This is a genomic window from Paenibacillus sp. SJS-P3 (genome assembly GCF_056711585.1).
Map to the genome: position 1 here is coordinate 2,582,564 of NZ_CM160043.1, position 113,615 is coordinate 2,696,178.

Sequence of the window (113,615 nt, forward strand, 5' to 3'; positions counted from 1 at the left end):
ACAGATAGACGCCGCAGCCCGTCAGAGCCAAAAACAAGATGAGATTGATCAGCTGTCCTGCCATTGCGACTCACCCTTTCTGCAAATTCCTTTCGCCGGCCGATCGCCAGGCATCTTAGATGAAGCGCTTACAAGGTCGGTTCAAAAAAATCTTAGTGGTATCCCGCCTGATCATGCTGTCCCGGCGCGGCTGCATACGTCTCCAAATCCTCCGCTCCAGTACTAGGAATAAGAAGGAACATATCCTGCCTCTTCTTCTCTTATCCTAAGCATTGTCCGCCTTCTGAAAGGCGGCGTGGCCGATGCGGCCCAAGCGTCTAAATTCCGGATAAATCGTTGACAATCCGTGTGATATCCCCTAAGATGAAGAAAATGAATGAGCATTCATTCACCATACGTAAATACTACCACCGAGGTGCCATCATGACAAGTAGGAAGCCGGAAAAATATTATCAGATCCTGGAAGCCGCCCAAAAAGTCATTGCCGAAAACGGGTTCCACGGCTCGCAGGTGTCGAAAATCGCCAAGGAGGCTGGAGTCGCCGACGGCACGATCTATTTATATTTCAAGAAGAAGGAAGATATCCTGATCTCCTTGTTCGAGGAAAGGCTCGGGGATCTGGTCGGACGGTTCGAAGCCCGGCTGGAGGATACGGCGACTGCCGACGAAGCTCTGCGCGCCATATGCGAGATCCACTACTCCGTCCTGGAGCAGAACATCAATCTCGCGTACGTGACCCAGATCGAGCTGAGGCAGAGCTCGCTGGAGCTGCGCAAGGCGATCGGCCTGACCGTACGGCCTTACATCCAGCTCATTGAACAGATTCTGGAAAAAGGGGTGAGAGAAGGAGCGTTCCGGGACAATCTCGACATCAAGCTGACCCGGCATCTTATATTCGGAGCGATGGATGAGGCGGTATCTTCTTGGCTCATATCCGGGCAGAAGTTCTCCCTGACCGCCCAAGTCGACAAAACCGTCGAATTTTTCCTGCATGGCCTCAAAAAATAAAACCTATTCAACCATTCGAGGAGGAGAATCGAGATGAACATTTTCTGCCTGCTGAAGCAAACCTTTGATACGGAAGAACGGATCGTGATCCAGGACGGCCAGGTTTCGGACGACGGCGTCAAATATGTCATCAACCCTTACGATGAATATGCGGTCGAGGAAGCGCTTCAGCTCCGGGAAAAGCACGGCGGATCGGTAACCGTCGTCTCCGTCGGGCCGGCCCGCGCAGCCGAAGCGCTCCGCTCGGCGCTGGCGATGGGAGCCGACGAAGCGGTGCTCATCTCCGACGAACGCATCGAATCCGACGAAGCCGGCATTTCCTTCCTGCTCCAGGCCTATCTGTCGAAGCAAGCCTACGACGTCATCCTCGGAGGCAACTTCTCCGTCGATACCGGCGGCGGTCAAGTCGCGGTCCGGCTTGCCGCGGGTCTCGGCATTCCCCACGCCGCTTCCATCACGAGCCTTGACATCGACGGTACGGCCGCCAGCGTCAAGCGGGATGCCGAAGGCGACACGGAATCCCTCGAGCTGTCGCTTCCGGCGCTGTTCACTGCCCAGCAAGGCTTGAACGAGCCGCGCTACCCGTCGTTGCCGAATATCATGAAGGCGAAGAAAAAGCCGTTCCAGACGCTGACTTTGGACGATCTCGGCGTCGACGCCGCCGCCATCGCTCCGCTGACCAAACGGCTGAGTCTCTCCCTGCCGCCTGAGCGCGGAGCCGGCCAGCTGATCAAGGGAACGCCGGCCGAGCAGGCCGCGCGCCTCGTGGAGCTGCTGCGCACGGAAGCCAAAGCGATCTGATCCCATCCTTTTTTTCCTATCCAAGGAGGTTAAACCATGAGCCAATCCGTTCTTGTCATCGCCGAAATCCGCGCAGGAAAATTGCGCCAGGTATCGCTTGAAGCCGTCCATGCCGCCAACCAGTCCGCTGGCGGCGCTCCTGTCGACGCCGTCATCATCGGCAGCGGCATCATTCCGGTCGCCTCCGAGCTGGCCGCTTACGTGTCGGGCAAAGTCTACGCCGTCGATCATCCGGATCTCGCCTCTTACAACGCTCCGGCTTATCTGGCAGCCGTCCAAGGCCTTCTCGACGAGCTGAAGCCCGGCCGCGTCTTCCTCGGCCATACCGCGGAAGGCAAGGATTTGGCGCCGCTTGTAGCCGCCCATCTCGGAGCCGGCCAAATTTCCGACGTCATTGCTGTAAGCGGTTCCGCGGACGGATCTCTCTATACCCGTCCGCTCTACGCGGGCAAAGCCTTCGAGGAAAAAGCCTTCATCGGCGCCGCCGGCGTCGTCACCGTCCGGCCGAACAACCTTCCGCCTGCCGATCAGGCCGCAACGCCGGCCGAAGTGGTCGACCGCGACTACGCTCCAGCCACCGATCTTCGCTCGATCGTCAAGGACGTCGTGCGCAAAGCCGGCGGCAAGGTTGATCTGTCCGAGGCGAAGATCGTCATCTCGGGCGGACGCGGCGTGAAGAGCTCCGACGGCTTCAAGCCTCTCGAAGAGCTGGCCGATGTGCTCGGAGCCGCCGTCGGCGCTTCCCGCGGAGCCTGCGACGCCGGCTACTGCGACTATGCGCTGCAGATCGGCCAGACCGGCAAGGTCGTCACGCCGGAGGTGTACATCGCCTGCGGCATCAGCGGAGCCATCCAGCATCTGGCCGGCATGAGCCAGTCGCGCGTCATCATCGCGATCAACAAGGATCCGGAAGCCCCGATCTTCAAAGTCGCCGACTACGGCATCGTCGGCGACCTGTTCGAGGTCGTGCCGCTGCTGACGGAAGAGTTCCGCAAAGTGCTCGCGTAAACGCAAGTGAACCCGCCCGGATGATGACAGTACGGGCGGGTTTTTCGATGGATACGGATCATTCCTAAGGAGGAGCTTGTTATGGGACCTTTTCGACCCGATCTGCTCAAAGGCAAAACCGTGCTCGTGACGGGCGGCGCGACCGGACTTGGACGCGCGATGGCGGAAGGCTTCGCGATGCATGGAGCTTCCATCGCGCTCGCGGGACGGCGCGAGGAGAAGCTGCAGGAAGCGGCCGAGGCGTTCCGCGAGGCCGGCCATGACGTATTCGTCCAAAGCTGCGACGTCCGGGACCCCGCTTCCATATCCACATTGGCGGATGCCTTGGACGAGCGCTTCGGAGGCGTCGATGTGCTCGTCAACAATGCCGCCGGCAACTTCATCAGTCCGACCGAGCGGCTCTCGCCCCGCGCCGTCGACGCCGTGCTGAACATCGTGCTGCACGGAACCTTCTATGCGACGCTTGAGTTCGGCAAGCGCTGGATCGCAGCCGGAAGGGGCGGAACGATGCTGAACATCGTCACGACCTATGCCGAGACCGGCTCCGGGTTCGTGGCGCCGTCGGCTGCCGCCAAAGCCGGGGTGCTTGCGCTCACCCGCTCGCTGGCGGTGGAATGGGCGCGCTACGGCATCCGCCAGGTCGCCATCGCGCCAGGTCCGTTTCCGACGGAGGGCGCATGGGCTAGGCTAGCTCCGACGCCGGAGCTGGCCGAGCGCATGGCGGACCGCATTCCGCTCAAGCGTGTGGGCGACAAGCAAGAGCTTGCCGATCTGGCAGCATTTCTCGTCTCCGACTACGCCTCTTATCTCAACGGCGAGGTCGTCACGATCGACGGCGGCGAATGGCTCCAGGGAGCCGGACAGTTCAACAGCCTGCTTGAGGTGACGGCGGACCAGTGGGACCGGCTTGCCGAGCTTACCCGCAAAGGCGGCAAAGATCATTAAATGCCATTCCCGCCTACAGCTCGGAGCTTACGGCCATTGCGGGAACAGCTGCATGCGCAAAAAAGCCCTCGCCGTGATCCAGCTTTTGCCCGGCGAGGGCTTTTTCCTGCGCAACTAGACCGGAACTTCGCTTCCCGGGAGCGCCGCGATGATCGACTCCAGGGCGGCGGCAGCCGAATCGGCCTGCACGAACCGTTCATTTTCGCTGTCATACCGGTCGGAGCCGTGCTCGTAGCGCGGATCGTAATAGGCGCGCAGCAGCAGCTCCGCGGCGCGGCCGAAGTCATCGTTCAGGATGCTCTGCTCGATTTCCGCCGCGATAGGGGTATGAATTCTTGACTTGATGACGCGGAAGGCGGCCATGCATTGCTGCTTGTGCTCCTCCGGACGGTAATCCTCCAGAATATGCCGGATCCGCTCCTCGATCGGCAGCTCGACCCGGATCGGAATTCCCGCTTCCTTGGCTTCCATGAGGAATTCGGGAAGCACGCATTTACCGATACGGCGGCTTTCCGCCTCCATAATGACGTAGGGCGAATGCTGCAGGGCGATCAGCCGCTCAAGCAGCAGCGACTCGAACGTCTTCTGGTTGTGGGCGCGCATCCCGATCTGGCCGAAGATGGAGCCGCGATGCCCCGCCATCCCTTCCAGATCCAGCACCGGAAATCCGCGGCGTTCAAGCTCGGACAGAATCGCTGTCTTGCCCGTCCCCGTATTGCCGTGAATGACATAGGCGCGCTGATCGAAGGAGAATTCCGCCAGCGTCTCGACGACCCAGCGCCGGTATTCGCGGAATCCGCCCGACAGCCGGTAAGCGTGGATGTCCATCAAGGAAAGCAAGGTCGCCGTCGTCCGGCTCCGCATGCCCCCTCTCCAGCAGAACAAGGCTTTCTTCTGGGGAATGGCCGCGAACTGCGCAATGAATGCCGGCAGCTTGGCCGAAATGATCTCCAGCCCCCGCTTCTTCGCTTCCTGGACGCTCGCCTGCTTGTACAGCGTGCCGATCTCCGCCCGTTCGCGGTCGTCGAAGAAGGGAATGTTGATGCTTCCGGGAATCGTGGACTCCTCGTATTCGGACGGGGAGCGGACGTCGATGATGACGAGCTCTCCCGAGTCCCTCTTCGCTCTCAGCTCTTGCACGGTCAAATCCTGAAACATGGAATCTCTCCTTACGATACTTCGATGATGCCGTGATGGTCGTCGACCGCTTCTCCGATGACAGCCGCCTCAAGGCCTGCGGCAAGCAGCTCGCCGAGCAGAGAATCCGCTTTTTCCCCGGCAACGGAAATGAGGAGTCCTCCCGAAGTCACCGCGTCGCACAGGATGAGGCGGTCGAGCTCGTCGAGCTCCGGGCCGAACGTTACAACCGGCTGGACATGCGCATAGTTGTTCCTCGTTCCGCCCGGCACGAAGCCTTCTTCGGCGAGCTCGCGGGTGCGCGGCAGAACCGGAACGTCGCTGCGTCGGATGTTCAGGCCGACCCCGCTCCCTTTGGCCATCTCCGAAGCATGGCCGAGCAGGCCGAAGCCGGTCACATCGGTGCAGGCATGGACGTCGTAGCCGTCCATGATCTCAGCCGCCTTGCGGTTGAGCGCCGCCATGACGGAAGTCACCTTGGCGACATCTTTTTCCGTCAACCGGTCTTTCTTGATCGAAGTCGTATAGATGCCTACCCCGATCGGCTTCGTCAGGATGAGCTTGTCGCCCGGACGGGAGCCGGCATTCGTGCGGATGCGGCCAGGATGGACGAGACCGGTGACGGCCATGCCGAACTTGGGCTCCTTGTCGTCGATGGAATGGCCCCCGACGAGCGTCGCGCCTGCTTCCGCAAGCTTGTCGGCAGCTCCGCGGAGAATATCGGCGAGGATGCTTTTGTCGAGCGTCGCGATCGGAAATGCGACGATATTGAGTGCCGTCAACGGCTTCCCGCCCATCGCGTAGATGTCGCTGATGGCGTTGGCAGCCGCGATCTGGCCGAAGGAATACGGATCGTCGACGATCGGAGTAAAGAAATCGACCGTCTGCACGAGCGCAAGCTCGTCGCTCAGCCGGTAGACCCCCGCGTCGTCGCTCGTATCCAGGCCGACGAGAAGATCGGCGTTGGGCAGCGCCGGAGGCAGCTGCCTCAGCACTTCCGACAAGTCGGACGGTCCGATTTTGCAGCCGCAGCCGCCTTTGGTGGAGAGCGAGGTCAATTTGATCATATTGGATTCCGGCATGGTTCATCCTCCCAGATGGCTAGTACTTTACTCCCTTAAGTATACGCCAAGGCCGCGCAAAAACCAAAATGGCGCGCCTCGCTCCGCTTCCCTGGCCATACCGCCTCAAAAAAAAGGAGGAACGGATAGCGGGATATGCTATAATAATCAAGTTTTCTATTTCATCATAGGAGGTTGTATCCATGAGTCCTTCCCAAGGAACTCTTCCGCGTCCGGCGATGAACGGCAAAAAAGCCGTCTGGCTTGCTGTCGTATTCATCCTGATAGCCGTCGCCGGTCTGACATATGTAAAATGGTGGCCTTATTACGGAAAAGCGTTGAAAGCCATCACGGAGCATACGATCGGCAGCTCGATCCTGACCGGCGGCTCGGAAAGCATTCCGTCTCCGTCCTGGCAGTCCGCATGGGACTATGCCCAAGCTTATTATAAAGCCGTCTGGAAAGCAGCCGTGCTCGGCATTCTGCTCGGTTCCCTCGTCCAGGTGCTGATTCCGTCAGGCTGGCTGCTCCGCGTTCTCGGCGGGCGCAGCTTCAAGAGCACCGCCATCGGCGGCCTGGCCTCGCTGCCCGGCATGATGTGCTCCTGCTGCGCCGCTCCGATCGCTGTCGGCCTGCGCAAGAAAAACGTCTCCGCCGGCGCCGCCCTCGCCTTCTGGCTCGGCAATCCGCTGCTGAATCCGGCGACGCTCATCTTCATGACGTTCGTGCTCACATGGAAGTTCACGCTGCTGCGCCTGTTGTTCGGCATCGCCATCACCTTCGGCGTGAGCTACTTCGCGAACCGCTTCGTCAAGGACGCCGCCATCCCGGAGGATCAGGTCCTCTCCGCCGTGCCGGCTGACGACGACCGTCCGTTCTGGCTGCGCTGGCTGCGAAGCCTCGGCCAAATGCTGCTGAACGTCGTTCCGGCATACATCATCGCCGTTCTGCTGCTCGGCGCCGCCCGCGCCTGGCTGTTCCCGAGCCTCGGCGAAGGGACAGGCATGACGATCCTGACGCTGCTTCTGTTCGCTGTCGCAGGCACGCTGTTCGTCATTCCGACTGCAGCCGAGATTCCGATCGTGCAGGCTTTCACCTCGCTCGGCTTCGGCGCCAGCGCAGCCGGCGCACTGCTCATCACGCTGCCTGCCGTCAGCCTGCCGTCGCTCCTGATGATCCGCCGTGCATTCCCGGCCAAAGTATTATGGCTTGTCTTCGGGTCGGTCGTCGCCGCCGGCGTGCTGAGCGGCATCATCGGCTCCTTCTTCCTATAACTGAATCATGCCAAAAAGGCCGTCTCCCGGAGACGGCCTTTTTCGGTTTATTTCCTCGGATGAGCTTTGAGCCAAGACAGCATGTCGTCGAGAGTGCGGACGGGAACGATCTCCAGCGTTGCGCTGCCTTTGCGGGCATCCTGCTCCTGGCCTTGCGGTACGAAGAACACATCCGCGCCTGCTCGGGCAACCGTATATGCCTTCTGCTCGATGCCGCCGATTTCCCCTACGTTCCCTTCCCCGTCCAGCGTGCCGGTGCCGGCCACCCGGTTGCCGTACGTAATGCCTCCCGGAGTCAGCTGATCGATGACCGTCAAAGCCAGCATGGCCCCATGCGACGGACCCCCCTGGTACACGAGATAGGAGCGGTAGTCGGCCGCTCTCGTCAAATCCGCCCGCGTCCGGTCCTGCACCTGGATGCCGAATGCCGCGCGTCCCGGCTGCTCGGGATTCGCCTTCGTCTCGATATCCACCCACACCTCCTCATTGCCCCGTTTCAGCCCCACCCGGACCGTATCGCCCGGCTTCACGGAGCCCATGACCATCGCCAGCATGGCCGTCGTGCCGACCTCCTTGCCGTTCAGGCTGGTCAGCACATCGCCGGGCTCAAGCCGCCCTTGCGCCGGACTTTCCTTGAGCAAGGCGAGCACCTGGACCCCGGTCGGAACCACTCCTTGGCCGAGTCCAAGCTTCTTGAGCGCGACAGCGGTTCCAACGTCGTTGGCGCCTGCCCGCTGGATGAACACCTGCCTTTGGATCTCTCCCAGCGAAATGCTCGTATCCCTCTTTTCAATATGCAGATGGGGGAAGATCCTGGCGTAGATCCAGTCCACCGGAAAAGCCGGACGCTCGATGACGAGTACCCCTTCCAGGCTCCCTTTGTCCGTTCCGCCTTGGATATGGGCATACCGGTTCATGTTCATCGTGAATCCCGGAGTGGTGACGCCATATGAGGTCGGGTAAAAAAGAAACGCTCCGATCGCCGCAGCTGCCAAAGCGGTCGTCAACGATCTCCATGGGAAGCCTCCCCGTCTTGCGCGCTCGCTCACAACAGCGTCGATGAGGATGAGAGCGCCGGTAGCCGCCGCAGCGGCAGCGGCAGCCGCGAAGCGATCCGGCCGCGTAAGAATAAGCAGCCCTGTCAGGATGCCTCCAGCAACGGCGAGGAGATTAATGACGCCAAGCCAGCTCCTTCCCCTCTGAAGCCAAGAGGAATAAGCGCCGGCTGCCCACATCAGAGGGATGACCGCAGCGATGCGGGACAGGATCTGGATCAGATCCATCCAATAATAGCTGCCCAGCCGCAATGGATCCCCGATCCAGATCAGTTCTCCAGAAACTGAAACAACCGCGGCGGCGATCAGGGATGCCACATACCAGCGGGAGCTTTTCCCCATTTCCTCGTCCTCCCCAAATGACTGCGTGTGACTTTCCATTGTCTTCCTTCTCTATTAGGATACACAAGAGGCAGCCATACATTCAATGCGGGCATCCGATCCGTCGTTTTACAGACCCGGCGAATGCCGATACAATGAAGGAGTTCGCTACCATACATGCCGACCCGACCGGTGCCGGCTCACCAAGGAGATCGATTCAGCCTATGGACATCCCGACCTGGAACGCACTGCAAGCCGGCCTGCCGCAATGGCTGGAAAACAGCCGCACCCGCACGGCAGACGGCAAGACCGCTTCCTATATTCCCGAGCTCAGCAAGGCGGATCCGGACACTCTCGGCATCTATATCGCCGACATGAACGGCAGATCCGTCTCGGCAGGCGATTGCGGGACCAGATTCACCATGCAAAGCATATCCAAGGTATTCACGCTTATACTCGCTCTCATGGACAACGGCGAGGAAGCTGTATTCAGCAAAGTCGGCATGGAGCCGACCGGCGACAATTTCAATTCAATGCTCAAGCTGGAGCTCGTGCAGCCTGGAATTCCCTTCAATCCGCTTATCAACGCCGGGGCCATCGTCATCTCTTCCTTGATCAACGGAAACAGCCCCGCCGAGAAGGCGGGGCGCATCCTGGATTTCATCTCCGGACTTGCAGGCAATACGGATCTGTCGGTAGACGATGCCACCTATTATTCCGAATCCGCAACCGGCAACTTGAACCGGTCCATGGCGTATTTCCTGACCGACAACGGTGTCCTCCGAGGCGGAGTCGAGGAAGTTCTGGAAGTCTATTTCCGGCATTGCTCCATCTCGGTGACATGCAGCGATCTCGCGAGGATGGCCGTCATTCTGGCGAACGACGGCATCGATCCCGTTACGGGACAAGCCTTGATTCCAAGACGCTACGTGCAGATCGCCAAAACGTTCATGGTCACCTGCGGCATGTACAACGGCTCCGGACAATTCGCCATCGATGTCGGCTTGCCCGCCAAGTCCGGCGTATCGGGCGGCATTCTGGCGCTCGTGCCGGGCGTGGCCGGAATCGGAGTCATCGGTCCCGCGCTCAACCCGCATGGCAACAGTCTGGCCGGGGTTCATCTGCTTCGTTCCCTGTCCAGGGAATTCGACTGGAGCATGTTCTAGACGATTTCCTCGCCTTCCGCCGAGCCTTCCCTTACCTGGATGGTGAAGCGGATGCGGCAGCCTCCGCCGTCATGCTCGAACCACAGCTCGCCGCCCATCGCCTCGATCCGGTCCCTGACGCCGGATATAGGCTGAATGCGGCTCTCGATTTCATGGGGATGCCAGATCGTGAAGAGCAGATCAAGCATATCGTTGCCGATGCTTCGGGAATTCACATGAACACGGGCGCCGACCGTCCCCGGCTCTGCGTTGAAGGCGGCTGCCGAGAGAAGGATGATCAGCGTCTCGCGAAGCAGCTCCTCGTCCCCGACCACCCGGACCGGAAGCTCGGGATCCAGCCAGCAGCTCAGCTGCAGCTGCTGGCTGAGCCCGTCATGAAGTCCATCGGCAAGCTCTGCCAGCAGAACATGAAGCGAGAACGGCGTTATCCGGCGATCGACGGAACCGGCGGCCATGCGCGAGTTGGCCATCATATGCTGGATCAGCTGAATGAGATAGCCGCTGCTTCCAATAATCGTATCGACGTAGCTTCTCTGCTCGTCGGTCAATTCCGTTTCCGCCAGAAGCTCCGCCATGCCGGAAATGCCGGTCATAGGAGTGATCATCTCAAGTCCAAGTTCGTAGAGCTGATCCTTATCCTTTTCCAGCCCGGCGTTGGCGGAACTCATCGCTTCAAGGCGGCGCTTGTCTTCCTGGCTCTCCTCCGCGAGTCCGGATTCCTTGTGAAGGATCCATCTGGCCGCCGCCATCTGCAGGACGGCCTTCTCCATCTCGGTGAACGCCGCTTCTCTCCGCAGCAGTCCCAGCGTCCCCGTCGATGCCTTGCCGCCGGGGCTCACCTGCAGCCCGCAGTAATGAAACCCGAGCCAGGTATCCCCTTCGGCTCCCGCTTCCGGTTCATCGACCTTCAGACCGCAGTGCAGGATCGGCTCCCCCTTATGATGCAAGTGCGCGACATGCTCCTCGTTCCCTTGACGTTCGGAAACGAAGTAGGCGTCGGCATCGATCAGCTTCGAGATTCCCGTCAACAGCGCGTCCATCGGCAAGCGGACATTTTCTTCTTCCGCCGAATGATCATGTGTTAATTCCTTCATCGCATCAACGCCCACCCCGAAAAAAAATAAAAGCCAAGAATAGGCGCCTTCCTGGCGCCGGTTCTTGGCTCATGAACAGCGTATCGTAATATCTGGTCATAAAGTCCGTTATTCGTTTGGAAACGTATAGACGATAATGCTTTGATCCTTGTCGAACTTCCAGTCGAGGTACAGACCGTCGGGGGTGCGGCCCACCGCGCGGTTCAAGTCGACTTCCGTGAGCAGCATGGATTTTTCCAGCGAGCGCTTCGCTACACGAAGCGCCGGCTCGTAGCCGGCCCGGAGCAATTCCTTCTCCAGCTTGATCAGAATGCCGGACCGGAACACGATCAACGTCCGGGGATTCGTCCAGAACGAGTAAAGCTTGTCAGGAAGCTTCTCTGCTTCTTCCGATATCCTTCTCACCGATTCGTGTATGTACGGCTTGCCTCTGTACTTCTCCTGATGCGCTTCGAATTTGGAGCTGTCGACCAAACCGACCATGATTCCGGAGTGGTTGTCCAGGTTCCAGTCGTAATACACATCCGTAATCTCCAGTTCCAGCGACTCCTGAACGAGAGCCTTGAAATCCGGCAGGAGGAGATCCATTACGAGCTGGCGCATTTCCCTGACAGCCTCGTCCTTGTTCTGCTGCAGCATGATCTTCTCGACCACGCTGACGAACTGGCGGAAATGCATGGTCACGCAAACTTCATTGCTTGAAACGAAAATCGATTCCGGACCTTTGCCGAAGCGGTCTCGGAGCAATTTGCCCATTTGGCTGGTCAATTGGGACAGAGCGGCACGGTTCTCCAACCTATAGTCATCCTTTTAGCTAGTATCAGAAACGATTTGAACTTGGACGTCGCCATTATAGCATATAATGCCATCGATTGATAGAGATGCTTATCGACAGAATGACCGCTCGGTTCCTGTCCTTGCTTATTTTGCAATAGGCGTGAATACCCCTCGTCGTTTCAAGAATGTTCGTGTTTTGATCATATAATTTCACAAAATACACTTATGTAGGTGAACTTTATGACTATTCACGAATAATTTTATACGACAACGTTGACACATACGTTCTTCTCGGTTACCATTTCATTTGTCGCCTTACCCGGCGCGTTCGTATATCCCCGATAATAAGGTTCGGGGGTCTCTACAAGGAACCTCAAATTCCTGGCTACGAACGGGATGCTTTCGCATACCCGTTTGCAGCCGGGATTTTTTGATGAAGCCGGGAGGATGATTAGGATGGGAAAATATGACGTGATTGTCGTTGGCGCCGGACCCGCCGGCATTTTTGCCAGCTATGAGCTGACGCTGCAGCATCCGGGACTGAAAGTTCTGCTTGTGGACAAAGGCCATGATATTTATCGCCGCAGCTGTCCCATACTGGAAGAAAAGATCCAGCTTTGCCCGCCAGCGGCAGGCAAAAAAGACTTCGCCGGTTGTCTGCCGGCTTGCTCCATAACCGCCGGCTTCGGCGGCGCAGGCGCTTACAGCGACGGCAAATTCAACATTACGACCGAATTCGGAGGCTGGCTGACGGATTACCTCGCCCCCTCCAAAGTTCTGGAGCTGATCCGCTATGTGGACCGCATCAACCTGCAGCACGGAGCGACAACCGCCATCACCGATCCTACGACGGATACGATCCGAAGCATCGAGCAGCGCGGCTATGCCGCCGGACTCAAGCTGCTGCGTGCGGAAGTCCGGCATCTGGGCACCGAGCAGAACTTGGACATCCTCAAGTCCATTTATGAATATTTGAAAACGCGCATCGAGATGTCATTCAAAACCGAAGTCGAGGACATCGTAACCGAGAAGCAGGATGGAGAACATCGCATCACGGGAATCTCGCTCAAAAACGGGGACACGCATGAAGCGGAGCTTGTCATGATCGCTCCCGGCCGCGACGGGTCCGCCTGGCTGACGTCGGTGCTCAAGCGCCGCAAGCTCAAAATGTACAACAACCAGGTCGATGTCGGGGTCAGGGTCGAAACCTCCGACGTCGTCATGCGGGAAATCAACGAGCATCTGTACGAAGGCAAATTCGTCTTCAACACATCGGTCGGCACCCGGGTGCGCACGTTCTGCAGCAACCCTTCCGGACATGTCGTCGTCGAGAACCACAGCGGCGTCATGGCCGCCAACGGCCATTCCTACAAGGACCCGAGCCTCGGATCCCCGAATACCAACTTCGCGCTGCTCGTCTCCCATACGTTCACGGAGCCGTTCGACAAGCCGAACGAATATGCGCGGGAAATATGCAAGCGTGCGAACGATCTCTCAAGCGGCGGCGTCATCGTCCAGAAATACGGAGATATCATCCGCGGCCGCCGCTCGACGCCAAGCCGCATCGCCGAAGGGTTTCTGGAGCCGACCTTGAAGGAAGCCGTTCCCGGCGATCTCGGACTCGTGCTGCCTTACAACACGATGCGCAGCCTGATCGAGATGGTCGAAGCGCTCGAGAAAGTAACACCCGGCATTGCTTCGGAGCACACGCTGTTCTACGGTGTCGAAGCCAAGTTCTACTCCGCCCGGCCGAAGCTCGATACGAGGCTTGAGACGGAAATCCGCGGCTTGTACTGCGGCGGCGACGGAGCCGGCATTACGCGCGGACTGGCTCAGGCTGGCGCCGCAGGCGTCTGGATCGCCCGCTCCATGCTGGAGCGGATCGGTACGGCCTCCGCTCCGGCAGCTGCGCTGTCCTGAGAACCAGATCAAAAAAGGCAGACCGGAAATCCGGTCTGCCTTCCTTTTTGCCTATCCATATTGCTGTCGTCTTTAACCGTCCGTCCCGACTCCATCCGCGGCGGATTGTTCCACCTGGCTTTTCAATTGCTCCAGCTCCACCGACACTTTCTCGATGATCCGGATGAACAGAGCGAGCTCCTCCGAGCTTGCGGCTTGTTCTCCGGCTGCTTGAGCCGTGTCCCTCGACATCGCCTGCACTTTGTGAAGCACCTCGCCGATCGATTCAACCTTCTCCTGAATCAGCTCAAGCGATTCCTTGGAATGTCGGGCAAGCTTGCGCACTTCCCCCGCGACGACCTCGAATCCTCTTCCCTGCTCGCCGGCCCGCGCCGCCTCGATAGCGGCGTTGAGGCCGAGGAGATGCGTCCGGTCGGAAATGTCGCCCATGAGCGCGCCCATGGATTCGATGGAGCCGATCTGCTCGCCGAGCAAGCCGAGCTCGGCGTCGGTCTGCTCCTGCGACAGCACCGTCGCGCGGGCCAGCCTGTTGACGGCCGCCGTGCTGCGGCTTACCTGCTCCATTCCCGCTGCCAGCTGGCGGATCGCTTCGCTGACGCCCGTCAGAATATGGGACTGGCTGTCCAGCACTCTCTCCAGCTTGGCCTTCTCGTCCTTCTCATAGGCTTCGAGCACGAGCTGCGAATCGAGGTTGAACATCTTCGTCAAGGAATGCAGCACCGGCGTCCACTGTCCCGGAAGCTCGGCTGCCAGATGGGCAGCGGCGAGATCCAGATAAATCATGTAAGCGCCCAGATACCACTGGGTCGTCAGCCCGATTCTGGAGTGGATCTTGCCTACCAGGAGGCGGTTGTTGAAATAGGCTTCGTCGATCGTTCCATCCGTCATCGAAAGGAAGTATGTCTTCTGCGTCGCCTTCAGCCTCTCAAGCGTACTGTGGGCTTCAATGATCGTCTTCAGCTCGGGCTTCGCCGCGATCTGCCCGTACAGCGAGTCCACGAGCCTGTCCACGATTTTCTCGAATACGGCCCTGCTGCCCTGAAGCAGGTTCAGGTCCTCTTGCTTCAACCCGATGAATTGTAGCTGGGCTTCTCTTTCTGCCGTAACGGCAATCATGTCCCCATCTCCTTGCCATTGTTAACCTAATCTTGTCTTTATCGGAAGATGCGTTGAAATAGTTTAGTGCCGGAGCAAATTGAAACCGCTGCCTCCGTTCTTGAGGCCCGCTTTCCGTCATGGTACGATATAGAAATCGACTGCAAGCAACGGGAAGGAAGAAAACAAGTGAAGAGCAATCCGGTGGAATGGATCTTTTTCGACGTCGGCGAGACACTCGTGGATGAATCCGCGCCGATCGCCGACATTATCTCGCAGCTCATCCGCGCTGCCGGGCGCCGGTGCATCGCGGTATGCGAGCGGGACATCCGGGAAGCCTGGGTCCAAGCCCATGAACGGTTCTCTCCGTTTCCGATGGCCGACATCCTGCTGCTGCTGTTCCCCGATGACGCGCTTCGCCAAGCGATCTGGAAGGAAATGAAATACCGCAAGGAGCTGGACAAGCCGTTCCCGGATGCCAAGAACCTCCTGCAGACGCTAAGCGCCAGCTACCGGATCGGAGTCATCGCGAATCAGAGCGCCGGAACCGTCCATCGGCTGGAGTCTTACGGGCTCATGGAGCATATTGAAGCCGTATTCTCCTCCGCGGAGACCGGCCTGGTGAAGCCGGATCTACGCCTGTATGAGCATGCTCTCGAAACGACGGGCTGTTCTCCCTGCAAAGCTTTAATGGTAGGAGACCGCATCGACAACGACATCATTCCCGCGCGCCAGGTCGGCATGCATGCCCTATGGGTCCGCCAAGGCTTGGCTCTGCGCCAATCCTCCCCTTCTCCATCTCTCCAGCCAAGCGGTACGATACAGTCCATCGGCGAAATGGCAGGCTGGCTCGAGCTATGGCAGCCTTGTGATCCGAGCCGCGCCTCCTGAAGCGGCATGGAGCGCATAAAAAAAACCGCCTCCCGGCGGTTTTTTCGGCATTTCATTATGGTCTATGGATGTTGCGGATGCCAGCCTAATCCTGGGTCTGGCTGTCCTGGGGACGCTGAGGCGGCGCAGAGACAGGCGTTGCCTCTTCCTCGTCATCGCCGGAATCGTCCATCTTTTTGAACCCGTACACGAACAAAATAATCGTCCCGATCATGAGAAGTCCAAAGAAGATCAAGTAAAGCGAGTCCGTCAAGGATGTATCCTCGCCGACATGCATGGGCAGCAGCTCCTTCCACCTTTAGCTTAGCTTGGAGCCGGAGCATGCGTATGACTCTTTCGGGCTATAAATGTGACAATCAGCGGGCAATAGGGCCCTTCACCGCCGCAACCTCATATCGGGAAACTTCCGTTTCCAGCACATAATCCGGAGGCGTCTTGCCGCGGCTCTCGCGGTGGCCTTGGATATGGACATCGCTTTTCTCCCAGCCCTTCCAGGCCTCTTCAGACTCCCAGCGGATCTGGACGATGACCTCCTCCTCGCCCCGGAGCACAGCCTTCACAAGGACGCTCATATCGACGAATCCGTCCATTTCCTGTACCGGTCCCGGCTTGCTGAACCGCTCCACGACTTGTCCGGAGAAACCTTCCTTGACTTTGATTCGGCGTTGAATGACGAGCATGCGGCTTGTCTCCTTTCAATCGTACAGTTCCTGTAATCCATCATAATTGATAATAATTCTCATTGTCAATAAAAAAGGAATTGCAGCAAAGCCTCGGAACGATTAAAATATTCGGATGAATACTTTGCAGCGGAAATCAACTTTGTCGATCCTATTGCCTCTTGCCGTCGGTATGGCCGCCATTTCCTGCGCCCCCATACTTGTCCGTTATTCCGGTGCGCCCGTATCCGTCCAAGGGTTTTATCGGATGCTCTTCACGTTTCTGATGATGCTTCCCTTCGGCTGGAAATACCTCCATGCCTTCCGCACGATCAGCATGCGGGACTGGGTCAAGCTGACCGTCGCCGGCTTTTTCCTGGCGCTGCACTTCCTGCTCTGGATGGCTTCCTTATCCTATACGTCGATCGCCAGCTCCACGATTCTGCTCACCCTGGAGCCGGTCTTTGTAGCGATAGGCGCTTACCTCGTCTTCAAGGAAAGGCTGCGCCGCTCCGCCGTCATCGGCATGTCGGTCTCGATTGCCGGAGCCATTCTCGTCAGCTCGGGCGACTTCGGCTTGTCGCGAAGCGCTTTTTACGGAGATACGCTGTCCCTTCTCGGTACGGTTGCCGTTGCCGTGAACATGATTCTGGCCAAACAGCTCATGGAGCGGATTCCGTCCTATGTCTACAGCTTGATCGTATTCGGCATCACCGCGCTCTGCTTCGCCGTCTACAACGTCGCGGGCGGCATACCGATGAGCGGTTACGAGCCGAAGGAATGGGGCCTGTTCCTGCTGCTCGCCATCATCCCGACCGTCTTCGGCCATATGATCTTCAACTGGCTGCTGCAATCGGTCAAGGCGACGACGATCTCCATGGCCGTGCTGGCGGAGCCGATCGGCGCGAGCCTGCTCGGTCTCCTGCTGTTCGGCGAGCTGATCACAGGCTTCCAGCTGATCGGCGGCGTCTTCATGATCGCCGGCTTCATCCTTTACCTCAAGTCGGAGGAACGCCCTTCGGCCGCCAAGCAAGGAGATCCTGCTCTCGACGCGCCGAGCGGCGCCGTTTCCTGAGGTTGATTTCCTTCCATGCCGAACAGCCCGATCTCGGGCGAGGCCACTGAAATGGTGTCGCTGCAGACGGAAATCATTCTTCCGATCGCTGTTGTCCCCAGATTTCTCTGATTTCGGCCGCTTTTAGCGGTTGAAATCCGGGGACAAAGGCGACCACATCCGTTTCTCTAGAACGATTTCGCGCCTTACGCTACTTTTTCAGTGGCCCGGTCTCGGGCTGGCCTGTCTTTTATCCGACTGCGCTTCCGCCCGTCCTCATGCTCATTCCTTCTCCAGCAGCTCCAGCATATGGAGGAAAGCCTCCTCCTCATCCTTTCCTTTGACGCGCAGCAAGACGCGCGTGCCGGAACGGATCGGCAGCAGAAGCATGCCGAGCAGGCTTTTAACGTCCACGATATTGATGCCGTCTCCGTGAGCGAACTCAAGCTTGATGTCCGAGCGGAAGCGGGCGGATTCCGAGGATAGCCGGGCAAGATCCTCGCGGGTAAAATCGGCAGCAATCACAAATTCATGAACTCGCATCCATTGACCTTCTTTTCCTCGGGATAAGATCGAATCACCGCATGTGTACGTTATATTCGAAATTTTCAGCCGGGTTCCTGCTTGAAGCGCATTCATCAAAAAATGAAATGCCTTCCGAGTCAAAGGCTGCATTCGTCCCTAATTGCTTCGGCATGTCTTAAATCCCCCGCGGATGGGTAAAGAATAACAACATACGGGAGGCGATTGTGATGATGATGTCCCCATTCGAGGACAGGATGTATGCCGTGTTGTTCTACATCCTCGCCGCTGCCGTCGTAATCGGCGTCGGCGGGTGGATATACTGGCTGAGCAGAAAAGCGAAAAGGAAAAGCCGCTGACAAGACAAGCGGCAGCTCAAACGCGGATCCGAAACGAAAGCCGGCCTCTTCAACGCCTGGAAATGGCGTTGAAGAGGCCGGCTTCACTCATTTATCGGGTTGTATTTCCAACTTTGCCGAGAAAGCCGCGTTGTAACATTTGCGGCAGACGGGCTTGTAGTCGTCGTTGCCTCCGATTTGAATCTGATTCCCTTCATTCACGGGAACTCCGTCCATGAAGCGGATCACCATCGTCGCCTTGCGGTCGCAATACCAGCAGATCGTCTTGATCTCCTCGATCTTGTCCGCCTGCGCAAGGAGATAGTAGCTGCCCTCGAACAGCTGGTTGCGAAAATCGTTTTTGAGCCCGAACGCCATCACCGGCACGTTCAGCTCGTCCACGACCCGGGTCAGCTGCAGGATATGCTCCTTCTTCAGGAACTGCGCCTCGTCGATGAGCACGCAGTAGATCGCCTTCGGCGCGCCCGCGGGCTGATGCCGCAGCACCTCCTCGTAGAGATCGGTTTCTTCGTGGACCGGGAGCGCCTTGCGCGTGAAGCCGACGCGGGATCCGACCTGCTCTTCTCCGCTGCGCGTATCCATGGCCGGAGAGAAGATCAGGACGGCTTTTCCCTGCTCCTCGTAATTATGGGCAACCTTGATGATCTCGAAGGACTTGCCGCTGTTCATCGTCCCGTATTTGTAGTACAGCTGGGCCAAAACGGCTTCCCCCTCTTCAATCGATCCTTCCGCGCTGCCGGGCGGCAGCTTTCTATTCCATCATATAAGCGAGCAGCAGCGCGCCTGTATGGAGTATCGCATCCGCATGCGTGCGCTCCATCCCGTGGGAGGCATGGACGCCGGGACCGATCAGCGCCGCCCTGATGTTCGCTCCGCCGCGCAGAGCGGCCGAGGCATCGGAGCCGTAAAACGGATAAATGTCCACCGCATGCGGAAGCTCCTCGCGCTGGGCGAGCTCGATCAGCTTGGAAGTCATGCCGTAATCGTAAGGTCCGGAGGAATCCTTGGCGCAAATGGATACATCGAGCTCCGTTGCGGACAGATCGTCGCCGAGCGCGCCCATGTCGACCGCAATCATCTCGACGATGTCGGCCGGGATATGGGCGCTTCCGTGACCGACCTCCTCGTAGGTCGAGATGAGGAAGGTAACGCTGCCTGACGGCTGGAGCCCTTCCCGCTTCAACGCTTCGAGAATGCCGAACAGCGCTGCGACGCTGGCCTTGTCGTCCAGATGGCGGGACTTGACCCAGCCGTTGTCGAAGATGCGCACTCGAGGGTCCCACGATATGAAGTCGCCTGGCGCGATTCCGAGCGCAAGCGTGTCCTCCTTGCTGAACACCGACTCGTCGAGCCTGACTTCCATCGTCGCCTCTTCGCGTTTTTGGCTGCGGGCATCCGGATACACATGCACGGACGTCGCCGTCGACAGCACGGTGCCTTCGTAAACCCGGCCGTTGCGGGTATGCACCTGGCAATACTCCCCTTCGACCGTATGCATATCATAACCGCCGATCGGCGTCATGCGGAGCATGCCGTTGCCCTTGACGGAGCGGACCATCGCGCCAAGCGTATCGACATGCGCGGACAGCAGCAGCGGGGCCTTGCTGCCCGTCCCCTGAACGGTCAAGATGCCGTTCCCTTTAGGCGTCAATTCCATCTTGTAGCCGAGACGCTCCGCCTCCCGCTGGACCAGCGACATAATATTCATGCAGAAGCCGCTCGGGCTGGGCGTCTCCAGAAGCTTCTGCAAAAAATCAAGAATGTACGCTCGATCAAGCTTCTCCTTCAGAACAGCCATTCCGACATTCCCCTCTCCAAATAAGCTTCGTCATCCTGATTTCCTTCGACATTGTACCATATTTTGCTCGGCCGGACCGCCGTCCGAGGCGGCTGCGGGCGAGCACGGAAAAAGCCCCTTCCGGCCAGCCGTCCAAGCAGGCTGACAGAAAGGGACATGACGGCCTCGGCTTGTCGGCGCAGCCTGCGTCTTGACTCCGGTATCGCTTATTCGGTTACAATTCCCCTGACCAGCACAGGCGCCTCGGCGCTGCCCGCAACGCGGATCGCTTTGTACAGCCGCTCCTTGACCTCTGCCACGTCCTCGCTGGAAGCATGGATCGTGACGAGGGAGTCTCCCGCTTTGACGGCGTCGCCGACTTTTTTGTTCAGGACGAGGCCTACCGACAGATCGATCTGTGATTCCTTCGTCGCGCGGCCGGCTCCAAGAATCATCGCGGCCGTGCCGACGGCGTCAGCCGTAATCTCGGCGACGAATCCATCTTCCTTGGACGGCAGCTCGATGCGGTACGGCGCCTGCGGCAGAAGCTCCGGATTGTCGGCGACGGCAGGATTTCCGCCTTGGTTGGCGATGAACTCCTTGAACTTGTCCAGCGCCGCGCCGCTCGCGATAAGGCCGCGCAACTTGTCCTCCGCTTCCTGCAGCGATGCCGCCTTGCCGCCGAGATAGACCATCTGGCGGCCGAGCGCGAGGCACAGGTCGAGCAGATCGGCCGGCCCTTCCCCGCGCAGCGTATCGATCGCTTCCTTCACTTCAAGCGCGTTGCCGATCGCAAAGCCGAGCGGCTGGCTCATGTCGGAGATGACAGCCATCGTCTTGCGGCCGACTTCGTTGCCGATGGCGACCATCGCTTCCGCCAGCTCCCTGGCATCCTTCTCATCCTTCATGAACGCGCCCGCGCCGGTCTTCACGTCGAGCACGATCGCATCGGCTCCGGCCGCGATCTTCTTGCTCATGATGGAGCTCGCGATCAGCGGAATGGAATCGACCGTAGCCGTGACGTCCCTGAGAGCGTACAGCTTCTTGTCGGCCGGCGTCAGATTGCCGCTCTGGCCGATGATGGCGATGCCATGCTCGTTGACGAGACGGGTGAAGTCTTCCTTGGTCAGCTCCACATGGAAGCCTTCCACCGCCTCCAGCTTGTCGATCGTGCCGCCCGTATGGCCGAGACCGCGCCCCGACATCTTGGCCACCGGGACTCCTGCCGCGGCGACCAGCGGAGCGAGCACCAAAGTCGTCGTATCGCCGACTCCGCCGGTCGAATGCTTGTCCACCTTGATGCCCTCGATGTCGGACAGGTCGATGGAATCTCCGGAACGGACCATCGCCATCGTCAGATCCGCCCTCTCGCGTCTGGACATGTCGCGGAAGAAGATCGCCATCGCCCAGGCGCTGATCTGATAATCGGGAATATCTCCGTTCGTATAGCCTTGGATGATGAAGGCGATTTCCTCTTCGCTCAATTCATGCCCGTCGCGCTTTTTCTCGATCAAGTCCACCATTCTCATGAACGAAGACCATCCCCTCATTAATTAATGTCATAAATAATAAACCGAATTAACCCTAATCCCATGTCCGTGCAGAGGCTTCTCGCCCGCTATTTATGACGTTAATTGATTCCTTCGCAAACCGGAGAATCCTGTCGAAAATTAACGGCATCAATCATGCGGCCGACAGCTACTTCGGATCGATCGACACGGCGGTATCGAGAGCGGCCGCCATCATGTCGTTGAAAGTCGATTGGCGCTCTTCTGCCGTCGTTTCCTCTCCGGTAAGCAGATGGTCGCTGACTGTAAGCACGGTAAGCGCCTTGACTCCATGGCGGGCTGCGATCGTGTACAGCGCCGTCGTCTCCATCTCCACTCCGAGCACGCCATGATCCATCAGGCGCTGAACTGCGGAGGTGTCTTCCTTGTAGAAGACATCGGTGCTGAAAATGTTGCCGACATGGACATTCATGCCGGCTGCCGATGCCAGCTCGTACGCTTTTCTGAGCAGTTGGAAGTCCGCGATCGGGGCATAGTCGTAGCCGAGGAACTGATTGCGGTTCATGCTGGAGTCGGTGCATGAAGCTTGAGCGAGAATGACGTCCCTCACCCGGACATGCTGCTGCATCGCTCCGCAGGTGCCGACGCGGATCAGGTTTTTGACGCCGTAGCTGCGGATCAGCTCCTGGGCGTAGATGCTTATGGACGGCAGCCCCATGCCCGAACCCTGCACGGAGACGCGCTGTCCTTTGTACATGCCCGTATAGCCCAGCATCCCGCGAACTTCATTGTACAGCTCCACTTCGGACAAGTATGTTTCAGCGATGTATTTGGCTCTCAGCGGGTCTCCGGGCAGAAGCACCGTCTCCGCGATCTGGCCTTCCTTGGCTCCGATATGTACGCTCATGCTCATTTCTCCTTTGCAATGTCGGTCTTAGGAACGGAAGCGGGAGAGCTACTGCAGCTCCCCCAGAAAGCTTCGGCCGTGCTCGGGAGCTTTCACCTTGAAGTTGTCGGCGATCGTAGCCCCTACGTCCGCAAATGTCGTCCTGAGCGGCAGAGCGCCGGCGCGCCCTTGGAAGCGCGGAGAATAGACAAGCAGCGGCACGTATTCGCGGGTATGGTCGGTGCCGGCATACGTCGGATCATTCCCGTGATCCGCCGTAATGACGAGCAGATCGTCCTCGCCGAGCTTCCCGATCACTTCAGGCAGGCGCGCATCGTACTCCTGCAGCGCCTCTCCATACCCCTGCGGGTCGCGCCTGTGCCCGTACAGGGCATCGAAATCGACGAGGTTGAGGAAGCTCATGCCGGTGAAATCCTCGCCGCATACTTCGGCCAGCCTGTCCATGCCTTCCATATTGCTCGCCGTGCGGATAGAGCGGGTTACGCCTTCGCCGTCGAAAATATCGGAGATCTTGCCGATTGCGACGACTTCAAGCTCCGCCTCCTTGAGCGAGTTCATCACTGTCGGCTGGAAAGGCTTAAGCGCATAGTCATGCCGTCCGGCCGTTCTCTTGAACGTCCCCGGCTGGCCGATGAACGGGCGGGCGATGATCCGTCCGAGCATATAAGGATCCTCGAGCGTGATTTCACGGGCAGAATTCGCAGATGTCGTACAGCTCCTTCAGCGGCACAATCTCCTCGTGCGCCGCGATCTGCAGCACCGAGTCCGCCGATGTATATACGATCAACGCTCCGGTGCGCATATGCTCCTCGCCCAGCTCGTCGATGATTTCCGTTCCGCTGGCCGGCTTGTTGCCGATGACCTTGCGGCCGGTATGCTCCTCGATCCGCTGGATCAGCTCCTGCGGGAATCCATGCTCGAATACGCGGAAAGGCGTATCGATGCGCAGCCCCATCATCTCCCAGTGGCCCGTCATCGTATCCTTGCCGCTGGAGGCTTCCTGCATGAGGCCGTAATACGCCTGCGGCGCCGGCGACGGCTCGATTCCGAGAATCGGAGCGATGTTGGACAACCCCAGCTTCTCCATGTTGGGCATCGAAAGCCCGCCCATATGATTCGCTATATGTCCCAAAGTGTTGACGCCATGATCTCCGAAATCGGCTGAATCCGGAGCTTCTCCGATGCCGACGGAGTCCATGACGACGACATGTATGCGTTTGAATGGCTGCATCTTGGCCCTTCCTTTCTAAGTTCCATAAGTAAGCGGACGATCGAACCGGATCCTGCAGGAGCGGCCGGCAGGAATGGCCGGCAGGCGCCGCGTCCCGGCGGCCGCTTCTTCCATCATAGCCCGAGGCAGGCTTCGCGGCAAATGCCGCCGCGAAGCCGCTCCGCGCGCAAAATCAAAAGCCGGAAAAACCTTCCGGTTCTTCCGGCTTCATGGAAGCCTTGCGTCAAATCAAGCTCCTCAGTAAGCAGCGGTGGATTGGCCGCCCTGCATGATCTTGACGCCGGAGCTTGCTCCGATGCGGGTCGCGCCTGCGGATACCATCCGCTGCATATCCTCGAGGCTGCGGACGCCGCCCGATGCCTTGACGCCCAGGTCCGGCCCGACCGTGCGGCGCATCAACGCCACGTCCTCCGGAGTGGCGCCGCCCGTGGAGAAGCCCGTTGACGTCTTCACGAAGCCGGCTCCGGCGCGCACGGCAGCCTCGCAGGCGCGGACCTTCTCCTCGTCCGTCAGCAGGCAAGTCTCGATGATGACCTTGACGACAGCTTTGCCTGAAGCCGCCTCGACGACAGCGCGGATATCGGCCTCTACAAGCGCGTCCTCTCCGCCTTTGAGAGCGCCGATATTGATGACCATGTCGATTTCGCCGGCGCCTTTGGCGATCGCGTCCGACGTTTCAAAAGCCTTCGTCTCCTTCGTCGACGCCCCGAGCGGGAAGCCGATCACCGTGCATACCTTCACGTCCGTTCCGCCAAGCTGCGCTGCCGCAAGCTCTACCCATGCCGGGTTCACGCAGACCGAAGCGAAGCCGTATTGCTTCGCCTCCTCCGTCAGCTTGACGATCTCTTCCTTGACCGCGTCCGCGCGAAGCAGCGTGTGGTCGATCATGCCTGCCAATTGCTTATGCTCCATGTGCTCATCATCCCCTAATTATGCATGCTCCCTTCATCATATCACCGCTTTGAACAATTGTAAAACGATAGATAAGCATTTGTTCAACCGGTTTCCTATTCCTAGAATGCCATAAAAAGCCTGCCGATTATTCGGCAGGCTTCTCCACTGCTTCCAGCTTCTCTCCATGCGGATTCCGATTGCCCGGTAGGCCGCCGCATCTTGCAAGCCGACGCGGCCGCCCCATTTCCCTAATCGACTGCCCCTAGCCGCTTGATGCCTCGGCATCATGAATCTGGAGGATGACCAGATTGGCGACGTATTTGCGGGCATCGGCCGACTCTAGCCGGATGAGGCAATGGACTGGAGCGTGCCTGCCGGATCGGACGCCGGGAGCGGAGAAGCGGACGAGAGTCCCGTCCAGATCCTCGCGGACGTCCAGAATGCTCCGGCCTTCCTCCAGCAGCCGGTCCAGCAGCGACTTCTCTTCCCATGCGGATTCGCAGGCGGTCATCCACCCCTCCCCCCCGCAGAAGCTTGCGGAACGGATACTGGCGTCCTTGCGCCGAATCTGGCTCTCGGCACGTACCGTCCGCAGCCGGCTTGACCGACAAACTCGCCGTCGCGGACGACGAACTGTCCGCGCAGAAGTACCGACACCGGCTCGCCAGTCGCCTCCATCCCTTCAAAAGCGCTGTAATCGACTTTAAGATGATGGGAATCCGCCGATAGAATCCGCTTGGCCGACGGGTCGAACAGGACGAGATCGGCATCGCTCCCTACTGCTATCGTGCCTTTGCGCGGAAACAGTCCGAACAGCTTGGCGCTTGCCGTCGATACCAGGTCGACGAACTGATGGATCGTAATTCTCCCCTTCGCCACGCCTTCGGAATAGAGAAGAGTGAACCGGTCCTCGATCGTAGGGCCGCCGTTCGGTATTTTGGAGAAATCGCCGCGTCCCAGCTCCTTCTGCCCCTTGAAATGAAAGGAGCATTGATCCGACCCGATCGTCTGCAGCGTCCCGCTGGACAAGGCGTCCCACAAAACCTGCTGATGCTCCCGTTCCCGCAGCGGCGGAGACCAGACGTATTTGGCCCCTTCGAAATCCGGCTTTTCCAAGCTGGTGATGTCCAGAGTCAAATACTGGGGACAGGTCTCCCCATATACCATCAGCCCTCTCGCCCTGGCCTCCCTGATGCGCTCGACCGCCTGCGCGCAGGTGACATGGACGACATAGAGGGGAGCTCCCGCCAGTCCGGCCAGCTCCGCGGCCCGCCCGGTCGCCTCTCCTTCCAGCTCGGGAGGACGGGTAAGGGCATGATGGATCGGATCCGTGTCGCCCCGTGCCAGCGCCTCTTCGACGAGAAAGTCGATGACGTCTCCGTTCTCGGCATGGACCATGACGAGCGCCCCTTCCTCCCTGGCAAGCTGCAAAGTTCGGAACATCGTTCCGTCATCCACCTGAAAGACGTCCTTGTAGGCCATGAACACCTTGAGAGAGGTAATGCCTTCCCTCTCTATAATCTCGGGCAGTTCCCTGAGCGTTTGCTCCCCGGCATCCGCCACCATGAGATGGAAGCCGTAATCGACGGCCGCTTTGCCGGCTGCTTTGGCATGCCAGGTCCGCACCGCATCGGACAGCGGCTCGCCCCGTCTGGTCAGGCAAAAATCGAGCACCGTCGTCGTGCCTCCGAATGCGGCCGCAACCGTGCCGCTCTCGAAGTCGTCCGCGGTCACGGTGCCGCCGAACGGCATGTCCAGATGGGTGTGAGGATCTATGCCTCCCGGAAATACATACAAGCCTGCCGCATCGATGATTTCGGCTCCGGTAGCATCGAGGCGGCTGCCGATGGCGGCCACAATTCCATCTTCAATCCGAATATCGGCCTGATACATATCGCTTGCGGTCACAATCGTCCCGCCGACAATCACTTTCGATGAGCTCATCCTCATACCGCCTCCATCTCGGCCGAATCCGCATTCAGCTTCTCAAGCGCCCGCTGGCGCTCATTCCAGGTAAGGGGCGCGGCTCCCGGCAGCTCGACCATGTCGATCGCGCCGTCGACGGGGCAGACGATCGAGCAGAGGTTGCAGCCGACGCAATCCTCCTCCCTCACCTGCAGGATCGGCTTGCCGCCGCTTCCTGTCAGCATGTCGATGCATTGATGCGAAGTGTCCTCGCAGGCGATATGGCATTTGTTGCAGTTGATGCAGGTCGCCGTATTGATCCGCGCGACGACTCTGTAGTTGAGATCCAAATCGCCCCAGTCTCCGTAGCGGCCGACGCTGCGGCCGGTCAGCTCGCTCGCCGTCGCCAGTCCTTTGTCGTCCAGATACCGGTTCAGGCCGTCGATCATATCCCCGACGATCCGGAAGCCGTGATGCATCGCCGCCGTGCATACCTGCACGCCTGAAGCTCCCATCAGCATGAACTCGGCCGCGTCCTGCCAGGAGGAAATCCCGCCGATGCCGGAGATCGGCACGCCTATCCCGGCATCCCGGGCGCATTCCGCCACCATGTTCAAGGCGATCGGCTTGACGGCGGGACCGCAGTAGCCTCCATGCGCTCCCAGGCCGCCGACATGGGGAACGGTGTTCCACGTATCGAGGTCGACTCCGGCCAAGCTGTTGATCGTATTGATCAGGCTGATCGCATCCGCGCCGCCCAGCACCGCATGGCGGGCCGTTATCCTGACGTCCGTAATGTTCGGAGTCAGCTTCACGATGACAGGCGTCGAGGCGGCTTCCTTGGCCCACAGCGTCTGCATCTCGACGAGATCGGGCTGCTGCCCCGACGCCGCGCCCATGCCGCGCTCCGCCATTCCGTGCGGACAGCCGAAGTTGAGCTCCAGTCCGTCGACTCCCGCATCCTCGACACGCTTCACGATCTCATGCCATTTCTCCCGCTTCGGCTCGACCATCAGCGAGGCGACCAGAGCGTGCTTCGGATAAAGCCTTTTCGTTTCCCTGATTTCCCGCAGATTCACTTCCAGCGGCCTGTCGGAGATCAGCTCGATATTGTTGAAGCCGGCCACGCGGCGCCCGCCGTAGTGGACGGCCGCGAAGCGGGAGGAAGTATTGATGATCGGCTCGCCGAGCGTTTTCCAGACCGCACCTCCCCAGCCGGCCTCGAACGCTCTCTGCACCTGGTATCCTGTGTTGGTAGGCGGCGCGGACGCCAGCCAGAACGGGTTCGGCGATGTGATTCCCGCCATGGAAATCGATAAATCGGCCATGCCTTCGCCTCCTGTCGGTGGACCTGGGACGGTCCCTAGTCATCTGCCGGCCTTGCTGTCCTTTGCCGGCCTTGCTGTCATCCGGCCGCAGCTTCCGTCCCGCTCGCCAGAGCGGAGGAAATCGCGGCCGCGGCCCGCTTGCCCTGCTCCGCCGCCGAGACGACGGTCGCTTCTCCGGCTCCGGAGCCGTGGATCATATCCCCCGCCGCATAGACCCGCGGATGTGAAGTCCTCATGGTGAGGAGGTCGACCTCCGGAATCCCGCGTTCATGGCGAAGGCCGAACTGCTCCGAAAGAGAGATCAGCCTTTGCTGTCCCGTAGCCAAAATGACGGCATCCGCCGCCATCCGGAACTCCGAGGAAGGAAGCGGAACCGGAATTTTCCGGCCGTCCCTTCCCCGCTCCCCGGTCAGCTCCAGCCGCACGCAATCCAGTCCGGCGACTCCTCCCGCACCGTCGCCGGCAATGCCGACCGGGAGGGTGAGCCAGCGGAATTCGACTCCCTCCCGCTTGGCGAACTCGTATTCGAACGGATAAGCCGTCATCTCCGCTTCGGTCCGCCGATAGACGATGCGGACGGAAGCCGCGCCGAGCCTCAGCGCGCTCGTCGCTGCATCGACGGCCGTATTGCCGGCTCCGATGACGGCTACCCGCGCTCCTTCCAGCCTCGAGGGGATGCGGCCCGATTTCGTCGTCTCGATGAGGCGGATCGCGTCGTAGACGCCATCCAGCTCCTCTCCCGGCAGTCCGAGCGGCGGCACATTTCCCATTCCTGCGGCGAGCAGAACCGCGTCGTACCCGCCCAGCAGCTCTTGCGCGCTCACCGAGCTGCCGATGCGGACACCGGTGCGGATCTCGACGCCAAGCCCCTCGATCTGGGAAATTTCCCAGCGAGGCACATGAGGCGGGAGGCGGAAGGAGACGATTCCGGAATGCCCGAGCCCTCCCGGCTCGGACTTGGCTTCATAGATGACAACCTTGAAGCCTCCTCTCGCGAGCTCGCGGGCAGCCGACAGACCCGCCGGGCCGCTGCCGACGACAGCGACGCTGCGTCCATTCGGCTTGCCGGCCTGGAACAGCTGGCGTCCGCTCGCAGCGGCATCATCCGTGGCGTAGCGCTGCAGCCTGCCGATCATGATCGGCGTAGACGGGCCGCCAAGGACGCAGGCCCCTTCGCAGAGCAGTTCCGTCGGACAGACGCGCGCACAGCTCGCTCCCAACGGATTGGCGTCCAAGATCGCGTAGGCGGCGCCAGCCGTATTGCCCGTGGCGATGCGCTTGATGAAGGCTGGAACGTCGATGCCGGTCGGACAGGCGCGGATGCAGGGCGCATCATAGCAGTACAGGCAGCGGTTGGATTCCTCCATAGCGGCGGCGCGGCTCAGCGGCGGCGTCAGCTCCGCAAAAGGGCTGCCCGCCTCCTCGAAGCTTCTCAGCTTTTCGATTCCCATTGCTCCGTCCTCCTTTCCCGTTGCGGCGGCCGAGCCGCCAGACGCATGAGCGTCCGGGCCAGCAGCTCCGTGCCTGCCGCGATATCCTCCGGGCTCGAATATTCAAGCGGATTATGGCTGATTCCATCGCGCGAGCGGATAAAGATCATGGCGTACGGGCATACATGAGACATCGCAAGCGCGTCGTGGAACGGACCGCTCATCAGCTCCGGCAGCGCCAAGCCCGCTTCCGCCGCCGCTTCCCTGACGGCAGCCATCAAGTCCGGATCGCAGTAGCGGGGTTCGCTGTCCGTATCGACGACAATGTCCCATTCCAAGCCGTTGTCGGCCGCCTTCTCCGCGATGAGAAGGCGGAGCAGACGCTCCAGTCTGCCGCGCCTCGACATGTCCATATCCCTCAGGTCGACTGTGAACCGGACCCTCTCCGGAATGACGTTGCGCGAATTCGGATAGACATGGAGCGAGCCGACCGTGCCGACTGCCGGAGAGCCCTCCTCGCCGCGTACGAGCTCCTGCAGCCCGGCAATGACCGCCGCCGCTCCCGCCAGCGCGTCCCGGCGCATCGCCATCGGCACAGAGCCCGCGTGGCCGGCGAATCCCCGCAGCTCGACGGTCCACCAGAGCGGGCCCGAGATGCCGGTGACGAGCCCGCAGGATGCGTTCAGCGACTCCAGCAGAGGTCCCTGCTCGATATGCAGCTCCAAATAGGCCTTGACGGCGCCCGGAGAGCAGGCATCTTCCGTAATGCGGCCGGGGTCCCCGCCAAAACTCAGCAGCGCCTCGCTCCTCGTGACACCCTGAGCGTCCGTACGTTCAAGCTCCCCCTCCTCCAGCCTGCCGGCCAGTCCTCGCGATCCGAACAAGCCCTTGCCGAACCTGCATCCTTCCTCGTCGGAAAAGACGGCCACCTCGACGGGACCTTGAGGCAGCTCTCCCGAATCGCGCAGGAGCCGCACCGCTTCGATCGCGCCGACCACCCCTGCGACGCCGTCATAAAGCCCCGCATTCGGCTGCGTATCGATATGCGATCCCAGCATGAGGACAGGGCCGTCCTCCTTGCCCTCCATCCTCCCGATCAAGTTCCCGAAGGCGTCGAGCCGAGCTTTCATCCCCGCCTCCTCCATCCAGCTCCGCACGGTTTCCCGCGCCTCCGCATCAAGAGCGCTCATCGCCGGCCGGCTGGCCGAGGTGTCGCCGATCCGTCCGATCTGTCCCAGCCTGGCAATTCTCGAACGGAGGCGTTCGATCGATACGGCTGCTCCGGCTTCCTTCATTGGGCTTCCTCCCTCGAAGCGTAATGTAAGGTTACATAACGTATCATATTCAATTTTCTGAATTTTTTGAACTTTTATTTTCCATTTTTATCTTTTGATGTAAAATAAGCTTACTTGAACCCTTTCTTCTCCCCATCATCCATGCCGACATGCGAGTTTCCCAGATCAGAGACAGCCACAGATCGGAAGCTTATATTCCCATAAGGAATAAGGAGGATGCTCATGCCGGTCCAACGCCCTCTTACCGTCCGCGACACGCTAGACAACCCCCACTTTGCCCAAGCCTCGGTGGCAGCCGGCTCCAGCGGCCTGGATCGCGAGATTCGCTGGGTCCACATTCTGGAAACAACCGAAGCCGATGAGCTTCTGCACGGCGGAGAGATGATTCTGACGACCGGCGTCGGCTTTCGCGGCGAGGCGGCCGAACGCCGCCGCTTCCTGGCTGCGCTGATCCGCCGCGGAGCCGCCTGCCTGTGCATCGAGCTGGGCGCTTATATGGCATGCCTTCCCGAGGAATGGATCCTCCAAGCCGAAGAAGCCGGCTTCCCGCTCATCGTCTTTTCCGGCAAGGTGCGCTACGTCGATATCACTCATGATCTTCATCGCCTCATTCTCGGGCATCAGAGCGGCAGCCGCAGGCAGCCGCCGCAAGCCCGCGAGCGTCCGGACAAAGAGAGGATCGGCTGGCTGCTGGAAGCCAAAGAGTACGATCTAGGTTCCGAGGCGTGGCGCCGCGATCCGCTGCTGCAGCCTTTCGAGCGGCTGCCATGCCGCACGGTGCTGCTGCAGCTCGGAGCGGGATCCGGCCGCCGGCGAGATACGGCCGCTCTGCTCTCCGGAGCTTCTGCACGCATCACCGAGGCTGCCTACATGCTGAAGCTCGAGCTGGAACGGAGCGGCTCGCATTGTCTTGCAGACGGCGACGGCGCGATCATCACTCTCGTCATCGCCGATGCCTCGCCTGCCGAGACTTGCCGCCGCCTTCTCGAAAACGCGCTGCTGCGGCTGGCCGAATGGCAGCCGCAGGCTGCTGGCGCAGGCGAAGCGCTGTCCGGCCGCCAAGGAGCGGCCGAGAGCCGCCGGCAGGCGCAGCTCGCTCTCGATCTCGCCGGCGCAGCCAGCCGCGGCAAGTCTCCTTGCCTGTTCTACGAGGAGCTCGGAGTGCTGCAGCTGCTGCCCGCCCTCAACGACGGGAACAGGCTGGAAGCGTTCGTCGACAGGCATCTGGGGCCGCTGCTTCTGGCCGATCGCCTCAAAGGCAGCGAGCTGCTGCTGACGCTGAAGGTGTATCTCGACGCGGAGGGAAACAAGCAGGAGGCTGCCCGCAGGCTGTACATCGTGCGCCAGTCGCTCTATTACCGGCTGGAGCGCATCGGCGAGCTGCTTGGAGCTCTATGGCTCATGCCGGAAAGGAGACTGGCCGTGCAAGTCGCGCTGCGCGCCTACATGCTGCTGCACCCGGGCTCGCTGCGGGAGCCTGAGCTGCAAGCGCCGGACGCCCGTCACCCCGGAGACGCTTCCTCCAACGCTTCAAGAAGCGCCGCCAGCAGGAAATCCAAGTCCTCGTCCGTGCTCGACAGCGGCGGCGCCAGCGTAAGCACGTTGTTGTAGCCGGCGACGGTATCTCCGTTCTTCCCGATGATGAGCCCCCGGCGCCGGCAGCCGTCTATGATCCCTTGCACGACGTTGGGAGCGGCAGGCTTGCGGCTCTGCCTGTCTTCCACCAGCTCGATTCCCGCCATGAACCCGAAGCCGCGGACATCGCCCGCCAGAGGATGTCCAGCCAGCGCCGCTCCGAGCTCCTCGAGGAGCCTTGCGCCCAGCAGGGAAGAGCGTTCCCTGAGCTTCTCCCTTTCCATCAGCTCCAGATTGGCAAGCGCGACCGCGCAGGAGGCCGGATGGCCTCCGAATGTGTTGACATGGCGCAGATGATCGTAATCCCCTTTTTGGCAGAAGGCCTGATAGATTTCGCGCTTGACGGCGGTCGCCGCCAGCGGCAGATAACCGCTCGTAATCCCTTTGGCCATCGTGACGATGTCCGGGGAGACGCCGAAGTTGTGGTGGCCGAAGCTGCGGCCCGACCGGCCGAAGCCGCAGATGACCTCGTCGACGATCATCAGCACTCCGTGCTGCGTGCAGATCCGCCTGACCTCTTCCATGTACGCCTTGTCGGGCACGATGATGCCGCCTCCGGTGATGGCCGGCTCCAGGATGACGCCGGCTACCGTATCCGCGCCCTCCCATACGATCGTCTCTTCGATTTCCCTCGCGCATTGAAGCTGATGGGCTTCCCGGCTCATGCCCTCCGGTCTCCGGTAGCTGTCCGGCGGGCGGACATGCAGGAATCCCGGCGCAAGCGGCTCGTACTTGAGCTTGCGGACGGCCTGCCCCGTCGCGGAGAGAGCTCCCATCGAGCTGCCGTGATAGCCGCGGTAGCGCGCAATGAACTTGTGCCGGTACGGCTGTCCGGTCTGCTGCTGATATTGCCGCGCCATCTTGAACGCCGCTTCGTTCGCCTCCGAGCCGCTGTTGGAAAAGAACACGACGTAATCGCCTTCAAGCCATTCGCCAAGCTTCTCCGCAAGCCGGATCGCCGGCAGATGACTTTGGGTGAGCGGGTAATAAGGCATGGAGGACAGCTGCCGGTATGCCGCATCGGCCAGCTCCTGCCGTCCATAGCCCGCATTGACGCACCAGAGGCCGGACATGCCGTCCAGATACCGGTTTCCTTCGTAATCGGTAATCCAAGACCCGTGCGCTTCCGTAATCAGCAGCGGCACATCGTTTTCCTTGAAAGGACGCATGCTGTGCCAGACGATGCGGCGGTCTGCCGCAATCGGATCCGCAGCTGTACGGCCGGCTTCAATCATATGACTCGCTCCTTTTGAGCGCCGGCGCCGGTCAATACCGCGCCGTCACCATTTTTTTGCGGGTGTAGAACTCGACTCCGTCCCGACCGTTCGCATGAAGATCGCCGTAGAAGGAGCTTTTCGCGCCGGAAAAAGGAAAGAAAGCCATCGGAGCCGGTACGCCAAGGTTCACGCCCAGCATGCCAGCGTCCATTTCCTCGCGGAATTCCCGTACAGCAGCCGCGCTGTCGGTGAACAGGCAAGCGCCGTTCGCGAACCTCGACCGGTTCGCGAGCGCGATTCCAGCCTCAAGGTCCGGCACGGTCAGCACGCATAGGATCGGCGCGAACAGCTCCTCCTGCCAAATCGCCATATCCGGCATGACCTCTACTGCGATCGTCGGCCCGAGATAAGCAGCCCCATCACAGTCCCATCCTTCCCTCCGGCCGTCCATGAGCAGCTTCGCGCCGTCCCGGATCCCGAGCTCCAGCAGCTCCAGCGCCCGGTCGCGGCTGCTGCAGGCGATGAGGGGACCGATATCGGTTCCCGGCTCGGCTCCGTCGCCGACGATCAAGGCTTCTGCGGCGTCTTGGAGCAGCGGCATGAACGCCTCTGCGGCCGACTCCTGCACGGCGACGACGGAGCAGGCCATGCAGCGCTGGCCGGCGGAGCCGAATGCAGCCGCAGCGATCTGGCTCGCGGCGGCCTTGAGATCGGCATCCGCGAGTACGATGGAGTGGTTTTTCGCTCCGGCCAGCGCCTGGACGCGCTTGCCCGCCGCTGCCGCGCGGGCATGGACGGCCGCAGCCGCAGGCTGCGAGCCGACGAAGCTGACCGCGGCGATATCGTGATGCTCCAAGAGCGCGTCGACCGCCTCCCTCGAGCCGTTCACGACATTGAGCACGCCGGGAGGAAAGCCCGCTTCCGCGAACAGCTCGGCAAGCCGGCAGCTGAGCAGAGGCGTTTTCTCAGACGGCTTCAATAGAAACGTATTGCCGCAGGCGACAGCCAGCGGAAACATCCAGCAAGGCACCATCATCGGAAAATTGAACGGGGTTATGCCCGCGACGACGCCGAGCGGATAGCGGTACATGCCGGATTCGATGCCGGCCGCGATATCAGGCAGCTGGCTGCCCATCATCAGCGTCGGCGCCCCGGCTGCGAATTCCACGCATTCGATTCCCCGCTGCACTTCGCCCATAGCCTCCTGCAGGCATTTGCCGTTCTCGGCTGTAATGATCGCCGCAAGCTCCGCCCGGTACTCATGAAGCAGCTCCCGATAGCGGAACAACAGCCTTGCCCTGACCGGGACCGGCACCTTGCGCCAATCCCTGAACGCCAGCAGCGCGGCGGCGGCGGCCTCCTCCACCTCGGCGACGCCGGACATCGGCACGACGGCCAGCACCTCTCCCGTTGCCGGATTTCTCACTTCCGCCTGCCCGGTCCCGGCCGCAGCCTCCTTCCACGAGCCTCCGATCCAGTTGCCCAGCTTGCGCGGCCCCGCTGCCGTCTCCGTCATCTCCGCTTCCTCCTCACAGATGCGCCAGCTCGCCGTATGTCTCCGGCCGCCGGTCGCGATAGAACTGCCACGCCTCCCGAGCCTCGCGGATGACCGCGCGGTCCATCTCCCCGATGACGACCTCGTCCCGGTCCCTGCAACCTTCCGCCACAATCCTGCCGCGGGGATCGACCAGATAGGACTGGCCGTAGAACTCCCCCATGTTCCAGGGAGCTTCCGTCCCTACCCGGTTGATCGCGGCCACGTAGTACCCGTTGGCGACCGCGTGGGCCGGCTGCTCCAGCTTCCACAAGTACTCCGACGTGCCGGCCACCGTCGCCGACGGATTGAAGACGATCTCCGCCCCGCCAAGGCCGAGCATCCTCGCTCCCTCCGGAAAGTGCCGGTCGTAGCAAATATAGACGCCTACTTTGCCATAGGCCGTGTCGAAGACGGGATAGCCGAGATTTCCGGGCTTGAAATAATACTTCTCCCAGAAGCCGCAGCTCCCCCCGCCCGCTCCGACCTGGGGAATATGATGCTTGCGGTATTTGCCCAGCACCGTTCCGTCGGCATCGATGACCGCGGCCGTATTGTAATAGCTGGCGATCCCTTCCCGCTCATAGACAGGAAGGACAAGCACGATGCCGAGTTCCCGCGCCAGCTCCGCGAACAATCGCACGGTCGGCCCGGCAGGCACCTCCTCAGCCGCCCCGTACCATTTGGGAATCTGCTCCGCGCAGAAATACGGACCGAAGAAAATTTCCTGCAGCCCGACGATCCGGGCTCCGCGCCCGGCCGCTTCACGGATGAGCCGGATATGCTTCGCGATCGCGGTGCTCTTGTGGACCGCGACGTCCTCATCGCCGTCCACCTCATGGCTTGCCTGGATCAAGCCGATTTTGACCGTATCCATGCTCGCGCCATCCATCCCCATGCCTCAGCCTCCCGTCTATTTGGCCGCCATGCCGTAGATTTCCGTCGTATAGGCTGTTGCCGCATCCGCCGCCTTCTTGATGACGCCGAACTTCAACGCGATTTCGGCGGTCTGCCGGAAAGCCTCCTCGTCGATCATGCCGAGCTTGCCGATATCGAAGCCGTCCGGAGCAACCAGCTTGGCGACCTCCTTCATCATCTTCAGCTGATGGTCGCGCGAGGTGCTCGCCGCATCCGCGGATTTCATCACGATATCGACCGCAGCCTCTTGATCTTCGACGGCGTCCTTCCAGCCCTTGAGCGACGCACGCAGGAATTTGGCGGCCGTCTCCTTGTTGTTCGCCAGCCAGTCCTTGTTGGCGAACAGATTGTCCTCCAGCATCGCGACGCCTTCCTTGTTCATGTCGATGACCGACAGCTCCGCCTCGGGAATGCCCTGCTCCAGCGCGACCTGGTACTCGTTGTACGTCATGGCCGAAGCCGCGTCGAGCTCGCCGCTCAGGAACTGGTCCATCGTGAAGCCTTGCTTGGCGAACTGCAGATCCTTGGAAGGGTCCAGCTTGTATTTGTCGAACAGCGCCAGCAGCTCGAATTCGTTGCCGCCCATCCAGTTGCCGACTTTTTTGCCCTTCAGGTCGGACGGTCCGGCGATGCCCGCCGATTTCTTGGATACAAGCACGAGTCCGCTCTTCTGGTATACTTGCGCGATCTCGACGAGCGGAAGTCCCTGCTCCTGATGCGCCAGCAGGCTCGCGACCCAATCCACGCCGATATCGGCCGAGCCGTTGGCGACCTGCTGCTCCGGAACGATGTCCGGTCCGCCCGGTACGATCGTCACACTGAGTCCTTCGTCTTTGTAGTAGCCTTTTTCCAGCGCTACGTAGTAACCGGCGAACTGGGCTTGGGGCACCCATTTCAACTGCAGCTTGATCGCAGCTGCGCCGGCGTCGGAAGCTTTCTCGCCGCTACCCGAGCTGCAGGCAGTCAGCACTCCGGCCATCAGCACGGCGAGTCCGGCCGCCGCCAGCCGGCAGTTCCAGCTTGTTGGCCTCTTCATCCGCATCCTCCTCTTCATTCCCGTCCGCATGATGCGTACATGATTTTCCGTCAGGCTTTCCAGCTCCGGCGCCTCCTAAATTCCGGGTGCCAGCGCAGCAAATGCTTTTCGGCCGCTTGCAGAAGCATATACATGCCGATCCCCGCGGCTGCCGCCGTTCCGATGCATGCCCATCCAAGAGGCATGCGGGCGATCTTCACCGAATTGGACAGCAGATAGCCAAGACCGCGCGAGGAGTAGAAAAATTCGCTCACCATCGCCGCGATCAGGCCGCCGGCCGTGCTGATCTTGAACGCTGTCAGCATTGCCGGCAGCGAAGACGGCAGCCTGAGCTTGAGGAAAGTCGGCAAAGCCCCCGCCCCGAGAACGATCATCAGATCCAGCGAGGCGGAATCGGGCGATGTCAGGCCGCGGTAGCTGCCGATCGCCATCGCCGCCAGCGTCGCTGCGGCGACGACGGCGGCTCTGGAGGCGAGGCCGTCGCCAAGCCACAGGTTCATGATCGGGGCGAGCGCTACGATCGGAACCGCGCCCAGCGAAGCGGCCAGCAGCAGCGCGCCGCTTCCCCATCTTGGCATGGCGGCGGCCATTGCCGCCGCCAGCCAGCCTAGCAGCGTTCCGGCGGCGATGCCCGCCGCCGCCTCAAGCAGCGTGTAGCCGGCGGAGCGGAGCAGCAGGCCGGCGTTGTCCGCTGCCGCCCGGAATATCGCCGAGGGCAGCGGCAGCTGATAAGCCGCCAGGCCGAGAACGGCATGGATCAGCCCGGCCTGCCATATCGCAGCGAGGGCAAGGCCCGCGCCAAGCGGCAGAGCCCATGCGGCCGTTCCCGATTGCAGGAATCGTCCCTTTTTCGCTGGAGCTGCAGCAGTCTCCTCTCCCGTGACGACGTCAGCAAGCTCCTCCGAAACGCCGGCGTCCCGCTCGGCTTCGACATTCTTGGATGCTTCATTCTTGCTCCTTGCGCTCGCCGTCGAGGAGGGCATGCTCATCGAGGCCCCCTCCCTTGCACCGGACGGCGTCCCGACGTTCGGCTCCATGGCAGCAGCATGTTCTCGAGCGCCGCCGTGAATCCGTATGCCGCGATGCCAAGAGCTGCCGCCAGCAGCACGGTGCACCAGAACAGAGCCGCATGGGACGGACCGTAGTAAAGATGACGCAGCATGAGCACCCCGATGCCGTGCTGAGCGCCCATCAGCTCCACGAGTATCGCACCGGTCACAGCGAGCGGGGCAGCCGCCTTCAGGCCCGTGAACAATCCCGGCAGAGCCGCAGGCAGCCGCAGCACCCGGTATGATGCCGCTCGTCCGCATGCAAGGACATGAAGCAGATCCCGATCTTCTTGACGGGCCGACTGCAGCCCGCGAAGCGTGTGGAGCGCGACCGGGAAAAAGGAGATATAGCCGGCAATGAGCACTCTCGCCGTATTCTCGTCCCGGAAAATGGCGTATACAATCGGCGCCAGCCCCAGTATCGGCACCATCTGGGAGGCGACCGCATACGGAGCGGCGATCCTTTCCATCGTCGCCGACAGGCTCATGAGCAGCGCCAGCGCCACTCCCGCAGCCGCCCCCAGCAGAAAGCCCTCGCATGCGTTGAGCATCGTCACAGCCGACTCCGCAAGCAAGCTCCCGGCGTTGCGGAACATCGCTTCGGCGACAAGATGCGGATAAGGAAGCTTGGACGAAGCCAGCGTCACTCCCCTATGCTGCAGCAGCCAAGCGCCGGATTGCCACAGAGCCAGCGCTGCGGCGGCCCAGGCAAGAGCCGGCATCATCCTGACTGCGGCCGCCGCCTTCACGCCGACGCCTCGCGGAACCGTCCCCTGATGCCGTCCACGAGCTTGTGAAAGCTCTGGAGCGCCCTCGTCGAAGCATCCCTGGGCCTCGGCAGCGGAATCTCCACAGCTGCCGCCAATCTGCCGGGTCGAGGGGAAAGGACGAACACCCGATCCGACAGGAAGACAGCCTCGGCGATGCTGTGCGTGACGAAGACAACGGTGCATCCTGTATGGCCCCACAGAGATAAGAGCTCCTCGTTCAGCTTCTCTCTCGTGAATTCGTCGAGTGCCGAGAAAGGCTCATCCATGAGCAGGATATCCGGCTTCATCGCCAAAGCGCGGGCAATTGAAGCGCGCTGCTGCATTCCGCCGCTGAGCTGCCAAGGGTAGCGGAGGCCGAAGCCTTCCAGACCGACGAGCTTCAGCAGCGACTCGGACCGTTCCCTGCGGTCTGTCCGAGGAACGCCCGCCAGCTCAAGCGGCAGCTCTACGTTCGCCCGCACGCTCCTCCATTCGAACAAAGCCGGCGTCTGGAACACCATCCCGAGCTTGCCGGCCAGCCTGGCTTCGCGCGGAGCCGACCCGGCGACTCTCACCTCTCCCGACGAAGGCTCCAGCAGATCCGCGATCATCCGCAGCAGAGTCGTCTTGCCGCAGCCTGACGGTCCGAGCAGCGTGACGAATTCTCCCTTGCGAATGATCATGCTTACGTCCCGTACGGCCGGAGACTGCCCTCCTCCGCCGTAGTCCATTCCGATCCCCTTCATTTCGATCTCCGCTGCAACCGCCGAACCCGCTTCCATCCCGATCCCAGCCCCCTCGTGGACGTTATTCTTCTGCGTCAGATTCATGTTCCGATTGCTGCCATCCACCTAATCGTACTTCGGCGCTCTCCCAAAAGCATTAGACAGATCGGTCAATCCCGATAGGTCATCCTGTCAAAAGAAACGGCTCAGCAGGTGCCGCGATGTGCTTGAAGCGGACATGAAGCTGACGCAGAAAAGCTGGAAAAATAATGCTGGAATGGCCTTTCGGTATCGAAGACATTCCGGTATAATCCAAATCAGGAACATCCGTTCCCCGTTTCCGAGCGATAGGAAGCCGGCCGCGAACGGATACAGGAAAGCGAGGCTTGAACCATGGGAACAAATATCGTTCAACTATCCTCAGCCGAAGCGCGCCGCTTCATGCTGGACCATCAAGGCCTGGGACCGGCGCCGGAATTCGGGGGCAAGGAAGGCATTCTCTCGTTCATCTCGCGCGTCGGCTGCATCCAGTTCGATCCCCTGGACCAAGCCGGACGCAATGCCGAGCTTGTCCTGCAGTCGAGGATTCCCGGGTTCAGCCCCGCGATGCTGGAGGAGCTTCTATATGACGACAGGCTGCTGCTGGATGGCTGGGACAAGGTCATGAGCATCTACAGCAGCGGCGATTGGCCCTATTTCTCCCGGGGGCGCCGGCAGGCGCATGACCGTTACGCCGATATCAAGGAGATCCGCGAGCTGCTTCCTTCCATCCGCCAAGCCTTCCGGGATCGGGGGCCGCTGTTGTCCCGGGATTTGGAGCACAAGGAGAAGATGGACTGGGCCTGGGCTCCGGCAAGGGTATCGAGAGCCGTTATGGAAAGCATGAATCTATGGGGAGAGCTGATCGTCCATCACAAGCAGCGCAACCAGAAAGTCTATGACTTGGCCGAAAAGCATTTTCCGGAAGCGCTCCTGCAAGCGCCCGATCCGAATCCTTCCGAGCAGGACTACCGAAAATGGAGGCTGATGCGCCGGATCGGAGGCGTCGGCCTGCTGCCTTACCGCGCTTCCGATGCATGGGTCGGCACGCTCTTCATGAACACGGCCGACCGTAAGCGGGGATTCCTGGAGCTGCTGGAAGACGGACTGCTCGTGCAGATCGAAGCCGAAGGACTGACCGCCCCTCATTATGTCCGCACCGAGGACTGGGAGCGCTGGAGCTCCTCTTCGCCGGCATCGCGCTGGTCGAGCCAACCGCCGCGGACAAGCGTGCTGGCCGCGCTCGACAATCTGCTGTGGGACCGCAGGCTGGTCAAGGAGCTGTTCGGCTTCCATTATGTATGGGAAGTGTACAAGCCAGCCGCGTCGAGGCTGTATGGCTACTATGTGCTGCCTGTCCTGTGCGGGGACCGCATGGTCGCCCGTTTCGAGCCCAGCCGGATCAAGGGAAGCAAGGATCGCAGGATCATTCTCGGCTGGTGGCCGGAGCCGGGCGTCGAATGGAACGAAGAAATCCGCGACAGCGTAAGGCAAGGCTTCGCCTCCTTCCGCCGTTATCTGGGCTGCGAGTCGTTCGAGCTGTCGCCAGCCGCGCTGGCTGCCGACCCCGAGCTCGATGCGCTCGTGAACGCTCCTTTCCGATGACAAAAAGCCGCCGGCTGCGTCTTTTTCGCAGCCGGAGGCTTTTTCAAGGCATGCATTTAGTCGAATGACCGGGTAGGAGACCAGGAGCCCTGAAGCTTGCGGATGAGGATGATCTGGCCGCAGTGATATGCGTCATGCACGTACAGGCTTGTAAGCCAAGGTCCAGCCGGACTATCCTTGTCGACTTCCTTGTCGTAAACGGCATCATCCATCGCTTCAATGATAGATCCGATTTTCGCATGGACGTCGGCCAGACGTTTCTTCGTCGCCTCCCATGCTTCGCCTTCCGCTCCGTTCGCAGCCGGCTGGAACGTATCGGTGTTGCTGATCCGCGGCTGAGCCGAAGCTTCGACACCGTTCCACTTGTTCAGAAAACGCTCTTTGTAGAAGATCAGATGGTGCACGTTCTCGCGGATCGTGTTCCCTGCCTCGCCTTGCGGACGCCAGTCGGCCTGCTCCTCCGTTACGCCGTCCAGCGCCATGCCGAGCGGCGGCTGCCAATCCTCCTTGTCGTAAGCATGCTCCCAGCCTGTCTGCAGCAACTCCGTTTTGATTCGGGCCATTGGGTGTCGTCCTCCTTGTAGAGAATGGGATGTAACGATATAATATCGTATAGCCGGTTACGTGGTGCTGAGATAGTATACCCGAAACCGCTCTCGATGTAACAATCTATTTTTATTTAGAACGTTACATACTGAAAGGGCATGGAGGACGGGCATCATGATCTGGGAAGATTACTTGAACAGCCAGTGGTACGACTGGAGAGGAAGCGGCGCGAGCGAGGACCGGCTCGACCTCCCCGGCTGGAGATCTCAATTTTTGTCCGAGCATGGTCTCGACGATCCCGGTCCGCCGACGCCCGAGGAGCTTCAAGCGATGCGGACGCTCCGCGGCAGCCTCAGGGAGCTGACTTCCCGAATCAGCGACTCTGTCCGGGTCGAGGATGCTCCTCCTTTATCCGATACCGATTTTGCCTGGCTCAACTCCGCACTTGTCTCCAGTCCCTATACCAAAAAGCTGCGAGTTGGAAATGGAGCTCTCTCTCTCAGCGAGATTCCCTCGGAATCAGGCTGGCAAGGCATCATGGCGAAAATAGCCGCTTCTTACGCGGACTCCCTTGCCCATGGCGAGCCGGAACGGTTCCGAATATGCGACAATCCCGACTGCCGCTGGATTTATTACGATACGACGCGCAATCGCTCGAAGCGCTACTGCGACGATAAATGCTGCGGCAATCTGATGAAGGTCCGGCGCTTCCGCGAACGGGCCAAAACCGCTTCAACAACGAGCAGACGAAAGAAGGATGAAAAATGAACGAATTCAAATTTCATGCTGAACGTCTTGATGTAACCGATGCAGCCGTATCGGAACAACTGCGCGCCTTGCAGACGGACGCCTATCGGGAAGAGGCCCGCCTGATCGGCTTCGACGGCATTCCTCAGATCGGAGAAACCCATGAAGCTCTGCTGACTTCCCCTGCCGTCTTCTACGGCTGCCGTCTCGACGGCAGGCTGGCCGGCGCCGTCGCGGTCGAGCGCGAGCCTTCGGGCATCGTCACGATCGCCCGCCTCGTCGTCCACCCCGATTTTTTCAGGCGTGGAATAGGGCGCTCCCTGGTCCTCTTTGCGCTCGGCCTGTACCCGGAATCCGAATACCGGGTGTCGACAGGCACGGCCAACGATCCCGCTGTGCAGCTCTATCTCCGCATCGGCTTCGAGGAGAGCGGCCGGCTCGAGATCGTTCCCGGAGTTTGGCTGACCACTCTCCGCAGGAGCCCTCGTCCGTAATCTTATTCAAAAAGTCGTGCCATAAAAAACGCATGGCGCTCAAGGCGCCATGCGTTTTTTGGCTTACAGCAGCGACTCCGCTCCATCCACGTAAATATCGGTGCCGGTTACGTGGGAGGACAGATCGGATGCCAGATAGGTGACGAGATCCGCGACCTGGGCAGCCTTTCCCGGCTTGCCGGCGAGAGGATGGGAGCCCTCGGGATATACAACCGGTATCGCGGCTTCCTCGGCTTCCTTGGTCTTGATCGTGCTGTCGTCGATATGGGTCTTGATCGCCCCCGGACAGACGGCGTTCACCCTGATCTTGTGGGGGGCGAGCTCAAGCGCGGCCATCTTCATGAAGGCGACCTGCCCGGCTTTGGAGGAGCTGTATGCGCTCGCGCCGGTATTGTTGAAGATCCGGTTGCCGTTGATGGAGCTCGTAATGATGATGCTGCCGCCGTTTTTCTTGAGATGCGGGATGCTGTACTTCACCGTGAGGAATGTGCCGCGCAGATTGATGCCAAGCGTCTCGTCCCAATCGTCCACATCCAGATCCTCGATCGTCGTCCACACCCCGTTGATGCCGGCGTTCGCGAACACGACGTCGATCCGCCCGAAACGCTCGTAAACGGAAGAGATTCCGGCCTCGACCGCAGCGGCGTCGCTGACGTCGGTCGCCGTCACGATGGCCTCTCCGCCTTCGCTTTCGATCTCGTCTCTGACTTTCTCGGCATCGTCTGGAGTGCGGTCCAGGAAACCGACTTTCGCTCCATGCCGGGCAAAATCAAGCGCGGCGGCTCTCCCGATGCCGGAGCCTCCTCCTGTAACAATCGCCACTTTCCCTTCCAGCAGCCGGCTGACGGTCATTCTTCATCATCCTTTCGATTATGTATCCTCTTTTTAGAATGGCTTCCATTCATCTATAGGATACTTAATCATCCCGATAACGGATGAATCGCCCGATCAGCGGTAGACAGGATGACTATGACATGGGCTTCCTTGCATGACCGGCACTACCGTCGGCGTCGCCGGAGCTTCGGAAGCAATTTCACGAGGGCCTAAAGGCTGAAAGGCATGACGCAGACCGGCTGCGAGACTTCAAAGCTCCGCTCTGTATACTGGAGCTTGCCGGACTGGCGGTCGACACGGAAGAGAGCGATGTTGTTCGTATCTTTATTCGCAGCGAACAGCCAGTTCCCGTCCGGCGTCAGGGCGAAATGCCTTGGATGCTCTCCCTCGGTATGAATATGCTGAATCGGCTCCAGACACCGGCCCTTATCCGATCCCTCATAGACGACGATGCTGTCATGCCCCCGGTTCGAGCCATAGACGAAGCGCCCATCCTTGGAGACGGCAATCTCGGCGCATGTGTTCTCCCCTTCATAACCCTCCGGCAGCGTCGGAATATAATGGAGCTCCGTCAAGCCGCCTGTCTCAGCATCATACTCCAGCACGCTGACCGTTGAGTCCACTTCGTTGATGACATAAGCGATATTGCCGTCCGGATGGAACGCCAAATGGCGCGGTCCGGCTCCTGCATGGATGCCATTGTCCCGCACGGGCTTCAAAACGCCTTCTTCAATGGCATAGGTACGGATCAGATCAAGTCCAAGATCCTGGACGAACACATACCGGCCATCCGGGCTGAACTGCGAGGAATGCGGATGCGGGCGGTCCTGCCGTTCTTCGTTCACGCTATGGCCCGCATGCTGCTGCTGGTCGAGCCTCGGACCGATCTTCCCGTCCGCGTCCAGCTCCATCAATCCCACCATGCCGCCATGATAACTGACGACGACGAGATGGCGGTTGTCCGGATCTCTCTGGATATGGCAAGTCGGTCCATCCGTGGTAGCGGCTTCGCTCAGCCTTTCCAGCGATTTCTCCAGCGGATCGAAACGGAACGAGACGGCGGTGCCTGTTTTGCCCCCTTCCGGCGACTTTCCCTCGGAAATGGCATACACAAAACGGCCGGCCGGATCAACGTTCAGGAACGTCGGATTTTTGAGCCCGTCCGCCTCAGCCAGCAGATCCAGGCTGAGCTCTTCTTCATTCCAGCGGTAGGCATACAAGCCGCTTCCATCCGGTTCCGCATAGGAGCCGACGAATACATACAATGGGTCCATGATTCAACCATCCTTCCTGTCCTTCATGTCTATTTGCGCTTCATGTCCTTCAAATCATCATGTGCTTCCCCATGCCGGCAGCAGCTACCGCTTGGGCAAAAGCTTCACATACGTATCCGACAGCCCGAGCAGCTTGATCGCGTAATCATAATCGCTTCGATACTTGGAGAAGTCGGCGACCGGCTGCAGCGTCTTCAAGGAGACCGCTTTCCCGTCCTCGAAGCCTTTGCCCGGCACGAACAGGATCTCTTCGTTGATGAACGAGCCCGATGGCAAGTAATAACGTTCTCCAAGAACATTGCGGTCGGTATTCAGCAAGTCCCGTCCGAATGCAGTGAAGCCTTCTTTTTCAAGCGAGATTCCCATCAGGTTGGCGACGGTCGGAAGAATGTCGAGCTGCCCTCCGATTCCTTCGACCATCTTGCCCTGCTGTCCCGGAACTCGGATGATGAGCGGAATGTTGAACCGGGAAATCTGATTGTGATAAGGAATTCCGAGTTCCTGCTGGATGAAGGCCGGATCGTTGCTCTGAGGCTGCAGGCCGAAGTGGTCTCCGTAAATGACGAGAGTCGTTTTCTCCCATAATCCCTCGGCCTTCAGCCTGTCCACCAGCTTCCCGATGGCATCGTCCGTGTAATGGATCGCCTGCAGATAATCGCCGAGCTGCGAGCCGGACAGGGATTCGTCTTCTTTCAGAGTCTGCTTGTCCTTCGGGATCTGGAACGGAAAATGGCTCGATGTCGTGATCAGATGGGCATAAAACGGCTTCCCTTTTTCGCTGAGCTCCGCCATTTTTTCTGCGGCGACCCGGTACAGCTCCTCATCCGATGCGCCGAAGCTGTTGAAATGGTCGTTGTTGTAGAACGGCTTGTCATAATACTTGTCGAAGTTGAGCGCCGGATACAGCTTGTTCCGATCCCAGAAGCCCACGTTGTTGATATGGAACGTATTCGCCTCGTACCCTTGGCCTTGAAGAAGGCGCGGCAGGCTCGGAAGCTTGCGGTTCCCGTAGCCGGTGGACATGGCGATCGTGCCCGTCGGGTAGATGGACGTATTCGTCATGAACTCCGCATCCGACGTGTTCCCCTGCCCGATCTGCTGGAAGAAGTGAGGGAAGTAATATCCCTCGTCCGCAAGCTTGTTCAGGTTCGGGGTCAATTCCTGGCCTTGCAGCTTCAGATGGATCGGGAAATTCTGGAACGCTTCCATCTGGATGATGACCAGATTCGTTCCCTTCGCTGCTCCGAACTGCTGAAGCGGCGCCGATTCGTCCTGGCGGTACGGATAAGAAGCCTGAAGCTCCCCGATCTCCTGGATCGTCTTGCCGATATCGCCGGACGCAATCTGCTTGTTCTCCTCGTGGATCTTGATCGCGCTGACGACCTGATAATTGAAGACGCCGACGCTCTCGGCCTGCGCCAGCTCGCTCTGGGTCGCCTCCGCATCGCGGATGAACCAGAAGCTGCCGGCGAGTCCGGCAATCGTCAGCAGGGCCGCCGCCGGCTTCCATATTCCTTTGCGTCCCTCGATTTTCCTTCCTCGCGTCCGTCGCAGCATCCATATCACGGTAATCAGGATGACGTCTGCAAAGTAGATGTAGTCCATCGGCTGGATGGTCGCATCCACGCTCTCGCGGATCCCATACACCTGGTTGAGGTTTCCGAGCGCGGTATAGGTGGCCACGGAGCCGAAATGGCTGAAATACAACGTGATCGCAAACAAGACGAGAGAATAAACCAGATTGAATCCCCAGTAGGCGGGACCTTTGCCGCGGCGCGGGGTAAGCAGCTCCAGCAGCCCCGCCAGCACGAGCAGGGACGCAAAGTCGGCGACGACGGCAAGCGGCTCCAATCCGCCGAACAAGTTGAACCGCATCCACTCCAGCTTGGCCAGCATCAGAACGAACAAATAATAGAATAGATTGCGGCCTTGCGAGCGGGAGCCGGCTCCAACAGATTTCATCATATATCGAATCCTTCTTCCTGGTTGAGGCGTACAGCCTTTTTTCACCGTATCAGTATATCATAACGCAGGAATGCTTCGCATGAACGGGCGCCAAGCTCTGTATCGATGCCGCTTCCCTTCATTCATGAATTTCCTCTGTAATTTCTTCCGTCTAGAACAAAAAACAAAAACCGCCCAAATGGCGGTTTTTGTTCCTGAGCGGAATATCCCGGTCTCAATGCTTACTGCGGACGCGCGCTGATTTGCGGAGCTTGGGCATGGAGGATGGAGGCTGCTTGCGGATGTAACGGATAAAAGTGGCGATCGCTTCGTCCGCCCGCAGAGCCTCGATTGTCGTCAGCTCCCGCTGCACGAGGTCTGCATTGGTGTAAAGCGCGTGGATCTGGCGATGGCAGGGAGGGCAGAGAAGAACTGTGCCTTTAAAAGTCCCTCCCTGCTCCCGCGGCGTCAGATGATGCTCGGTCAAGCCGACTCCGGATCTCCCGCACAGCTCGCAGCGGCCCTGCGCCGTTCCGGTCTCCATTGACATGGCGTCAAGCTCCTTCATGGACATTTCCATCAGCTTGCCCGATCAAGGATTGGTTGATGCTTCCTTTTTTTTCGGTACGCCGCTCAGCCCGACCGCCTCGTCGTAGGCGTCGAAGATTTGACGGGCGACCGGCGCGGCTCCCCAGCCGCCGTATCCGCCCTCGGGAATGACGATCGCGACGGCCAGCTTGGGCTTATCGGCCGGAGCGAAGGCGATGAACACGGAATTTTCCACCTTCACGCCGCCGGCAACGGTCTGCTGCGACGTTCCCGTCTTGCGGAGGAACGAATAGCTGACTCCCTCGAAGCCTTGCACGCTTACTTTAGCCATCCCTTTGTAGATCGTATTCCAATAGGAATCCGGGAAGCTGACCTGGTTGAGCACCTCGGGCTTATACGATTGGACGACGTTGCCCGATGGATCGAGAATCTCGTTCACGAATTGCGGCTTCATGCGCTTGCCTTTGTTGGCGAGCATGGAAGCGTACTGAGCCAGCTGCAGCGTCGTATATTTGCCGAGCTGCCCGAAGGAGGATCCCACCAGCGCCGAAATATTGCTGGACTCCTTCGCGTCATGCGTATAGTCCTCTACGCCCTTCTGCTCGCCGAGCAGACCGCTTTCCGTCGAAACGCCGAGGCCGAATTCCTTCATGTATTTATCCCATACGCCGACAGCATCCTTGCCGTATTTTTTCAGCAGCCGTTCGCCGACCATGGCGGACATGAACGCATTGGAGGAATGGGCGATCGCTTCGGAAGCGTTGATGTATCCGTTCGCTTTGTTGCTCGCATTCCGGATCGTCCTCTCGGACCCTGTGGAACCGAATTTGTAGTAGCCGATATCATGGTACTCTTCCGTGGCCGAGAACAAGCCCTCATTCAATCCGATCAGGATGGAGAGAGGCTTCTGCGTCGATCCCAGGTAGACGAGAGAAGGCGTATGCTTCGTCTGCTCCTTGTCCGTATCATACGGAGGAGACACAGAGCGGATCGTGCCGTTCCTCGTAAAGTAGAACAGCTCTTCCTTGGAAGGCGTTCCGTCCTTCCACTGGTTCGGATCGTAGTCCGGCATGCTGGCCATGGCGACAACCTTGCCGGTATCGACCTCCATCGCCACGGCAAAGCCGATCTTCGCCTTGTTGCCGGCGTTTTCCGGCTTCGTCGTCGAATGGCGCAGCTTGTCGATCTGCTGTGTCATCGCCTTCTGCGCCGTCAGCTGCACGGAGCGGTTGATCGTGAGGACGAGGTCGTTGCCGCGGGTAGGCGCCTCGACCTCAGGCGGGCCGATGATCCGCTGCAGGCGGTCGACCGGGAACGTCTTGATGCCGTTCTTGCCGCGCAGCTGCTCCTGGTACAAGTACTCGAGCCCGTCATAACCGACCGTTTCCTCCGGCGAGTATTTTTCCGTCGGGTCGGTTATTTCCTTGATCGCGTTGTACTTGGTCAGCGTCTCGGGGGCGGTGCGGTAGCTGCGCAAATAACCGACGAGCTGCACCGCGACATTGTCGGTGTCGTAGTTGCGCACATTTTCCTCGACGATGTCGACGCCCTTGAACTGCTCCTTGTTCTCCAGGAAATAAGCGATTTCCTTATTGTTGAGATCCGACTTGATCTTCCGCGGAACGGAGATCGTATTCGTCCGGAAATTAAGATCCATCTTCTTCTGGATTTCCTCGGCTGTGAGCTTGCCTTCCGGATCATCCTTGTCCGTCAGCCTCGCGAACACCTCGGCCAGCCTTTTGCTCATCTCGATGGCGATCTCCGGCTTGCGCTCGTCCTCGATGGTATACGTAAGCGTCTGGGTCGACGTCGAGAAGGCGATCGGCTTCTTGTCGGAGTCGAGGATGTCCCCCCGGAACGGAGGAATGGCGACCTTGCTTGTGCCCTGCCATTCCCGCTGCGCCTTCAAGGTCGGTCCTTCCACGAACTGCAGCACCGCCAGGCGGACGATCAGAATGCCGAAAAGGACGAACGCGGCAAAAAAGAACGCATTGAGCCGAAACATGAACTGCCTGCGGATGACATAATCCTTCTCTTCATCCCTGCCGACGATCTGCGGAGGCTTGCCGTTGCTCCCCTTCATGCATGGCCTCCTTTCTCTTGCCCGATCATGATCTCAGGAACGGCCGATACGGCGACATTTCCCCGCAAGGCTTTGGATATCATGCAGGTCTGCTCGGCCTTCTCCGCCAGCTTCCTCGCCGTATCCGCTTGGCGGGCAGAAGCTGAAGCATGCAGCAGGATAGTAGGCTTATGCGTGATCGACACGTACGTATACACGCCGCTAGTCGTATCGACGACGGCGTCGGACCGCAGGGACAGCCTCTCCGGCTCGATGCCGGAACGCTCCAGCATGGCGGCGAGCGTGATCAGATAACAGGTCGATGCCGCTCCGAGCAGCATCTCGTCCGGATTCGTTCCGATGCCCGGACCGTCCATGACGGCGGGAATGGAGATAGCCGCATTCAGCCCGCCGGCTGCAATCGCGCCCTCTCCCCCTCTTCCCCCCTGCCATTGGGCTTGAAGTGTAAAAAGATGTTCCATCTCGCGCTCCTTCTATGACCAAGCATGAAAATAATTGAACGACTGCATCTATCCATGAAATAAAAGCTGACATCATCATTGACCGCATCAAAATGGGATGGTACATTTTCTAAAACTTTTAGCGATACGCAGCGATCATACGCGGTGAAAGCCGCCTCGAAGGGATGAAACCTGACATGTCCATGCCTTTATCCTCATCTGCGCCGACATCCATCCGCAAAGACCGTTCGTGGGCCGCATACGCGGCTGTCGTCCTGCTTCTTCATTCAGCCGGGCTCGTCGGCCTGTTCATGGCTGCTAGCCATCATCCCGCCTTCTGGGGACTCGGAATTCTGGCGTATACGCTCGGACTCCGGCATGCCTTCGATGCGGACCATATCGCCGCGATCGACAATACAGTGCGCAAGCTCGTCGAGCTCCGCCGCAGCCCTCTGGGCGTCGGCTTCTACTTCTCCCTCGGCCATTCCAGCGTCGTATTCCTCATGGTGCTCGCCGTCGCCCTGTCCTTGCAATGGGCCCAGGAGCGCCTGCCGGCCATGCAGGAAATCGGAGGCCGGATCGGCATCACCGTCTCCGGCACTTTCCTGCTCCTCATCGGCCTGGCCAATCTGGCCGTCCTCATCCAGCTCATCAAGCTGAGCCGAATATATCGGGAAGCCGAGCATCGGGAAGAGCTTGCCCGGCTGCTGGAGTCGCGCGGCTGGATCGCCAGGCTCGTCAAGCCGCTGACAGCCTTCGTCAGCAAAAGCTGGCATGTCTATCCGCTCGGAATCCTGTTCGGACTCGGCTTCGACACGGCGACCGAAATCGGGCTTCTCGCCATATCGGCTACAGCGGCTGCGAGCGAGCTGCCGGTCTTCGGCATCCTGTCGCTCCCGATCCTGTTCGCCGCGGGCATGAGCATGCTCGATACAGCGGACGGAATTTTCATGACGCGAGCCTATAAATGGGCTGTGCAGTCTCCTGTGCGGCATCTTCGCTACAACTTGACCGTGACGTTCCTCTCCGTGGCGAGCGCCCTGTTCATCGGAGGCGTCGAAATTCTTCAGATGCTGGACGGCTACTTGCACTGGCAGTCCCCGTTCATGAGGGCAGTCGCCGGACTGGAATTTTCCGAGCTCGGTTATATGCTTGCAGCCTTGTTCGCCCTATCCTGGGGAATATCCTGGCTGTCATGGAGAATAGCCGACGCGAAGGCCAGGGCGTCCTGAATTTGAGACGAATAGGAGCAGCGAAAAGTTTCTATCGTTCATCGCTTGACCGCGTCTTCGAACACCTGCCGGCCGGGCGGCCCGATCAAGCGCAGAGAGACGTCATGGCGCTGAAACATAGGCGCAGCCGCTGCCCGGCTCCAGCTGTTTTGCTCGTCTTATTGTACCATACCGCACCGTACGGAACATGTCTGTCCGTCCGGCTCCCAAACAAAAATTCGCCCCCGGCATGCCATCGGCCGGGGGCGAAATCATGTATGCTGCCGGATTACAAGCCGTACTCGTCCTTCGGCTTCGGCTTGCGCTTGATTTTATTCTGTACGGCAGGCAGATGCCTCATGCTGCGCAGCATCGGGCCTTTGCAGATCGGGCACAACTGCGATTCGGCCGCGAATTCGTCGCGGACCCATGCCTTGCAGTCGGCGTTGCGGCACTTCCATATTTTCGTCGGGATCAGTTCGGGTTTCGTATCTTCGGAAGTCGTCAAGAGGGTGCATTCCTTTCTTATGTCGGGTCAGTCTGTTGATGCCGTCCCGTCGCAGAGACAGCCTGACTACTATACACCTCTGCCCCTCGCAAAGTAAAGACTTGACAGCTATTCCGGCTGCACCCGGTACCAATACGGATAAGCCTCGCGGTAGCCAAGCTTGGCGTACAATGCTTCTGCCGGCTTGTTGCCGGTTACGACCTGAAGATAGCTCTGCCGCACTCCGCGCTGCGCCGCCCAGCGGTACAAGCCGCGGATCAGCTCCGCCGCATAGCCGCGTCCCCTGCAGTCAGGTGCCGTCACGATGTCATAGAGCCCCAGGTAATCCCCGTCAAGCACTCCGACTCCGAGCGCGACCGGACGGCCTTGCGCATACAAGACAGCGAAGACGCGAGGCAGCGGCGAGGAATCGAACATGGAGACGAAGGTTTTCCCATCGTTCGCCTTGAGTCCGTTCCACTCGACAAGCAGGGACAGCCAATAGGATCTCGGCTGCTCCTCCAGCACAAGCTCGCCCGACCCTGCCGGCACGGCGGCCGGAATCGGCGTCACCATCACCGTTGATGGATCCGCGATCCGGTACCCGCGGCGCGCAAGCACGGAATCGAGATGATCCGGCTCCGTGAACGGCGTGATCTTGAAGATGGCAGGCTGGCCGCTCTCCCGGTAAAACTGCTCGCAGCGGCTGATTTTATGTTCCAGGTCCTGTTCCATGGGACCGAAATGATGCAGCGGTTGAACCGAATTGGATCTCTTCGTATACCCTTGATTGGCTTTGACGAGCCATCCGCCCAGGCTTCTTGTCTGCAGAGCCGGCCAGCTGTTGAGCGCCGCCTCTTCAACTTCATAGTATGCTTTCAATGGAGTCCCTCCGAATCTGACTGAATCTCATAAGTATAAATATACTTTAATATTTATTTTTATTCAATTTTCTTTTTCCTATGACTGCAGTCTTGGGTTACGACAAAAAAAAATCCTTCCCCGGAGGGAAGGATGCCTATGACCGATGTCTCTTCAGGCCTGCGCGGGATATGAACTCTTCAGGCCTGCGCGGATTGACTCTTCAGCACATTGAGCTCTACTTCGATGTTGCCTCTGGTCGCCTTGGAATAGGGGCATAGCTCATGGGCTTTTTCAGCCAGCTTGCGGGTCTGCTCCAGCTCCGCTCCCGGAATGGAGATATCCAGCCTTACCGCCAGAGCGAAGCTTTCCCCTTCCTTGAAGATCGATACATGTCCGGTCACCTCGGCTCCGCCGGCATCGATCCCTTGCTTGCGGGCAGCGAGCTGAAGAGCGCTTTCGAAGCAAGCCGCGTAGCCGGCCGCGAACAGCTGCTCCGGATTGGTCGCTTCGGCGCCGCTGCCGCCCAGCCCCTTGGGCATCGCCAGCGGCAAATCCAGAACGCCATCCGATGATCTGACGCTGCCCTGACGGCCCCCGCGGGCCGTCACCTCTGCTGTATAGAGTGCATCCATGTTGCATCTCCTCGCTTTCGGTTCATTTGTACATGCTTGAATATAACCATCCGGACCCGATTTTAATCGTAAAAAAATCCTCCGGGAGACATCCCCGGAGGATAACGTTCAGATCAGCTTCATGCCGCTGTAGGTTCCGATCAGCTGCAGCATGCGGTGCGGGAGCGGCAGCACGAACTGCATCGCGCCCAGCGGAAACCGTCCGCTCCGGTTGTGCATGGCCGCCGAGGCGACTTGGATGCGGTAAGACGGTCCATCCGTAAAGCTGACCGCATATTCGGCGGTCTGATCCTGATAGGCGCGGAATGGGACCGCAGGTTTCTTGGGATTGGCGAACGGCACGATGCTCACCATGTCCTCCAGCTTCAGATGATAGTTGGCATGAGGCTTATGATAGATAAGTTCGGAAGTGGTAATAGTCATGCCGAAATCCGGCTTTTTGATCGATAAGAGCAGAGTTCCCTCCAGCTCGCGAACGGGAATGAAATCGGAATTCAAGGGCGCTGCCTCCTTTCGGTTAAATACCAGCATATCATAAACCGGCGCCATCGGCCAAAGTCCGGCTCCATGCCAAACAGCGCCTGCGAGGGACCGGCAGAGGCCGGATGCCAGCTGGCGCTGCGGTTCCGAATGAAAGGCGGTTCCGTTGCCTTATGGTGACGTCTAATGCGTTTGCTGTCCGCCGGAAATACTGCTCCGGACTTCCTGCTCCGCCGCGCTCACCCGTTCCTTCAGCTTGCGGATCTGCCTCAGCTGCGCATCTGCCTGCACCTGGATCTGATTTTCCATCATGCTCAGCTCGTGGACGAGCTCCTGCATCGTGTTCACCAGTCCGCGGATTTTCTCTCCGCTGCTGTCCGCTCCCGCACGGTGCAGGGCAGCCTTTCCGGCCTCCTGATCCTGGATGCGCTTCATGCGCACCTGCTCCTGGAATTGCTCATAGCTCATCGTCAGGCTGTTGATCTCCTCCGAGCCGGAAGCTCCCTGCTGTCCATTCATGTTCATCTCTGATTCCTCCTAATGGGGCTGCTGCCTGGATATCCTTAGGATGCCCGCTTTCTCACCAAGTATGTCCAGTGACGGCCGGGATGACCAGTTCCGTCAGAACTCGGCGGGAATAGATCGACTTGCTCCGTCCGTCCAGGCTTTTGCGGACAACGACCGTCATGTCCAGCGACGGAATGACGAACAGGTATTGCCCCCCGTAGCCTAAGGCGAAAAAGTAATCGGGGCCGTCCTGCTTGCCCTCGGGCGACACCCACCAGTGGTATCCGTAGCTGCCGTAGATCGACGGCTCGTAGTGAAGGAGTCCTTTATGATGAGGCATCTGCGAGTCCACAATCCATTTTTGAGGAATGATCTGCTCGCCGTTCCACATTCCTTGCTGAAGATAAAGCCTTCCGAACCGGGACAGATCCTTCATGCCCATCGACAGCCCCGCGCCGGCCTCATGCCCTTCTCCCAGCCGGTTCCATCTGGCGCTGCCGATGCCGGCCGGACGGAACAGATAATTGCGGGCGAACGAGGGCAGGCTTTCCTGCGCGGCTCGGGTCAGAATGATGGAGAGCAGCTGGGAGCCTCCCGTATTATACGTAAACGTCGTTCCCGGCTCATGCGCGAGCTCTCTCCCCATGACGAACGCGGCCGGTGAAGCGGCCTTCTTCATCTCCCAATACGGCTTGTCGAAATCCGGCCAATCGAGGCCGCTCGTCATCGTGAGGAGATGCTCGATCGTAATGTCCCGCTTGCGGGGATCGTCTTTGATCGCCTTGGCGGTCCCTTCCTCTTCCATGTCCAAATAAGAGAAGACCGGGTCTGCGACGCTGCCTATCAGTCCCTGTCCGACCGCGATTCCGATCAAGGCCGACAGCACGCTCTTCGTGCAGGAATAGATGGAAGCCGGACGATCCGGTCCTCCGGCCGTCCACTCCAGCAGTCCCTTGCCGCCTTGCTCCGCATAAATGCCTTTGATTTTCCAGCTGTCCAATTGCATGGCCTGCTTGTCCGTCAGCATGATGGCCGAACCGCATCGGGACGATGCTGTTGTCGTCACGATGGACACCCCCTTATCGATCCCTGCTAGTAGAATGATGCCGGATGCTCCGGCTTATTCGAATGGATTCCAATACACGTCTTCTCCTTCATTGAATCAGTCAGGCCGATCCAAGTCAAAAAGATTGACGGGATGTCAGGATATGCATCCAGCCGCGCAGGCCATCCATCAACGGCTCACGGCTCTTCCCGGCGGAAAAACAAAAAAAGGCTTCACGCCTCGATATCGAAGCGCGAAGCCTTTCGTCGTTCCCTCGGCTCCATCAGCCGATGCTCGTCAGCCGATCAGCCCGTCTGCCGCAGCTGGATGCCGCTGCCCAGACGCTGCAGCAGAATAGCCGACAGCTCCTCCGGCCGGCTCCAGACGATCGGAGTCAGCCCTTCCAGAAGAGGCTGCCTCTCCGTGCTGCCGTCCTGCACCGTCCAGATGACGGGCACGCCCGAAGCCGCGGCGCTGCCTGTCGCCAGATAGGCTTCCGGCGGATTGCCGGTCAAGTCGGCCAGCAGCAGGTCGGCATCCGCAGCCTGCTGCAGCAAGCTGCGCCCGTCTCCTTCATCCCGGGTCAGGATGCGCGGGATATAGCCGCACTGCTGCAGCAGCGGCAGCACATGGCCCGCCCACTCCGGCAGCTCTCCGCCCCTGTCGGCGAATACCAGCGCGCAGGTTTTCGCCGTCCGTCCCGATACGGCCAGTTCCGCGCGGCTCCATCCGCCTTCCGTCAAGCTGAACGTCGATCCCGTCCGTTCGATGAGCTCCTGCTCGCGCAGCATCTCGATGACGTAGACCATCTCCTGCAGGTTCTGGGAATAGGTCAGGTTATAGCTGCGCGACAAGCGGTGGATGACGACAGGGTCTCCTGGCGACTCGCTGTTCCTGTGCAAGAAGGCCAGCAGCCTGTCGGCTTTCGCTTCGACCGTCGCGGGCACCTGCGGAGATGCCGGCAGCGTCTCGACCTGCTCGCGGCCAAGCCGGACCTCCTTGCCGCAGTCCGCCATTTCCCGTATATATGCCGACGCCAGCGGGAACAGCTCGCGCTGCCGCGGATAAGGAAGCATGCCCAGCTGGTCGTACGTTCCTGCGGCCAGCGCATATTCCGCCCCCGGCGCGCAGTCGCAGCCGATAAAGCGCTCTTCCTGCTCCGGACCGGCCTTCACCGGCACGATCGCATCGCAAAACAAACATCTCTTTGTATACATGATGATTCCCTCCAATACCAAACCCTTCGTCCCAGTGTACAGGACTTCAGGGGGCATAGGAGGTTAAGGTTCTCTCATGAACCTCTAACGATTCTCATATTAAGAGGCTTCATTTCCAGAAAATTGGCTCCGATATAGCTCCGCATAGATGCCTCCCCGGGCGATAAGCTCCTCATGCGTTCCCTGCTCCGCGACGGAGCCTTTGTCCATGACGAGAATGACATCCGCGTCCCGGATCGTGGAGAGCCTGTGGGCAATGACGAAACTCGTCCGGCCCCTCATGAGCTCCTTCATCGCATGCCGGATCTGCACTTCCGTGCGCGTATCCACGCTGCTCGTCGCCTCGTCGAGAATCAGAATAGCCGGGTCGGCGAGCAGCGCCCTCGCGATCGTGATCAGCTGCCTTTGGCCTTGGGACAAGTTGCTGGCGTCCTCGTTGAGTACGGTCTCATACCCTTCCGGAAGCGTGCGGATGAAGAAATCCGCATGCGCCGAACGGGCCGCATCCTCAATATCGGCGTCGGTCGCCTCTCTGCGGCCGTAGGCGATATTGTCCCGGATCGTTCCTTTGTACAGCCACGTATCCTGCAGCACCATGCCGAACAGGCTGCGCAGGCTCCCTCTGGCGAGCTGGCGGATATCCCGGCCGTCGATCGTGATCCTGCCGCCGTCCAGCTCGTAGAAACGGAGGAGCAGGTTCACGAGAGTCGTCTTGCCCGCTCCCGTCGGACCAACGATCGCCGCCGTCTGCCCGCTCTTCACTTCGATCGACAGCCCCTTCATCAAAGGAACGTCCGGCTTGTAGCCGAAATCTACGGATTCGAAGGCGACATCTCCCCGGATGCCGCGTCCGGCTTCCATCGTGCCGTCCGGCTCTTCTTCCTTTTCGTCCAGCAGCTCGAACACCCTCTCCGCCGAAGCCGCAGTCGATTGGATGATGTTGGCGATGTTCGCCAGCTGCGTGATCGGCATCGTGAACTGCCTCGCATATTGGATGAACGCCTGGATATCCCCGATCGAGACGCCGCCCCGGGTCACCATCAGTCCGCCGACGACGCTGATCAGCACGTAGCCCAGATTGCCGACGAAGGACATGAGCGGCATCAGCGTGCCGCTGATGAACTGGGCGCGCCAGGCGGATTGGTACAGCTTGCCGTTGATGGCCTCGAAGCGCTCCAGCGATTCCTTCTCCCGGCCGAAGGCTTTGACGATCCGGTGTCCGGTGAACATTTCCTCGACATGGCCGTTCAGCTCGCCGATCGACCGCTGCTGGCCGGCAAAATGCTTTTGCGACCGCTTGGCAACCGCCTTGGTGACCAGGAAGCTGAGCGGCAGCGTGACAAAAACGATCAGCGTAAGCAAGGGGCTGATCGTCAGCATCATGACGATGACGCCGACCAGCGTGACGGCCGAGGTGATGAGCTGAGTCAAGCTTTGCTGCAGCGTGCCGCTGATGTTGTCCACATCGTTGACGACCCGGCTCAGAATATCGCCGTGCGACTTGGCGTCGTAGAACTGCAGAGGGAGCCTTTGCAGCTTGTCGTCCACTTCCTTCCTCAGCCGGTATACCGCTCCTTGGGTAACGCCGGCCATCAGATATTGCTGGATGTACCCGAACAGGAAGCTGAGGGCATACAAGCCTGCCAGCCATCCCAGCACATGCAGCAAGCCGGCATAATCGAACGCGGCGCCGGCAGCTCCATTCATCCTCGCCACGACGCCCTTCACAATGATGTCGGTCCCGTGCCCGAGCAGTTTGGGACCGACGATCGAGAACACCGAAGCCGCGATCGCGCTTGCCAGCACAAGCAGCAGCCGCAGCCGGTACGGCTTCAGGAAGCGGAGCAGGCGCAGCATCGTTTTCTTGAATTCCTTGGGCTTCTCCCCCGGCATCATCGCACCGGGGCCCGGCCCTCCGCCCATCCGCGGCATGGCGCCGGGATGGCGCCCCGGCGGCATCCGCCGTTCCTGACTCATGCCGATTCCTCCTCTGTCCGGAGCTGGGATTCCACGATCTCGCGGTATACGCCGCAATACTCCAGCAGCTCCGCATGGGTTCCGTCGCCGGCCAGCCGCCCTTCTTCAAGCACCAGGATGCGGTCCGCAGCCATGACCGAGCTCACCCGCTGGGCGACCACCAGCACGGCGGCCCCTCCCGTCTCTTCCGCCAGAGCAGCGCGAAGCCTGGCTTCCGTCGACGCGTCGAGAGCCGAGAAGCTGTCGTCGAACAGATACAGCGCGGGACGGCGCACAAGCGCCCTCGCGATCGACAGCCGCTGCTTCTGCCCTCCCGACAGGTTGGCTCCGCCTTGGGCGATGGCCGTCGAGAAGCCTTCCGGCATCGCTTCGACGAAGCCGGCTGCCTGCGCGACCTCGGCGGCATGGCGCACTTCGGCATCCGTCGCATCCTCCTTGCCGTAGCGGATGTTGTCGCTGACCGAGCCGGAGAACAGCAGCGCCTTTTGCGGCACGAGGCCGATTGCTGCGCGAAGCTCCCCCTGGGACAAGCTTCTGACATCTCTGCCCCCGACCAGCACCTCGCCTTCTCCCGCATCGTAAAACCGCATGATCAGGTTCAGCAAGGTCGTCTTGCCGGAGCCGGTGCCGCCGATGACTGCGGTCGTCTCTCCCGCCTGGGCCATGAAGCTGACCCGGTCCAGCGCCGGCCTCTCGGCCCCGGGATAATGGAAGCTCACTTCACGGAATTCAACCTCCCCGCGAGCTGCTCCTGCGCTCGGCGAAGCTGCGGACGACGGCTTCGCGGCTTGCCCGTCGGTAATCGTCGGAGCGATGTCCAGCATCTCGTTGATCCGGGCTGCGGACGTCGCGGCGCGCGGCACCATGGCGAACATCATGGACATCATGACGAGCGAGAACATGATCTGGCTGGCATACTGGATGAACGCGATCAGGCTGCCGATATTCATGTCTCCCGCATCGATCCGCTTGGCTCCGAACCAGACGATGAGCACGGTCGTCAGGTTCATGATCAGCATCATCGTCGGCATCAGGATCGCCATCATCCGGTTGACGCGCAGCGCCGTATCGGCCAGATCGCGGCTGGCCGTGTCGAATCTTCCCTGCTCGTAGTCCTCGCGATTGAAGGAGCGGATGACCCGGATGCCGGTCAAGCCTTCGCGCAGGACGAGGTTCAGCTTGTCGAGCTTGACCTGCATCGCCCTGAACAGCGGAATCGCCTTGCGCATGACGGCGAATATCGTAAGGCCGATGACCGGAATAACCGCGACAAGGAGCAGGGAAAGCTTCGCATCCTTGGAGAAGGCCATGATCAGCCCGCCGATGCACATCATCGGCGCGCTGACCATCATCCTCATCATCATGATCAGAACCTGCTGCACCTGATTGACATCGTTCGTCGTCCTGTTGATCATCGAAGCCGTCCCGATCCGGTCGAACTCGGGCAGCGAGAACTTCTCCGCATGTCCGAACAGCTTCGAGCGGGCGCTGCGGCCGAAGCCGGAGGCGACACGGGACGACATGTAGCTGGAAGCGATGATGCAGGCCGCTCCTGCTGCGGACACGAGCAGCATGAAGCCGCCGATCCTCCAGATGTAAGGCACGTCGCCCTTCAAAATGCCCTTGTCCACGATGTCCGACAGCAGCGTCGGAAGATACAGGTCGGACAACGATTGGCAAAAGACGAGCGCCAATACGGCCGCAATCTGGAGCCGGAATGGCTTCAGCAGCCGAAACAGCTTGAACAAGGCTTCCCCTCCTTATTTTACTTCTAAACCAATCATTCCTACTCATCTTAATCTTCGCTGAAATCTCCTGTCAAACACGGTCTCCTCCAGCTTTTTCAGCCGTCCATTCCATGTTCCGAAGCTTCTCGGCTGCAGGCTCGGGAGGCCGCTCCGAACGAAGCTGATAGAACAAGCCGCTGGCGTCAGACCATTCCGCATAGAGGATCTGCCTTTCATCCTGTATGCCGATATGCGCGAGCAATCCGAGCAGCCACTGGCGGTCCCTGCCGAGCCGGTCCAGCGCCCTGTCGACGATGTCTCCGTCCTCGATTACGCTCTCCGGCAAGGAAGGGCTGTCCGGCTCCTCCTTTTGATTGCCGCCTGCGGCCGGCTTGCTCAGGACGCTGATGCTGCCGTTGGTCTCGAACAGCGCATAAGCGACATCGCGCACGGAGAAGACGCCGTTCTCGCGCAGCAGCATGCTCAATTGGCCGAAGTCCAGATTGTTCCTCTTCATCGCATCGCGGTCGATGATTCCTTCCCGGATGACCAGATCCGGCGAACCTGTCACCCGCCTGGCCAGCCAGGGAATCCGATTCAGCAGCTTCTCCGTGCCGTAGGACAGCAGCGTCCAGACAGCCAAGGCGAACACGAGATGGCCGTATCCGACCTCCCTGTCGTAGATCGTATTGCCGACCAGCTCGCTCAGCATGAGCGAAGAAACGAAGTCGAATGCGGTCAGCTGCGAGATCTCCTTTTTGCCCAGCACTTTGGTCATGATCATGAGGCTGACAAGGGCGATCAGCAGCTTGAGCGCAATTTGCCCGAATAATGGATCCATTCCGTCTCCCCCTCCCGGTGTCAATCCGAAAAAAAACCGGACCGCGGAACGGTCCGATTTCATTCTGGGCTATGGCAGCGACAGGAACGCTTCGCCTAGCGAAGCTTCTCCATTTCATTCGCGGCCTCGGCGCCTTCCGGCTGGGCGGCGACCGTGTCGGAGGCGTTGCCGTATTCCTCCAGCGTCTTCCATGCATCCGCGTCGTCGAACCGGCCGGCATGGGCTTGCCTGCTCTCGCCGGCTCCCGTCGGCGGCAGCGTCATGACCTCTTCTTCGACAGGACGGTAGTCCCCAATCTCCTGATCGGGCACGTTGTCGACCGTATGCTGGGTCGAGGGAATCGCTTCGAGCCGCTCGTAAGGAATCGGCTCTCCGGTGGAAGCGTCCAGGCCGTATTTGCCTTCCTCCATCAAGCTCAGCGCGCGGTTCACCTGAGCGAGCTTCTTGCCGAGCTTTTCGTCGAGCGCCATGTCGCGCTCTTTCTCGAACGTGACGGTCCCGGAATCGGCCGGATGATTGTCGTAGCTGGACAGCTCCCCGTCGGAGTCCGTCGCCGTCAGAGGCGCGCCTTCCAGATCGGTTTCCCGATTGAGGTCGAAGTGGGCCTCCAGCTCCTTCTTCTCCTGCAGCAGGCTGTTCTTCAGAAAGTCCAGCTGGGATGGCTTGAGATGTTTCATGATGTCTCCTCCTAAGCAATTCGTTCTATAGCTACCTATACCCTTAGGATGCGACAAATGAAGCAAGCGTCTCCAGCGGAACGGCCCGAATGCCTCAGCAGCCTGCCGGGGATTCTCCCGCGATGACAGCCTCCTCGCTCACGCTGCCGTCAGCGTCGATCAGGAGAGCGTTGAGACGGCCTCCCGCCGAGCAGCCGCCGTCGATTCCGATCTTGTCTCCACCGAACCAGACCGACGGCCCCTTCTGGAATTTGATCGTCCGCGTATGGCCGAACACGACGGTTTTGCCCGCCGTCACCGGAGCGTGGTGGAACGGCTCCCTTATCCACATGAACAGCTCTCTGGGCTGGTCCTTCCAGCTCGCCCCGGCAGCCGGATCGATCCCCGCATGGACAAAAATGAAGGCCTCATCCTCCGCATACAGATCGAGGCTGTCCAGCAGCTCGACATGCTCTTCGAAATCGCTGCGGATCAGCCGGAGCACGGCGGAGGCGTCTGCCGCCCCGCGGTATTCCGTTCCGGCGGCGCGAGCGTAGCTCCGCAGCGTTTCATGCCCCCCTTGCCCGAGAAACTTGTCAAGCAGCTCAGGCTCAGGATGGCGCAGGCATTGCAGAAAGCGCTGGTCATGATTGCCTCTAAGAGCGGTCGCCCGGCCCCCGCCTTCCCGCAGCAGAGCCAAGACGGCGTTGATGACGCCGCAGCTGTCCGGTCCTCGGTCCACGTAATCGCCGAGCAGGATCAGTCTGTCCTCGCCGGGGCGATAGCCTACTTTCTGCAGAAGCTCTCCAAGCTCCCGGCTGCAGCCGTGAATGTCGCTGATGGCGATCGTTCGAATCCTATCCATTGTAGGAGCCCTCCTTGTTGTCGCCCTCATGATTGCGGTTGCCGGCGCCGGTTTGCTACAATACACCGGAAGCAATCAGCGGAAGGGATGATGACAAATGTTGTCTGCAACCATAGTCCAAACGAAAGAACAGCTGGAGCAATGCCTCCATATCCGCAGGGAAGTGTTCGTCCGGGAGCAGGGAGTTTCCATCGAAGAGGAGCTCGACCATTACGACGAGTCTCCGGAGTCGTGCATCCACGTTCTCCTGAGCGATGACGCCGCGCCTGTCGGAACCGGCCGGGTCAAGGCATTCGAAGGAAGCAGCGCCAAGCTGCAGCGGATCGCTGTCCTGGCCTCCATGCGCGGCCGCGGCGCCGGCTCCGCCATCGTGCAGGCGATGGAGCAAGCCGCTCGGGAAGCAGGGTACGGCCGCGCCGTGCTTGACGCCCAATGCCAGGCGGAGCCGTTCTACGCCAAGCTCGGGTACAAGCCTGTGTCGCCCGACATCTTCCTCGATGCAGGAATTCCGCATGTCAGGATGAGCAAGGAGCTGAGCTAGATTCTTGGCGGAGGGACGAATTGACTTCAGGAATTCGCCGTTCACTGATTCTCGCATAATTTTCCATTTCGGAACAGCGCCATTCTATCTTTTCATTGACTCCCCTGCAGCCCTCCTTCCCCGCAATGCAAAAAATGGGATCGATCAGGCAGAGAACGCCAAAAACCCGCATGCAGAGTCGCCCTCGCATGCGGGTTTTCAGTCAGGGCAAGTCAGTCTTGCTTGAGCGCGTCCTTGGCGGCTGCGATCAAGGCGTCGTAGAACTCGTCGTTGTCCTCGAGCTCCTCCTCCACCGCTTCGATCTCCGTTTCCGGCCCTGCCTCGTCCTTGAAGAACAAGCCGTATGCCCAGTCCTTGCCTCTCTTGTTGCTCTGCAGCGCGATTTCATATGCCTGCTTATGTCCTTCGACCTTGAATTGAACTTGTCCGACATAACCGCCGTCTTCGGCGACCGTCATCTCGGCATGGATGATTTCCCACTTCACCTGCTGCTTCCCCCTCGTCGTTCATGACCTTATCATACTTAACCTCGCCTCGGATTTCCAGCGGCATTGCGCCAGCCTCGGCGACGGGACGGAAGCCGACGATTCCGTGATGGAGGTCCAGGCGCATACCGACGCGCTGCATGTCAAAATCGACCGCCGCCATGACTTGCTCACAGGCTGCCTTCTCCGTGCCGGCATGCTCGAAAGCGATGCCGATTACCGGGCCAGAATAACAGCCGACACGATCAAATGCCTGTCCGCCTTGCGGCCGCTCAACTCCCATCCGGTTGATTCGTTCGCTTCCCCCTACGGCCTGTATACGCCGGAGGCGGTTTCCCTGCTGCGCGAGCAAGGAATCAAATACGCCTTCACGACCGCTCCCGGGCTCGCAAGCCGCACCTTCGACGCGATGCTTCTGTCTCGGGTCATTGCCGGATCGCCGGCGATCTCGAGCGCGGCGATCGCGGCCGAGCTGAACCGGCTTGCAGCCGCCATGCCGCCGCTGCTCCGGGGGCGCCTGCAAAGGCTCCAGCAGCTCCGGCGCCTCCTGCCGCTTCGGGAAGGCTGTCTCTTCCCGCATCCAGGGGCTGTTTCATTCCCGGCGCTCCGTGCGGATCGGAAGCGCATGCCGAGGCACGGCGGCTGCGGCCCGTTCCATCCTGTTCTCGAAACGGCCCTCGTAGCGGAATACATCGCCTAGAAGCGGGCTTTTCACTCCGACACGGATCCGGAACAGACCCGCCTCGTCGTCGAACCATTCCTCTACGTCCGCTTGGCCGGTGAAAGCATCCGGAAAGCGGAATCCCGCCCAGCCCTCGTAGAACCGCTGCGCTCCCGAGCGCAGCCGGATGCCGCCCGCCGCTGTCGGCTCGATATCCAGATCGACCGCCAAATGCTGCTTATTCCCAAGATAATCGACGATGCAGCCGCGGCTGCGGCTGAAAACCATCGTCGCGTCGAAGCGGCGGATCCGCTTCGGGAAGCGGAAAGTGCGGATCCAGGTGACGGTCTCCCTCCCGAACCGGTCCTTGTAGCTGTAATTCTCCACCGTGAACGGAACGGCCGCGCCGCTCTCCGGAAACAGGATATGGCGCCGGGTGCCGATATGGAGCGGAAGCTTGGCCAGACGGTTGTGCCAGACGACATCCATGCAGCCGCTGCCGACTGCCGCGGCTGCGGAGCCGCTATGCAAGGAAAATCGCTCCTGGATTCGGGGATGCAGCTTGCTGAACTCACTTCCGAGCGCAAGCTGGTAGATCGACTTGCCGGCGTTCCTGCTTGTTCCTTGGCTCCTGTTCATAACGTCGGTCTCCTTCCTATTCATAGACGCCGCTTCCCTTCTGCCCTCGGCTGCTTGCGCAGGCATCTTGAAGCCCGGGGGCAATAAGGGACCGCAATCGCCGCCGTCGCCGACAGCGCGAGCAGCGGAATCGTTGTCGTCAGCGGATTGAACGGCTCGGACAGCAGCTCCGGACGGAGCGAGGCTCCGCATGCGGACAGCAGCAGCAGGCAGGCGGCCTGGATGGCAATGACCGCTCGGGAATGCCTGCAGGCCACTAGAAGGACGGCCGCGGCAGCTTCCGCCCCGCCGAGCAGATGAAGGGCGAATGATTGCGCTGGGGATGCCAGGCCAAGCCCCGCCAGCATGCCGAGCTCCGTGCCGGAGTCGTGGAGCAGCTTCGGCACGACACCTTCGTAGAGCCACATGCCCGCAAGAGCGGTTATAGACAACAGATGGATGGCCGCCATGGCGATGACCAGCTCCGGCTGCCACCCCTTCTCGGCCCACATCCGGAGGCGATCGAAGCTCCACGCTGTCGCCCAACCCATGAGTGGCCGGAACAAATATCGGTCCGCCAGCTTCCCGGCGATTCCAAACCGGGTCGAGTACGTGTAGCGGGTCATGAACCGCAGCCCTTCCTCCGTCTGCTCATACTGCCAGTAACCCGCTCCAGACCGGAGCAAGGACCATTTTTGGGAGGAGGAGAACTGTAAAGTCGACATCCTCCGGCCGGCTGCGGTGTCCGGCCGCGTCTTCGTTTCACCGAAGCCTTCGACAGCCGCTCCGAAGCCGATCCGCGTCCGGTAACTGAACAGCCTTCCTTCCCGTCCCTCCGCTTGCGGCAGAAAATCGATGGACGTAAACCGAAGATCCCAGCGTTCATGCAGCTTGGGCTGCTGAGTCAGCCGCCAAAGCTCCTCAATGCCGCAGCGCATTCTCATTTCGACGTAGATCGGGGGGAGAGACGCCTTTCCCTGAACATGGTCGCTCCTGGACCGGCTCATACCCTCGCCTCCTCCGGCTCATCCAGCAGCCGGAGAGCCTCTTCGGCGCTTTCCACCTGCTTGCCGCGGATTCGTTCCGCATCCAGCAGGCTGCAGCTTCCTTGCGGCGCCAACCGGTGCCGGAGCTTGGCCAGTGCTTCATAGCCGGCATCCCGGATACCGGAAGGCAGCGCCTGCAGCAGAGCGGCGGGCACCCGGCCGCCTCGGAGCATGGACAGCAGGAGCATGGCAGCCGTTCCTTTCGTGTACACTTTCTCTTCCGTCACCAGGACGAAACTGTTCCATGCCGACGCCTGCAGCCCGTGCCGCTCCAGAATGACGCGAGCCGCCTCGGATTGCAGCGCCGCGAAGCGCAGCCTGTCCTCCGGATCGCGATTGGCGGCGAATCGCGTCAACGCTCCGCAGAGCGCGCAGTTCCCGTCAACGAGTGCGACAGATCGTTTCATTGTACAGCCCTCCCTTTCAATCGCCTTATCCTGATGCTTCTATCGTACCGCGGCTGCGCGGACAGCATCAGGCCTCAAAAGGAGAGGAGGGAACAGCAAAGAGGGCCTACGGTTCGTAGGCCCTCTTTGCCATGCATATGCCGCCGCGCTCGGCTCAATCCCGCTCTATTCCGGCGCCGTCTCCGTCGCCTCTCTTGATTTTCCGCACCGCTTCGCGGCTGCTGCGCGCGCCGAGCTTCTTGAGGATCCGGTTCACCTGGTTTTTCAGCGTGCTCTCGCTCTTGTAGAGCCTTCTGCCGATCTCGGCCTGGGTGTTGCCTCGCTCGATCAGCTCATACACCTCCCGCTCGGACGGAGTAAGCGGCTGAAGCTGCTCCTCCCGCTTGAGCCTGCGGAACTCCTTCAACAGCGCCTGCATGGGCGCCGGCTGATGGACGGCCTTGCGGATCGCGGCCGGCAGCTCCCGGTAGTCCGTCTTCTCGATGTACTGCACTGCACCGGAACCGAATGCCCGGGTCATCGCCCGCTCCTCGCCCACGGAGGTCAGCATGATGACCGGCGAATTCCTCAGCTCCAGCAAGTCGGCGGCTGCGCTTATTCCGTCCCGGACACCTTCGCCGAGCTGGATGTCCATCAGGACGACATCATATTCCAGTGCGGCGGCCACCTTAAGGGCCTCTTCCGGCCCACGCGCGGAAGCTGCCAGGAGCATATCAGGCTCGGAGCTCAGAAAGCGGCTCATCGCGCGGATCCAGTCCGGGTCGTCTTCCACCATCAGGATCCGGATCAGCCGATCGTCATGCTCATTTCCCATTCCTTGGTCCAGCCTCCCTTTTTCCATCCGGTAAACGGCTTGGCGCCATCGTCAGCTCCAGCGTCGTGCCGGCTCCTTCAACGGTCTTGACGTCGACCCGGCCTCCGGCCCGCTTCATGACCTGGTACACATACGACAGGCCGATTCCATAATTGCTCCGCCCCTGCTTCGTGCTGTAGAAGGGCAGGAACAGATAAGGCAGATGGACCGCGGCAATGCCGGGCCCGTCGTCGGCGATCCGAACGACAAGCTTTCTCCGCTCCCGGAGCAGGCTTGCGGAGACGGTCCCTCCCGGAGCAGCCGCTTCGACTCCGTTGGAGATGACGTTCACGAGCGCTTCCTCGAGATGGAACGGATCGCATCTCACTTCCGCAGGGACCTGGACATTGCCTGCAGCTAGAGAGACGCCACGGAGAGCGGCGGCGGCGCTGCATCGGGCAACGGATCGCAGCAGCAGCTCGTCCAGTCGGCAATGCTGCTCCCGCCAATCCATCTCCCTCGTTTGGCCGTGTATCCTCGTCACCGTATCCAGCATGCGGTCTGCGGATTCCCGGATCAGCTCCAGCTGTTCGCCCAGGCTTTCCGCCGCGCCGCCTTCTGCCGCCCGCTGAGGCCTGGCCGTTTTCAGCTCCCGATCCAGCAGATCGGCTCCGATCTTGATTTTGCCGATTTCGTTTTTCAAGGAATGGCTCAGCATCGAAGCGCCCATGCCTGCCGTCCGCATCGCGCTCTCGACGGGATCGCGCTCCACACGGAGCCTGATGCCGAGAACGCCGTAAAGAAAGATGGCGACTAAGGCGGCCCCCATCGAATAGGCGATGAACATCGCCACATAGGGAAAGAAATCGTACTGAGGCCGCAGCGCGCGCCCGACGTTGATAAAGCCCAGGACGCCGAGAAGCGTCGGCACCATCACGGCCGTCAAGGCCAGCCTGCTCCTGCGGCTGGCGGCATGCCGCTCCCTGTGCAGCGACACCAGGAGGCATGCGCAGGCAGAGGCGTAATAGGGTCCCGCCCATAACAACAGCATGCCGTAGTTCGGGGCATGTGCGGGCGACAGCAGCCAAGCGTCTGCGGCGGATGCAGCCGGGGCCAGCAGCAGCAGGAGCTTGGCGGCCCGCCGCTGCCTGCTTGACGGCAGGAAGCCGCCATAAATCAGGCAGAAAATCAGGACCGCATAAGGAGTCAGGCATGCATTGAACAATCCGGCTGCCTCCGCGAAGCCTGAAAGCCCCCGCTGCCGGAGCTGCTCCGTCAATCCTCCCGAAGCCGCCGTCAGCAAAAAGATGGCGGCCCAGCGATTGACCGCTTCTCGCGGCCGGGCCAGCCAAGCCGCCGCCCCCGCTGATGTCAGCGCCGCGAAATAATAAAGCACGGATCCACCCCTTTGTCAGCTCATACTGCCATTATATCGGATAAATTGCTGGAAAAGCATAGCGGATCCTCCTGTACAACGGACTCAAAAGCCACTAATCGATGAAAGAGCAGCCAGACGATTCCCAGGCGAGCAAACGGAAAAAAGGGGCAGCCCCAAAAGCCAAAGGCTTTTGGGGCTGCCCCTTCAGTCCATCGCTAGCCGGAGCTGAGATAGGCTTGCTTCATCTGCATGCCGTAATAGCGGCAATTTTCCTCGTCCTTGCAGACGAAAGTGACTCTTTTGATGGAAGTGTCCTCGCGACTTTTGATATACGCCTTCACCTCGGCAAAAGCGATCGCGGCCGCTTCTTCCTTGGGGTACCCGTATATGCCGGTGCTGATTGCCGGAAAAGCGATGCTCGAAGCCTTGCTGGCGTCGGCGATCTCCAGCGCTCTGCGATAGCAGCTGGCGAGCAGCCGCTTCTCTCCGTGGCCGCCGCCTTGCCATACCGGCCCGACCGCATGGATGACATAGGCGGCCGGAAGCTTGCCCGCCGTCGTAATGACCGCGTCTCCGGTAGAGCAGCCTCCCTTGTCATTGCGGATCAGCATCAGCTCGTCATGTATGGCGATGCCGCCAGCCTGCATGATCGCCCCGTCTACGCCCGCGCCCCCGGAAAGGCTGGCATTGGCGGCATTGACAATGATATCGGCTTCTATGCGGGCAATATCCCCCTGAACCGTCTCGAGCAGCGTGGAATTGATCTGGATCGTCATCGTCTTCGCCTTCCTCCCGCGTACATTCTACCCAGTACTTACTCCAGGAGGACGCCGTTGAATCGGACTTACCGTTTTTTTCCGCTCTTGACCAGCCAAGGATACAGCTGAGCGCCGGGACTGGAAGATGCCAGCCAGTATTCCACGCTGTTGGACCGGCTGGCGATCGACACCCAGTCTCCATAGACGGGAAGCGGATTCGGCACCGGCTGCGGAAATTTCCCCACGATCAAGTCCCCGTATTCGTAGCTGAAAGCAAGACGCCTGTTCAGGTTGTAGAACTGATACACAGCCACGGAGGAGAAGGTCGGATTGAGCGGCTCGAAGACTGCTTCCTTGTCTCCAAGCGTGAGCTGCCCGTAGGCGAAAAAAGGAATGAGCTTGCGGGAGAGCAGCAGACGCATCCGCGGGAAGTCTTCATCCTGCCTGCCTGCCGGAAGCGCCAGCTGCCGGCTGTAGCGCTCAGCCTGAGCGGGAGTCGTTATCCAGACCGAATTGAACCGGATCACCGGTCATCCCCCCTCCATTCTTGCTCATACATATCCGAGTGGAGGCCGTTATATTCCCGAGCATGACGGAGGATAATCGAAATCAAGGGCGAACATAAATAAAGGCCGGATCAAAGGATCCGACCTGTCGATATTGAAATAGAAACCAATAAATGATATGATCCATTAGATGGTTAAATGAAATGAGTTAGATCACATTTATCTCAATCATATTATACGCCCATTATCCTCTGCCGTCAATCTTTTTTTCGGCAGGCTGATAGCCGGGCAATACGAACCAAGGAAAGGAAGTGCCCCATGGCAAACCGCGAGTTATGGAAGCAGGAGCAGGACCGCGTCGATGCCGTGCGCGGGGAGCTGCAAACGAGGATCGCTCGCGACGAGCCGCTCGTATCGGATCTCAAAACGCAGGTCGTTGATATCCGCACCGACTTCTGGGATGACGTGACCGTCAACCTGACGGCTGGCGACGATCGGCTGGAGACGGCGATAAGCATGAAACAGCAGGCGGAAATCCTTTCCGAGCGCGAGCGCAGCCACCGCCATCTGCGGGAAGGATTGACGAAAATGCGCCGTCTGCTGCCGTCTCCCTACTTCGGCCGCATCGATTTTCAAGAAAATGAAGGCGCCGGCAGCATCGATCCGGTCTATATCGGCACCGCCTCCTTCCTCACTGAAGACGGAGAGAGCTTCCTCGTCTACGACTGGAGGACGCCTGTCGCCAGCCTTTATTACGATTACGGTCCCGGCCCCGCTTCCTATGACACACCGGGGGGCCTCATCGAAGGCGAAATGACGCTGAAGCGGCAGTTCACCATTCGCGATGGCGTCATCAAGGCCATGTTCGACACAGGGATGACAATCGGCGACGAGCTGCTGCAGGAAGCTCTCAGCCGCAGCTCGACCTCCCAGATGCAATCCATCGTCGGGACTATCCAGCGGGAGCAGAACGCCATCATCCGCAACGACCTCTCCAGGCTGCTAATCGTCCAGGGCGCTGCCGGCAGCGGCAAGACATCCGCCGCTCTGCAGCGGGTAGCCTACCTGCTGTATAAGCACCGTACGCGGATCGGCGCGGACCAGATGGTGCTGTTCTCCCCCAATCCGATGTTCAACAGCTATATTTCCTCGGTGCTGCCTGAGCTTGGCGAGGAGAATATCCGGCAAACGACGTTCCAGCAGTACGTGGAGTCGCGTCTGGGCCGCCGGTACGACATCGAGGACATCAATGACCAGCTCGAAGCGATATTGGACGAATCCGGCGACGCCGCCCGGCGCAGCCTCCGCCTCGACGCCATCCGCTACAAAAACTCAGCGGGCTTTCTGGAGCGGATCGAATCGTTCGCGGACAGCCTGCTTCAGTCCGGCATGAAATTCCGCGGCTTCAAGTTCAGAGGCAAGCTGCTCATCAGCCGCGAAGACATCAGCGCCCGCTTCTACGGCTGCGAAGCCCATATCCGGCTGCCAAACCGCATCGAGCTGCTGCGCGACTGGCTCCTGGAGGAGCTGGCGAGGCTGGAGCAAGAGGAATGCGCCGAGGAATGGGTGCGCAACGAAATCGAATATCTCGATAATGACCGTTACCAGAGCATCTACAAACAAATGCGCAAGCAGCGGGGCAAGAGCGGCGAGGAGCTTGACGAGAGCGCGCTGGAGGAAAGGCTGCTGCGGGAGCAGCTCGTTCGCGAGGCTTACAAGCCGCTGCGCCGGATGGCCGCAAGGCTGGCGTGGATCGACATGCACAACCTTTATCTGCAGCTGTTCCGGGAAGATGCAGCCGGCTCCGGCCTCCCGACGTCATGGGCGGATATTTGCCGCTTCACTCGCGAACGGCTTGCCGAACGCTGTCTTCCCTACGAGGACGCCTCGCCCATGCTGTATTTGACGGAGCTGGTCCAGGGCTTCCGCACCAATACCGGCATCCGGTACGTGCTCGTCGACGAAGCCCAGGACTATTCCCCGTTCCAGTTCCAGTTCCTGAAAAGGCTGTTTCCATTCGCCAAGATGACGGCGCTCGGCGACTTCAACCAAGCCATCTTCGCCCACTCCACGGAACTCGAAGGAAATGCCCTGCTGGCCGGTCTGTACGGAGCCGAGGAAACGGAAACGATCGTGCTCAGCCGCAGCTACCGCTCCACCCGCCCGATCGTCGAATTCACCCGCTCGATGCTTCCGGGAGGCGATGCCATCATTCCGTTCGACCGTCCCGGGGAACTTCCCGAGGTGATCGCCTCCGCCGGCACGGCGGATCGGGACCGCCTTCTTGCCGCCAGCCTGCTGGAGCTGCGGCAAGCCGGCTCCGGCTCCGCAGCGGTCATCTGCAAAACGGCGGCCGAAAGCAAGGCGGCATGGGAAGCGCTGCGCTCCTATCCGGGTTTGGAGGACCTTCGCCTCGTCACGAAGGATACCGCCACATTCCAGAGCGGCCTTATGGTCATTCCCGCTTACCTGGCCAAGGGCGTCGAATTCGACTCCGTTCTCATCCATGACGCTTCGGCCGAAGCCTACGGCGAAGAACGGCTGCGCAAGCTGTTCTACACGGCTTGCACGAGAGCAATGCACCGCCTGCTCCTGTTCAGCCCAGGCGAGCCAAGCCGCTTCATCCTCGAGGCGGCGGAAGGAACCTATAGGCTTGAGCCTTCCCTGACTTCGAAAAAGTGAACGCGCGGCCCGGATGAACGCCTAGTTCCGCTTCCGCATAGGATGTCATAGACAGATATCCTGTCAGGAGAGGAAGATGGATTCATGGAGCTCACGCTCACAGCCATCCATTGGGTTTACCTGCTGCTGATCGGCGTCATCGTCGCCTTCATGGCCATGCGCCGAGATACGACAGTCGTCTGCGTGCTCGGCACCGGCATCATCGGCTTGCTGGCGAGCGGCACGCTGAGCGGCGCGGTCAGCGGAACGTTCAACAGCCTTATCTATGCGATCAAGGAATTGTCCGGAACCATTCTCATCATTTCCATTATCGTCGCCATGAGCCGGCTGCTCATGGAAACCGGCGTGAACGAGGTGATGATCCGGCCGTTCACGGGATTGATCCGCTCTCAGGGGATGGCCTTCTGGGGAATCGGCCTCATCATGATGGTCGTATCGTTCTTCTTCTGGCCTTCTCCAGCCGTCGCGCTGATCGGAGCCGTTCTGCTGCCGGTCGCCCTGCGGGTCGGACTTCCGGCTCTCGGGGCGGCCATGGCGATGAACCTGTTCGGCCACGGCATCGCGCTGTCGGGAGATTATATCATCCAGGGCGCCCCCAAGCTGACGGCCGACGCGGCCGGCCTGCCGGTGTCCCAGGTGATGGAAGCCAGCGTGCCGCTCGTCATCGTCATGGGCGTCGTCACGACTCTAACGGCCTACTGGTTCATGAGACGCGATCAGAAGTCCGGCGCTTGGCGCGACGGTCTCGTCGGCTCCGGCTCCGCAGATTCGATTTTCGGAGGGGTTCCGAATGCCCGGCCGTCCGCACAGTCCGCCGGCCTTGGCATCGGCACCAAGAGAGCGCTCGCCATCCTGATCCCGCTCCTGTTCGCCGCCGACGTCGCGGTCATGTTCGCCCTCAAGCTCCAGGGAGGGGACGCGACCGCTCTCATCGGAGGCACCGCCGCGTTGATCACGGTCGTTCTGTCCATGCTTGCCCACCGCGGCACAGGACTGGAGAAATCGACCTCCTACCTCGTGGACGGCTTTCTGTTCGGCTTCAAAGTGTTCGGTCCGGTCATCCCGATCGCGGCATTCTTCTACCTCGGCGACTCCGCCTTGCCGTCCTTGTTCGGCGAAGCCGCCCTCCCCGCCGGATCCCACGGCATCGTCAACGATCTGGGCGTCGCGCTGGCCCACGCGGTACCGGTCAACGGAGCCGTCGCAGCCGCAACGCTGACGGCGGCCGGAGCCATAACCGGCCTCGACGGCTCAGGGTTCTCCGGCATCTCGCTGGCCGGCTCGATCGCCCATCTGTTCGGCACGGCGATCGGTTCGGGAACCGGCACGCTGACCGCGCTGGGGCAGATCGCGGCCATCTGGGTCGGCGGCGGCACGCTCGTGCCGTGGGCGCTCATTCCGGCGGCGGCGATTTGCGGCGTCAGCCCGTTCGAGCTCGCCCGCCGCAATCTGAAGCCGGTGCTGATCGGACTCGCCGTGACGACGGTCGTAGCGATCTTCCTGCTCTAAGGCCTTTCTTGAAGCCCGTTGAATGACAAAAGCCTGAAGCCCTCTGGAAAGGGGCTTCAGGCTTTTCGTCCTTTAGTGCTTCGAGCTGCCCGGCATTCAGGACAATATGTTCTCTATCGCGAATGCTTCAGGCTATGACATTACTCCAGGCTTCCGGCCCTTTTCCTATGAGGATGGCTTTGCCGCCACTCCAATCGTTTTGGTCCAGCTTTTGCCGCTGTCCTTGGTGGAATAGACTGCCGTCTCGCTGCTGCCGCCGACGGTGATCCAGCCGATGGAGGGGCTTGCGAAGCTGATCGCCGCGCCCCCGAATCCCGGCAGCATGCCGCCGCTGCTCCATGTCCTGCCTCCATCCGAGGAGCTGCCGATGGCGACCTTGCCGGCTGCAGGCGAGTAGCCGGACAGAATGGCCGTGCTGCCGATCAGCTCCAGCTCGCCGGGATGCCCTCCCGGAGAAGCCGGCCCCATGCCGGTGACAGCTTCTCCTTCGCCGGGGGCGTGTCCGCCTCCGGCCGTATTTTGCCCGATCGTCCGGATCCATGTCGATCCCGAATCCGAGGAAGCGTACAGCGAGTACGATTGCTGCGACATGCCCGCTCCTCCCATGAGCATCGCCCACACCGCTTGCCCGGACACGCGCACGACGCCTCCGCTGGCCTCGTCCGACGGGACCCACAGCTTCGCGGTCCAGCTCTTGCCCCCGTCCAGCGTCTGCTGCAGCCGGTATCCCTTGGATGGATCGACGACGATCGCCCAGCCGGTGTTGCGGCTGGAGAACTCGGCTCCACGCGTGTTCGGAGGCGTCGAAATCTTGCTCCAGCTGGCCCCTCCGTCCGACGTATAGTAGGAAAAGGCGCGGCTGTACCCGAATCCGCGCGAAGCGTCCAGGAACCGTATCCGCTCCAGATCAGCCGTTCCCGGCTTGAGCTTCTCCCATGTGGATCCGCCGTCGGCCGTCTTGATCAGCGCGTTCGGTCCGGACGCCGCGGATCGGGCCAGTGCCCATCCGGTCGTATTGGATACGAAATCCATCTGCGAGAACTGCCAGGTCCCTTGATAGATCGACTGCCAGTTGCATCCGCCGTCGGAGGTGCCGATCAGAAAGCCGTTGCCGGCAGCCCTTCCGGTCGACGGATTCAGGAAGTCGAGAGTCGAGAAGCGGAAGCTCCCGCCTCCTGCAGGCTCGCCGGCGAAAATGCCATGGTCTCCGTCCGTGCAGCCCGGAGCCGCCGCTTCGGCCAAGCCGGGCTTGCTCAAGCTGCCGATAGGACCGGCCGAAGCCAGAAGAACGCCGAGAAGGACTGCTGAAGCAATGAAAGAGCGTTGAATTGATTTCATGACTGAGTGACCTCTCCTTGTGGCAACCCTGTCCTCAGGGTGTGGTTGATGAGTTGTGATTTCCAGGCTTGCGCAGATTCCGGCGGGCATTTCCATCCCGAACAGGCTGCGCCTGACATCGTTGATAACGTGCTTCAAGGCCGACAAGTTGCATCTCCTACCGGACACTCTCTGCTTTTTTTCACGCAAGACGCGGCCTATGGACGGGTGCCTATTGTTCTTTTTACCCCATGGAGCCCTATGAATAACGTCCGTCTTGCCCCGATTCATGCCGGGCATCCCCTGGCGTAGCGGTGATCGTTCAGCTGCAAGAGGTTCAGTTCTTTCGTTACCCGCCTTGCAAGATGGGTTAATGGAGCACATGTCCAACCGAGATCAAGGAGGAATAACGATGAATAAAAAACTGCTTGCTACAGCCATCGGCGCCGGAGTCACGTACTTGATGCGCAACAAGCCGGCCCGAGACAAATTGCTCCGCACCGTCAAATCATTGGCTTCCGGAGGTGCGGGCAGCCGTCCTGCAGCAACGGGAACGGCCAAGCCGCTGAACGAAACGACCAAATGATCCCAGCGCACAGGCAGCCGGCTCATCCATTGCGATGGCCGGCTGTTTTTCCGTGTGGGTCCGAGCTTGGACAACAGTCCGTTCTCCTTATCGCTTGAGCTCCGATCGGCTCTAGTCTCCCTTCCTCGTTTCCATTTATTCCAAGACAAAAAGACCGGTCCCTGAGAGGAACCGGCCGAGCAGATAGATGCGACCCGGTGATGCTGTCCTGTCCCGCGAAGTCTTACAGGACGACGAAAAGGAAGAAGGCCGCTGCAAGAGCAAAGCGATAATAAGCGAACCAGCTGAGCTTGAGCTTCTTGATCAGGTTGATGAACGTGGTCACCGCGATGAGGCCGACAATGAAAGAGACGACCAGGCCGACTGCGAACAGGCCGTAATCCTCCGGCACGAGCAGGTCGCGGCTCTTGATGAGGTCGACGCCGGTAGCGCCGATCATCATCGGAACAGACAGGATGAAGGTGAAGTCGGCTGCCGCCTTTTGGCTCGTGCCCATGAAGATGCCGCCGGAAATCGTGGATCCGGACCTGGAGAAGCCGGACCACAGAGCGAGAATTTGGAAGATGCCGATTCCGAACGCCTGCTTGTACGTGATGTCATCCACCGTCTCGGCGGATGGCAAGCGGCCCTTCTGATACTGCTCGGCGAAAATCATGAGAATGCCTCCCACGATCAAGGCGACCAGAACCGATTTGAAGTTGAACAGGTAATCCTTGATGAAGCCGTGCAGCAGGACGCCAAGTATGCCTGCCGGAATCATGCCCAGAATGATGTGGATCAGATTAAGGCCGGAATTTTTGGAGAAATCGAATTTGAGAAACCCGACGAAACGCTTGAAATAAAGAACGAAAACGGCTAAAACGGCTCCAAGCTGGACGACGACCTCGAACACCGTGGCCCGGTCGCCGACGAAATCGAGCAGCTTGGCGGCCAGAATCATGTGGCCGGTCGACGATACGGGAATAAATTCCGTCAAGCCTTCGATAATGCCCAATATGATTGCTTTGATATAATCCAAAATATCCGCTCCCCTAACTTCCTATGGTTGGGCTCGGCAGGCAGCGCCAGGCTCGGGCTGCCGCCGCTGCCTTCAGTATCCGGCCTCTACGGACGCAAGCACGACATAGATCAAATCGCTCACGTCCTGCTTGTCTTCCAGCACGATGCCGCTCGACGTGAGCATGCCTCCGGCCACGACCTCGATGGAAACCTCCCCGTAGGGAAGCTCCGCGCGGACGGCTTCCAGATCCAGGTTCTCTTCGTCGCAAGGCACGGCCAGCCGCACCCTCACCTTCATATTCTCCAGCTTGCCGTCCGGCAGCACGGTGCGGATGCCGGGCATGGAATTGCGGTGGATCGCATCCTGCACAGCCCTTACCGCAGCCTTGGTCACGTTCTGTCCATGCAGATCCGTCCCCATGCCGAGCTCGATGAACATTACTTGCCGCATGAATTCACTCCTCCCAATGTGGTTCCGAATCGCTGCCCGATATGCTCACACCCCTGCTTGCCTGAAGCTTACGGAGGTTCCTGTAGCTTGAGGCTTACGAAGCTTACGGAGCTTCCTGAAGCTTATGGAGCTTCCTGAAGCTAATGGAGCTGGCCGAAGCTTACCAGGGGACGTCGTCGTCCTCCGCCGAGGCGGCGGCCTCAGCCTGTCCGGCCGCGCCATCGCCTTGAGGAACGGCAGTCCCGCTCTCCTCCGTGCCGATCACTTTCATCACTTCCTCAAGCTCCGGCGGATGGATGAGCTCGACGGGCGAAATGCCGCGCTCGAACTGGAAGAAGTCTCCTTCCAGGACGGCCACGTAACGGCCGTTGTGTCGGGCGAAATGCAGCGATTTGCCGAAATCGGACAGCAGTCCCTTGACCTGGACTCCGCCAAGCTTGAAGCTGAGCGCCAGATCCTCCTTCTGCTCCACGAGAACGGCCGAAGCGGCGAATACCTGCTCCGGCGTCCATCTCTCCAGCAGCTCGCGCTTGTCCGACGCGGCCCAGATCTCGACGGCCTCTTCCTCTTCCTTGCGCAGATGGCCCTGATCGTCCTGCCACTTGTCCTCCATGTATTGCTGCACCATTTCGAGCACCTGCTCGCCCATCACCTCGGGAAGCGGACGCTCATAGCTGACGAACTTCAGGAAATCCTCGAAGTATCTCGCATGCGAGGCCTGGTGAAGCTTGACCTCCCAGGAATCCATCATTCCCTCCTCCGGCATATGCGGATAGAGGATCGATTTCATGCTGCGCGCGCTGATGGCCATCTCCACGGTGGAGATCAGGCTTCTCTCGTCCGCGATGCGGGCTATTTTCGGTTCGAAATCGCATTTCAGGATGAACAGGAACGGCTGGTCGAACAGCTTGGACAGCGTCGCCTGCACCGCGATGAGCGCGCCGCCCCGGACTGCCGACGTATCCATATATATGCGGACGAGCTCGTCGGCTATGCTGTGGAACCGCTCGGCATCCTCGGCGCTGCGCAGCCGCTGCAGCAGATTGTAGTCGGGATTGCTGTCCAGCTCATACCCCGGCTCGACGCGGAAGCGGCCGATCTTGGTCGGCACCGATTCCGAAGCGGGGTTGCGCTCCGCCTTGCGCTTGACGATCCTGGCGAATTCGCCGCTGAGGAAATCCTTGAGCGGACTGTCCTCGTAATCTTCTCCGTCCATCGTCTGGAAATGCTTGAACCGCTTGCCGCTGTCCGTGCTCTCCCCATCAGTCTGAATGACGAAGAAGCTCAAAAACTGCACATCAAATTCCATGGTCTCCGGGCAGCTCCTTCGCGCTGTATTGGTCTGTCCTATTAGGATAGCACAACCTTTCCCGGCGCGACATGACTTTCAGCAGCCTGGCCCGGTTGTAGCGCTGCACGAGAATGCAAGGGAGATTGGCCGCGAGCGCATAGGCCGCCATGATCGCCATGCCGAGTCCATTGTTCCAGACGGCGAACAGAGGAAGCGGCAGGATCATCAGCCAATGCGTGAGCTCTCCGCGCCGCGTCTCGGCAGCGAAGCGCCGGAGATAGTCCGGATCGGCGGACAGCAGCCGCTTCTTGGCGAAGCCGCTCCGGATCCAGCCTCCTCCGTCCGGAAGCCTGTCCTTCCATTTGTGGATGCCGAGCTTCCTCTCATACCAGCGTCCATCCTTCTCGAACGGCAGCAGCCGCGTCACGCCGGCATCCTTGTCGTATCGCTGCCAGGGACGCCTCAGCGCGGAAGCCACGGAGAAGGCATGCAGCAGCACCAGGACGCCTGCGTCCAGCATGATCGTAGCCGTCGTTCCGGGTTCAAGCCACATCGATATCCCTGCCTTTCCACGATACGCGCCGCCTAATGCAGGAACGATAGAGTCCGTACGCGAATACGCCGCAGAAGTAGGCCAAGCCGAGCGGATAGAGCGCATACGTCCAGGCGCCGAACGATCCCGACAGCCGGAACGCCCTGCGGCAAGTCCATGCGGCAAAGGCGTAAAGCACGAGAAAGACCGCCAGCTCAGCGGCTTGCGGCTGTCCGGAGACAGCCTTCGCAGCGGCCGACAAGGCTCCGATCGCGGCGCCTGACAACCCGGATATCCATAGGATCGTCAGCGCCAGCATGCGCAGCTGCGCGGACGCCGCGCCAAGCGCGATGCTCTTGGCCCAGCCCGCCGCAATCGCCTTCATGCCGCCGTCATACATGCGGAAAGACAGCCTGCTCCCGCCCGCATAGGCCCGGCAAGCCATTCCTGCCGACCGGAAACGCGCCGCAAGGCGGTCATTTTCCAGCACCTCGCCGCGAATGGCCGCGTGGCCTCCGGCCATCCGGTAATCTTCCCGGCTGCAGAACAGGCAAGGCCCGAACGAGCCTTCCCGGCCACGCCTCGCGATCGGCGAGAATCGTCCGGAGCCGGCCAGCACGGCCGCATTGAAAAAGGCGGACAGCTGCTCTGCAGGACTCCCGATCCGGTGGTACGGCTGCACGGTTGCGCAGCCGCCTTCACCTGCGGCTTCCGTCAACAACCGCAGCAGATCGGGCGCAGGGCGGACATCCGCATCCAGGAACAGCAGGAAGCTTCCCGTGGCCGCGTCCGCTCCCTGAGCGCATGCCCAGGCTTTGCCCTGCCAGCCGGCCGGCAGACGGCCGGCTTCGATCAAAGTGACGCCGCGTGAGACGGCGCTCTGCCGTGTCCCATCGGATGATCCGTCATCGACCACGATGATTTCCTTTGGAGCCGGTACCATCGACTGCAGCAGCGGAAGCAGCTCTTTCAGGTTGGCTTCCTCATCACGAGCAGGCACGATGACGCTGATCTCCATTCCGGTTGACGAGCCAGCGCCTGCAAAGGTTTTTCTCCCGAAATGGTCCAAGCTGTTCCTGCCTCCCCTTCCCCAGCCGAAAAGCAGCAGGCCGCATCCGATGAGCAGCCCCTGCCAGATCCATTCCATCCACATGAAGATCTCCTCCTTGTCCTTGCCGGCATTCTCGAAATCTTTGAAAGCTCCCCCGTATCGAGAGAGAGAATACGGTCCACAATGGTTAAAAATGGAATAACCGCAGGATGTTAACCAGTATCGACGGTTTCGGCATCCCTAATCCAAGGAGGAAAGAACAAATGAGCAAAGACATCATCGTCGTCGGAGGCGGCCTCGCCGGACTGTCGGCAGCGATCCGGCTGAGCGCTGACGGCCATAAGGTTACGGTGCTGGAGAAGAACGAGCGCGCGGGCGGCAAGCTGAATGTCCGTTCCGGACAAGGGTATTCCTTCGATACCGGACCATCCATCCTGACGATGCCCTGGACGCTTGAGAAGCTGTTCGCTTCTGCCGGGCGCAAGCTTCATGATTATATCGACATCCAGCGAATCGAGCCCCAGTGGCGCGGAATATACGAGGACGGCAAGGTGCTGGATCTCGTCGGCGATCTGCCTTCGCTGATGGACGGCATCGCGGAGCTGTCCCCGCAGGACCGTGAAAGCTTCCTTTCGTTCCTCGATTACTCGAGAAAGCAGTACGATCTCAGCATGAAAAGCTTCTACAGCCGCTCCCTGAGCGGTCTGTCCGATCTCAGGCAGCAGCATTCCCTCAAGGAGCTGCTGGCGATGGATCCGATGAAATCGATGGCGCAGGTCACGGAGAGTTACTTGAAGCATCCGCATCTGCGGCAAATCTTCCAATTCTTCGCGATGTACGTCGGCTCTTCCCCTTATGCGGCGCCTGCCGTCCTTTCGCAGCTCGTCTACGTGCAGATGGGCCTCGGCATCTACTTCGTCACAGGCGGCATGTACGGAATCGCGCAGGCCGAGCTCAAGCTGCTCAGCGAGCTTGGAGCCGAAGTGCGCACCGGAGCGGAAGTCGTCCGCATCCTCGATTCCAACGGACGGGCGGCCGGAGTGGAGCTGGCCGGCGGAGAAACGCTCGAGGCCGATCTCGTCGTCTGCAATCTGGAAGTCATCCCGGCGCACAGCTCCCTGCTGGCGCAAGCTCCCGGCAGCCGGCGCGCCGCCGAGAAGCTCGTCAAATACGAGCCGTCCGTATCCGGCCATGTGCTGCTGCTCGGCGTGGACCGCAGCTACGAGGCGTTCAAGCATCACAACTTCTTCTTCTCCCGCGATCCCGAGCGGGAATTCCGCGACATGTTCGTCGACAGGATGCCGACGGACGATCCGACCGTCTACGTCGGAATATCCTCCAAGTCGGATTCCAGCCAGGCTCCGGAAGGCTGCGAGAACTGGTTCGTGCTGACGCATGTGCCGCCCATTGCCGAAGGAGAGAGCTGGGAGCAGCATCGCGAGCGCTATCGCAGCCTCGTGCTCGACAAGCTGGAGCGGATGGGCGCCGAAGGCCTGCGCGGGCATATCGTCTACGAAGAGCAGTTCATCCCCGATGACCTGCGCAGCCTGTACGGAGCGAACGGCGGCTCCATCTACGGCACGGTGACCGACCGCAAGCTGAACGGAGGATTCAAGATTCCGAGCCGCAGCTCGGTGCTCGAGGGCCTGTATTTCGTCGGCGGCTCGACCCATCCGGGCGGCGGCGTGCCGATGGTCACGCTGAGCGGACAGCTGACGGCCGATCTCATCCGCGAGGATCTCGCCCGCTATCAGGCGATGTAAGATCGTTCAGGTCTCGATTCGGAAGGGATAGGGGTTTCTTTCGAATGACAGCGAGGCCTTGAGATTCATATAAGCAGCAGGCATGAATCCTCACGCAAAAAGCCCGCTTGTCGGACCATCCGGTCCGCAAGCGGGCTTCTTGCGCGGGAGAGCCGCATTCCGGCTCCGGCCGGAGAGGCTCCGGCCGTTCAAAGCTTCCATTTGCGGCCGTATTTGATATGGGGCCGGTTATCGATTTCATCGATATACATCCAGCCGAGGTGGATGCCCAGCAGCAGCAGGAACAGGCCTCCCAAATAAAAGCCGAACGGGCCAAGCAAAATCAGAACATATGTGCATAGCAATACCGCTACACGCCCGAAGAGCGCTATCATCCATTCAACTCTCCCATCACTACAACAGGCAGCAATGAGGTATATTTTACCATACCTGCTATTGTTTCTCTATGCATGCTTCTTTTTAATCAGAAAATGGTCTTCCATTCCATGGAGCGCTCGATATGCGTCCTCGATCCGATCTCGACCGTTTCCTGCATGCCGTAATCCCTCGCACCCATCTTTTCATAAAAGAAACGCGCCGGGTTTCCTTCCAAAACCCATGCATGCAGAGTGAGATAGCCCAGATCCTGCAGCCTTCCCCGCATCGTGCGGAACAGCTCCGTTCCCCATCCCGCTCCCTGGTACGCCTCCAGCAAATAGAGCACGTACAGCTCCGCGCTGCCTTCCTCCGCCACGTCCCGGCTCCTGCCGGCTTTGAGGAATCCGACGATCCTTCCTTCGCTGTTCTCCAGCACGAGCGTGCAGGAGCCTGAATCCGGAGCGGCCAGAGCCCTTTCCCACATCGCTTGTCTCGGCCCGGTCTCCATCGCCTGCAAATAGGCCGGATCGACGATGTTCTTATACGTCGTCTGCCAGCTGCCGACCTGAACGGCGGCTATTCCAGCCCCATCGCCCGGCTTCGCGTCGCGGATGCTAATCAGCGCTTCGGATTCCATTCCCCGAATCCCCCTCAAGTTTTTTCCCACTCTACCATAACTGGACCAGGAGGGAAAGTCTTCCATCCCCGACGCGGGAGAGGATTGATTTCTTCCTTGAACGTCAGAATGAAAAGAGCCGAACCTCCTGGTCTTACCCCTATCAAGCAGACAAATGAAAAAAGCCGACTGCGGCAGTCGGCTTCGGTTGACAGGCAGCTTCCGCTGCTGATGTGGCAAGGAAATCCTTCAGTCCGCCTCCGAGCGGCGGATGAGATCCGACCTCTTCGATTCGGCTTCCTTGCGCTCCTTTTTCAAGGCGGCCTTGAGATCGTCGCGCACGCTCCTGTCCCACATGCCCACACCCGTCCGGTATGCGGCGCGGGCATTCAAATGGCCCGCCACCGGTCCGGTGAGGAAGACAAACACGATGCCGAGCAGCAGCTTGACGCTGAACTGCCCTTGCACGGCGGCGAAATACAGGAAAGCGCCGGTCAGAATGAACAGGACGCCGAGCGTGGCGCTTTTGGTAGCCGCATGCGATCGGAGGTATACATCCGGCAGGCGGATGAGGCCGAAGGCGCTGAACAGGCTGATGATGGAACCGAACAGCACCATCAGGCCCGATGCTGCGGACCAGAAGTCATTCATCCTCCATCACCGCCCCTCTCTCGATGTATCTCGCAAAAGCCGTCGTGCCGATGAAGGTGACGATTCCGATGACCAGAATGATGTCGAAGTAGGCCGACGTTCCCTCCAGCATCCCGAGCACGGCGATCATCGACAGCAGCAGGATGCCGATCGTATCCAGCGCGGCGATCCGGTCCGATATCGACGGTCCCTTGAGCAGCCGGTACATGCAGCCGGCCGCGGCCAGGGACAGCAGCGCCAGCGATATCTCAAGCATAGGGTTCATCATGTTCTCGTCACCTCCATGATCGCTTTCTCAAAGGTGCTGCGGATCTGCTCCTTCAGCTGCTCGGCATCGCCGATGTCGATGGCGTGGATATACAGCACCCGGTTGTCATCCGATACGTCCAGCGTCAGCGTGCCCGGCGTCAGGCAGATGAGGCAGGCGAGCAGAGTCAGCTCCCAGCTCGACCTCAGCTCCGTATCGATGGCGACGATGCCCGGACGCATGTCCAGACGCGGCTTCACGATCTGGTAGAGCACCTTGAAGCTGGAGGAGAACAGCTCGCGGATGAAGATGCCGAGCAGCCTGATGACGGCCAGCACCTTGCGCAGATAGAATTCCTTCTTGAGGAAACGGTTCAGGACGGCGATGAACAGCAGGCCGAGGCCGTAACCCGCCAGAAACCTCGGAAAGGTCAAGTCGTTGTACAGAAACATCCAGAGGAATGCAATGATGAGGTTGATCAGGAATTGGGATGCCATCAGACCGGCTCCTTCAATACGGCTTCAATATATTTCGATGGATCGGACAGCGTGCCGGCGGCGGCGCTGGCGGCTTGATAGATCCACTCCGCCCCCAACCCCATCAGCACGACGATTGCGCAGAGCGCTCCTGCCAGGACGACATGGCCGCGCATCGGGGCGGATGCCCCGGCAGCCGTTTCTTCCTTGGCTTCTCCGAAAAACACATCCATGAACAAGCGGATCAGCGTGTACAGGACGATCAGGCTTGAGGCCAGCGAGATGGCTGTCAGCACGAAGCTTTCCCCCTGCAGCCCGCCTTTGACAAGCAGCAGCTTGCCTCCGAAGCCGCTGAGCGGCGGTATCCCGGCAATCGCGAGCGCGGCCGTGAAGAACATCCAGCCGATCCAGGGCTGGCTGCGGATGAACCCTCCCAGCCTTGCCGCCTGGTCGGTTCCCCGCGCCTGGAGGATGAGGCCGGCCAGCAGGAAGAGCAGCGCTTTGGCAGCCATGTCATGAAGCGTGTAGAATACGACGCCCTCGAGAGAAGACCGGTTCGACACCGCTAGCCCGAAGGCGATGAAGCCGATGCTGATGACGATGTTGTAGTTGAGCACCGACAGCACCCTCCGGTAGGCCAGGGCGCCGGCGGCGCCGAGCACCATCGTCGCTCCTGCCATCCAGCCGATCCAGGCATGGGTAATGGCCGGATCGTTCGGGAATATAAGCGTGAACGTGCGCACGAGCGCGTACAGCCCGACCTTGGTGAGCAGGGCGCCGAACAGCGCCGCGACGGCCATCGGCGGCGCGCTGTAGGAGCCGGGCAGCCAGAAGAACAGGAACAGGCCCGCCTTCAGCGAGAAGACGACGAGGAAAAAGACGGCGATGACATTCAGAATCCCGCCCTGTCCGGCAGCCGCGACCTTCACCGACAGATCCGCCATGTTGAGCGTTCCCGCCACTCCGTACAGATAAGCGACCGCCGCCACGAACAGCGTCGAGGAGATGATGTTGACGAGAACGTATTTGATCGTCTCCCGAAGCTGGAGCTTCGTTCCGCCGAGCACGATGAGCGCATAGGAGGAGATGAGCATCACCTCGAAGCAGACGAACAGATTGAACAGATCCCCGGTCAGGAACGAGCCGTTGACTCCGGCAAGAAGCAGATGGAAGAACGGATAGAAGTAAAATCTCTCCCGCTCCTTCCCTACCGTGCCGAAGGCGTACAGCAGGCAGAACGAGGACACCAGCGTCGCCGCTGCCGCAAGCAGCGCGGCGAAGGGATCGGCGACGAAGACGATGCCGTAGGGCGGCATCCAGCCTCCCATGTTCAGCGTCTGCGTGCCGCTGCGCAGCACCTCGGTCAGGAGCAGGCCGCAAGCAAGCAGCGTCGCTCCCATGCCGGCTGCGGCGGCGGCCCGCTGGAGTCTGACCTTCTCCTTGAAGAAGAAGAGAATGATGGCCGTGCATAAAGGGAACAGCAGCGGCAGGACGACGAGGTTATTCATGCTCCTGCCCCCTCAGCTGTTCCATATCGTCGGTCCCGAGCTTCTTGTAGGCCTGATAGGCAAGGACAAAAAACAAGGATGTCACCCCGAAGCTGATGACGATCGAGGTCAGGATGAGCGCCTGCGGCAGCGGATCGGTATACCGCTCCGCTCCTTCCCCCAGCAGAGGGGCTGAGCCCGTCTTGAGCCGGGACATCGTCAGCAGCAGCAGATGCACTCCGTGCGTAAGCAGCGAGGTTCCGAGCACGATGCGCAGCAGGCTTTTGGACAAGATGAGATAGACGCCTACGGCGAACAGGATACCGACGGCTAGAGACATGAACAGTTCCATTTACTTGTCCCTCCCGATGGCTAGGATGATGGTCATGGTGATGCCGACGACGGTCATGTAGACGCCAAGATCGAAGATTACAGCCGTTGCCAGCTCGTTTTTGCCGAAGACGGGCAGGTCTACATAGCCGAATGCATGGCTCAGGAACGGAACGCCGAGCACGATCGAGCCGACGCCGGTGAGGACGGCCACTCCGATGCCGGCCGCCGCCAGCAGGCGGAAGTCGACCGGCATCGCATCGCGGACCGTCTTGATTCCGAACGCCATGGACAGCAGCACAAGCGCGGACGACGTCATCAGCGCTCCGATGAAGCCCCCTCCAGGCTCATGATGGCCTGCGAACAGCAGATAGAGCGAGAAGGTCAGGATGATGAAGATGATGACCTTGGCCAGCGTGCGCAGGATGACGTCATTGCTGCGCGCGTCCTCGTAGACGAGGCGGAATTCCTTCTCCCTGACGCCCGCTCCCTCCTGCTGCTCTTCCTGGGGCAGGCGCAGGCGGATCAAGGCGTAGATCGCGAAAGCGGCCACGCCGAGCACGACGATCTCCAGCATCGTATCGAAGCCCCGGAAGTCGACCAGGATGACGTTGACGACGTTTTTGCCCCCGGCCAGCCGGTAGCTTTCCTTGAGGTAATAGTCCGAGATCGAGTCGAAGGAGCGCCCGCTGAACGCCGCGAGGGCGATCAGCGTCATGACGGCCCCGACTCCAAGCGCGATGATGAAGTTGGGCAGCCGGAACCGCAGCGACTCCCGGTCCCTCTTCAAGGCCGGAAGATGATAGAAGCAGAGCAGGAACAGCGTGACCGATACCGTCTCGACGATGATCTGAGTGAGGGCGAGATCCGGAGCGCGGAAGACGACAAAGAACAGGACGACCATATAGCCGACCGCGCCGGTCAGGATGATCGCCATCAGCCTCGATCTGGCGAACGGCACGGCAGCGGCGGCGGCGATGAGAGCAGTCAGGGTGACGGCTTCATAGACCGTTACCGGCGCCAGCCCCTGCAAGGAAATCGCGATTCCTCCCGTCGCGACGGCTGTGGCGGCCAGAGCCAGGATGAGGAACCCGAACAAGTACATCGTGTAATGGCGGAGCGAGCCGGTCATATAGAGCGATGTCAGTCGGCGCCCTGCCCGGTCCATTCCTCCGAGAACTCCCCCATACAATCCGTTCAGGGTGACAGGCGCCGGCAGCGGCTCGCGGAGCAGCGCCGCTTTGCGCTGCAGGAAGAAGATTCCCGTGCCAAGCGCGAAGACGCCGGCGGTCATCCATACTTCTGTCGTAAGGCCATGCCAGAGCGTGAAATGCATTTCCGCTTCCGCACCCGCGGGATGGATCGACGCGAGAGCCGGAGCGACGAGAGGCGACGCCGTCAAGCCTGGGGCCAGGCCCAGCAGCAAGGCTGCCGCCCCCAGTACGGCAGGTGGCAGCAGCAAGCCGGCAGGAGCTTCATGGGGCCGCCGGTCAAGGCCGCCGCTCTCCCGTCCGCCGAAGGTGCCGAGAATGAACCGCAGGCTGTAGGCGAACGTGAACACGCTGCCGAGCCAGGCGACGAGCGGCACGAGAACGACCGGAGACCGCAGCGGCAGGCCATGCCTCCAGGCGTCCAGCACGGAGGCGAAAAACAGCTCCTTGCTGATATAACCGCCGAATGGCGGCACGCCAGCCATGGACAGCGCCCCCAGCAGCGATATCGTGAAGGTGACCGGCATCAGAGCCATCAGTCCCCCCAGCTTGCGGATATCCCTCGTTCCCGTCTCGTGGTCGACGATGCCGACAGCCATGAACAGCGTTCCCTTGAAGGCGGCATGGTTGACCAGATGCAGGATAGCGGCGGCAAGAGCCGCTGCGGAGAGCATGGATTCCAGCCCTCCTTCCGATCCGGAATGGACGGAGCCAAGCCCGAGCAAGGCCATGATGAGGCCGAGCTGGCTGATCGTCGAGTAGGCGAGCAATGCCTTGAGATCGGTCTGCTTGAACGCGCGGAACGAGCCGTAAAAGAGCGTGATCAGGCCGGCGCCGATCAGCATGGAATACCAGAGCGCCTGCCCGGCGAAAATCGGCGTCATGCGGGCAGCGAGATACAAGCCCGCCTTGACCATCGTCGCGGAGTGCAGATAGGCGCTTACCGGAGTCGGAGCTTCCATGGCATCCGGCAGCCAGATATGGAAGGGGAACTGGGCCGATTTGGTGAACGCGCCGAGCAGGATGAGCAGCATGGCCGGGACGAACAGGGAATGTCCCGGAAGCTCTGGAGCGAGAGCGGCGATTTCCCGGATGCTGAACGTGCCCGTCTGCAGGTACAGCAGCAGGAAGCCGGCCAGCATGGACAATCCGCCCAGCACGGTGATCAGCATGGATTTCATCGCCCCGTCGCGGGACTGCGGCCGATGATGCCAGAAGGCGATGAGCAGGAACGACGATACGCTGGTCAATTCCCAGAACGCATACAGCGCGATGAGATGATCGGACAGCACGACGCCGAGCATGGCCCCCATGAACAGCAGCAGGCAGACATAGAAGCGGGTTACCGCCTCCTTGTTCCTGTCGAGATAAAACACCGAATACAAAGTGACGAGCACTCCGATGCCCCCGATGAGAAGCGCGAACAGCATCCCGAGGCCGTCGACCGCCAGATCGAAGCGGATATCCAGCGAAGGAATCCATGGCATGGATGCCTCGACGGCTGTCCCACCGCTCACTTCAGGGAGCAGCGAAGCAAAATAGATCAGCAGCAGCGCTGGCGCAGGCAGCGCAAGCCAGCCGGCATGGACGCGTCCGAACAGGCGGGACAGCAGCGGAAGCAAGGCGGCCAGCAGGAAAGGGAAAAAGACGACGATAAAGATCAACTGCTTACCTCCTCTTGCGGACTTCGTTCTCTACCAATGGTTCCCAATCGCAGGCCAAACTAATTGCATTTCTTGTTACATACCCGAAAAAACGCAAAAAGAGCCCGCTGATGGCAGGCTCCTCCGAAAAAACACGTATGCGATTAGGTGAAAAGAGTAACAATTCTGTTTAGTTTACCGTCCGGGCAATCGATTTGTCAAGCGGGCTTATTCCTATCCACAGAGGAGCAGCGGGGCGCGTAGCCGGCAGTGTCATGAGCGGGCTTCTGCCAGCCCGCTATGAAACTGTCTCGTCAGCCTTCCTTGAACAACGTAATAGCCACCGGCAATATCAAAGCCGATGCGGCCAGAAGCGCGGTCATTACCGCTCCCCTGTAGTTTTTTTGCCTCCACAGCGATGGCATCAAGCTTCCGACAAATACACATGCCCATACCGACAACAGCACAATGAATGTGATCTTGATGTTCTGTGTCATTTCAAATTCAATTTGTCTCCTTCCACGGCAGGTCCGACCTGGTCTCCATGCCTGCGCATCTGAAACCGGATATCCAGCCGGTATTTGGCGTCCTTGATATGGTCCCTCCATTTATAGGCATACCATTCCTTCAGCGTGGGGAAGGTTGTACGGACGCGATTGCCGATATGGAAGCAATCCGTGCTCCATTGATGCAACGTCTTTTCCAGCATCTTGGACGCGCGCTCCTTCAGCTGCTCCTCCACGGAAGCTTCAAGCATCGCCTGATTATGCGGAAGCGTATAATCGAGCTTCGAGAACGAGCCGATCAAATCTCCCTCCATCCGCACCTTGAAGAACACCTGAACTTCATCGCCGTTCCTCTTGATGTCTATGTCGGGCCTTTTCTGCTCGTTTATAATGATGCTCATCGTAAGCTTCTCTTCGGACGGATCGCGGAATTCCAGCGTCGTCTTCTCGAACTCGCCGCGAAGCATGTTCATCATGATCGTTTCGTAGGCCGAAAGGAAACCAGCCATCTTCTCCCCTCGGTATACCGCGCTTCCGAAAAAGTCGATCGGCGTCTCACCCGACCTGTGAAGCGTCCCTGCATACTCGTCTTCCGAGATCGGCTGCGGAGACTCCCTGTCCGAGCTGCCATTCGGAATTCGGGCTGTCCCCTTCTCGATATCGGAACGCGCTGCCGATAAGATCGTCGTCGCGCCCGTACCAGGTTGCTCCATGTCGACGATGAAATCATGGAACCGGGAGTGTTTAGGAGTCACAGCCCCGATATTATGAGGATCCAACTCGAGCTCGAACCAGAGATTGATGTCTTTCTCCATCGTGGGCTTGATGGAATGAATGAACGTATCCGCTCTTCCTTTTGTCGTAATGACGTTGACGGTTCTCCTGAACTCATTGTTGCGAACGACCTCGCCCATGACCGGCATGATTCCTTTGCGGGCAAGGCTTTCTCCGAGAACGAACACTTTGGAATGGATCAGGGTCAGCCTGCGGGCGACATAGCTCTGGCTTGTCATGAGCGCCGCGGTAAGATTGGATGCTTCTTGCGAAAAGACGTCGACGATCTGCTCGCTGCCGCCGCCGCTTGTGTCTCCGCCTGCCGCGCCATTGCTCGACTTCGGCATGGCGACCGCAAACGTATAAATGAAATCGTTGCTCGGCCCCGGATCGACCCCGATAGCCATGATGAACGCCCTGTTCTCGGGATCAAGCCGATCCCAGCACCCGGACATCAGGGGCAGGCATACAATCGGCAGTCCCAGGAACGCCCGCAGGAAGCGCTTCATGCCTGCCTCCCCTTGAGCTTGCTTTTAACCATGCCGAGAAACCAAGTCAGCATCGGAATTCCGATCGAGACGAGCGAGCCGTACGTCCTCAGGAATTCCCCGTCCCATGCGACCGCCTCCATCTCGCTGCCGGGAATGATCGAGCAGGCATAGACGAGAAGCGCCAGCGGGAATATGACCGGCTGGATTTTGGGCAGCTTCATCACCTGGGATAGAGTTGCCGCCGAGCAGTACAACCCGATGGCCAGCTTCATGACGGCGCAGATCAGCCAAACGATGAGGAATACGCTTTCCAGCCTCTGGATCCATCTGCCGAAGATGACGAGCCGGCTGAGCTCGAACATCGGCACGTTCAGCCGAATGGCTGTCGGGTAAGGAAAGACGAACAAGTACACGATTGTGGTGATGAAGATCGTGAAAGCGGATACCCCCATGCACCACCAGGCCGCCTTTCCCCATTGCCTCGTCTTTCGCAGCCGCGGAAGGAGAAAGCCGAAAACGAGCATTTCCGAGAACAAGGAGCTCTTCACCAGTCCTTGGGACAGAACCCTCGTACGTCCCGTTCCCCAGAAAGGCTGCAAGGCGTTCGGTTCGAAATGGGTCATCAAGCCGCCGATGAGCACGAGGACGACGCTTGCGACGATCAAGCCTGCAACCGACCAGCAGAAACGGCCTATCCCTTCGAGCCCCGCGTAAGCAACGACAGCGATCGGAATCAGCATGGCGATCATGATGATGTTCATCGGCGTGCGCGGCAGGATATCCGAGGCCAGCAATTCCGAGAACTCTCGGAGCACGAGAAACGTAATGGCAAAGAAAAAGCTGAAATAGACGAGATTCCATACCGTCCCCAGCCACGGCCCCCATATCTCCTCCGTTGCCTCGATCAGCGTCGAGCCTCCCGAAGCATGGAGCAGGACGCCCCGGATCGCCCACCAGGTGAGTGGACAAAGCAAGGCTGCGACGAGCGCGATGATCCAGCCCGCCGTCCCGCCGGATTCCGCCAGCGATCTTTGAAACGGCAGGAAAATCTTGGCAATTACGAAGATAATCCCGATGGAGGCGGCTTCGCGCACGCCGATATGATGCGTATTCAAGCGGAATCCCCTCCTTTATCGGGAGCAGCTTCCTTGCTCCCGTCTCCGCTGCTTTCATCCGTGATTTTATTCATGTTTTGCGGATGAACCGAGATAGGCCGCTTCGCCTGCTGTTTCAAGGGAGCCCGGATCAACGTATCCTTGCTCGGGCGGCGGGGGGATAGAGGAGAAAGGCTCGGCACGCCGAACCGGTTGCCCGCCATCCAGTACGTCCATAACATGAGGGACAACAGGATGACGCCGATCAGGCCGAGGAACGAGGCGCAGGCCAAATAAACGAATCTCAGGATGCGCGTCGTGAACTGCATGTTGTAATTGGGAATCGTGTACGATGCGAGCGCCGTGGCCGAAGTGATGATGACCATGATCGGACTGACGATATTGGCTTGAACGGCCGCTTGGCCAAGGATCAGCGCTCCGACGATGCCGATGGTCGGACCGATGACGCTCGGGATGCGGACGCCTGCTTCCCTGATCAGCTCGAACATCGACTCCAGCAGGAAAGCTTCCGCCGACACGGGAAGCGGCACGGATTCGCGGGTGCCCGCAATGGCGAGCACGAGTGTCGTCGGAATCATTTCATGGTGATAATTGGCGATGGCCACATAGAGAGCCGGCAAGTAGAGGGACATGAAAAAGCCGACCGTCCGGATGATCCGCAGAAAGGTGCTGTAATGCCAGCGCAGATAGGCATCTTCGGCCGTCTGCAGAAACAACGGGAACTGGGCAGGAACGATCAGCGCGAACGGAGAATTGTCCACCAGGATGCCGACGAAGCCGTCGGCCAGCTGAGCCGCCGTCCGGTCGGGCCTCTCCGTGCTGAGAATGCCGGGATAAATGGAATTGGGATGGTCCTCGATCAATTGCTCCACCATGCCGCTGTCGCCGATGTAGTCCATGCGGATAGCGGCTATGCGCCGGCGAACCTCGCTTACGAGATCCTCGTTTGCGATCGATTTCAAGTAGACGAAGGAGATCCGCGTTCTAGAAAGGTTACCGACCACCCCGGACTCAACGATGAGGTCAGGCGTGCTCAGCCGGCGCCGGATCAAGGATATGTTCGTGCTGATATCCTCCGTGAAGCCCACATGGGAGCCAAGCACGACATTTTCGGTTTTAGGAGCCTCCAGCGCCCGCTTCTCCATGCCCTCGACATCCAGGATTCCCGCCGAGTCGACGCCGTCGATGAGCACGACCGCCGATCCGACGACGATGGCGTTCGCGATATCTCCCATTTGGCGGGAGGACTCCATTTCCCCGTTCGTAAAAACGGAAGCGGCCAGATCCGATATTTCCAGCTTGTCTTCCGGAAGATCGGCTTTCACCAGCGGCGATATGACCGTCCAGCTCAGATGCTGCCATTCAACCAGGCTGTCGAGGTAAACGACCATGCCCGGTCTTAACTGCTTGCCCAATGAAATCGAACGGAAGATGATTCCGCTGTTGAGCGGATAGGAAAAATGCCTCTTCAGCCACGCGATATTCTCCTCCAGCTTGTCATGAAGAAGCAGCGGATTTCCTTCCTTATCCAACAGCGGCGGGACATGGGGAAGCGGAGCTGCAGAAGGCGAAGGCTCTGCCTGCGAATCGCCGTCCGTCTCCCAGCTCCCTAGAGAGAAGGAGTTCGAAGACTCGTTCGACAGATCCGCGACGACATATTTTTTTAACTTGGCCCATCCTTTCACTTCGCTTCAACCCCTGGTTGGCAAGCCTTCTCGAACTTGCCTGCAAATTTTGGCCGACTGGATAAAGATAACATCTGCTTTGGATGTCCTTTTTATTCCCATCTTCCGGATACTGAGTCGGAGACAATGGCAAGACCTGAAGCGAAGCGCTCCTATGCGGATTAGAAAGCAACCTATCGAATTCCAGCCCATGGTAAAAAGAAGTGAGACAAAAACGAGGAGCCGCAAAAGAGAGGCGGAATTCGACATCCTCGTCAACAATGCCGGGATCGGCCAGAGCGTTGCGTTGGAAGAGATTACCAAAGAAAAGCCGCTGGGTTACCGGCAAGCAGTTCGACGCGAGCCGCGGCTTCCATATATAAAAGCACGGCAAAAAGCCGACCCGAATTTTGGGGTCGGCTTTTGCTTGCATGCCGGCGTCTAGCTGCCGCCGCTGACGTGAAAGGGACAGCCGCTCCTGCCTCCTGCCGCCTCGGCGTAGAGGGGCCGCTGCGCTCCTCCGGAAGATTCCGGTTGAGCCGGGCGGGCAGCCGCACAGCCTGCGCGTGCCCAGGCTGCAGGCTGATAGTTCAGGCTTGGGCTGAGATCGTATTCCTGCATGGCGCTGTCATGCCATACCGCAGTAGCCGCAGGCGATATCGGCGGGATGAGCCAGCTCCAGCGCGCGGACACGTCTCTGCCCTGCTCCCGTTCCTGCTGCTGGAAGCGCATGAATTGATCCGCCGCCGTATGATGGTCCACGATGCTGACGCCGTCCCGCTTGAAGGAATGGAGGACGGCCAGGTTCAGCTCCACCAGCGCCCGGTCCTTCCACAACGTCGTGTTGCTGCTGCGGTCGAGGCCGAGGGCGCCGGCAACGTCGGCAAGCCTGTCGTACCGGCCGGCGTCAGCGAAATTGCGGGCGCCGATCTCCGTCTCCATATACCAGCCGTTGAACGGAGCCGCGGGATAGTGGATGCCGCCGATCTCGAGGCTCATGTCGGATATGACCGGCACAGCATACCACCGAAGCCCCAGATGATCCAAAGCAGACGTCTCGGGGTGACGGATCTCGATTTCCTGAACCAGATGCGGCGGAATCTCATACAGCTTCGGCTCCCTGGCTCCGATGCCGATGACGAGCGGCAGCACGTCGTAGTCGCCTCCGCTTCCTTTCCATCCGAGCCGCTGGCATATGGACGTAAACTCATCGGATGCCGGATCGCCGCGGCGCGGCGAAGAGCCGTCCGGCGAAGGATAACCCGCATATCGGATTAGCTGGTGGTTCCAGATGGATATCTCTTCCGAGCCTTCCGAGCGGCTGCGGAACACCGTCATGAGCGGTCGGATCCTGCCTTCAGCCCCCGCCCTCTCCAGATGGCGGAACAGGCACTCGGCCACCTCATCCTCTGTGGATGCATGGCGGGCATCGATGACTTCAAGGGAATTCCAGAACAAGCGGCCGATGCAGCGGCTGTTGTTGCGCCAGGCCGTCTTGCCGCCATAGGCCAGCTCCTCCGCCGTATGGGCATAACTGCCTGTCCGGCGTATGGCGGAGAGGACCTCCCGGATCCGCTCCTCCGCCTCCGCAGGCGGCTTGTCCCTCTCCCCGAAATACCGGCGCAGAAATGATTCCGCCTGCCGGCATAACGTGTCCATGCCCTCCATGCTGCTCATGCTGTCTATTCCCCGCTTTCGGCCAGTCTGGCCAGAATTCTCCGCTTCCGGTACAGCATTTCCGCCGCTTCGGTCACGTCCTTCAGCATCCCCCGGTTCGTATAGGCTCCGAAAAAGATGCCCGCGACGGGAATCGCCTGAAGCAGCTTTTTCAAGCCCCAGTTGTCGCGGTACACGCTGATGACCTCCCTCCATCCTTGGATGCGGGAAATCGCGGCTTGGGCGGCTTCCTCCCCGGCCGATGCCTGTCGGCTGATCTCTTCCAGAATAGCACGTTTTCCGACAATATCCGAGGATGCGAATTGCATGACCTTGACCGTGAAGATCCGCTCTTCCTTGAGCGTCGGGTCAAAGCCGTACGACAGGCCGATTTCCTGGATCGCCTTGAGCGAAAGGCCGAGCACGGCCGGAATATCCACGGCAAGCGTGAAGATTCCTCCGATGCCGGTCGTCGCGCCCTGCGCCGTCGCGAACAGCGTCCGTTCGCCGGCAAGCTTCCGGGCAGTCTCGTCCATAACCGCCAGCGAGTATGGGCCTGTCTCCGGGTCCCCGCGCTTCGCATTCGATGATGCCAGCAGCTGCCCGACCTTGCGGCCGGCGACCAGATACTTTCCGCCGTTCTGTATATATCCGCCGAGCTCGTCCAGCGCAACGCCCAGCTTCTCATGAATGATCCTGGGGGTGATCTTGTCGAGCATCTTGAACGGCAGCCGCGACAGCCGGTCCCAGATCATCAGATTTTTTTGGTCCTTTTCCCATTTCTCCACTTCAGCCAAGGCCGATTTCAATTGTGCAGCCGTCTCGAGGCCGCCTCCCGCATGAATGGACATCAGAGCCAATCCTCCTTATGTGCAACGCTTGCCTGCTGCGGACGGATCACCGGCGGACATGCCGGCGCGTCCCGCTCTCCCAACTACGGAGGAGCCGTCATCCAGGTTGCGGTTACGCTTTTTTTACCCGGAAACAAGCCTGGCAATCCATGCGGCAAGCCGGGAACCGAAAAAGCCATGCCTCAAGCCTGCGGATTCCCAGGCAAGAGACATAGCGTGTCGATGGCTGACGCTGAACGGATGCGCTCATCGCTCAAAGCGGAATCCTGTCGGCTCGAATGGCTCCCCCTAGCGGCTGAGGAGAGCGCCCTTAGGCCAGCAAGCCGGTCAGCCGGCCCTGATACAGAACCCGCAGACGGTGCAGAGCCCGCGTGCAGCCTACATACAGAAGCTTCGCGTCGGTCGGGCCGTAGGCCGCTTCGCCCGCATCGGCAATGAGCACGGCGTCGAACTCAAGGCCTTTGGACAAATAGACCGGCACGACCGTGAGGCCGCCGCCGTACGCCGGCTGGCGGGAATGGACGAGCGCCGCATCGAGGCCGGCTTCCGTGAGGATCCGGTGGATTTCGGCGCATTCGGCCTCTGTCCTCCCGATGACGGCGATCGTCTGGAACAATTTCTCTTCTTGCCACTCCCGCACCGTGTCCGCGAGCCGCATGGCCCAGTCTCCGCCGCCGCAGGCCACTTCCTCAACCGGATCGCCGCTGCGGAACACCGGGACGGCAGGCTTCACCTCGCCCGACATGCCGGCAAGCACGCGGTTGGCGAAATCGATGATTTCCATCGTGGAACGGTAGCTTCGGTCCAGCTCGTAATAACCGGTCTGCTCGGCCGCGAACAGCTCCCGATGCTGGCTCCAGCTGCCGATTCCCGCATAAGCGTGGATGCCCTGCTGCAGATCGCCGAGCACCGTCATCGACGGCTGGCGCTGGCACAGCTTGAGGGCTTCGATCTGGAACGGAGAGTAGTCCTGCGCCTCGTCGATGACGATGTGGTCATAATGCGGCAGGCCGAGTCCATGCAGGCGGATATGAAGATAGACGAGCGGAGCGAGATCCTCCTGCTCCGCTTCTCCGGCCTTGATCCGCTGCGCGGTCGCCTTGGCAAGCGCCTTGGGCAGCGCGCCGGCAGCCGTCTTGCCGTCCAGCAGAGCGCGGTATAGGGCAGGCGCGGAGTAGGACGGTATTTTCTTGGTGAAGGAAGCCAGTTTCGCGAGCGCTTTGGAGCGGATCTTTTTGTCCGTCACGCCGCGGCTTTTGAGCTCGCCTTCCAGCCAGCGGCTGATCCGGCTCGCGAGCCGGTCGCGCCGGCGCATGATGGATTCCTCGCCGTAATCGGTATGGAACCATTGACTCATCTGCTCGGGCATGAGGCGGAAGCCGGGCAGCGGCTCGAACGGCTCCGTCGGCACCATGCCGGCTTCGAGCTCCTCCAGCTTCGCCTCAAGCGCATCCTTGAAGGCAAGGCTTCCCTTCAGCAAGCCGGAAGCCTCCCGCCACTCCTCGGCCGTGTGGGGACGTTCGAACCAATATTCCATCGTATCCGCCGCAGAGCGCAGCGACACCTCGTTCTGCAGCAGCTCGACCGCCCATTCGGAGAACGTCGTCTGGACGATGTCGCCGACGCCGAGCTCCGGCAGCACGCCCGATATGTAATCGAGGAACATCCGGTTGGGAGCGAAGATGATCATCCGTTCCGAGCGGATGCGTCCGGCGTACTGATACAGCAGGAAGGCGAGGCGATGCAGCGCTACCGTCGTTTTTCCCGAACCGGCCACTCCCTGGATGAACAGGGCGAGATTTTTGTCCGCGCGGATGATCTTGTCCTGCTCCTGCTGGATCGTCGAGACGATGTCGCGAAGCTTGTTGTCCTTGCTCTCGCCGAGCCGGTAGAGCAGGAACTCGTCCGTCACGGCATCGTCCTCCTGGCCGCGCACGAAGCTGTCGACCAGCCGCAGCAGCTCTTCCCTGCGCACCATCAGGTTGCGCTTCAGATGGACCGTGCCTTCGATTTCCCCATCCGGCGATTGGTAGTTGACCGGGGCTTCCCCGCCGCTGAACGAATAGAACAGGCTCGCGACCGGAGCCCGCCAATCGATGACGAGCAGCTCATCCGATCCGGAACGGGCCACTCCGGCCTTGCCGATGTATAGAGAGTTGGGATCGGCCTTGCCTTCCTCCTGAAAGTCGATCCTGCCGAAGTAGGCTTCCTTGCGGGCCAGCTCCAGCTTTCTCTCCCGCTCCTCCCGCTGCAGATCGAGCATCTGCTCGGTGAAATCGTCGCCGGTATAGCGGGGGCCGATGCCCTTCAGCTGGACTTCGATGTCCTTCACGGCACTTTCGAGCCGCGTTTCTTCCTCTTGATAGGCACTTTGAGCATTCATGCCAGTTACCTCCTAAGGGTTGGTTTTTGGAAAAATCGAAAGGTAACTATAGCACAGAAGGCAATCTAGCAGCAATCGGAAAATATGCCTCCGCTTTCATTTTCTGCGAGGCGGAATGAAATAACCGGGCCATAGGCCCGGAATCAGTGCTGCTATAGCCATTTCAATAGGGCATACACCCAGATGGCGTCCACGACGATGAGCAAGGGAATGCCCAGCCGAAAGGAATTATGGAGCGTCTTATGCCTCCATGTCTTCATGCCCGCCCATGCGCCGGGAGCGCCGCCCAGCAGGCTGACGGCGAACAGCCTCTTCTCGGGGATGCGCCGCCTGCCCGCTCTCGCGGCTGACTTGTCGATGCCGAACATGGCGAAAGCCAGCAGGTTGGCCAGCAGCAGATAGATGGCCAGGAATGCATATGTCATAGGGGGTCCACTCCTTTCAGGAACTCATGAGAGATGCAAGCTCAGGCTGTGAAGCCAACCGCGCTTGTCGAATGGAAGGCATTGATCGCGTTGTTGGGAAGAGCGAAGATCCATCTTGCGAAAAGGACTGCATTCCGGGAAAGCGGAAGACGCTCCGATCAGGTGCCTCGAGGCTTGGCGCGGCTGGTCGCCTGCGCCTGCAGCGGGTCTTCGGGCCAGTAATGCTTCGGATACCGCACCTTGAGCTCCTTGCGCACCTCGAAATAAGCCGACGACCAGAAGCTCTCCAGATCGCGGGTGACCTGCACGGGACGCTGGGCCGGGGAGAGCAGATGGAGGACGACAGGAAGCCGTCCGCCGCCGACCTTCGGCGAATGCTTCATGCCGAATAGCTCCTGGAGCCGAACCGCCAGGAAAGGGGCCTCCGGATCGCTGTAATCGACCGGTATCCGGGAGCCGCTGGGCACAGAGAGATGAGTCGGGGCATAGTCGTCCAGCTGACGGCGCTTTTCCCAGCCGAGCAGCGCGTCCAGAGCGGCCGTCAGCTCCAGCTTCTGCAGGCCTGCGGCGCTGCGGATGCCGCCCGCATAGGGCGCGAGCCAGTGCTCCAGGCTCTCCAGCAGCGCCTCGTCGGAAGCGTCCGGCCAGTCCGGACGCATCGCATGCATCAGCCTCATGCGGGCTTGGAGCTGCCTCGACGCGCGGTTCCACGGAAGGATGCGCAGGCCAAGCTTGCGGATTCCGTCCATCAGCGCGGCTGATACCTTGACGGGATCCGGCTGCTGAAGCTGCGCCTCGCGGACCGTGATCGCGCCGAGCTTCAGCTTCTTGCGGCTGCGGACGGCTTGCGCTCCATCGTCCCAGAGGACCAGCTCCTCGGTTTCAAACAGCTCCGGCAAATGCGTCTCCAGCTCCTCGAGCTCGACGGATGCAGCAAGGTCGATCCGGCCTTCCGTGCCGGAATCATCCAGCTCGCAGACGACGAGATATTGGCATTGCGAGAGCGGCTGCGGATTCGGCAGCGCCGCCCCCCGGCCGCCGGACATCAGGAAGCGGCCGTCCGGCCTCCGCTGGGCGATGCGGTCGGGATACGCAAGCGCGAGCAGAAGGCCGCCCGGCGCTTCCGCCGCGGCGAAGCCCGGCTCGCCGCGGCGGGCGGCTTCGCCTGCCGCGCCTGTAGGCGCCCGGCGGCCGGCCGCCTCGGCGGAGCCGGCCGCCAGCTGCGCCGCCAGCGAGCGGCGCCACTGGCGCGCTTCCGCCGCGGCCTTCGCCGCAGCGGCTGCGAGCGCCGCGTCGCCTTCGCCGCGGGCTCCCGCGCGCAGCGCGGCAAGGCGCAGCCGCAGGTCGGCGCTGCGCTCGCCGCGCAGCAGATCCCGCTCGCCGAGCAGCGCGGCGAGCTCGCAGGCGGCGTCGCCCCAGCCGAGCCCGGCGGCGGCAAGCGCCATATGCGCGAGGCGCGGATGGCCGCCGAGCGCGGCCATCCGCCGGCCATGCGGCGTGATCCGCCCGTCGTCCGCGAGCGCGCCGAGCCGCTGCAGCAGCTCGCAGGCTTGCCCATAGGCAGCGGCCGGCGGCTCGTCGAGCCAGTCCAGCTCAGCGGGATCATGGACGCCCCAGGCCGCCAGCTCCAGCGCAAGCGGAGCCAGATCCGCCTCCATCAGCTCCGGCGTGGCGAAAGGCGGCAAATGGCGATGCGCTTCCTCGCCCCACAGCCGCCAGCAAGCTCCAGGCGCCGTGCGGCCAGCCCGGCCGCGCCGCTGATCGGCGGAGGCGCGCGATACCGGCTCCGTCTCCATCCGCGTCATGCCCGTGCGCGGCGAGAACTTCGGCACGCGAGCAAGGCCCGCGTCCACGACCGCGCGCACGCCTGCAACGGTCAAGCTGGACTCGGCGATGCCGGTCGCCAGCACGATCTTGCGGCTCCCCGGCGGGCATGGCGCGACGGCGTCGTCCTGCTCGCGCAGCGGCATGCTTCCATGCAGTTGGCGCAGAGCCGTTCCCTCCGGCAAGCCCATCCGGCGCAGCGCGTCTCCCGTCCTCCGGATCTCGGCCATGCCCGGCAGGAAGACGAGCACGTCGCCCTCCTGCTGCCGCAGCGCTTCCATCACGGCTGCGGCAGCATCCTGCTCCAGCCTGGAGCTGCTTCCTCGCGGCCGGTAGAACGTCTCGACCGGATATTGGCGCCCTTCGCTGAGAATGACCGGCGCTCCTCCGAGAAGCTCCGACACCTTCCCTGCCGCAAGCGTCGCCGACATGACGAGCAGCCTCAGGTCTTCCCTCAGCAAGGAAGCCGACTGCAGGCATAGGGCAAGACCGAGATCGCTGCTGAGATGCCGCTCATGGAACTCGTCGAAGATAACGGCCCCGTAAGCCTCGAGAGCCGGATCCTCCTGCAGCATGCGAGTCAGCACGCCTTCCGTCACGACCTCGATCCTAGTACCCGGGCCTACCTTCGTCTCCAGCCTGACCCGGTAGCCGACCGTCTCCCCCGCGCTCTCCCCGAGGAAGCGCGCCATGTACGCAGCAGCCGAGCGCGCAGCCAGCCTGCGCGGCTCCAGCATGAGCAGCTTGCGCCCTTCCAGCCAGCGGCTCTTCAGCAAGGCGAGCGGAACGCGGGTCGTCTTGCCCGCTCCAGGCTGGGCGACCAGCACGGCGCGCGTACCGGAATCCAGCGCTTCCAGCAGCTCCGGCATCACTTCGTCTATGGGCAGTCTATCTGCCTCTGCCATGGAATTCCCTCCGGTTTCTATCGAGATGTACGGACTCTACTCTACCACACCGGAAGCCCTTGGCGCCAAGCCGTCGGCTCGGAATTCACTCCGAGATAGGCGCCTTCTCGAGTCAGCCGGCATTCCAGCGGCGGCGCCGAATCTCTGCTTGGTGCACACAAGGCGCAGCATGCCTGTCAGCGGAGTGTCATGCATCCTCCATGCCGCCGACAACAAAAGCCGCCCCGGCGGGACGGCTCAACCTTCAAGGCTTATAGTTTAAAACCTCAAAACTCTGCAGCTCAACGCTCCAGAAGTTCAACAGTCCAGAAATTCCAGTCACTCACCTCTCCAGGACTTAACCTTCCAAAGCTTCATAACGGCTAAATAGATTTCCTCCTGCAAGGAATTTCCCGTCAATTCCCAGCTGCGAGCAGCGCATCGTCCAGCAGCGCCTGTCCCCGCTTCTGGATTTTGGCCGCCGCCTGCGCTGCCGTCTGGCTTCCCTTTGCGGCGGCGGATATTTCTTCGTTTTTCAGCTCCGTATACACGCCGTCGAATTCCAGCATTTTCGGACCGTTCCATCCTTGCGGAGTATTGAGGAGCTGCGGATATATGTAAGGCTCAAGCCCGAACAGCTTGTCCAGCAGCGGGTCGCCCTTCAATCGGGGGTAGGCAGCGATCGGGACCGGCGCGTACCCCAGCTTGATTTTGGCTTTGGCGATATGCTCGCTGAGCATGAGCCGGATGATCTTCCATGCCTCCTGCTTGTGTTCGGACGAACGCGGTATGGACATGATCTGGCCGGCGCTGATGTAAGCGCTGCGGCTCCGATCCCGGGACAAGACCGGCGGCGTCGCCTCTCCGGTCTCGAATTCGTACGGCTGGCCGCCGTAATTTTCGAGCGTCATCGCCGCTCTGCCTTTGGCGAACTGCTCCCCCGCCTCGACCGCTTCCTTATCATACACCTTGACGCCGTTCACGAGCTTCGCCCGGTCTTCCTCCAGAGACAAGGATCCGTTCCGGTACAGCTGCACGATCTTGTCCAGGACCGAGCCCATCTCGGGACTATTCCATAATAGCTTGGTGCCGTCCGGGCTCAGATCCGACATGCCTTCGCTATAGAGATAAGAGCCGACCAGATCGGAAGGCGTATGATTGACTCCCATATGCAGGCCGCTCACAGGCTTCCCGCCAACCTTCGTGCCATCGAAGCGGCCAGCCAGCTCGTACACCTCTTCGATGCTCATTCCGTCCCGGGGCGTTTCGACCCCCGCCTTCTCAAACAGTTCCTTGTTGTAGCGGAGAACGCTGAAGGTGACTTCCGGCGAAAGTCCAAACAGCTTGCCGCCTCCCGCCGCGCTCAGCATATCCGGCATTCCGCCGTAAAGATCATCCTTGCGGAGACTGGACGCTTTCATGTAGGGAGTTAGATCCTCCAGCAGCTGCTTGCCACCCAGCTGGGAATAGAAGACATCCCATGTCAGGAGCAGATCCGGCTTTTGCTCCTTCAACACCTTTTCGTACATCTCGGGGGTGAGGGAGCTCGTGTAATCGGGGTTCATTTCCACCACCTCGACAGACAGCTCCGGATAGGCGGCTTCGATGTAATCCCGGTACATGGCGTCGAATTGGCTTTTGCTGTCGGCGACGACCTTGATGCTCGGGCGCGGAGCCGGGCCTGCGGAGGAGCTGCTGCATCCAGCGATGGCGCCGGAGCCGATCAAGGCGGCGATCAACGGCGCGGCTGTCCAAAAACGTCTAGTCCTCGCCACGGACGATCCCCTCCTTGATCAAATTCCTTTCCAGAGCGATCAGATTCCTCGCCAAAACGTTCTCGATCAGTCGGAGCGCCTCCTCGGAGGACAGCTTTCCTTGCGACCATTGTTTCATCTGCGGTCCGTACTCGATCGAAAGATAGCCAAGATAGCTGTCGCCATCGTACACAGGCAAGCTGTTCTCGTTCAGCTTTTTCGAGCCGCTCTCCGTATAAAAAGCCTTCCACCGCTCCTCCTGCTGGCTCTTCATCGCCTCCTCGAAAACCGGCATATCCATCGAATTGTCGGTATTCTTTTCCGTTTTGGACATGAGCACCGCCGCCTTCACCAGCTCCCAAGCGGCGTCCTTGTTCACGCTTTTGGCGTTGATGACGTAGATCTGGCTCATGTCCAGCAGATCAGACGCATTGACGGAGTTGATGTTTTGCTCGTAAGGCAACGTTTTCCAGTTCCTTTTGACGGCTTCGCTTTTCACTCCGGCCACGGACGGACGCTCGATCTCCGTTGAGGCGAGCTGACTGTAGAAAGACGTATCGCCGAAGCGCATAGCCGCTTTCCCGCCGCCGAACAAGTCGTTCTGCACGACCTCGCTCATCGGAATGCCTTTTCTGCCGCCAAAATCCAGATCAGGAGAGGGAGCGATCCATCCTTCGCGGAAGCCAGCCGCAACCTGGTCGAACAGCTTGATCCACCCTTTGCCGGACAAGGCCGAATACGAGCTCTGGAGCATGGGATCGCCACCATACAGCTGGAGGCCGCTGGCCTGGCCGAGCTTCAGCGCCGTCTCCGCCGGATTCCCGTTATCCCTCGTATCCGTTGCAAGTCCCGTCGTCCCGGTACCCTCGAAGCGTTTGGCGGTCTCAAGAATTTCCTGCACCGTTGCGCCTTCCCTCGGAAGCGGCACCCCGTTCTTCGCGAACAGATCCGGATTGACGAACAGCACTCTGGAGCTGAATTCCCCCGCCAGCCCTTGCAGCTCTCCGCCTCCGACGGCCTTGAGAGCATCCAGCACAGGCGCGTGCATATTGCTGAGATCAAGCTTGTCCTTGAGGATGTAAGGCTCCAGCGGGAGAATCCTTCGTTCGGCGGCCAGCTGCCTGTAAATGGCCGTCGGGACGACAAGCACATCCTCTCCTCGATCGAGAGCGCTCCGGTAGTCCGCCAAGCTCCTGCTCTTGCCGTCCCAGAGCCCGCTCATGCTGATGTCAACGGATGGATGGCGGATGATGAATTGCCGCTTCAGCGTATCGACGTTCATGCTGCTGCCGCCATACACCTTCAAGGTAAACTCCTTGTCCGCGAAGGCGTCGTCCGACAACGCTCCGATCCCTTCCGCCTGCAGCGGCTGCCGGACGTCTCCGAATCTCCACAGCCCGACGACGAGCACAGCCGCCGCTGCCAGCGGCAGCACCCTCAGCCATGCTTTCCGGCTTTTCTTTTTTTCCATCGCGACCCGCTCCCTCACTTTGCGTTCAAGTTCCGAGGTGAACCCGTTCGCGACCGGCAAGGAGCCGGACAATGACTTCTCCCAATGGTTCATATCCACTCGCCCCCCACATTCAGAGCTTCGCTAGCCGATACTTTGCGGTTCATGGCCGCCCGTGCCCGATGAAGCCGCGATTTCACGGTTCCTTTGGCGACGCCGAGCAGCCCGGCCGTCTCTTCCATGGTCATCCCGTAGTGACAGACCAGCAGCAGCGGCTCCCTCAGCTTCAGCGGCAGGCTGAGCACCGCATGCCACACTTCTTCGCTTTGAAGCTTCCGCAGCAGCTCTTTTTCGGCGGAAGGATGAGAAGGGCCGCCAGGCAGAAAATCCAGCAGCATCACCTTGCGTACCCAGGAGGATCGCATATGGTCAAGCGCAGCATGCCGGGTAATCGTCAAAATCCACGTCTTGACCGAGCTCTGCCCCCTGAACTCGGGAAGCTTCTCATACACTTTGAGAAAGACATCCTGGGCGATGTCGTCAGCCAGATCCCGGTTCCGGGTAAGCATGAGCGCAAAGTTCCAGACGTCCTTGCCATACGCCTTCATGAGCTGATCCAGCGCAGAGCCCGCATTGTACTCCGGGGCCGTGTATTGCAAATAATCGAATTCCAATAGGTTCACCTCGGGTAAGTGGACGGGAAAGGAAAGAAATGGTTCCCTTTATTTTCTGCTTCTTTCCCTATCCTATCGAAAGCTGCCGAAAAAAGGGGGATTTAATGGAAAAAGGCTCCTTTCCGGATGGAAAGAAGCCGCCTTGCTTGATCATGGATGGCGAGCATGAACATTCGGCAAAGGCTCGCCGCCGGCATGAGGTCCATTTTTAGGCATGAACCGCAATTCTGTGGTGTCTGCATTCAGTCGAACCACCCCTTGCGCCTGAACCAGGCGAACATGGCCAGCGCGATCAGCCCCATCGCTCCCAGCACGATGAAGTAGCCGTAGCGGAACTCCAGCTCTGGCATCTTGACGAAGTTCATCCCGTACACGCCTGCGATGAAGGTCAGCGGCATGAAGATCGTCGTAATGACCGTGAGCGTCTTCATGATGCCGTTCATCCGATTGGAATTGTAGCTCATGAAGCTGTCGCGCAGGTCGGCCGTCATCTCGCGGCAGGCTTCCAGCGTCTCGGTCTGCTTCAGCAGATGGTCGTAGATGTCCAGATAGAACGCTTTGAAGTCCTTGAAGCTCGGAAGAGCTTCCGTGGAAGTGAGGCGGTAGAGCAGATCTCTCATCGGCACAATCGTCTTGCGCAGCTTCAGCAGCTTGGCCCTTATTGTGAAGATCTCGTCCATGCCGGATTGCTTCAAGTAGCCGGAGCTGTTGAGATCGGCGTCGAGGAGCTGGTCCTCGATGCCGTATACGGCGGGAAAATACCGGTCGACCAGCTTGTCCGTCACGCTGTAGGCTGCGAGCAGATGGCCCTTGCCGGGATGCTTCGGATGAATGGCGAGCGTCTCCCAGGCCTCGTCGACTTCTTGCGACTGGGCAAAATGAAACGTCACCGCGTAGTTCGATCCGAGAAACAGATTCACCTCGTCGACATGCAGCGTCTCTGGAATAAGCGCATGCATGACGAAGAAATGGACATCCTCGTAGTGGTCCACTTTGGGCCTTTGCAGCAGGTGAAGGCAGTCCTCGATCGCCAGAGGATGGAAATGGAATCGTTCGTCCAGCAAGGAAATCTCCTCCGCGCTCGGCCGGTCCATGTCCACCCAGTACCACACCGCCTCCATCGCATCGAGATCGTCCAGGCTTATATTCTTATGCACTTTTTTGGCCGCATCCATCGCCATGACTCGAATCATCTGTGTATTCCTCTCTATGCGAATCCCGCTTTCGGGATCTATGCCTTCCGGCTTTTGTGAGTCATTGCTACTTTACCTGATTTGGCATCCACGCTTCCAGCCTTTTCAGCCGCAGCTTCTATCCCCGGCCGGCCTCCATGATCAGCCGTTCCCGCTGCCGCTGGAGAGCGGACAGCTCCGACTCCTGACGAGTCCGGTCCCCATCAAGCGAACGGTACAGAGCGCGGGTTTCGACGAGCAGCTCGCGGGTATTTTCCCTGGAAGCCGTTATCTTGCTCTGCACGAACCAGTCCATCAGAAATCCGTCCAGCAAATAATCGCCCAGCCTGGCTCCGCTGCCGACCGGAATGCGGTACGCTTCTTCGCGCCCAAGATCGTTCAGCTCGGATTCCAGCCTTTTTGCTGCGCTGCGTGCGGCCCCCAGAGCTTCCTGGGCTTCGTCCATCCTCCGATGCTTGATATGCGTGGATATCATGCCTCCTCCAAGCATATCGTAGGTGCCCCAGTTGGAAGCCGACTCGAGGCTGGACAGCGCCTGCTGCAGCTTGCCGTTCAGATCGGAGCAGGCCGTACATGCTTCACGAAGCTCGGCCAGCAGGCTCGTTTTCCCGGCCAGCTCCGTATCCAGCCTCTCCAGCTCCTCCTTCGCTTCCGGAACGCGCAGCCGGATCAGCTCCTCCTTCCTTTGCTTCAGGACGGGAAGCATGCGGGCGGGGCCGATGTACTCCGCCAGCTTGAGGCCGACTTCCGAAAGTCCGGATTTCAACCTGTCCAGCTGCTCCTTGGCTTCCTTCAAGCGGAACAGGGCCTCGGCCGCCTCCTGCCGCTCCAGCTCCCGCTGCTCTTCAAGACCTCCCGTCAACTTGAGCCATAACGCGCTCCAGCCAAGGCGGGACAGCTGCTCCACATCCTCATGCTCTTTGCGGCTGATATCCTCCAGCTCGAAAATTTTGCGCTCCATAGCGAAAATATCCTGGCGCAGCTTGTCCCTGCGCTTCTCGTGAAAGGCAAGCTCGGCTGCGGCGCGCTCCGCTTCCTCCAGCTGCTTCGTCAGGCTTCGAAGCTCGCTGTCCGTTCCCGCTTCTGGCAGGCGGTTGAAATCAGCGCTCTTATCGGTCATTGTTCCCGCTTCCTCCTCCGGCATTCCCGGCCTTCCTCGCCCGCTGGCATCCCGGCTATGAACAAGGATGAAAAATTCTATGTATGGAATGGCCCGGTTTCCTATGTAAATGATTTTGCTTGGCACGCCTGGCTCCAATGAACTCCAGAGCTTGCTTGGCATGCCTGGCTCCAATGAACTCCAGAGCTTGCTTGGCATGCCTGGCTCCAAATGAACTCCAGAGCTTGCTTGGCATGCCTGGCTCTAAATGAACTCCAGGCCTTGCTTGGCATGGCCGACTTAAACTGCACGCCAGGCCTTGGCAAGGTCTGACTCCAACTGCTCGCCGGGCCTTGCCGGCATGCCCTGATTGCCATGCATACGAAGCTATGGTTCAAAAAGCCTTATCCAGCTCGGCCGAATTCATTCCCTGCCATTGTGCGACCGCGGCGGCTAATGCTATTATACCAAGCATAATCGGACTTGGCCGCCTTAATTGACGGCATAAGCACGCAAGGCAAGGAGAAGTGATGAAATGGCTGCCACAATCGGAAGATTCGCTCCGACCCCGTCGGGACTCATGCATCTGGGCAATGCGAGGACCGCCCTCCTGGCATGGCTGCAAATAAGAGCCCAAGGAGGAACGTTCCTATTGCGGATGGAGGACATCGACGGCCCTCGCTCCAGATCACAGTACGCGGAAGCGGCGCTGACGGATCTGCGCTGGCTCGGCATCGACTGGGACGAAGGCCCGGACATCGGCGGCGCCCGCGGACCGTACACGCAGAGCGAGCGGCTTCCTCTCTACCGGGAAGCTCTGGACAAGCTGGCGGCTCGGGGAATGCTCTACCCTTGCTATTGCAGCCGTGCGGAGCTCGCCTCCGTCGCCAGCGCTCCTCATGGCCTCTCGTCGGAAGGCCCCGCCTATCCGGGAACATGCAGGCATCTTGGCGAGGCGCAGAGGCAGGAGCGCGGCAAGGCCAAAGAGCCTTCGCTGAGGATGGCCGTCGATGCCGAGCGCGTCGTGTCGTTCGAAGACTTGGCCGCAGGACATCAGCATACGGCTCCGGGCGCAGGAGGCGACTTCGTCGTCCGGCGGGCGGACGGCATCTTCAGCTATCAGCTGGCCGTAACGGTGGACGATGCCCTGATGGGCGTGACTGATGTGCTGCGCGGGAGCGATCTGCTGGACTCCACTCCCCGCCAGCTGCTGCTCTATGAAGCGCTCGGCTTCGCTCCTCCCCGGTTCGCCCATGTTCCGCTGCTGATGGGACCGGACGGCAAGCGGCTGGCCAAGCGCCATGGCGGCATCTCCCTGTCCGCCATCCGGGAATCAGGCGCCAGGCCGGAAGCGGTCGTCGGCCTGCTCGCCTACTGGAGCGGCCTTCAGGACCGCCCGGAAGCCCTCGCCGCCCGCGAGCTGGCGCCGGCCTTCCGCCTGGAGAATGTCCCCGCGGCGCCTGTCGTCGTGCGCGAGGAGGACCTGCGGCTGATCGCAATTCCGTAACCATACCTGCGGTCTAATGACTGCCGCATAAAATGAAGGAATCAACCATGCGGCGAAACGTTCGCTAAGCCTGCTCCGGAAGCTCGACGGGCAGGACGACAGCCCCTTTTTCAAACCGCTTCCGCAGAGCCTGCCGCCAATCCGATCCGAGAGCTTCCACGGCAAGCACCCGTTCCGCCTTGGCGCTCCAGTCCGAAGATCGGTCGTAGAAGACATCGAAGGCTTCCTTCACCGTCACCTGCAGCGGATGCCGCTGCAGCTCGACCGCGTTGCCGGCCTCGACCGCGCCTTCCTCCAGAACCCGCAGATAATACCCCCCATACCCGGTTTCCTTCACCCATAGAGGAAGCTTGGGCTGATTCAGCCACACTCCCAGCTTGTAGCAGGGCTGGCGGGGCTCCGTCACCTCCAGCAGGGCCGCTCCGATGCGCAGCTTGTCCCCGATGCACACGAATTCTTCATGCAGGCCGGCCACGGTCAAGTTCTCTCCGAACAAACCCGGCCTGCTTTCGATTCCGAGCTTGTTCTCCCAATAAGGATAACGGTCGGCCGAGAACATGAGCACCGCCTTGTCCGGACCTCCGTGGACGGAAGGCTCTGCCTGGGAGTCGCCGTCGACTTGGCGGAAGCGAACCGTCACCGCGCCGGAGCGCGGCGTCTTGTTGATGGCGGATAAGACCGAGCGCCCTTTGAAATCGAGACGCTGCGGCCGGCCTGTCTGGATGGAGATGAGATATCCCGCCGCGTGCTCTGTTTTCATGCCGCTTCCTCCTTCCCAAAAGGGGATTCAATGCCGATAGACTGGCGTGCCTGCTATAAACCGAATGATATTACCCCTGAAAGTCATGGTCCAATCGGCCTCCTCCGCCTCAGCGGTTCGACAGCAGCCGGCTGATGCCTCCCGACAGCCGCAGCGAATTGGCGACGACGGTCACCGAGCTGAGCGCCATCGCGGCGCCGGCCATCCACGGCTCCAGCAGGCCGAGCGCAGCCACCGGGACCATGACGGCATTGTAGAGAAACGCGAACGCCAGATTCTGCCGAATATTGCGCACCGTCAGCCGGCTGACTCCGATCGCGTCCCGAATTCCGGTCAGGCTCGGCCTCAGCAGCGTAATATGCCCGGCGTCAAGAGCGGCGTCCGTGCCGTCTCCCATGGCGAATCCAGCGTCGGAGGCTGCCAGAGCCGGAGCGTCGTTCCAGCCGTCGCCCGCCATGGCCACGACGCGTCCTTGCTTCTGGAGCGAGCGGATCAGCTCCAGCTTGCCTTCCGGAAGCATGCCGGACTTCACCTTGCGGATGCCGGCTTCGCGCGCCGCGGCGGCGGCCGGACCGGAGCTGTCCCCGGTAGCGAGCACAAGCTCCAGCCCATCCTGCCGCAGCGCTTCGACGGCACGAGCCGATGATGGGCGGAGCCGATCGCCGAGCGCGACCGCCCCGATGCATGTACCCTCCAGCGAGACGAACAGCACCGTCTCTCCGGACTCCTCCCGCGCCTGCGCGAATGAAGCGGCTTCCCCCATGCCCTGCCAGCGCTCCTGCGCTGCGAGCTGCCTGCCCCCGATGGCGGCCCGTCCTTCCGTACAGGTCGCCGCCGCCCCGAACCCGGGCCATTCGAGAGCTTGCTCCACGGCCGGAATGACGATTCCCCGCTTGCGCGCTTCCCCTCGGATGGACAGGGCATAAGGATGGCGCGAATCTCCTTCTGCCGCGGCGGCCAGGCGCAGCACGGCAGCCGGGCCGAAGCCGGTAGCGGGAGCATGGACGGCCGTCACGCCGGGACGCCCTTCCGTAAGCGTGCCTGTCTTGTCCAGCAGGACGGTATCCAGCTGGGCCAGACGTTCCAGCGCGCCCGCCTCCTTCAGCACGATCCCTTGGCGGGCCAGCTTGCCGGATGCGATGACCAGAGAGATCGGCGTAGCGAGTCCAAGCGCGCAAGGACAGGCGACGAGCAGCACCGACAGCGCGCTCAGCATCGCGCTGCGCAGGCTGTCGCCGCTTCCGGAGAGAAGCCAGCCAACGAACGTGAGCGCGGCAAGCAGCAGCATGACGGGAACGAACCGGGCCGACCAGGCATCCACCTTCTTCTGGATTCCCGTCTTCGCTGCCTGGGCTTGGCGGAGCAGCGCGCCGATCCGGCTGAGCATCGTGCCTTCTCCGGTCTTCTCCGTCCGGATTCGCAGCGTATCGCCGCGATTGAACGTGCCTGCCCATACGAGGCTGCCCGGAAGCTTGGGCACCGGGCGGCTCTCTCCCGTGAGCAGCGACTCGTCCGCTTCCGAGTGGCCGCCGGTGACGATGCCGTCGACCGGAATCAGCTCGCCGGGACCGACGAGCACGATGTCCCCGTCGCGGACGCTTTCGGCCGGAATGCGGCTGATTTCATCGGCTCTTTGGACCGTGACGTCGCGCGAAGCCAGCTTGGCATACCCGTCGCTTTCGCGAAGCGCCCTGGCGCTGGAGCGAGATTCCATGTATTTGCCTAGAAGCACCGCCGTAATGACGATGGCCCCGGTGTCGAAGTAGACGGGAAGAAGAGCTCCATGTCCTTCCCCTGTGCTGGCAGCGCCGCGGATTCCCTGGGTGAAGACGATATAATGGCTGTACAGATACGCCGATGACGTCCCGATCACGACCAGAACGTCCATGTTGGCCGTCCGTTCGCGGAGCGCGCTCCAGGCGTTGAGGTAAAAAGGAAGCCCGATCCATAGCTGGATGATGGTCGCCAAAGCAAGCTGGACCCATGCATTGCTCACCAGCGCCGGAACCGGAACGCCGCCCAGCCAGCTGTAATGCGAGACCATCGCCCACAAGAGCGGAACGGACAGCAGCAGCGACAGCAGCGAGCGGTTCCGCAATTCCGCCATTTCCTTCATATGGCTTGTCCGGTCTCCCGGCTCGGATGTCGCGAAGCCAAGCTGGCGGACTCTTTCCTTGATGGCATCCGGCTGCTGCCTGCCGGCCTCATACCGGATCCAGGCCATGCGGGATGCATAGCTGACGGAAGCTTCCGTCACTCCTTCCATCTTGGCCAGCGCCCGCTCGATCCTTGCCGCGCAGGCGGTGCAGCTCATGCCCTGGATGCCGAGATCCAGCGCGGCCGTCGTTCCTTCGTTCATCCCGGCGCTCCTCCCTTGCCGATAGCTAGATTCATAGAACCGTCCCTATCAACTATATGGCTGCCGCCGGTCCTTCATTCCTTTCCGATTCAGTATTTGCGGGACTGCTGCCGATATAGGTTCTAGCTCTGCTTGCGAATCCCATGCAGAAGTCCATATACGCGCCCCCATTCAACCCGGATGAGCGAGCCCGGAGGAGTAAGACCATGAACGAACAGCTTCCCTATTCCAATCAAGTGCTGACGATCGTCACCACCCGCAGGCAATACGCGGCCGCGATTTCGGCGACTTTGCTGCTGCTTCTCATCTCGGCGGCGGCACTGCCATTCGGCGATCTCTCTCTGTCGGTCGTCAAGCCCTTCCTGCCCGCCTTCATCGCCTGGCTCCTGTTCGGAGACCTGCTCACCGCCCATCTGCTTTACAGCCAGTACAGAGCCATCGGCAACCTCTCGATTCTTATTCTGGCCTGCACCTACCTGTTCACGGTCCTCATCATGATCCCCTATATCCTGACGTATCCCGGCGTCTTCACGGAAAATGGAATGCTGTCCGCCGGCCCCCAAACTTCTTCCTGGCTGTGGGTATGCTGGCATGCCGGCTTCCCTGCAGGCATCATCTCCTATCTGCTCGCCGACCGCTGGGAGAAGCGGCCCGTCGAACGGAGCCGGAACAGGCTGTGGGCTTTCATGCTGGCTTCCGGCATCCTCATCCTCGTCGCGGCTGCCCCTGTCGTGACGACATCAGCCCATGACAGCCTGCCGGTGCTCGTGCAGCACGACAAGTTCAATCATCTCACGAACGTCGTCGTCAAGCCGCTCATGCTGATGCTGAATGTCCTTGCCCTGATCCTGCTTGTAGGGATGAAAAAAGGAAAAACCGTCCTCAGCCTCTGGCTGAGCGTCGCCCTCCTGGCGTTTCTGATGGACATCGTCGTCTCCTTGCCTGCCGGCTCCAGGTATACGTTCGGCTGGTACATGTCCAGATTCAACTCGCTCGTGTCCGCCCTCGTGCTCATTTGCGCCATCATCTACGAGGTCAACCGCCTGTATGTCCGGCTCGTCAAGCAGCAGAAGGATCTGGTCGAATCCCAGGAAGAGCTCCGCGCCATGAACGAGCAGCTGACGCTGCTCACCAACCTCGACGGACTGACAGGCATCTCGAACCGCCGCAGATTCGACGAGCTGCTCGACGGCATGCTTCAGGAATCCCGCCTCAAGGGGCATCCATGCTCGCTGCTGCTGCTGGATATCGATTTCTTCAAGCTGTACAACGACCGATACGGCCATCAGAAGGGCGATCTGGTCCTGAAGAAGGTCGCTCAGCTCATCGACGGCTGTCTCCGGGACGGCAAAGGTGTCGCCGCCAGGTACGGAGGCGAGGAATTCGCGGTCCTGCTTCCATACTCCGACCGCGCGGAAGCTCTCGGCATGGCGCATGTGATTCTGGATGCCATCCAGGACGCAGACATCCTTCATGAATCCTCTCTCGTCGCCCCGCGCATCACC

Annotated in this window: 107 protein-coding genes, 1 pseudogene and 1 riboswitch (2 of these 109 running past the window's edge); of the genes and pseudogenes, 24 read left to right on the forward strand and 84 right to left on the reverse strand. The window is 60.3% G+C overall.

The features are described from left to right. Positions 1-64 carry the start of a (Fe-S)-binding protein gene (locus AC06G8_RS11870; RefSeq protein ID WP_480282959.1) on the reverse strand. 2,204 nt of this gene lie to the left of the window's left edge, so only the first 64 of its 2,268 coding nucleotides appear in the window; the start codon lies at positions 62-64; its stop codon lies beyond the left edge, outside the window. Between the two features lie 359 nt (positions 65-423). Here AC06G8_RS11870 and AC06G8_RS11875 point away from each other — a divergent pair, with 359 nt between their 5' ends. The 4 genes from AC06G8_RS11875 (at position 424) to AC06G8_RS11890 (ending at position 3,762) form a co-directional block, all read left to right on the forward strand. Then, positions 424-1,008: a TetR/AcrR family transcriptional regulator gene (locus tag AC06G8_RS11875; protein ID WP_480282960.1), complete on the forward strand. Its 585-nt coding sequence runs from the start codon at positions 424-426 to the stop codon at positions 1,006-1,008. 33 nt (positions 1,009-1,041) lie between these two features. Continuing rightward, positions 1,042-1,809: an electron transfer flavoprotein subunit beta/FixA family protein gene (locus AC06G8_RS11880; RefSeq protein ID WP_447664153.1), complete on the forward strand. Its 768-nt coding sequence runs from the start codon at positions 1,042-1,044 to the stop codon at positions 1,807-1,809. Between the two features lie 36 nt (positions 1,810-1,845). Then, a complete protein-coding gene (locus AC06G8_RS11885; protein WP_480282961.1) occupies positions 1,846-2,817 on the forward strand; it encodes an electron transfer flavoprotein subunit alpha/FixB family protein in 972 nt (323 codons plus the stop codon). Between the two features lie 81 nt (positions 2,818-2,898). Continuing rightward, complete coding sequence (locus AC06G8_RS11890) at positions 2,899-3,762, forward strand: SDR family oxidoreductase (protein WP_480282962.1); 864 nt, start codon at positions 2,899-2,901, stop codon at positions 3,760-3,762. A gap of 114 nt (positions 3,763-3,876) precedes the next feature. Here the strand turns inward: AC06G8_RS11890 and mnmH are convergent, their stop codons facing one another. Together mnmH and selD are read right to left on the reverse strand one after the other, a co-directional pair. Continuing rightward, positions 3,877-4,920 carry a tRNA 2-selenouridine(34) synthase MnmH gene (gene mnmH, locus AC06G8_RS11895; protein WP_480282963.1) on the reverse strand — a complete coding sequence of 348 codons (1,044 nt, stop codon included), beginning with the start codon at positions 4,918-4,920 and terminating at the stop codon, positions 3,877-3,879. 11 nt (positions 4,921-4,931) lie between these two features. Then, positions 4,932-5,981, reverse strand: coding sequence for a selenide, water dikinase SelD (gene selD / locus AC06G8_RS11900; protein WP_480282964.1), 1,050 nt, complete (start codon positions 5,979-5,981; stop codon positions 4,932-4,934). 182 nt (positions 5,982-6,163) lie between these two features. On the opposite strand from selD, the gene AC06G8_RS11905 reads away from it, so the two are divergent. Beyond that, positions 6,164-7,234: a permease gene (locus AC06G8_RS11905; RefSeq protein ID WP_480282965.1), complete on the forward strand. Its 1,071-nt coding sequence runs from the start codon at positions 6,164-6,166 to the stop codon at positions 7,232-7,234. A 47-nt stretch (positions 7,235-7,281) separates the two neighbouring features. Here the strand turns inward: AC06G8_RS11905 and AC06G8_RS11910 are convergent, their stop codons facing one another. Next, the gene (locus tag AC06G8_RS11910; protein WP_480282966.1) at positions 7,282-8,631 is read right to left on the reverse strand and encodes a PDZ domain-containing protein; all 1,350 of its coding nucleotides are present in this window, start codon (positions 8,629-8,631) and stop codon (positions 7,282-7,284) included. A 203-nt stretch (positions 8,632-8,834) separates the two neighbouring features. Here AC06G8_RS11910 and glsA point away from each other — a divergent pair, with 203 nt between their 5' ends. Continuing rightward, complete coding sequence (glsA, locus tag AC06G8_RS11915; protein WP_480282967.1) at positions 8,835-9,776, forward strand: glutaminase A; 942 nt, start codon at positions 8,835-8,837, stop codon at positions 9,774-9,776. On the opposite strand, the gene AC06G8_RS11920 is transcribed toward glsA, so the two are convergent. Beyond that, positions 9,773-10,870, reverse strand: a complete 1,098-nt coding sequence (locus AC06G8_RS11920) for a sensor histidine kinase (RefSeq protein WP_480282968.1) — start codon at positions 10,868-10,870, stop codon at positions 9,773-9,775. The genes glsA and AC06G8_RS11920 overlap by 4 nt on opposite strands. A gap of 108 nt (positions 10,871-10,978) precedes the next feature. Continuing rightward, positions 10,979-11,665 carry a Na-translocating system protein MpsC family protein gene (locus tag AC06G8_RS11925; RefSeq protein WP_480282969.1) on the reverse strand — a complete coding sequence of 229 codons (687 nt, stop codon included), beginning with the start codon at positions 11,663-11,665 and terminating at the stop codon, positions 10,979-10,981. Between the two features lie 290 nt (positions 11,666-11,955). Beyond that, positions 11,956-12,055: riboswitch (purine riboswitch) on the forward strand. 48 nt (positions 12,056-12,103) lie between these two features. Between AC06G8_RS11925 and AC06G8_RS11930 the strand changes: the two genes are divergently transcribed. Then, on the forward strand, positions 12,104-13,567 hold the full coding sequence (locus AC06G8_RS11930; RefSeq protein ID WP_480282970.1) for an NAD(P)/FAD-dependent oxidoreductase: 1,464 nt from the start codon (positions 12,104-12,106) through the stop codon (positions 13,565-13,567). A 72-nt stretch (positions 13,568-13,639) separates the two neighbouring features. On the opposite strand, the gene AC06G8_RS11935 is transcribed toward AC06G8_RS11930, so the two are convergent. Further along, on the reverse strand, positions 13,640-14,683 hold the full coding sequence (locus AC06G8_RS11935) for a protoglobin domain-containing protein (protein ID WP_480282971.1): 1,044 nt from the start codon (positions 14,681-14,683) through the stop codon (positions 13,640-13,642). A gap of 168 nt (positions 14,684-14,851) precedes the next feature. Here AC06G8_RS11935 and AC06G8_RS11940 point away from each other — a divergent pair, with 168 nt between their 5' ends. Further along, positions 14,852-15,553 carry an HAD family hydrolase gene (locus AC06G8_RS11940; RefSeq protein WP_480282972.1) on the forward strand — a complete coding sequence of 234 codons (702 nt, stop codon included), beginning with the start codon at positions 14,852-14,854 and terminating at the stop codon, positions 15,551-15,553. Between the two features lie 85 nt (positions 15,554-15,638). Here the strand turns inward: AC06G8_RS11940 and AC06G8_RS11945 are convergent, their stop codons facing one another. Both AC06G8_RS11945 and AC06G8_RS11950 read right to left on the reverse strand, forming a co-directional pair. Then, positions 15,639-15,830, reverse strand: coding sequence for a hypothetical protein (locus tag AC06G8_RS11945; RefSeq protein WP_447664166.1), 192 nt, complete (start codon positions 15,828-15,830; stop codon positions 15,639-15,641). A gap of 79 nt (positions 15,831-15,909) precedes the next feature. Further along, on the reverse strand, positions 15,910-16,233 hold the full coding sequence (locus tag AC06G8_RS11950; RefSeq protein ID WP_480282973.1) for an antibiotic biosynthesis monooxygenase: 324 nt from the start codon (positions 16,231-16,233) through the stop codon (positions 15,910-15,912). A 172-nt stretch (positions 16,234-16,405) separates the two neighbouring features. Here AC06G8_RS11950 and AC06G8_RS11955 point away from each other — a divergent pair, with 172 nt between their 5' ends. Next, entirely contained in the window at positions 16,406-17,287 is an 882-nt protein-coding gene (locus AC06G8_RS11955; RefSeq protein WP_480285429.1) for a DMT family transporter, read from the forward strand. A gap of 261 nt (positions 17,288-17,548) precedes the next feature. Here the strand turns inward: AC06G8_RS11955 and AC06G8_RS11960 are convergent, their stop codons facing one another. Then, entirely contained in the window at positions 17,549-17,809 is a 261-nt protein-coding gene (locus tag AC06G8_RS11960; RefSeq protein ID WP_480282974.1) for an HPr family phosphocarrier protein, read from the reverse strand. Positions 17,810-18,018: 209 nt separating this feature from the next. Here AC06G8_RS11960 and AC06G8_RS11965 point away from each other — a divergent pair, with 209 nt between their 5' ends. Then, positions 18,019-18,147, forward strand: coding sequence for a hypothetical protein (locus AC06G8_RS11965; RefSeq protein ID WP_021881879.1), 129 nt, complete (start codon positions 18,019-18,021; stop codon positions 18,145-18,147). Positions 18,148-18,234: 87 nt separating this feature from the next. Here AC06G8_RS11965 and AC06G8_RS11970 read toward each other — a convergent pair whose 3' ends face one another. From AC06G8_RS11970 to AC06G8_RS12020, 11 genes and pseudogenes are all read right to left on the reverse strand, one after another. After that, complete coding sequence (locus tag AC06G8_RS11970; protein WP_480282975.1) at positions 18,235-18,846, reverse strand: thymidine kinase; 612 nt, start codon at positions 18,844-18,846, stop codon at positions 18,235-18,237. Positions 18,847-18,898: 52 nt separating this feature from the next. Then, positions 18,899-19,945 carry a M42 family metallopeptidase gene (locus AC06G8_RS11975; protein ID WP_480282976.1) on the reverse strand — a complete coding sequence of 349 codons (1,047 nt, stop codon included), beginning with the start codon at positions 19,943-19,945 and terminating at the stop codon, positions 18,899-18,901. Between the two features lie 206 nt (positions 19,946-20,151). Further along, on the reverse strand, positions 20,152-21,453 hold the full coding sequence (locus AC06G8_RS11980) for a pyrimidine-nucleoside phosphorylase (protein WP_480282977.1): 1,302 nt from the start codon (positions 21,451-21,453) through the stop codon (positions 20,152-20,154). Positions 21,454-21,622: 169 nt separating this feature from the next. After that, a complete protein-coding gene (deoD, locus tag AC06G8_RS11985; protein ID WP_480282978.1) occupies positions 21,623-22,339 on the reverse strand; it encodes a purine-nucleoside phosphorylase in 717 nt (238 codons plus the stop codon). A 48-nt stretch (positions 22,340-22,387) separates the two neighbouring features. Continuing rightward, positions 22,388-23,570 (reverse strand): annotated as a pseudogene (deoB, locus tag AC06G8_RS11990) (phosphopentomutase). A gap of 237 nt (positions 23,571-23,807) precedes the next feature. Continuing rightward, positions 23,808-24,482, reverse strand: a complete 675-nt coding sequence (gene deoC, locus AC06G8_RS11995) for a deoxyribose-phosphate aldolase (RefSeq protein ID WP_447664173.1) — start codon at positions 24,480-24,482, stop codon at positions 23,808-23,810. Positions 24,483-24,726: 244 nt separating this feature from the next. Beyond that, positions 24,727-24,975: a hypothetical protein gene (locus AC06G8_RS12000; protein ID WP_480282979.1), complete on the reverse strand. Its 249-nt coding sequence runs from the start codon at positions 24,973-24,975 to the stop codon at positions 24,727-24,729. Then, a complete protein-coding gene (hydA, locus tag AC06G8_RS12005) occupies positions 24,972-26,408 on the reverse strand; it encodes a dihydropyrimidinase (protein ID WP_480282980.1) in 1,437 nt (478 codons plus the stop codon). The genes AC06G8_RS12000 and hydA overlap by 4 nt, the downstream gene beginning before the upstream one ends. A gap of 2 nt (positions 26,409-26,410) precedes the next feature. Then, positions 26,411-27,697: an NAD-dependent dihydropyrimidine dehydrogenase subunit PreA gene (gene preA, locus AC06G8_RS12010; protein ID WP_480282981.1), complete on the reverse strand. Its 1,287-nt coding sequence runs from the start codon at positions 27,695-27,697 to the stop codon at positions 26,411-26,413. A 77-nt stretch (positions 27,698-27,774) separates the two neighbouring features. Then, on the reverse strand, positions 27,775-29,148 hold the full coding sequence (locus AC06G8_RS12015) for an NAD(P)-dependent oxidoreductase (RefSeq protein ID WP_480282982.1): 1,374 nt from the start codon (positions 29,146-29,148) through the stop codon (positions 27,775-27,777). Beyond that, positions 29,130-30,422: an allantoate amidohydrolase gene (locus AC06G8_RS12020; protein WP_480282983.1), complete on the reverse strand. Its 1,293-nt coding sequence runs from the start codon at positions 30,420-30,422 to the stop codon at positions 29,130-29,132. The genes AC06G8_RS12015 and AC06G8_RS12020 overlap by 19 nt, the downstream gene beginning before the upstream one ends. 222 nt (positions 30,423-30,644) lie before the next feature. Here AC06G8_RS12020 and AC06G8_RS12025 point away from each other — a divergent pair, with 222 nt between their 5' ends. Then, complete coding sequence (locus AC06G8_RS12025; RefSeq protein WP_480282984.1) at positions 30,645-32,033, forward strand: PucR family transcriptional regulator; 1,389 nt, start codon at positions 30,645-30,647, stop codon at positions 32,031-32,033. On the opposite strand, the gene AC06G8_RS12030 is transcribed toward AC06G8_RS12025, so the two are convergent. The 7 genes from AC06G8_RS12030 to AC06G8_RS12060 are packed head-to-tail and all read right to left on the reverse strand — an operon-like array spanning position 31,925 to position 39,342. Continuing rightward, entirely contained in the window at positions 31,925-33,289 is a 1,365-nt protein-coding gene (locus AC06G8_RS12030) for an aspartate aminotransferase family protein (protein ID WP_447664248.1), read from the reverse strand. The two genes, AC06G8_RS12025 and AC06G8_RS12030, sit on opposite strands and share 109 nt — an antisense overlap. A gap of 34 nt (positions 33,290-33,323) precedes the next feature. Continuing rightward, complete coding sequence (gene mmsA / locus AC06G8_RS12035; protein ID WP_480282985.1) at positions 33,324-34,790, reverse strand: CoA-acylating methylmalonate-semialdehyde dehydrogenase; 1,467 nt, start codon at positions 34,788-34,790, stop codon at positions 33,324-33,326. A 13-nt stretch (positions 34,791-34,803) separates the two neighbouring features. After that, on the reverse strand, positions 34,804-35,685 hold the full coding sequence (locus tag AC06G8_RS12040) for a nitrilase-related carbon-nitrogen hydrolase (protein ID WP_480285430.1): 882 nt from the start codon (positions 35,683-35,685) through the stop codon (positions 34,804-34,806). Positions 35,686-35,721: 36 nt separating this feature from the next. Continuing rightward, positions 35,722-36,762, reverse strand: a complete 1,041-nt coding sequence (locus AC06G8_RS12045) for an ABC transporter substrate-binding protein (RefSeq protein ID WP_480282986.1) — start codon at positions 36,760-36,762, stop codon at positions 35,722-35,724. A gap of 50 nt (positions 36,763-36,812) precedes the next feature. Further along, a complete protein-coding gene (locus AC06G8_RS12050) occupies positions 36,813-37,751 on the reverse strand; it encodes an ABC transporter permease (RefSeq protein ID WP_480282987.1) in 939 nt (312 codons plus the stop codon). After that, positions 37,748-38,560, reverse strand: coding sequence for an ABC transporter permease (locus AC06G8_RS12055; RefSeq protein WP_480282988.1), 813 nt, complete (start codon positions 38,558-38,560; stop codon positions 37,748-37,750). Before AC06G8_RS12055 ends, AC06G8_RS12050 begins: the two co-directional genes overlap by 4 nt. Further along, positions 38,557-39,342 carry an ABC transporter ATP-binding protein gene (locus AC06G8_RS12060; RefSeq protein WP_480282989.1) on the reverse strand — a complete coding sequence of 262 codons (786 nt, stop codon included), beginning with the start codon at positions 39,340-39,342 and terminating at the stop codon, positions 38,557-38,559. The genes AC06G8_RS12055 and AC06G8_RS12060 overlap by 4 nt, the downstream gene beginning before the upstream one ends. Positions 39,343-39,678: 336 nt before the next feature. Here AC06G8_RS12060 and AC06G8_RS12065 point away from each other — a divergent pair, with 336 nt between their 5' ends. Next, on the forward strand, positions 39,679-40,929 hold the full coding sequence (locus AC06G8_RS12065; RefSeq protein ID WP_480282990.1) for a DNA glycosylase AlkZ-like family protein: 1,251 nt from the start codon (positions 39,679-39,681) through the stop codon (positions 40,927-40,929). A gap of 56 nt (positions 40,930-40,985) precedes the next feature. Here AC06G8_RS12065 and AC06G8_RS12070 read toward each other — a convergent pair whose 3' ends face one another. Beyond that, complete coding sequence (locus AC06G8_RS12070; protein ID WP_447664186.1) at positions 40,986-41,492, reverse strand: DinB family protein; 507 nt, start codon at positions 41,490-41,492, stop codon at positions 40,986-40,988. A 157-nt stretch (positions 41,493-41,649) separates the two neighbouring features. Here AC06G8_RS12070 and AC06G8_RS12075 point away from each other — a divergent pair, with 157 nt between their 5' ends. Together AC06G8_RS12075 and AC06G8_RS12080 are read left to right on the forward strand one after the other, a co-directional pair. Continuing rightward, the gene (locus AC06G8_RS12075; RefSeq protein WP_447664187.1) at positions 41,650-42,243 is read left to right on the forward strand and encodes a CGNR zinc finger domain-containing protein; all 594 of its coding nucleotides are present in this window, start codon (positions 41,650-41,652) and stop codon (positions 42,241-42,243) included. Then, complete coding sequence (locus AC06G8_RS12080) at positions 42,240-42,716, forward strand: GNAT family N-acetyltransferase (protein WP_480282991.1); 477 nt, start codon at positions 42,240-42,242, stop codon at positions 42,714-42,716. Before AC06G8_RS12075 ends, AC06G8_RS12080 begins: the two co-directional genes overlap by 4 nt. A 63-nt stretch (positions 42,717-42,779) precedes the next feature. Here AC06G8_RS12080 and AC06G8_RS12085 read toward each other — a convergent pair whose 3' ends face one another. From AC06G8_RS12085 to AC06G8_RS12110, 6 genes are all read right to left on the reverse strand, one after another. Beyond that, positions 42,780-43,568: an SDR family oxidoreductase gene (locus AC06G8_RS12085; RefSeq protein WP_447664189.1), complete on the reverse strand. Its 789-nt coding sequence runs from the start codon at positions 43,566-43,568 to the stop codon at positions 42,780-42,782. Between the two features lie 191 nt (positions 43,569-43,759). Then, the gene (locus AC06G8_RS12090) at positions 43,760-44,824 is read right to left on the reverse strand and encodes a lactonase family protein (RefSeq protein WP_480282992.1); all 1,065 of its coding nucleotides are present in this window, start codon (positions 44,822-44,824) and stop codon (positions 43,760-43,762) included. A gap of 84 nt (positions 44,825-44,908) precedes the next feature. Continuing rightward, positions 44,909-46,789, reverse strand: a complete 1,881-nt coding sequence (locus tag AC06G8_RS12095; RefSeq protein ID WP_480282993.1) for an LTA synthase family protein — start codon at positions 46,787-46,789, stop codon at positions 44,909-44,911. Between the two features lie 214 nt (positions 46,790-47,003). Continuing rightward, entirely contained in the window at positions 47,004-47,318 is a 315-nt protein-coding gene (locus tag AC06G8_RS12100; protein WP_447664192.1) for an HNH endonuclease, read from the reverse strand. A gap of 42 nt (positions 47,319-47,360) precedes the next feature. Next, complete coding sequence (locus AC06G8_RS12105; RefSeq protein WP_447664193.1) at positions 47,361-49,400, reverse strand: peptidoglycan D,D-transpeptidase FtsI family protein; 2,040 nt, start codon at positions 49,398-49,400, stop codon at positions 47,361-47,363. After that, positions 49,397-49,861, reverse strand: coding sequence for an SACOL1771 family peroxiredoxin (locus tag AC06G8_RS12110; protein WP_480282994.1), 465 nt, complete (start codon positions 49,859-49,861; stop codon positions 49,397-49,399). The genes AC06G8_RS12105 and AC06G8_RS12110 overlap by 4 nt, the downstream gene beginning before the upstream one ends. Positions 49,862-50,043: 182 nt before the next feature. Between AC06G8_RS12110 and AC06G8_RS12115 the strand changes: the two genes are divergently transcribed. Further along, entirely contained in the window at positions 50,044-51,072 is a 1,029-nt protein-coding gene (locus AC06G8_RS12115; RefSeq protein ID WP_480285431.1) for a HoxN/HupN/NixA family nickel/cobalt transporter, read from the forward strand. Positions 51,073-51,340: 268 nt separating this feature from the next. Here the strand turns inward: AC06G8_RS12115 and AC06G8_RS12120 are convergent, their stop codons facing one another. The 12 genes from AC06G8_RS12120 to AC06G8_RS12175 all read right to left on the reverse strand — a co-directional run bounded on the left by AC06G8_RS12120 (position 51,341) and on the right by AC06G8_RS12175 (position 62,349). After that, on the reverse strand, positions 51,341-51,559 hold the full coding sequence (locus AC06G8_RS12120) for a cold-inducible protein YdjO-related protein (RefSeq protein WP_447664195.1): 219 nt from the start codon (positions 51,557-51,559) through the stop codon (positions 51,341-51,343). Between the two features lie 108 nt (positions 51,560-51,667). Further along, positions 51,668-52,420: a GNAT family N-acetyltransferase gene (locus AC06G8_RS12125; protein ID WP_480282995.1), complete on the reverse strand. Its 753-nt coding sequence runs from the start codon at positions 52,418-52,420 to the stop codon at positions 51,668-51,670. 179 nt (positions 52,421-52,599) lie between these two features. After that, a complete protein-coding gene (locus AC06G8_RS12130) occupies positions 52,600-53,034 on the reverse strand; it encodes an organic hydroperoxide resistance protein (RefSeq protein WP_480282996.1) in 435 nt (144 codons plus the stop codon). 108 nt (positions 53,035-53,142) lie between these two features. Continuing rightward, the gene (locus AC06G8_RS12135; protein ID WP_480282997.1) at positions 53,143-53,532 is read right to left on the reverse strand and encodes a hypothetical protein; all 390 of its coding nucleotides are present in this window, start codon (positions 53,530-53,532) and stop codon (positions 53,143-53,145) included. Positions 53,533-53,697: 165 nt separating this feature from the next. Continuing rightward, entirely contained in the window at positions 53,698-54,039 is a 342-nt protein-coding gene (locus AC06G8_RS12140) for a hypothetical protein (RefSeq protein ID WP_447664199.1), read from the reverse strand. Between the two features lie 55 nt (positions 54,040-54,094). Then, positions 54,095-55,087 carry a serine hydrolase domain-containing protein gene (locus tag AC06G8_RS12145; RefSeq protein ID WP_480282998.1) on the reverse strand — a complete coding sequence of 331 codons (993 nt, stop codon included), beginning with the start codon at positions 55,085-55,087 and terminating at the stop codon, positions 54,095-54,097. A gap of 284 nt (positions 55,088-55,371) precedes the next feature. Then, positions 55,372-56,283, reverse strand: coding sequence for a hypothetical protein (locus AC06G8_RS12150; protein WP_480282999.1), 912 nt, complete (start codon positions 56,281-56,283; stop codon positions 55,372-55,374). 99 nt (positions 56,284-56,382) lie between these two features. After that, positions 56,383-58,260: an ABC transporter ATP-binding protein gene (locus AC06G8_RS12155; RefSeq protein WP_480283000.1), complete on the reverse strand. Its 1,878-nt coding sequence runs from the start codon at positions 58,258-58,260 to the stop codon at positions 56,383-56,385. Continuing rightward, positions 58,257-60,008: an ABC transporter ATP-binding protein gene (locus AC06G8_RS12160; protein WP_480283001.1), complete on the reverse strand. Its 1,752-nt coding sequence runs from the start codon at positions 60,006-60,008 to the stop codon at positions 58,257-58,259. Before AC06G8_RS12160 ends, AC06G8_RS12155 begins: the two co-directional genes overlap by 4 nt. A gap of 70 nt (positions 60,009-60,078) precedes the next feature. Continuing rightward, on the reverse strand, positions 60,079-60,828 hold the full coding sequence (locus AC06G8_RS12165; RefSeq protein ID WP_480283002.1) for a DUF421 domain-containing protein: 750 nt from the start codon (positions 60,826-60,828) through the stop codon (positions 60,079-60,081). Between the two features lie 95 nt (positions 60,829-60,923). After that, entirely contained in the window at positions 60,924-61,505 is a 582-nt protein-coding gene (locus AC06G8_RS12170) for a TraR/DksA C4-type zinc finger protein (protein ID WP_480283003.1), read from the reverse strand. A 94-nt stretch (positions 61,506-61,599) separates the two neighbouring features. Further along, on the reverse strand, positions 61,600-62,349 hold the full coding sequence (locus AC06G8_RS12175; RefSeq protein WP_480283004.1) for a metallophosphoesterase family protein: 750 nt from the start codon (positions 62,347-62,349) through the stop codon (positions 61,600-61,602). A gap of 97 nt (positions 62,350-62,446) precedes the next feature. Here AC06G8_RS12175 and AC06G8_RS12180 point away from each other — a divergent pair, with 97 nt between their 5' ends. After that, positions 62,447-62,890, forward strand: coding sequence for a GNAT family N-acetyltransferase (locus AC06G8_RS12180; RefSeq protein WP_480283005.1), 444 nt, complete (start codon positions 62,447-62,449; stop codon positions 62,888-62,890). A gap of 212 nt (positions 62,891-63,102) precedes the next feature. Here AC06G8_RS12180 and AC06G8_RS12185 read toward each other — a convergent pair whose 3' ends face one another. Beyond that, positions 63,103-63,375, reverse strand: coding sequence for a hypothetical protein (locus tag AC06G8_RS12185; RefSeq protein ID WP_447664208.1), 273 nt, complete (start codon positions 63,373-63,375; stop codon positions 63,103-63,105). 106 nt (positions 63,376-63,481) lie between these two features. Between AC06G8_RS12185 and AC06G8_RS12190 the strand changes: the two genes are divergently transcribed. Continuing rightward, positions 63,482-64,075 carry a polysaccharide deacetylase family protein gene (locus AC06G8_RS12190; RefSeq protein WP_480283006.1) on the forward strand — a complete coding sequence of 198 codons (594 nt, stop codon included), beginning with the start codon at positions 63,482-63,484 and terminating at the stop codon, positions 64,073-64,075. On the opposite strand, the gene AC06G8_RS12195 is transcribed toward AC06G8_RS12190, so the two are convergent. The 7 genes from AC06G8_RS12195 to AC06G8_RS12225 all read right to left on the reverse strand — a co-directional run bounded on the left by AC06G8_RS12195 (position 63,968) and on the right by AC06G8_RS12225 (position 69,563). After that, the gene (locus AC06G8_RS12195; protein WP_447664210.1) at positions 63,968-64,675 is read right to left on the reverse strand and encodes a DUF4166 domain-containing protein; all 708 of its coding nucleotides are present in this window, start codon (positions 64,673-64,675) and stop codon (positions 63,968-63,970) included. The genes AC06G8_RS12190 and AC06G8_RS12195 overlap by 108 nt on opposite strands. A 20-nt stretch (positions 64,676-64,695) precedes the next feature. Beyond that, positions 64,696-65,661, reverse strand: coding sequence for a DoxX-like family protein (locus tag AC06G8_RS12200; RefSeq protein WP_480283007.1), 966 nt, complete (start codon positions 65,659-65,661; stop codon positions 64,696-64,698). Next, complete coding sequence (locus AC06G8_RS12205) at positions 65,658-66,107, reverse strand: thiol-disulfide oxidoreductase DCC family protein (RefSeq protein ID WP_480283008.1); 450 nt, start codon at positions 66,105-66,107, stop codon at positions 65,658-65,660. Before AC06G8_RS12205 ends, AC06G8_RS12200 begins: the two co-directional genes overlap by 4 nt. A 154-nt stretch (positions 66,108-66,261) precedes the next feature. Next, positions 66,262-66,921: a response regulator transcription factor gene (locus tag AC06G8_RS12210; RefSeq protein ID WP_447664213.1), complete on the reverse strand. Its 660-nt coding sequence runs from the start codon at positions 66,919-66,921 to the stop codon at positions 66,262-66,264. Further along, positions 66,911-68,296: a sensor histidine kinase gene (locus AC06G8_RS12215; protein WP_480283009.1), complete on the reverse strand. Its 1,386-nt coding sequence runs from the start codon at positions 68,294-68,296 to the stop codon at positions 66,911-66,913. The genes AC06G8_RS12210 and AC06G8_RS12215 overlap by 11 nt, the downstream gene beginning before the upstream one ends. A gap of 197 nt (positions 68,297-68,493) precedes the next feature. Continuing rightward, positions 68,494-69,054 carry a macro domain-containing protein gene (locus tag AC06G8_RS12220; RefSeq protein WP_447664215.1) on the reverse strand — a complete coding sequence of 187 codons (561 nt, stop codon included), beginning with the start codon at positions 69,052-69,054 and terminating at the stop codon, positions 68,494-68,496. Between the two features lie 68 nt (positions 69,055-69,122). Further along, a complete protein-coding gene (locus AC06G8_RS12225) occupies positions 69,123-69,563 on the reverse strand; it encodes a hypothetical protein (protein ID WP_447664216.1) in 441 nt (146 codons plus the stop codon). A gap of 297 nt (positions 69,564-69,860) precedes the next feature. Here AC06G8_RS12225 and helD point away from each other — a divergent pair, with 297 nt between their 5' ends. Then, complete coding sequence (gene helD / locus AC06G8_RS12230) at positions 69,861-72,224, forward strand: RNA polymerase recycling motor HelD (RefSeq protein ID WP_480283010.1); 2,364 nt, start codon at positions 69,861-69,863, stop codon at positions 72,222-72,224. A gap of 84 nt (positions 72,225-72,308) precedes the next feature. Then, entirely contained in the window at positions 72,309-73,733 is a 1,425-nt protein-coding gene (locus tag AC06G8_RS12235) for a hypothetical protein (RefSeq protein WP_480283011.1), read from the forward strand. A gap of 165 nt (positions 73,734-73,898) precedes the next feature. Here AC06G8_RS12235 and AC06G8_RS12240 read toward each other — a convergent pair whose 3' ends face one another. Then, entirely contained in the window at positions 73,899-75,071 is a 1,173-nt protein-coding gene (locus tag AC06G8_RS12240; RefSeq protein ID WP_480283012.1) for a WD40/YVTN/BNR-like repeat-containing protein, read from the reverse strand. Between the two features lie 391 nt (positions 75,072-75,462). Here AC06G8_RS12240 and AC06G8_RS12245 point away from each other — a divergent pair, with 391 nt between their 5' ends. After that, complete coding sequence (locus AC06G8_RS12245) at positions 75,463-75,636, forward strand: hypothetical protein (RefSeq protein WP_480283013.1); 174 nt, start codon at positions 75,463-75,465, stop codon at positions 75,634-75,636. Positions 75,637-75,859: 223 nt separating this feature from the next. Here the strand turns inward: AC06G8_RS12245 and AC06G8_RS12250 are convergent, their stop codons facing one another. From AC06G8_RS12250 to AC06G8_RS12270, 5 genes are all read right to left on the reverse strand, one after another. Further along, on the reverse strand, positions 75,860-76,657 hold the full coding sequence (locus tag AC06G8_RS12250; protein ID WP_480285432.1) for an undecaprenyl-diphosphate phosphatase: 798 nt from the start codon (positions 76,655-76,657) through the stop codon (positions 75,860-75,862). Positions 76,658-76,726: 69 nt separating this feature from the next. Next, positions 76,727-77,086: a Lin0512 family protein gene (locus AC06G8_RS12255; protein ID WP_447664221.1), complete on the reverse strand. Its 360-nt coding sequence runs from the start codon at positions 77,084-77,086 to the stop codon at positions 76,727-76,729. A 160-nt stretch (positions 77,087-77,246) separates the two neighbouring features. Further along, positions 77,247-78,395: a DUF3900 domain-containing protein gene (locus tag AC06G8_RS12260; RefSeq protein ID WP_447664222.1), complete on the reverse strand. Its 1,149-nt coding sequence runs from the start codon at positions 78,393-78,395 to the stop codon at positions 77,247-77,249. After that, complete coding sequence (locus AC06G8_RS12265) at positions 78,385-78,930, reverse strand: glycosyl-4,4'-diaponeurosporenoate acyltransferase CrtO family protein (RefSeq protein WP_447664223.1); 546 nt, start codon at positions 78,928-78,930, stop codon at positions 78,385-78,387. The genes AC06G8_RS12260 and AC06G8_RS12265 overlap by 11 nt, the downstream gene beginning before the upstream one ends. After that, positions 78,920-80,062: a glycosyltransferase gene (locus AC06G8_RS12270; RefSeq protein ID WP_447664224.1), complete on the reverse strand. Its 1,143-nt coding sequence runs from the start codon at positions 80,060-80,062 to the stop codon at positions 78,920-78,922. The genes AC06G8_RS12265 and AC06G8_RS12270 overlap by 11 nt, the downstream gene beginning before the upstream one ends. A gap of 161 nt (positions 80,063-80,223) precedes the next feature. Here AC06G8_RS12270 and AC06G8_RS12275 point away from each other — a divergent pair, with 161 nt between their 5' ends. Then, on the forward strand, positions 80,224-81,723 hold the full coding sequence (locus tag AC06G8_RS12275) for a phytoene desaturase family protein (RefSeq protein WP_447664225.1): 1,500 nt from the start codon (positions 80,224-80,226) through the stop codon (positions 81,721-81,723). Between the two features lie 188 nt (positions 81,724-81,911). On the opposite strand, the gene AC06G8_RS12280 is transcribed toward AC06G8_RS12275, so the two are convergent. The 11 genes from AC06G8_RS12280 to AC06G8_RS12330 all read right to left on the reverse strand — a co-directional run bounded on the left by AC06G8_RS12280 (position 81,912) and on the right by AC06G8_RS12330 (position 93,312). Then, on the reverse strand, positions 81,912-82,097 hold the full coding sequence (locus AC06G8_RS12280) for a hypothetical protein (RefSeq protein WP_447664226.1): 186 nt from the start codon (positions 82,095-82,097) through the stop codon (positions 81,912-81,914). A gap of 89 nt (positions 82,098-82,186) precedes the next feature. Next, complete coding sequence (locus tag AC06G8_RS12285; RefSeq protein ID WP_447664227.1) at positions 82,187-82,717, reverse strand: GNAT family N-acetyltransferase; 531 nt, start codon at positions 82,715-82,717, stop codon at positions 82,187-82,189. A 228-nt stretch (positions 82,718-82,945) separates the two neighbouring features. Continuing rightward, positions 82,946-83,347 (reverse strand): monovalent cation/H(+) antiporter subunit G, encoded by a 402-nt coding sequence (mnhG, locus tag AC06G8_RS12290; RefSeq protein WP_447664228.1) that lies wholly within the window; start codon positions 83,345-83,347, stop codon positions 82,946-82,948. After that, complete coding sequence (locus AC06G8_RS12295; protein WP_021880176.1) at positions 83,340-83,615, reverse strand: Na(+)/H(+) antiporter subunit F1; 276 nt, start codon at positions 83,613-83,615, stop codon at positions 83,340-83,342. The genes mnhG and AC06G8_RS12295 overlap by 8 nt, the downstream gene beginning before the upstream one ends. Continuing rightward, entirely contained in the window at positions 83,612-84,091 is a 480-nt protein-coding gene (locus AC06G8_RS12300) for a Na+/H+ antiporter subunit E (protein ID WP_447664229.1), read from the reverse strand. Before AC06G8_RS12300 ends, AC06G8_RS12295 begins: the two co-directional genes overlap by 4 nt. Further along, complete coding sequence (locus AC06G8_RS12305; protein WP_447664230.1) at positions 84,091-85,578, reverse strand: Na+/H+ antiporter subunit D; 1,488 nt, start codon at positions 85,576-85,578, stop codon at positions 84,091-84,093. Before AC06G8_RS12305 ends, AC06G8_RS12300 begins: the two co-directional genes overlap by 1 nt. After that, positions 85,571-85,909: a Na(+)/H(+) antiporter subunit C gene (locus AC06G8_RS12310; protein WP_447664231.1), complete on the reverse strand. Its 339-nt coding sequence runs from the start codon at positions 85,907-85,909 to the stop codon at positions 85,571-85,573. The genes AC06G8_RS12305 and AC06G8_RS12310 overlap by 8 nt, the downstream gene beginning before the upstream one ends. Continuing rightward, entirely contained in the window at positions 85,910-88,762 is a 2,853-nt protein-coding gene (locus tag AC06G8_RS12315) for a Na+/H+ antiporter subunit A (protein ID WP_447664232.1), read from the reverse strand. 472 nt (positions 88,763-89,234) lie between these two features. Continuing rightward, entirely contained in the window at positions 89,235-90,530 is a 1,296-nt protein-coding gene (locus AC06G8_RS12320) for a Ger(x)C family spore germination protein (RefSeq protein ID WP_447664233.1), read from the reverse strand. Continuing rightward, positions 90,527-91,627 carry a GerAB/ArcD/ProY family transporter gene (locus AC06G8_RS12325; protein ID WP_447664234.1) on the reverse strand — a complete coding sequence of 367 codons (1,101 nt, stop codon included), beginning with the start codon at positions 91,625-91,627 and terminating at the stop codon, positions 90,527-90,529. The genes AC06G8_RS12320 and AC06G8_RS12325 overlap by 4 nt, the downstream gene beginning before the upstream one ends. Further along, positions 91,624-93,312, reverse strand: a complete 1,689-nt coding sequence (locus AC06G8_RS12330) for a spore germination protein (protein ID WP_447664235.1) — start codon at positions 93,310-93,312, stop codon at positions 91,624-91,626. The genes AC06G8_RS12325 and AC06G8_RS12330 overlap by 4 nt, the downstream gene beginning before the upstream one ends. Positions 93,313-93,466: 154 nt before the next feature. On the opposite strand from AC06G8_RS12330, the gene AC06G8_RS12335 reads away from it, so the two are divergent. Further along, positions 93,467-93,736, forward strand: coding sequence for a hypothetical protein (locus tag AC06G8_RS12335; RefSeq protein ID WP_447664236.1), 270 nt, complete (start codon positions 93,467-93,469; stop codon positions 93,734-93,736). On the opposite strand, the gene AC06G8_RS12340 is transcribed toward AC06G8_RS12335, so the two are convergent. The 10 genes from AC06G8_RS12340 to AC06G8_RS12385 all read right to left on the reverse strand — a co-directional run bounded on the left by AC06G8_RS12340 (position 93,733) and on the right by AC06G8_RS12385 (position 107,505). Beyond that, the gene (locus AC06G8_RS12340; RefSeq protein ID WP_447664252.1) at positions 93,733-94,959 is read right to left on the reverse strand and encodes a nitric oxide synthase oxygenase; all 1,227 of its coding nucleotides are present in this window, start codon (positions 94,957-94,959) and stop codon (positions 93,733-93,735) included. The genes AC06G8_RS12335 and AC06G8_RS12340 overlap by 4 nt on opposite strands. 14 nt (positions 94,960-94,973) lie before the next feature. After that, complete coding sequence (locus AC06G8_RS12345; RefSeq protein WP_447664237.1) at positions 94,974-95,798, reverse strand: EcsC family protein; 825 nt, start codon at positions 95,796-95,798, stop codon at positions 94,974-94,976. A 310-nt stretch (positions 95,799-96,108) separates the two neighbouring features. After that, the gene (locus tag AC06G8_RS12350) at positions 96,109-98,181 is read right to left on the reverse strand and encodes a HelD family protein (protein ID WP_447664238.1); all 2,073 of its coding nucleotides are present in this window, start codon (positions 98,179-98,181) and stop codon (positions 96,109-96,111) included. A gap of 152 nt (positions 98,182-98,333) precedes the next feature. Continuing rightward, a complete protein-coding gene (locus AC06G8_RS12355) occupies positions 98,334-98,606 on the reverse strand; it encodes a DUF1294 domain-containing protein (protein ID WP_447664239.1) in 273 nt (90 codons plus the stop codon). A gap of 158 nt (positions 98,607-98,764) precedes the next feature. Continuing rightward, positions 98,765-101,335 (reverse strand): ATP-dependent helicase HrpB, encoded by a 2,571-nt coding sequence (gene hrpB / locus AC06G8_RS12360; RefSeq protein WP_480283014.1) that lies wholly within the window; start codon positions 101,333-101,335, stop codon positions 98,765-98,767. Between the two features lie 395 nt (positions 101,336-101,730). Beyond that, the gene (locus AC06G8_RS12365; RefSeq protein ID WP_480283015.1) at positions 101,731-103,089 is read right to left on the reverse strand and encodes an ABC transporter substrate-binding protein; all 1,359 of its coding nucleotides are present in this window, start codon (positions 103,087-103,089) and stop codon (positions 101,731-101,733) included. Continuing rightward, positions 103,076-104,632 carry an ABC transporter substrate-binding protein gene (locus tag AC06G8_RS12370; protein WP_480283016.1) on the reverse strand — a complete coding sequence of 519 codons (1,557 nt, stop codon included), beginning with the start codon at positions 104,630-104,632 and terminating at the stop codon, positions 103,076-103,078. Before AC06G8_RS12370 ends, AC06G8_RS12365 begins: the two co-directional genes overlap by 14 nt. After that, positions 104,629-105,192, reverse strand: a complete 564-nt coding sequence (locus AC06G8_RS12375) for an RNA polymerase sigma factor (protein WP_076355475.1) — start codon at positions 105,190-105,192, stop codon at positions 104,629-104,631. The genes AC06G8_RS12370 and AC06G8_RS12375 overlap by 4 nt, the downstream gene beginning before the upstream one ends. A 242-nt stretch (positions 105,193-105,434) precedes the next feature. After that, positions 105,435-106,385, reverse strand: a complete 951-nt coding sequence (gene corA / locus AC06G8_RS12380) for a magnesium/cobalt transporter CorA (protein ID WP_480283017.1) — start codon at positions 106,383-106,385, stop codon at positions 105,435-105,437. A gap of 118 nt (positions 106,386-106,503) precedes the next feature. Continuing rightward, the gene (locus AC06G8_RS12385) at positions 106,504-107,505 is read right to left on the reverse strand and encodes a hypothetical protein (protein WP_447661087.1); all 1,002 of its coding nucleotides are present in this window, start codon (positions 107,503-107,505) and stop codon (positions 106,504-106,506) included. A gap of 514 nt (positions 107,506-108,019) precedes the next feature. On the opposite strand from AC06G8_RS12385, the gene gluQRS reads away from it, so the two are divergent. Continuing rightward, positions 108,020-108,991 (forward strand): tRNA glutamyl-Q(34) synthetase GluQRS, encoded by a 972-nt coding sequence (gluQRS, locus tag AC06G8_RS12390; RefSeq protein WP_480283018.1) that lies wholly within the window; start codon positions 108,020-108,022, stop codon positions 108,989-108,991. A 64-nt stretch (positions 108,992-109,055) separates the two neighbouring features. Here gluQRS and AC06G8_RS12395 read toward each other — a convergent pair whose 3' ends face one another. Continuing rightward, positions 109,056-109,751 carry an MOSC domain-containing protein gene (locus AC06G8_RS12395; protein ID WP_480283019.1) on the reverse strand — a complete coding sequence of 232 codons (696 nt, stop codon included), beginning with the start codon at positions 109,749-109,751 and terminating at the stop codon, positions 109,056-109,058. 109 nt (positions 109,752-109,860) lie between these two features. After that, on the reverse strand, positions 109,861-112,110 hold the full coding sequence (locus AC06G8_RS12400) for a heavy metal translocating P-type ATPase (RefSeq protein WP_480283020.1): 2,250 nt from the start codon (positions 112,108-112,110) through the stop codon (positions 109,861-109,863). Between the two features lie 206 nt (positions 112,111-112,316). On the opposite strand from AC06G8_RS12400, the gene AC06G8_RS12405 reads away from it, so the two are divergent. Then, a protein-coding gene (locus tag AC06G8_RS12405) for an MASE4 domain-containing protein (RefSeq protein ID WP_480283021.1) crosses the window boundary here: on the forward strand, positions 112,317-113,615 show its 5' portion. 135 nt of this gene lie beyond the right edge of the window; 1,299 of the gene's 1,434 nt are visible here — the first part of the coding sequence; the start codon lies at positions 112,317-112,319; its stop codon lies off the right edge, out of view.

What these genes read in the sequence shown, in the direction of transcription:
- AC06G8_RS12200 (WP_480283007.1), bottom strand. Translation starts at nt 65,661, where the DNA reads ATGAGCCGGTCCAGGAGCGACCATGTTCAGGGAAAGGCGTCTCTCCCC.
- AC06G8_RS11975 (WP_480282976.1), bottom strand. Translation starts at nt 19,945, where the DNA reads ATGGCTGTTCTGAAGGAGAAGCTTGATCGAGCGTACATTCTTGATTTT.
- AC06G8_RS12150 (WP_480282999.1), bottom strand. Translation starts at nt 56,283, where the DNA reads ATGTATACAAAGAGATGTTTGTTTTGCGATGCGATCGTGCCGGTGAAG.
- AC06G8_RS11965 (WP_021881879.1), top strand. Translation starts at nt 18,019, where the DNA reads ATGATGATGTCCCCATTCGAGGACAGGATGTATGCCGTGTTGTTCTAC.
- AC06G8_RS12255 (WP_447664221.1), bottom strand. Translation starts at nt 77,086, where the DNA reads ATGCGGCAAGTAATGTTCATCGAGCTCGGCATGGGGACGGATCTGCAT.
- mnmH (WP_480282963.1), bottom strand. Translation starts at nt 4,920, where the DNA reads ATGTTTCAGGATTTGACCGTGCAAGAGCTGAGAGCGAAGAGGGACTCG.
- AC06G8_RS12265 (WP_447664223.1), bottom strand. Translation starts at nt 78,930, where the DNA reads ATGTGGCTTGAACCCGGAACGACGGCTACGATCATGCTGGACGCAGGC.
- AC06G8_RS11980 (WP_480282977.1), bottom strand. Translation starts at nt 21,453, where the DNA reads ATGAGAATGGTGGACTTGATCGAGAAAAAGCGCGACGGGCATGAATTG.
- AC06G8_RS12210 (WP_447664213.1), bottom strand. Translation starts at nt 66,921, where the DNA reads ATGGGAAATGAGCATGACGATCGGCTGATCCGGATCCTGATGGTGGAA.
- AC06G8_RS12270 (WP_447664224.1), bottom strand. Translation starts at nt 80,062, where the DNA reads ATGTGGATGGAATGGATCTGGCAGGGGCTGCTCATCGGATGCGGCCTG.
- AC06G8_RS12015 (WP_480282982.1), bottom strand. Translation starts at nt 29,148, where the DNA reads ATGGGAATCGAAAAGCTGAGAAGCTTCGAGGAGGCGGGCAGCCCTTTT.
- AC06G8_RS12140 (WP_447664199.1), bottom strand. Translation starts at nt 54,039, where the DNA reads ATGAACATGAATGGACAGCAGGGAGCTTCCGGCTCGGAGGAGATCAAC.
- AC06G8_RS12085 (WP_447664189.1), bottom strand. Translation starts at nt 43,568, where the DNA reads ATGACCGTCAGCCGGCTGCTGGAAGGGAAAGTGGCGATTGTTACAGGA.
- AC06G8_RS12350 (WP_447664238.1), bottom strand. Translation starts at nt 98,181, where the DNA reads ATGAATGCTCAAAGTGCCTATCAAGAGGAAGAAACGCGGCTCGAAAGT.
- AC06G8_RS12195 (WP_447664210.1), bottom strand. Translation starts at nt 64,675, where the DNA reads ATGAACAGGAGCCAAGGAACAAGCAGGAACGCCGGCAAGTCGATCTAC.
- AC06G8_RS12395 (WP_480283019.1), bottom strand. Translation starts at nt 109,751, where the DNA reads ATGAAAACAGAGCACGCGGCGGGATATCTCATCTCCATCCAGACAGGC.
- AC06G8_RS11880 (WP_447664153.1), top strand. Translation starts at nt 1,042, where the DNA reads ATGAACATTTTCTGCCTGCTGAAGCAAACCTTTGATACGGAAGAACGG.
- AC06G8_RS12080 (WP_480282991.1), top strand. Translation starts at nt 42,240, where the DNA reads ATGAACGAATTCAAATTTCATGCTGAACGTCTTGATGTAACCGATGCA.
- selD (WP_480282964.1), bottom strand. Translation starts at nt 5,981, where the DNA reads ATGCCGGAATCCAATATGATCAAATTGACCTCGCTCTCCACCAAAGGC.
- deoC (WP_447664173.1), bottom strand. Translation starts at nt 24,482, where the DNA reads ATGGAGCATAAGCAATTGGCAGGCATGATCGACCACACGCTGCTTCGC.
- AC06G8_RS12370 (WP_480283016.1), bottom strand. Translation starts at nt 104,632, where the DNA reads ATGAACCATTGGGAGAAGTCATTGTCCGGCTCCTTGCCGGTCGCGAAC.
- AC06G8_RS12340 (WP_447664252.1), bottom strand. Translation starts at nt 94,959, where the DNA reads ATGGAGGGCATGGACACGTTATGCCGGCAGGCGGAATCATTTCTGCGC.
- AC06G8_RS12295 (WP_021880176.1), bottom strand. Translation starts at nt 83,615, where the DNA reads ATGATGAACCCTATGCTTGAGATATCGCTGGCGCTGCTGTCCCTGGCC.
- AC06G8_RS12045 (WP_480282986.1), bottom strand. Translation starts at nt 36,762, where the DNA reads ATGAAGAGGCCAACAAGCTGGAACTGCCGGCTGGCGGCGGCCGGACTC.
- AC06G8_RS12305 (WP_447664230.1), bottom strand. Translation starts at nt 85,578, where the DNA reads ATGAATAACCTCGTCGTCCTGCCGCTGCTGTTCCCTTTATGCACGGCC.
- AC06G8_RS12205 (WP_480283008.1), bottom strand. Translation starts at nt 66,107, where the DNA reads ATGAAACGATCTGTCGCACTCGTTGACGGGAACTGCGCGCTCTGCGGA.
- AC06G8_RS12060 (WP_480282989.1), bottom strand. Translation starts at nt 39,342, where the DNA reads ATGGAAGCGGGTTCGGCGGTTGCAGCGGAGATCGAAATGAAGGGGATC.
- AC06G8_RS12155 (WP_480283000.1), bottom strand. Translation starts at nt 58,260, where the DNA reads ATGAGTCAGGAACGGCGGATGCCGCCGGGGCGCCATCCCGGCGCCATG.
- AC06G8_RS12170 (WP_480283003.1), bottom strand. Translation starts at nt 61,505, where the DNA reads ATGAAACATCTCAAGCCATCCCAGCTGGACTTTCTGAAGAACAGCCTG.
- AC06G8_RS12070 (WP_447664186.1), bottom strand. Translation starts at nt 41,492, where the DNA reads ATGGCCCGAATCAAAACGGAGTTGCTGCAGACAGGCTGGGAGCATGCT.
- AC06G8_RS12075 (WP_447664187.1), top strand. Translation starts at nt 41,650, where the DNA reads ATGATCTGGGAAGATTACTTGAACAGCCAGTGGTACGACTGGAGAGGA.
- AC06G8_RS12175 (WP_480283004.1), bottom strand. Translation starts at nt 62,349, where the DNA reads ATGGATAGGATTCGAACGATCGCCATCAGCGACATTCACGGCTGCAGC.
- AC06G8_RS12245 (WP_480283013.1), top strand. Translation starts at nt 75,463, where the DNA reads ATGAATAAAAAACTGCTTGCTACAGCCATCGGCGCCGGAGTCACGTAC.
- corA (WP_480283017.1), bottom strand. Translation starts at nt 106,385, where the DNA reads ATGATTCGAGTCATGGCGATGGATGCGGCCAAAAAAGTGCATAAGAAT.
- AC06G8_RS11920 (WP_480282968.1), bottom strand. Translation starts at nt 10,870, where the DNA reads ATGAAGGAATTAACACATGATCATTCGGCGGAAGAAGAAAATGTCCGC.
- AC06G8_RS12105 (WP_447664193.1), bottom strand. Translation starts at nt 49,400, where the DNA reads ATGAAGGGGAGCAACGGCAAGCCTCCGCAGATCGTCGGCAGGGATGAA.
- AC06G8_RS12130 (WP_480282996.1), bottom strand. Translation starts at nt 53,034, where the DNA reads ATGGATGCACTCTATACAGCAGAGGTGACGGCCCGCGGGGGCCGTCAG.
- glsA (WP_480282967.1), top strand. Translation starts at nt 8,835, where the DNA reads ATGGACATCCCGACCTGGAACGCACTGCAAGCCGGCCTGCCGCAATGG.
- AC06G8_RS11960 (WP_480282974.1), bottom strand. Translation starts at nt 17,809, where the DNA reads ATGCGAGTTCATGAATTTGTGATTGCTGCCGATTTTACCCGCGAGGAT.
- AC06G8_RS12260 (WP_447664222.1), bottom strand. Translation starts at nt 78,395, where the DNA reads ATGGAATTTGATGTGCAGTTTTTGAGCTTCTTCGTCATTCAGACTGAT.
- AC06G8_RS12220 (WP_447664215.1), bottom strand. Translation starts at nt 69,054, where the DNA reads ATGACGATCCAGATCAATTCCACGCTGCTCGAGACGGTTCAGGGGGAT.
- deoD (WP_480282978.1), bottom strand. Translation starts at nt 22,339, where the DNA reads ATGAGCGTACATATCGGAGCCAAGGAAGGCCAGATCGCGGAGACGGTG.
- AC06G8_RS12335 (WP_447664236.1), top strand. Translation starts at nt 93,467, where the DNA reads ATGCGGATTAGAAAGCAACCTATCGAATTCCAGCCCATGGTAAAAAGA.
- AC06G8_RS12050 (WP_480282987.1), bottom strand. Translation starts at nt 37,751, where the DNA reads ATGAGCATGCCCTCCTCGACGGCGAGCGCAAGGAGCAAGAATGAAGCA.
- AC06G8_RS12025 (WP_480282984.1), top strand. Translation starts at nt 30,645, where the DNA reads ATGCCGGTCCAACGCCCTCTTACCGTCCGCGACACGCTAGACAACCCC.
- AC06G8_RS12020 (WP_480282983.1), bottom strand. Translation starts at nt 30,422, where the DNA reads ATGAAGGAAGCCGGAGCAGCCGTATCGATCGAACGCCTCCGTTCGAGA.
- AC06G8_RS12320 (WP_447664233.1), bottom strand. Translation starts at nt 90,530, where the DNA reads ATGAAGCGCTTCCTGCGGGCGTTCCTGGGACTGCCGATTGTATGCCTG.
- AC06G8_RS12310 (WP_447664231.1), bottom strand. Translation starts at nt 85,909, where the DNA reads ATGGAACTGTTCATGTCTCTAGCCGTCGGTATCCTGTTCGCCGTAGGC.
- hydA (WP_480282980.1), bottom strand. Translation starts at nt 26,408, where the DNA reads ATGAGCTCATCGAAAGTGATTGTCGGCGGGACGATTGTGACCGCAAGC.
- AC06G8_RS12275 (WP_447664225.1), top strand. Translation starts at nt 80,224, where the DNA reads ATGAGCAAAGACATCATCGTCGTCGGAGGCGGCCTCGCCGGACTGTCG.
- mnhG (WP_447664228.1), bottom strand. Translation starts at nt 83,347, where the DNA reads ATGAATGACTTCTGGTCCGCAGCATCGGGCCTGATGGTGCTGTTCGGT.
- AC06G8_RS12065 (WP_480282990.1), top strand. Translation starts at nt 39,679, where the DNA reads ATGGGAACAAATATCGTTCAACTATCCTCAGCCGAAGCGCGCCGCTTC.
- AC06G8_RS12180 (WP_480283005.1), top strand. Translation starts at nt 62,447, where the DNA reads ATGTTGTCTGCAACCATAGTCCAAACGAAAGAACAGCTGGAGCAATGC.
- AC06G8_RS12090 (WP_480282992.1), bottom strand. Translation starts at nt 44,824, where the DNA reads ATGGACCCATTGTATGTATTCGTCGGCTCCTATGCGGAACCGGATGGA.
- AC06G8_RS12165 (WP_480283002.1), bottom strand. Translation starts at nt 60,828, where the DNA reads ATGGATCCATTATTCGGGCAAATTGCGCTCAAGCTGCTGATCGCCCTT.
- AC06G8_RS12000 (WP_480282979.1), bottom strand. Translation starts at nt 24,975, where the DNA reads ATGACCGCCTGCGAATCCGCATGGGAAGAGAAGTCGCTGCTGGACCGG.
- AC06G8_RS12100 (WP_447664192.1), bottom strand. Translation starts at nt 47,318, where the DNA reads ATGTCAATGGAGACCGGAACGGCGCAGGGCCGCTGCGAGCTGTGCGGG.
- AC06G8_RS12235 (WP_480283011.1), top strand. Translation starts at nt 72,309, where the DNA reads ATGGAGCTCACGCTCACAGCCATCCATTGGGTTTACCTGCTGCTGATC.
- preA (WP_480282981.1), bottom strand. Translation starts at nt 27,697, where the DNA reads ATGGCCGATTTATCGATTTCCATGGCGGGAATCACATCGCCGAACCCG.
- AC06G8_RS11945 (WP_447664166.1), bottom strand. Translation starts at nt 15,830, where the DNA reads ATGCATGTCGGCGAGGATACATCCTTGACGGACTCGCTTTACTTGATC.
- AC06G8_RS12300 (WP_447664229.1), bottom strand. Translation starts at nt 84,091, where the DNA reads ATGGCATCCCAATTCCTGATCAACCTCATCATTGCATTCCTCTGGATG.
- AC06G8_RS12115 (WP_480285431.1), top strand. Translation starts at nt 50,044, where the DNA reads ATGCCTTTATCCTCATCTGCGCCGACATCCATCCGCAAAGACCGTTCG.
- AC06G8_RS12355 (WP_447664239.1), bottom strand. Translation starts at nt 98,606, where the DNA reads ATGACATATGCATTCCTGGCCATCTATCTGCTGCTGGCCAACCTGCTG.
- AC06G8_RS12345 (WP_447664237.1), bottom strand. Translation starts at nt 95,798, where the DNA reads ATGTCCATTCATGCGGGAGGCGGCCTCGAGACGGCTGCACAATTGAAA.
- AC06G8_RS11935 (WP_480282971.1), bottom strand. Translation starts at nt 14,683, where the DNA reads ATGATTGCCGTTACGGCAGAAAGAGAAGCCCAGCTACAATTCATCGGG.
- AC06G8_RS11885 (WP_480282961.1), top strand. Translation starts at nt 1,846, where the DNA reads ATGAGCCAATCCGTTCTTGTCATCGCCGAAATCCGCGCAGGAAAATTG.
- AC06G8_RS12285 (WP_447664227.1), bottom strand. Translation starts at nt 82,717, where the DNA reads ATGGAATCCGAAGCGCTGATTAGCATCCGCGACGCGAAGCCGGGCGAT.
- AC06G8_RS12040 (WP_480285430.1), bottom strand. Translation starts at nt 35,685, where the DNA reads ATGGATACGGTCAAAATCGGCTTGATCCAGGCAAGCCATGAGGTGGAC.
- AC06G8_RS12240 (WP_480283012.1), bottom strand. Translation starts at nt 75,071, where the DNA reads ATGAAATCAATTCAACGCTCTTTCATTGCTTCAGCAGTCCTTCTCGGC.
- AC06G8_RS11950 (WP_480282973.1), bottom strand. Translation starts at nt 16,233, where the DNA reads ATGCTCGTCATTCAACGCCGAATCAAAGTCAAGGAAGGTTTCTCCGGA.
- mmsA (WP_480282985.1), bottom strand. Translation starts at nt 34,790, where the DNA reads ATGACGGAGACGGCAGCGGGGCCGCGCAAGCTGGGCAACTGGATCGGA.
- AC06G8_RS11955 (WP_480285429.1), top strand. Translation starts at nt 16,406, where the DNA reads ATGGCCGCCATTTCCTGCGCCCCCATACTTGTCCGTTATTCCGGTGCG.
- AC06G8_RS12400 (WP_480283020.1), bottom strand. Translation starts at nt 112,110, where the DNA reads ATGAACGAAGGAACGACGGCCGCGCTGGATCTCGGCATCCAGGGCATG.
- AC06G8_RS11910 (WP_480282966.1), bottom strand. Translation starts at nt 8,631, where the DNA reads ATGGGGAAAAGCTCCCGCTGGTATGTGGCATCCCTGATCGCCGCCGCG.
- helD (WP_480283010.1), top strand. Translation starts at nt 69,861, where the DNA reads ATGGCAAACCGCGAGTTATGGAAGCAGGAGCAGGACCGCGTCGATGCC.
- AC06G8_RS11930 (WP_480282970.1), top strand. Translation starts at nt 12,104, where the DNA reads ATGGGAAAATATGACGTGATTGTCGTTGGCGCCGGACCCGCCGGCATT.
- gluQRS (WP_480283018.1), top strand. Translation starts at nt 108,020, where the DNA reads ATGGCTGCCACAATCGGAAGATTCGCTCCGACCCCGTCGGGACTCATG.
- hrpB (WP_480283014.1), bottom strand. Translation starts at nt 101,335, where the DNA reads ATGGCAGAGGCAGATAGACTGCCCATAGACGAAGTGATGCCGGAGCTG.
- AC06G8_RS12110 (WP_480282994.1), bottom strand. Translation starts at nt 49,861, where the DNA reads ATGGAACATCTTTTTACACTTCAAGCCCAATGGCAGGGGGGAAGAGGG.
- AC06G8_RS11875 (WP_480282960.1), top strand. Translation starts at nt 424, where the DNA reads ATGACAAGTAGGAAGCCGGAAAAATATTATCAGATCCTGGAAGCCGCC.
- AC06G8_RS12280 (WP_447664226.1), bottom strand. Translation starts at nt 82,097, where the DNA reads ATGATAGCGCTCTTCGGGCGTGTAGCGGTATTGCTATGCACATATGTT.
- AC06G8_RS11890 (WP_480282962.1), top strand. Translation starts at nt 2,899, where the DNA reads ATGGGACCTTTTCGACCCGATCTGCTCAAAGGCAAAACCGTGCTCGTG.
- AC06G8_RS12385 (WP_447661087.1), bottom strand. Translation starts at nt 107,505, where the DNA reads ATGACCGATAAGAGCGCTGATTTCAACCGCCTGCCAGAAGCGGGAACG.
- AC06G8_RS12095 (WP_480282993.1), bottom strand. Translation starts at nt 46,789, where the DNA reads ATGATGAAATCTGTTGGAGCCGGCTCCCGCTCGCAAGGCCGCAATCTA.
- AC06G8_RS11905 (WP_480282965.1), top strand. Translation starts at nt 6,164, where the DNA reads ATGAGTCCTTCCCAAGGAACTCTTCCGCGTCCGGCGATGAACGGCAAA.